The 110,029-nt window shown below is 61.7% G+C and carries 77 protein-coding genes (1 of these 77 running past the window's edge); 36 read left to right on the forward strand and 41 right to left on the reverse strand.

Annotated features, from left to right (window positions below; genetic code table 11):
- Both DSM107133_RS19700 and DSM107133_RS19705 read right to left on the reverse strand, forming a co-directional pair.
- On the reverse strand, window positions 1–765 hold the 5' portion of the coding sequence (locus tag DSM107133_RS19700) for an adenine nucleotide alpha hydrolase (protein ID WP_240310666.1). Its footprint begins 18 nt before the window's first position; 765 of the gene's 783 nt are visible here — the first part of the coding sequence; it begins with the start codon at window positions 763–765; its stop codon lies beyond the left edge, outside the window.
- On the reverse strand, window positions 765–1,517 hold the full coding sequence (locus DSM107133_RS19705; RefSeq protein ID WP_162792152.1) for a FadR/GntR family transcriptional regulator: 753 nt from the start codon (window positions 1,515–1,517) through the stop codon (window positions 765–767). The genes DSM107133_RS19700 and DSM107133_RS19705 overlap by 1 nt, the downstream gene beginning before the upstream one ends.
- A gap of 265 nt (window positions 1,518–1,782) precedes the next feature.
- On the opposite strand from DSM107133_RS19705, the gene DSM107133_RS19710 reads away from it, so the two are divergent.
- The 5 genes from DSM107133_RS19710 to DSM107133_RS19730 all read left to right on the forward strand — a co-directional run bounded on the left by DSM107133_RS19710 (window position 1,783) and on the right by DSM107133_RS19730 (window position 8,534).
- Window positions 1,783–2,745: a TAXI family TRAP transporter solute-binding subunit gene (locus DSM107133_RS19710; protein WP_240310667.1), complete on the forward strand. Its 963-nt coding sequence runs from the start codon at window positions 1,783–1,785 to the stop codon at window positions 2,743–2,745.
- Window positions 2,746–2,831: 86 nt separating this feature from the next.
- A complete protein-coding gene (locus DSM107133_RS19715; protein ID WP_114295253.1) occupies window positions 2,832–4,706 on the forward strand; it encodes a TRAP transporter permease in 1,875 nt (624 codons plus the stop codon).
- A 21-nt stretch (window positions 4,707–4,727) separates the two neighbouring features.
- Window positions 4,728–6,428, forward strand: coding sequence for a thiamine pyrophosphate-dependent enzyme (locus DSM107133_RS19720; protein ID WP_114295237.1), 1,701 nt, complete (start codon window positions 4,728–4,730; stop codon window positions 6,426–6,428).
- A 10-nt stretch (window positions 6,429–6,438) separates the two neighbouring features.
- The gene (locus DSM107133_RS19725; RefSeq protein ID WP_114295238.1) at window positions 6,439–7,881 is read left to right on the forward strand and encodes an FAD-binding oxidoreductase; all 1,443 of its coding nucleotides are present in this window, start codon (window positions 6,439–6,441) and stop codon (window positions 7,879–7,881) included.
- A gap of 23 nt (window positions 7,882–7,904) precedes the next feature.
- On the forward strand, window positions 7,905–8,534 hold the full coding sequence (locus DSM107133_RS19730; protein WP_114295239.1) for a glutathione S-transferase N-terminal domain-containing protein: 630 nt from the start codon (window positions 7,905–7,907) through the stop codon (window positions 8,532–8,534).
- Window positions 8,535–8,594: 60 nt separating this feature from the next.
- On the opposite strand, the gene DSM107133_RS19735 is transcribed toward DSM107133_RS19730, so the two are convergent.
- Window positions 8,595–9,539, reverse strand: coding sequence for an IS110 family transposase (locus DSM107133_RS19735; protein WP_243253541.1), 945 nt, complete (start codon window positions 9,537–9,539; stop codon window positions 8,595–8,597).
- A gap of 539 nt (window positions 9,540–10,078) precedes the next feature.
- On the opposite strand from DSM107133_RS19735, the gene DSM107133_RS19740 reads away from it, so the two are divergent.
- From DSM107133_RS19740 to DSM107133_RS19750, 3 genes are all read left to right on the forward strand, one after another.
- Window positions 10,079–11,035 carry a helix-turn-helix domain-containing protein gene (locus tag DSM107133_RS19740; protein ID WP_240310504.1) on the forward strand — a complete coding sequence of 319 codons (957 nt, stop codon included), beginning with the start codon at window positions 10,079–10,081 and terminating at the stop codon, window positions 11,033–11,035.
- A gap of 129 nt (window positions 11,036–11,164) precedes the next feature.
- Entirely contained in the window at window positions 11,165–12,688 is a 1,524-nt protein-coding gene (locus DSM107133_RS19745) for an aldehyde dehydrogenase family protein (protein WP_114293359.1), read from the forward strand.
- A gap of 70 nt (window positions 12,689–12,758) precedes the next feature.
- Entirely contained in the window at window positions 12,759–12,917 is a 159-nt protein-coding gene (locus tag DSM107133_RS19750) for a hypothetical protein (protein ID WP_162792015.1), read from the forward strand.
- Window positions 12,918–13,126: 209 nt separating this feature from the next.
- Here the strand turns inward: DSM107133_RS19750 and DSM107133_RS19755 are convergent, their stop codons facing one another.
- Both DSM107133_RS19755 and DSM107133_RS19760 read right to left on the reverse strand, forming a co-directional pair.
- Window positions 13,127–13,813, reverse strand: a complete 687-nt coding sequence (locus DSM107133_RS19755) for a 3-oxoacid CoA-transferase subunit B (RefSeq protein WP_114293360.1) — start codon at window positions 13,811–13,813, stop codon at window positions 13,127–13,129.
- Entirely contained in the window at window positions 13,810–14,517 is a 708-nt protein-coding gene (locus tag DSM107133_RS19760) for a 3-oxoacid CoA-transferase subunit A (RefSeq protein ID WP_114293361.1), read from the reverse strand. Before DSM107133_RS19760 ends, DSM107133_RS19755 begins: the two co-directional genes overlap by 4 nt.
- 109 nt (window positions 14,518–14,626) lie before the next feature.
- On the opposite strand from DSM107133_RS19760, the gene DSM107133_RS19765 reads away from it, so the two are divergent.
- Window positions 14,627–15,382, forward strand: a complete 756-nt coding sequence (locus DSM107133_RS19765) for an IclR family transcriptional regulator C-terminal domain-containing protein (RefSeq protein ID WP_114293362.1) — start codon at window positions 14,627–14,629, stop codon at window positions 15,380–15,382.
- A 9-nt stretch (window positions 15,383–15,391) separates the two neighbouring features.
- On the opposite strand, the gene lpdA is transcribed toward DSM107133_RS19765, so the two are convergent.
- From lpdA to DSM107133_RS19785, 4 genes are read right to left on the reverse strand one after another with little or no spacing between them, the layout of a single operon-like run.
- Window positions 15,392–16,765 (reverse strand): dihydrolipoyl dehydrogenase, encoded by a 1,374-nt coding sequence (gene lpdA / locus DSM107133_RS19770; RefSeq protein ID WP_114293363.1) that lies wholly within the window; start codon window positions 16,763–16,765, stop codon window positions 15,392–15,394.
- Window positions 16,762–18,027, reverse strand: a complete 1,266-nt coding sequence (locus DSM107133_RS19775; protein ID WP_114293364.1) for a dihydrolipoamide acetyltransferase family protein — start codon at window positions 18,025–18,027, stop codon at window positions 16,762–16,764. The genes lpdA and DSM107133_RS19775 overlap by 4 nt, the downstream gene beginning before the upstream one ends.
- A 1-nt stretch (window position 18,028) precedes the next feature.
- Entirely contained in the window at window positions 18,029–18,961 is a 933-nt protein-coding gene (locus DSM107133_RS19780) for an alpha-ketoacid dehydrogenase subunit beta (RefSeq protein WP_114293365.1), read from the reverse strand.
- A 1-nt stretch (window position 18,962) separates the two neighbouring features.
- Complete coding sequence (locus DSM107133_RS19785; protein WP_114293366.1) at window positions 18,963–20,195, reverse strand: thiamine pyrophosphate-dependent dehydrogenase E1 component subunit alpha; 1,233 nt, start codon at window positions 20,193–20,195, stop codon at window positions 18,963–18,965.
- A gap of 221 nt (window positions 20,196–20,416) precedes the next feature.
- Between DSM107133_RS19785 and DSM107133_RS19790 the strand changes: the two genes are divergently transcribed.
- Window positions 20,417–20,878 (forward strand): Lrp/AsnC family transcriptional regulator, encoded by a 462-nt coding sequence (locus DSM107133_RS19790; RefSeq protein ID WP_114293367.1) that lies wholly within the window; start codon window positions 20,417–20,419, stop codon window positions 20,876–20,878.
- Window positions 20,879–20,890: 12 nt separating this feature from the next.
- Here DSM107133_RS19790 and DSM107133_RS19795 read toward each other — a convergent pair whose 3' ends face one another.
- From DSM107133_RS19795 to DSM107133_RS19820, 6 genes are all read right to left on the reverse strand, one after another.
- Window positions 20,891–21,664 carry an IS110 family transposase gene (locus tag DSM107133_RS19795; protein ID WP_243253600.1) on the reverse strand — a complete coding sequence of 258 codons (774 nt, stop codon included), beginning with the start codon at window positions 21,662–21,664 and terminating at the stop codon, window positions 20,891–20,893.
- Window positions 21,665–22,123: 459 nt separating this feature from the next.
- Window positions 22,124–23,008: a formyltetrahydrofolate deformylase gene (gene purU, locus DSM107133_RS19800; RefSeq protein WP_114294571.1), complete on the reverse strand. Its 885-nt coding sequence runs from the start codon at window positions 23,006–23,008 to the stop codon at window positions 22,124–22,126.
- Between the two features lie 150 nt (window positions 23,009–23,158).
- Entirely contained in the window at window positions 23,159–23,713 is a 555-nt protein-coding gene (locus tag DSM107133_RS19805; protein ID WP_114294572.1) for a sarcosine oxidase subunit gamma, read from the reverse strand.
- A gap of 10 nt (window positions 23,714–23,723) precedes the next feature.
- Entirely contained in the window at window positions 23,724–26,714 is a 2,991-nt protein-coding gene (locus tag DSM107133_RS19810; RefSeq protein WP_114294573.1) for a sarcosine oxidase subunit alpha, read from the reverse strand.
- Window positions 26,711–27,013, reverse strand: a complete 303-nt coding sequence (locus DSM107133_RS19815; RefSeq protein ID WP_114294574.1) for a sarcosine oxidase subunit delta — start codon at window positions 27,011–27,013, stop codon at window positions 26,711–26,713. Before DSM107133_RS19815 ends, DSM107133_RS19810 begins: the two co-directional genes overlap by 4 nt.
- 24 nt (window positions 27,014–27,037) lie before the next feature.
- A complete protein-coding gene (locus DSM107133_RS19820) occupies window positions 27,038–28,291 on the reverse strand; it encodes a sarcosine oxidase subunit beta family protein (protein ID WP_114294575.1) in 1,254 nt (417 codons plus the stop codon).
- A 497-nt stretch (window positions 28,292–28,788) separates the two neighbouring features.
- On the opposite strand from DSM107133_RS19820, the gene DSM107133_RS19825 reads away from it, so the two are divergent.
- Window positions 28,789–30,423, forward strand: coding sequence for a BCCT family transporter (locus DSM107133_RS19825; RefSeq protein WP_240310609.1), 1,635 nt, complete (start codon window positions 28,789–28,791; stop codon window positions 30,421–30,423).
- Window positions 30,424–30,488: 65 nt separating this feature from the next.
- On the opposite strand, the gene DSM107133_RS19830 is transcribed toward DSM107133_RS19825, so the two are convergent.
- Complete coding sequence (locus DSM107133_RS19830; RefSeq protein ID WP_114294576.1) at window positions 30,489–31,535, reverse strand: GlxA family transcriptional regulator; 1,047 nt, start codon at window positions 31,533–31,535, stop codon at window positions 30,489–30,491.
- 285 nt (window positions 31,536–31,820) lie between these two features.
- Between DSM107133_RS19830 and DSM107133_RS19835 the strand changes: the two genes are divergently transcribed.
- The 3 genes from DSM107133_RS19835 to DSM107133_RS19845 all read left to right on the forward strand — a co-directional run bounded on the left by DSM107133_RS19835 (window position 31,821) and on the right by DSM107133_RS19845 (window position 36,253).
- Window positions 31,821–32,570 carry an electron transfer flavoprotein subunit beta/FixA family protein gene (locus DSM107133_RS19835; protein WP_114294577.1) on the forward strand — a complete coding sequence of 250 codons (750 nt, stop codon included), beginning with the start codon at window positions 31,821–31,823 and terminating at the stop codon, window positions 32,568–32,570.
- A gap of 21 nt (window positions 32,571–32,591) precedes the next feature.
- Entirely contained in the window at window positions 32,592–33,524 is a 933-nt protein-coding gene (locus DSM107133_RS19840) for an electron transfer flavoprotein subunit alpha/FixB family protein (protein WP_114294578.1), read from the forward strand.
- A 167-nt stretch (window positions 33,525–33,691) separates the two neighbouring features.
- The gene (locus tag DSM107133_RS19845; protein ID WP_114294579.1) at window positions 33,692–36,253 is read left to right on the forward strand and encodes an FAD-dependent oxidoreductase; all 2,562 of its coding nucleotides are present in this window, start codon (window positions 33,692–33,694) and stop codon (window positions 36,251–36,253) included.
- Between the two features lie 174 nt (window positions 36,254–36,427).
- Here the strand turns inward: DSM107133_RS19845 and DSM107133_RS19850 are convergent, their stop codons facing one another.
- Window positions 36,428–37,303: a LysR family transcriptional regulator gene (locus tag DSM107133_RS19850; RefSeq protein ID WP_114294580.1), complete on the reverse strand. Its 876-nt coding sequence runs from the start codon at window positions 37,301–37,303 to the stop codon at window positions 36,428–36,430.
- A 157-nt stretch (window positions 37,304–37,460) separates the two neighbouring features.
- On the opposite strand from DSM107133_RS19850, the gene DSM107133_RS19855 reads away from it, so the two are divergent.
- Complete coding sequence (locus DSM107133_RS19855; protein ID WP_114294581.1) at window positions 37,461–38,699, forward strand: aromatic ring-hydroxylating dioxygenase subunit alpha; 1,239 nt, start codon at window positions 37,461–37,463, stop codon at window positions 38,697–38,699.
- Between the two features lie 6 nt (window positions 38,700–38,705).
- Entirely contained in the window at window positions 38,706–39,788 is a 1,083-nt protein-coding gene (locus tag DSM107133_RS19860; RefSeq protein WP_114294582.1) for a hybrid-cluster NAD(P)-dependent oxidoreductase, read from the forward strand.
- 61 nt (window positions 39,789–39,849) lie between these two features.
- Here the strand turns inward: DSM107133_RS19860 and DSM107133_RS19865 are convergent, their stop codons facing one another.
- From DSM107133_RS19865 to DSM107133_RS19890, 6 genes are all read right to left on the reverse strand, one after another.
- The gene (locus DSM107133_RS19865; protein WP_114294583.1) at window positions 39,850–40,896 is read right to left on the reverse strand and encodes a GlxA family transcriptional regulator; all 1,047 of its coding nucleotides are present in this window, start codon (window positions 40,894–40,896) and stop codon (window positions 39,850–39,852) included.
- A gap of 102 nt (window positions 40,897–40,998) precedes the next feature.
- Window positions 40,999–41,535, reverse strand: a complete 537-nt coding sequence (locus DSM107133_RS19870; protein WP_205387860.1) for a hypothetical protein — start codon at window positions 41,533–41,535, stop codon at window positions 40,999–41,001.
- Window positions 41,532–42,632, reverse strand: coding sequence for a cupin domain-containing protein (locus tag DSM107133_RS19875; RefSeq protein ID WP_114294585.1), 1,101 nt, complete (start codon window positions 42,630–42,632; stop codon window positions 41,532–41,534). Before DSM107133_RS19875 ends, DSM107133_RS19870 begins: the two co-directional genes overlap by 4 nt.
- Before the next feature lie 26 nt (window positions 42,633–42,658).
- Window positions 42,659–43,354: a fumarylacetoacetate hydrolase family protein gene (locus tag DSM107133_RS19880; RefSeq protein ID WP_114294586.1), complete on the reverse strand. Its 696-nt coding sequence runs from the start codon at window positions 43,352–43,354 to the stop codon at window positions 42,659–42,661.
- Between the two features lie 53 nt (window positions 43,355–43,407).
- A complete protein-coding gene (locus DSM107133_RS19885; protein WP_114294587.1) occupies window positions 43,408–44,124 on the reverse strand; it encodes an alpha/beta fold hydrolase in 717 nt (238 codons plus the stop codon).
- A 62-nt stretch (window positions 44,125–44,186) separates the two neighbouring features.
- A complete protein-coding gene (locus DSM107133_RS19890) occupies window positions 44,187–46,931 on the reverse strand; it encodes a benzoate-CoA ligase family protein (RefSeq protein WP_114294588.1) in 2,745 nt (914 codons plus the stop codon).
- Between the two features lie 266 nt (window positions 46,932–47,197).
- Between DSM107133_RS19890 and DSM107133_RS19895 the strand changes: the two genes are divergently transcribed.
- Window positions 47,198–47,995 carry an IclR family transcriptional regulator gene (locus tag DSM107133_RS19895; RefSeq protein ID WP_114294589.1) on the forward strand — a complete coding sequence of 266 codons (798 nt, stop codon included), beginning with the start codon at window positions 47,198–47,200 and terminating at the stop codon, window positions 47,993–47,995.
- Between the two features lie 89 nt (window positions 47,996–48,084).
- Here DSM107133_RS19895 and DSM107133_RS19900 read toward each other — a convergent pair whose 3' ends face one another.
- The 3 genes from DSM107133_RS19900 to DSM107133_RS19910 are packed head-to-tail and all read right to left on the reverse strand — an operon-like array spanning window position 48,085 to window position 51,236.
- Window positions 48,085–49,467 (reverse strand): aspartate aminotransferase family protein, encoded by a 1,383-nt coding sequence (locus DSM107133_RS19900; protein ID WP_114294590.1) that lies wholly within the window; start codon window positions 49,465–49,467, stop codon window positions 48,085–48,087.
- Between the two features lie 42 nt (window positions 49,468–49,509).
- Window positions 49,510–50,544, reverse strand: a complete 1,035-nt coding sequence (locus DSM107133_RS19905; RefSeq protein ID WP_114294591.1) for a histone deacetylase family protein — start codon at window positions 50,542–50,544, stop codon at window positions 49,510–49,512.
- Complete coding sequence (locus DSM107133_RS19910) at window positions 50,541–51,236, reverse strand: GntR family transcriptional regulator (protein ID WP_114294789.1); 696 nt, start codon at window positions 51,234–51,236, stop codon at window positions 50,541–50,543. Before DSM107133_RS19910 ends, DSM107133_RS19905 begins: the two co-directional genes overlap by 4 nt.
- A 156-nt stretch (window positions 51,237–51,392) precedes the next feature.
- Between DSM107133_RS19910 and DSM107133_RS19915 the strand changes: the two genes are divergently transcribed.
- The 6 genes from DSM107133_RS19915 to DSM107133_RS19940 all read left to right on the forward strand — a co-directional run bounded on the left by DSM107133_RS19915 (window position 51,393) and on the right by DSM107133_RS19940 (window position 58,323).
- Window positions 51,393–52,211 (forward strand): class II aldolase/adducin family protein, encoded by an 819-nt coding sequence (locus DSM107133_RS19915; protein WP_114294592.1) that lies wholly within the window; start codon window positions 51,393–51,395, stop codon window positions 52,209–52,211.
- A gap of 68 nt (window positions 52,212–52,279) precedes the next feature.
- Window positions 52,280–53,824 (forward strand): ABC transporter substrate-binding protein, encoded by a 1,545-nt coding sequence (locus tag DSM107133_RS19920; RefSeq protein WP_114294593.1) that lies wholly within the window; start codon window positions 52,280–52,282, stop codon window positions 53,822–53,824.
- A gap of 77 nt (window positions 53,825–53,901) precedes the next feature.
- Complete coding sequence (locus DSM107133_RS19925; protein WP_114294594.1) at window positions 53,902–54,879, forward strand: ABC transporter permease; 978 nt, start codon at window positions 53,902–53,904, stop codon at window positions 54,877–54,879.
- A 10-nt stretch (window positions 54,880–54,889) separates the two neighbouring features.
- Window positions 54,890–55,729, forward strand: a complete 840-nt coding sequence (locus DSM107133_RS19930) for an ABC transporter permease (RefSeq protein WP_028958678.1) — start codon at window positions 54,890–54,892, stop codon at window positions 55,727–55,729.
- Complete coding sequence (locus DSM107133_RS19935) at window positions 55,726–57,333, forward strand: ABC transporter ATP-binding protein (RefSeq protein WP_114294595.1); 1,608 nt, start codon at window positions 55,726–55,728, stop codon at window positions 57,331–57,333. The genes DSM107133_RS19930 and DSM107133_RS19935 overlap by 4 nt, the downstream gene beginning before the upstream one ends.
- 303 nt (window positions 57,334–57,636) lie before the next feature.
- Window positions 57,637–58,323, forward strand: a complete 687-nt coding sequence (locus DSM107133_RS19940) for a DUF2270 domain-containing protein (protein ID WP_114294597.1) — start codon at window positions 57,637–57,639, stop codon at window positions 58,321–58,323.
- A 40-nt stretch (window positions 58,324–58,363) separates the two neighbouring features.
- Here DSM107133_RS19940 and DSM107133_RS19945 read toward each other — a convergent pair whose 3' ends face one another.
- The 6 genes from DSM107133_RS19945 to DSM107133_RS19970 form a co-directional block, all read right to left on the reverse strand.
- On the reverse strand, window positions 58,364–58,897 hold the full coding sequence (locus DSM107133_RS19945; protein ID WP_162792093.1) for a sigma-70 family RNA polymerase sigma factor: 534 nt from the start codon (window positions 58,895–58,897) through the stop codon (window positions 58,364–58,366).
- 223 nt (window positions 58,898–59,120) lie between these two features.
- Window positions 59,121–60,398, reverse strand: a complete 1,278-nt coding sequence (locus DSM107133_RS19950) for a lysine N(6)-hydroxylase/L-ornithine N(5)-oxygenase family protein (protein ID WP_114294599.1) — start codon at window positions 60,396–60,398, stop codon at window positions 59,121–59,123.
- Window positions 60,395–61,438, reverse strand: a complete 1,044-nt coding sequence (locus DSM107133_RS19955; RefSeq protein WP_114294600.1) for a GNAT family N-acetyltransferase — start codon at window positions 61,436–61,438, stop codon at window positions 60,395–60,397. The genes DSM107133_RS19950 and DSM107133_RS19955 overlap by 4 nt, the downstream gene beginning before the upstream one ends.
- Window positions 61,439–61,440: 2 nt before the next feature.
- A complete protein-coding gene (locus DSM107133_RS19960) occupies window positions 61,441–62,352 on the reverse strand; it encodes an alpha/beta hydrolase-fold protein (protein WP_240310610.1) in 912 nt (303 codons plus the stop codon).
- Window positions 62,349–63,515: a PLP-dependent transferase gene (locus tag DSM107133_RS19965; RefSeq protein ID WP_114294601.1), complete on the reverse strand. Its 1,167-nt coding sequence runs from the start codon at window positions 63,513–63,515 to the stop codon at window positions 62,349–62,351. Before DSM107133_RS19965 ends, DSM107133_RS19960 begins: the two co-directional genes overlap by 4 nt.
- Window positions 63,512–64,837, reverse strand: coding sequence for an MATE family efflux transporter (locus tag DSM107133_RS19970; RefSeq protein WP_114294602.1), 1,326 nt, complete (start codon window positions 64,835–64,837; stop codon window positions 63,512–63,514). The genes DSM107133_RS19965 and DSM107133_RS19970 overlap by 4 nt, the downstream gene beginning before the upstream one ends.
- Window positions 64,838–64,970: 133 nt before the next feature.
- Between DSM107133_RS19970 and DSM107133_RS19975 the strand changes: the two genes are divergently transcribed.
- Both DSM107133_RS19975 and DSM107133_RS19980 read left to right on the forward strand, forming a co-directional pair.
- Entirely contained in the window at window positions 64,971–65,174 is a 204-nt protein-coding gene (locus tag DSM107133_RS19975) for an MbtH family NRPS accessory protein (RefSeq protein ID WP_114294603.1), read from the forward strand.
- Window positions 65,171–69,013 carry an amino acid adenylation domain-containing protein gene (locus DSM107133_RS19980; RefSeq protein ID WP_162792094.1) on the forward strand — a complete coding sequence of 1,281 codons (3,843 nt, stop codon included), beginning with the start codon at window positions 65,171–65,173 and terminating at the stop codon, window positions 69,011–69,013. Before DSM107133_RS19975 ends, DSM107133_RS19980 begins: the two co-directional genes overlap by 4 nt.
- A 39-nt stretch (window positions 69,014–69,052) precedes the next feature.
- Here the strand turns inward: DSM107133_RS19980 and DSM107133_RS19985 are convergent, their stop codons facing one another.
- Genes DSM107133_RS19985 through DSM107133_RS19995 form a run of 3 tightly spaced genes read right to left on the reverse strand, consistent with a single transcriptional unit; the run spans window position 69,053 to window position 71,762 of the window.
- Window positions 69,053–69,835 carry an ABC transporter ATP-binding protein gene (locus tag DSM107133_RS19985; protein ID WP_114294605.1) on the reverse strand — a complete coding sequence of 261 codons (783 nt, stop codon included), beginning with the start codon at window positions 69,833–69,835 and terminating at the stop codon, window positions 69,053–69,055.
- A complete protein-coding gene (locus tag DSM107133_RS19990) occupies window positions 69,835–70,776 on the reverse strand; it encodes an iron ABC transporter permease (protein ID WP_114294606.1) in 942 nt (313 codons plus the stop codon). The genes DSM107133_RS19985 and DSM107133_RS19990 overlap by 1 nt, the downstream gene beginning before the upstream one ends.
- A complete protein-coding gene (locus DSM107133_RS19995; protein WP_114294607.1) occupies window positions 70,773–71,762 on the reverse strand; it encodes an iron ABC transporter permease in 990 nt (329 codons plus the stop codon). The genes DSM107133_RS19990 and DSM107133_RS19995 overlap by 4 nt, the downstream gene beginning before the upstream one ends.
- Window positions 71,763–71,936: 174 nt before the next feature.
- Between DSM107133_RS19995 and DSM107133_RS20000 the strand changes: the two genes are divergently transcribed.
- On the forward strand, window positions 71,937–72,878 hold the full coding sequence (locus tag DSM107133_RS20000; RefSeq protein ID WP_162792095.1) for an ABC transporter substrate-binding protein: 942 nt from the start codon (window positions 71,937–71,939) through the stop codon (window positions 72,876–72,878).
- Window positions 72,879–72,989: 111 nt separating this feature from the next.
- Complete coding sequence (locus DSM107133_RS20005; RefSeq protein ID WP_162792096.1) at window positions 72,990–75,173, forward strand: TonB-dependent siderophore receptor; 2,184 nt, start codon at window positions 72,990–72,992, stop codon at window positions 75,171–75,173.
- 377 nt (window positions 75,174–75,550) lie between these two features.
- Here the strand turns inward: DSM107133_RS20005 and DSM107133_RS20010 are convergent, their stop codons facing one another.
- The gene (locus DSM107133_RS20010) at window positions 75,551–75,940 is read right to left on the reverse strand and encodes a helix-turn-helix domain-containing protein (protein ID WP_114294610.1); all 390 of its coding nucleotides are present in this window, start codon (window positions 75,938–75,940) and stop codon (window positions 75,551–75,553) included.
- A 153-nt stretch (window positions 75,941–76,093) separates the two neighbouring features.
- Between DSM107133_RS20010 and DSM107133_RS20015 the strand changes: the two genes are divergently transcribed.
- The 8 genes from DSM107133_RS20015 to rfbA all read left to right on the forward strand — a co-directional run bounded on the left by DSM107133_RS20015 (window position 76,094) and on the right by rfbA (window position 101,012).
- Window positions 76,094–76,705: an NAD(P)-dependent oxidoreductase gene (locus tag DSM107133_RS20015; RefSeq protein ID WP_114294611.1), complete on the forward strand. Its 612-nt coding sequence runs from the start codon at window positions 76,094–76,096 to the stop codon at window positions 76,703–76,705.
- Between the two features lie 64 nt (window positions 76,706–76,769).
- Window positions 76,770–77,414 carry a DsbA family protein gene (locus tag DSM107133_RS20020; RefSeq protein WP_114294612.1) on the forward strand — a complete coding sequence of 215 codons (645 nt, stop codon included), beginning with the start codon at window positions 76,770–76,772 and terminating at the stop codon, window positions 77,412–77,414.
- A gap of 100 nt (window positions 77,415–77,514) precedes the next feature.
- Window positions 77,515–78,408, forward strand: a complete 894-nt coding sequence (locus tag DSM107133_RS20025; RefSeq protein ID WP_114294613.1) for an MBL fold metallo-hydrolase — start codon at window positions 77,515–77,517, stop codon at window positions 78,406–78,408.
- Between the two features lie 106 nt (window positions 78,409–78,514).
- Window positions 78,515–78,682 (forward strand): hypothetical protein, encoded by a 168-nt coding sequence (locus DSM107133_RS20030; RefSeq protein ID WP_162792097.1) that lies wholly within the window; start codon window positions 78,515–78,517, stop codon window positions 78,680–78,682.
- Between the two features lie 204 nt (window positions 78,683–78,886).
- Window positions 78,887–79,249 carry a hypothetical protein gene (locus tag DSM107133_RS20035; RefSeq protein WP_162792098.1) on the forward strand — a complete coding sequence of 121 codons (363 nt, stop codon included), beginning with the start codon at window positions 78,887–78,889 and terminating at the stop codon, window positions 79,247–79,249.
- Between the two features lie 511 nt (window positions 79,250–79,760).
- Window positions 79,761–98,519 carry a VCBS domain-containing protein gene (locus DSM107133_RS20040; protein WP_243253601.1) on the forward strand — a complete coding sequence of 6,253 codons (18,759 nt, stop codon included), beginning with the start codon at window positions 79,761–79,763 and terminating at the stop codon, window positions 98,517–98,519.
- Window positions 98,520–98,776: 257 nt separating this feature from the next.
- Entirely contained in the window at window positions 98,777–100,084 is a 1,308-nt protein-coding gene (locus DSM107133_RS20045) for a UDP-glucose/GDP-mannose dehydrogenase family protein (protein ID WP_114294616.1), read from the forward strand.
- A 52-nt stretch (window positions 100,085–100,136) separates the two neighbouring features.
- Entirely contained in the window at window positions 100,137–101,012 is an 876-nt protein-coding gene (rfbA, locus tag DSM107133_RS20050) for a glucose-1-phosphate thymidylyltransferase RfbA (protein ID WP_114294791.1), read from the forward strand.
- 71 nt (window positions 101,013–101,083) lie between these two features.
- On the opposite strand, the gene rfbD is transcribed toward rfbA, so the two are convergent.
- From rfbD to DSM107133_RS20075, 5 genes are all read right to left on the reverse strand, one after another.
- Window positions 101,084–101,959 carry a dTDP-4-dehydrorhamnose reductase gene (rfbD, locus tag DSM107133_RS20055; RefSeq protein WP_114294617.1) on the reverse strand — a complete coding sequence of 292 codons (876 nt, stop codon included), beginning with the start codon at window positions 101,957–101,959 and terminating at the stop codon, window positions 101,084–101,086.
- A gap of 48 nt (window positions 101,960–102,007) precedes the next feature.
- Window positions 102,008–103,054 (reverse strand): dTDP-glucose 4,6-dehydratase, encoded by a 1,047-nt coding sequence (gene rfbB / locus DSM107133_RS20060; protein WP_114294618.1) that lies wholly within the window; start codon window positions 103,052–103,054, stop codon window positions 102,008–102,010.
- Window positions 103,051–103,617, reverse strand: a complete 567-nt coding sequence (gene rfbC / locus DSM107133_RS20065) for a dTDP-4-dehydrorhamnose 3,5-epimerase (RefSeq protein WP_114294619.1) — start codon at window positions 103,615–103,617, stop codon at window positions 103,051–103,053. Before rfbC ends, rfbB begins: the two co-directional genes overlap by 4 nt.
- A 188-nt stretch (window positions 103,618–103,805) precedes the next feature.
- On the reverse strand, window positions 103,806–107,249 hold the full coding sequence (locus DSM107133_RS20070; protein WP_114294620.1) for a YhaN family protein: 3,444 nt from the start codon (window positions 107,247–107,249) through the stop codon (window positions 103,806–103,808).
- Window positions 107,249–108,484 carry a DNA repair exonuclease gene (locus DSM107133_RS20075; protein WP_114294792.1) on the reverse strand — a complete coding sequence of 412 codons (1,236 nt, stop codon included), beginning with the start codon at window positions 108,482–108,484 and terminating at the stop codon, window positions 107,249–107,251. Before DSM107133_RS20075 ends, DSM107133_RS20070 begins: the two co-directional genes overlap by 1 nt.
- 304 nt (window positions 108,485–108,788) lie before the next feature.
- Here DSM107133_RS20075 and purU (DSM107133_RS20080) point away from each other — a divergent pair, with 304 nt between their 5' ends.
- On the forward strand, window positions 108,789–109,673 hold the full coding sequence (purU, locus tag DSM107133_RS20080) for a formyltetrahydrofolate deformylase (RefSeq protein WP_114294621.1): 885 nt from the start codon (window positions 108,789–108,791) through the stop codon (window positions 109,671–109,673).
- Window positions 109,674–110,029 lie beyond the last annotated feature (356 nt).

The following is a 110,029-nucleotide window of genomic DNA, read 5'->3' on the forward strand; positions in this document are numbered from 1 at the left end:
GCTTCCTTGTTTGTACGCCTGCACCGTCACGGGCAGGTCGCCGCCAATGGCCCCGCGCACCAGATCCTGCAAGGCCGCGCGGCGGTCGACGGTCAGGGCGTCGAACACCGCCCTCTCCAGCGCGATTTCCCAGCCGCCGTGCAACCGCCGACAGCGCAGGGTGATGTTCCCCAACGCGTCCCGCAACAGGGTTTCCACGCGGTCGATGGTGTGCAACTCCTCCGGCTCCACCCGCAGGCCGGTCTGGATCCGGCTGGCCAGACAGGGGGCGGCCGGCAGTTCGGCCAGATCGCCCAGCCCCAACGCCCGCGCCAGCGCCCGCACGTCCGATTTGGCCATGCCGGCAGCAACGAAGGGGTGGATCACATTGTGTTCCTCCGCCGCGATCAGGCCGGGGCGGTAGTCGGACAGATCGTCCGTGTTGGTCCCCGCCGCCACCACATCGCCCATGCGCGACAGGGTGCCATAGAGGTTAACCTTGCAGAAATAACAGCGGTTCACCGGATTGGCGCGATAGGACGGATCGTCAAACTCCCCCGATTGCACCAGCTTCAGGGTCAGCCCCCGCGCGGCGGCAAACTGATGCACGCGCGCCGTCGCCGCCGCAGGCACCGCAGGCGACACCGCATGGCACAGGGTCACGCCGTCCGCCCCCCGCGCAATTGCCACCGCCGCCGACAGGGTCAGGCTGTCGATGCCGCCGCTCAGCGCCACGGTCAGCGACGCGGGCGCGGTCAGCGCATCTTGCAGGGCCAAGGGTAACATCAGCTGCCCGCCGCTTTGATCTGCCGCAGGTTTCCCAACAGCCGCTGTCCCGACAGTTGCAGGTGCAGCCGCATCCGGTCGCGCGCCAGATCGCTGTCGCCCGCTACAATGGCCGCCGCAATGTCGTGATGTTCGGCCACCGCGTCGCGGCTGTTGCCGCCGCGCTCGACCGCCTTGAGCCGTCCGGCCAGCATGGTTTCGCGCAGGCTTGCGCCCAGATAATTGAATAGCCCCAGGTAATAATCGTTGCCCGTTGCATCGCTGACCGCGCGATGAAACCGCAGGTCGGCCTCAACCCCCTGAGATACGCCCGAGGTGCCGGTTTCAGCGTGGTCGAACATATCGGCGGCGGCCAGAATTTCGGCGCGGTGCGCATCGGTCGCGCGTTCGGCAGCAAAGGCGGCGGCCTCGATCTCCAGCCCCATGCGCAGTTCAAGAATATGCGACAGCTTGCGCAGGCTTTCCACGTCGTTCTTGTCGATGGCAAAGCCCATCTGGGGCCGGTCACTGGCCACAAAAGCGCCGCGCCCCTGCTGGCTGGACAGCATCCCTTCGGCCTTGAGCCGCGATACCGCTTCGCGCACCACGGTGCGGCTGACGTTCAGATCCTGCGCCAATGTGGTTTCCGACGGCAGCATTGATCCCACGGGCCAGTCGCCATTGACCACATTGCTGCGCAACACTTCGGTCACCTGATCGCCCAGCGTCGCCCCCCGGGCCAGGGGGGCAGAGGTTAGAAATAGATCACTCATCGGCTTGCCCCTTTTACAGGATTGATACATCTGTCTGACAAGTTGTCAATATTGCTGACAACTGAGCAAAAGCGCCCGTATTCCGTGAATTTTTCAGAATTCAACATGACAGCATCAGCCTATTTCGCGCTTTTTTGTATTTTTATTTGACAAGTAAGGATAAGCGGCACACCCTGCCCCAGCGTCGGCACAGCCGTGTCGCCACAGGAGGAGCAAGGCCGCAGACCTGCTGGCTTTGTCTATTTTCGAACTCGGGAGGGGTTTCATGTCTTTCATTTCCAAAGCGGTCCGTCGTACCACGGCGGCCACACTTATATTTGCCGCCGCAGGTGTTGCCGCGCAGGCCGAAGAATTTGTCATGGCCACCGGCCAGCAGGGCGGATCGTGGTATCCGGTCGGCGGCGCGATCAAGGCGATTGTCGAGCGGGAACACCCCGACATCACCATCACCGTGACCCCCGGCGCGGGTGTGTCCAACGTGGTCGGCGTGGACGCGGGCCGGTTTGCAATTGCCTTTGCCAACTCGATTTCGACGGTGGACAGCCTGACCGGCAAGGAACCGTTCCGCGAGGCCACCACCAACGTCTGCAACCTGGGCATCCTGTATCCGCAGTATTTCCAGATCGTCGCGCTGGCCGATTCCGGCATCAAGACCGTGGCCGACATGAAGGGCAAGGATCTGACCACGCAACAGCTGGGCAACACCGGCGAATTCCTGACCCGCGAACTGCTGTCGACCGCCGGTCTGACCTATGACGATCTGGGCAGTGTCGCACACACGTCCTATTCTGACTCGGCCTCGCAGATGAAAGACGGCCACGCCGACTTTTTCACCCTCGGCTCGTCGCTGCCCACGGGTTCGGTGATGGACCTGTCCTCGTCGCGCAAGATCACGCTGGTGGATGTGGACCCCGAGACGTTCAAGCACTTCAAGGACCAGAACGCGGCCTTCCAATTGCGTGAAGTCAAGGCAGGCGTCTATCCCGGTTTCGACGAAGTGGTGCACGCCATCAGCTATGACACGCATATGGTCGCGCCCTGTGACTACAACGGCGACACCATCAAGGCCGTGCTCAGCGCCATCGCCGACAACCCGGACAGCTTTGCCGCGATCAGCAAGACCATGGCGAACCTGACCGTCGAGCAAATGGCGACCGACATCGGTATCCCCTTCCACCCCGCAGCCAAGGAATTCTACGCCGAACGTGGCGTGGCGGGCATGAATTAATCCTGCCCTGATCTTCCGAACGGGCGGGGCCAGTGGCCGCGCCCGTTTTGGCCATTCATCCTTACCAATTGCGCGGGGGACATCCCATGAGCCTGTCGATCCTCACCGGCAAGATGCCTGTTTTTGCCCGAATTTCACGGCTGATGCTGATCGGCATGGCCATGTGGCATTTGTATGTGGCTTTTGCCGGCCCGCCAAACCCCTACATCATGCGCGGCGTTCATGTGGCGCTGGCGCTGGTGCTGATCTATTGGACAACCGACCGGCGCGGCGTGCGCACCGACACACCCGGCTGGATCGACGTGATCCTGGGGGCGGTGGCCATGAGTGCGGCGCTGTATCCATCGTTCAACCTGAATTACATCACCCAGCGGTTCCTGTACGTTGACCCGCTGCTGCCCATCGACATCGTGGTGGGGATCACGCTGGTGGTACTGCTGCTGGAAGCGACACGGCGGATGCTGGGGCCGATGCTGCCGATCACCGCGATGGCGTTCATGGCCTATGGGTTGATGTTCACGTCGACCCTGCCGTCGGTCATTCTGGAACAGCTGTTCATGACGCCCGAGGGCATCTTCGGCATCCCGATTGCGGTGTCGGCAACCTATATGGTGCTGTTCATCCTGTTCGGATCGCTGGTCGAAAAGATGGGCGTGGGGCAGTTGTTCATGGACTTTGCCGTGGCGCTGACAGGCCGTCAGGCCGGCGGCCCGGCCAAGGTGGCCTGTGTCACTTCGGGCCTGTTCGGCTCGGTGTCCGGCTCGGCCGTGGCCAACGTGATGACGACGGGCACGTTCTCGATCCCGCTGATGAAACGCATGGGCTTCAAACCCGCCTTTGCCGGCGCGGTTGAAGCTGTCGCCTCGACCGGCGGGCAGATCATGCCGCCGGTGATGGGGGCCGCGGCCTTTGTCATGGCGGAATACCTGGGCGTGGGCTACCTGACCGTCGCCAAATACGCACTGGCCCCCGCGATCCTATTCTATGTGGCGCTGTTCGCCGCCGTGCATTTCGAGGCCAAACGCAAGGGCATTGGGTCGGTCCCCAAGGAAGACCAGATTCCGATCAAGGAAGTTCTCAGCGAACGCGGCCACCTGTTCATTCCGCTGATCGTCATCGTCGGCGTTCTTGTCATGGGCTATTCTGCCCCCTACGCGGCGCTGTGCGGCATCATCTCGGTCGTGCCGGTGGCCGCCATGCGCAAGACCACGCGCCATTACGTGACCGTCGAAAACATCCTGGACGCGCTGGAAAACGGCGCGCGCAACGTGCTGTCCATCGCGGCGGCCTGTGCCTGTGCGGGCATCGTTGTGGGTGTCATCGACATCACCGGCCTTGGCCTGACCTTCTCGAACTTTGTGATCGAAGCGGCTCAGGACCGTCTGGTGATCGCGCTGATCCTGTCGATGGTGGCGGGGATCATCCTGGGCATGGGGATGCCCACGACGCCTGCCTATATCGTGCAGGTGGCCCTGCTGGTGCCCGCACTGGTGAAACTGGGCGTGCAGGTCGAAGCGGCGCATTTGTTCGTGTTCTACTTTGCCATCCTGTCGGCCATCACGCCGCCCGTGGCCATGGCGGTCTATGCCGCCAACACCCTGTCCCACGCCAAGATCGTCGAGGCCAGCTGGGCCGCGGTCAAGCTGGGGGCCACGGGATTCATCGTGCCGTTCATGTTCGTCTATGAACCCGCGATCCTGATGCAGGGCGACTGGGTGCACATTGCCATCGTCATCACGCAGGCCACCATTGGCGTCATCCTGCTGGCGGCGGCGCTGCAACGGTATTTCTTCGGGCGGATGGATCTGATCACCTCGGCGGTGCTGTTTGCCGCATCCTTGTGCCTGATCTATCCCGATTACCGGATCACGCTGGTGGGCCTTGCCATTGCAGGTGGCATTCTGGCACTGCAAAAGATGCGGCACCGCGATACGGTGCCGCCGACACCTGCCAACAACTGAACCGAACGGAGCGTTTTCCACATGACCCAGACCACCCAGACCAAAAGCCGGACCGGCGGACAGGTTCTTGTTGACCAGCTTTTGATTCACGGGGCCGACCGCGCCTATTGCGTGCCCGGCGAAAGCTATCTGGAAGTGCTGGACGCGCTGCATGACGTGCAGGACCGGTTCACCCTGATCAACGCCCGCCACGAGGCGGGGGCCGCCAACATGGCCGAAACCCATGGCAAGCTGACAGGCCAGCCCGGCATCTGCATGGTCACCCGTGGCCCCGGTGCCTGTCATGCCGCCATCGGGGTGCACATCGCCCAGCAGGACAGCACGCCGATGATCCTGCTGGTGGGCCAGATCGCCCGCGACACCACCGACCGCGAAGCGTTTCAAGAGGTCGATTACCGCGCCATGTTCGGCCCCATCGCCAAATGGGCCACCCAGATCGACGACGCCCGCCGCATCCCCGAATACATGGCCCGCGCCTTTCGCGTCGCCACCTCGGGCCGCCCCGGCCCCGTCGTCATCTCGCTGCCCGAGGACATGCTGACGGATGTGGTGCAGGTCGCCGACGCGCGCCCCTACGCCGCCACCCACGCCGAACTGTCGGACAGCAGCCTCGAGGCGCTCAAGGCCGAGCTTGCCACCGCCGAACGCCCGCTGCTGCTGCTGGGCGGCTCGGGCTGGTCGGACGAAACCGCGGCCAACATCACCCGCTTTGCCGAGGCCAACAAAATCCCCGTCACCACGTCCTTCCGCCGTCAGGACATCGTGAACAACCTGTCGCCGGTCTTTGCAGGCGACTTTGGCACCTCGACCGCACCCAGCCTGTACGCGCACCAGCGCGAGGCCGATCTGCTGGTGGTCATCGGCGCCCGTCTGGGTGAAATGACGACCAAAACCTATACCACCATCACGTCGCCCAACCCCGCGACCCGTCTGGTGCATGTCTACCCGGACGCGGACGAGATTGGCCGCGTCTATTCGCCCGACCTGGGTCTGGCCGCCGCCCCCGCATCCGTCGCCGCAGCACTGGCAGATGTCGATCTGGGCCGCGCCGACGCATGGGGCAGCTGGTGTGAAACCCTGCACAACGACTACCTGACCGATTCCGAAGCCCCCAACGGCGGCGACTGGGAACTGGACATGGGCGTCGCCCTGACCCAGATCCGCGACAGCCTGCCCGACGACATGGTGGTCACGCTGGACGCGGGCAACCACACCGGCTGGGCGCAGCGTTTCCTGCGCTTTGGCCGTCCGGGGCGCATCATCGGGTCGACCTGTGGCGCGATGGGTTATTCCGTGCCCGCCGCCGTGGCCGCATCGCTGGAAAACCCCGACCGGCTGGCGCTGTCCTTTGTCGGGGACGGCGGTTTCATGATGAGCGGCAACGAACTGGCCACCGCCGCGCAATATGGCGGCTGTCCCATCGTTCTGGTGTTCAATAACGGCGTTTACGGCACCATCCGTATGCATCAGGAACGTGACCACCCCGAACGCGTGTCGGGCACAACGCTGAAAAATCAGGACTTTGTCAAAATGGCCGAAGGTCTGGGCGCATATGCCGAGCGTGTGACCAAAACCGCCGACTTTGCCGATGCCTTTGCCCGCGCCCGCGCGGCGGGCCGTCCGGCGGTGATCGAACTGGTGACAAACCCCGAACAGATCTCGACCCGCACCACGATCACCAAGCTGCGCGACGCCGCGAAACAAAAAGCAACCGCCGGATAAAGGTCTGCCAATGTCCCCCACAGCACACCCCTCTGCCGCCATCGTGGCAGAGGATCACAGCGCCCTGATCGCCAAACTGACCGATGCCATCGGTGCCGCCTATGTGCTGACCGATGCCGCCGACATGGCGGGCCGTCTGGTCGAGGATCGGGGCCTGTACACCGGCACCGCCATCGCCCTGCTGCGCCCCGGATCCACCGATGAGGTCGCCGCCTGCGTGCGCCTGTGCGCGGCGGCGGGCGTGGCGATTGTCCCGCAAGGCGGCAACACCGGACTGGTCGGCGGCGGGGTGGCGGATGGCGGCGTGATCCTGACCACCGAGCGGCTGAACCGCATCCGCAACGTCGATGCCACCAACGCCACAATGACGGTCGATGCGGGCTGTATCCTGGCCAACATCCAGCAGGCCGCCGATGACGCCGATGCGCTGTTCCCGCTGTCGCTGGCCTCGGAAGGGTCCTGCCAGATCGGCGGCAACCTTTCGACCAACGCGGGCGGCACTGCCGTGCTGCGCTATGGCAACATGCGCGATCTGGTGCTGGGGCTTGAGGTGGTTTTGCCCGATGGCCGCGTGCTGAACGACCTGAACGGCCTGCGCAAGAACAACACCGGCTATGATCTGCGCAACCTGTTCATCGGGGCTGAGGGCACGCTGGGCATCATCACCGCCGCCGTGCTGAAACTGTTCCCCAAACCGGTCACCCGCGCCACGGCACTTGTTGCCTGCGACGGACCGGATGCGGCGCTGGCGCTCTATGCACGGATGCGCGCGCAAAACGCCGACACGCTGTCCACCTTTGAATATATCGAGCGCATGGCGCTGCAAATGGTGCTGGACCATGCGCCGGGCTGCACCGACCCGATGGCCGAGGCACACCCCGCCTATTGCCTGATCGAACTGACCAGCGCCAATGCCGCCGACACGCTGGACGCCCGCATGGAAACCGCGCTGGAAGCGGCCTTCGAGGCGGGCGAAATCCACGACGCCGTCATCGGCGCATCCGAGGCGCAAAAAGACGCGCTGTGGGCGCTGCGCGAACACCTGTCGGAATCGCAAAAGCCCGAAGGCGCGTCGATCAAGCATGACGTGTCGGTCCCCGTCTCGCGCGTCGCCGATTTCATCACCACGGCCAAGGCGGCCTGTCTGGCCCACATGCCCGACCTGCGCCCCTGCCCCTTTGGCCACTTTGGCGACGGCAACCTACATTTCAACCTGTCGCGCCCCGTGACCATGGACGACGCGACCTTTCTGGCCGAATACCCCACCTTCAACCGCATCGTGCATGACATCGTACACCAGATGGACGGCTCTATTTCCGCCGAACACGGCATCGGTCAGGTCAAGCGCGCCGAGCTGCGCCGCTACAAGGACCCCGTGGCGCTTGAGCTGATGCAACAGTTGAAATCGGCGCTTGATCCGGCCAACATCATGAACCCGGGCAAGGTGCTGTAACCGCCCCAGACAAGGAACCGCCGATGATCGACCTGTACACATGGACCACCCCGAATGGCCGCAAGGTCTCGATCCTGCTTGAGGAACTGGGCGTGCCCTACACTGCCCATGCCATCGACATCGGCAAGGACGAACAGTTCGCCCCCGATTTCCTGAAGATCAGCCCCAACAACAAGATCCCCGCCATCGTCGATCAGGACACCGGCCTGTCGGTGATGGAATCGGGCGCGATCATGTATTACCTGGCCGACAAGCACGGCCAATTCCTGCCATCGGGTGCCGCCGAGCGGGCCAAGGTGATGGAATGGCTGATGTGGCAGATGGGCGGCCTTGGCCCCATGGCCGGACAGGCGCACCATTTCCTGCATTTCAACCCCGGCAAGGCCGCCTATGCCGAAGAGCGTTACGCCGCCGAGGTCAAGCGCCTGTATGGCGTGCTGAACACCCAGCTTGAGGGGCACGATTACATCTGCGACGCCTATTCCATCGCCGACATGGCCTGCTGGCCGTGGGTGTCGCGGTACGAATGGCAGGGGATTGATCTGGCCGATTTCCCCAACGTCCGCGCATGGTATCAACGCCTGCTGGCGCGCCCCGCGGTGCAAAAGGGGTATCACGTGCCAAAGGTGATGGGCGAGATTCCGGCGGGTTAGGGCCGTGATGTATAACGAACCTGCCCCCCACCAAAGCCCGGAATCAAGTATCCGTCTTGGTCAAGGGTGTTTTGGTGTCCATTCTCTGTTTTCGCTTATGAGAGTGTTTGCGAGGATCAGGAGTTTTCGCATGAGGACGGCGAGCGCGACCTTGTGGGGTTTTCCGGCGGCTCTGAGGGCATCGTATTTCTGGCTCAGATCGGGGTTTCGCTTCATGGCGACGAGGGCGGGCATGAACAGGCTCTCGCGCAGGAGCCTGCGCCCGCCCTGGATGTGGGCCTTTCCGCTCCACTGACCGGACTGACACGTGATCGGCGCGAGACCTGCGAGCGCCGCGATCTGCTTTGACCCCAGAGTGCCGATCTCGGGGCATTCGCTGAGCAGCGCCCGTGCGGTGATGGCACCGATCCCGGGGATCGAGGTGAGAATGCCGGTTGCCCTGGCGCGTTCCGGGCAATCGCGGTTTCGCCGTTCGATTTCGGCGTTAAGCCTGTCGATCTGGTGGTTGACCTGACGCAGGCGTGCCCGGGTCAGGCGGCGGGTCACGTCGAGCTGTTGCGTGCCAAGGCGGTTCATCAGCGCGGTACGATCCCGCACCAGCCCGGTGCGGGCGACATGCAACTCCTTGATTTCACGCTGTTTGGGGTCGGTTGGCTGGTCCGGAACCAGCTCCAGCGCGCGCCCCATGAGCGCGAGCATGCGGGCATCGACCGCGTCGGTCTTAGCGCGTGTGCCGTGGGCCTGCGCGAAGCGGCGGGCCTGCAGCGGGTTCACCTTGACGAGCGGCAGGCGGCCTGAGAAATGGCTCTCGAGGCGTCGGTGGTAGGGGCCGGTGGGCTCGAAGACCACGCGCTCCGGCGTTGTCTGCCCCAACCAGCGCTCGAAGGCGCGCAGGCCTGTCGCGGTATTGTCGAACCGGGCGTGGGTTGCGGTGCTGAGCCGGTGCGCGTCAAGATGCGCTTTCGAGATGTCGATGCCGATGGTATCGTTGATCATCTTCGTCATGTCCTTTGCTTGTCGTGCAGAGCCTGTGAGCTGCTGCGTATCCGTTCAGGCCTCATGCGAAGACGACGGGCGATCTCACTTGATTACGGTCCTCGAAGACCTGGCCGCAGACGATCCACCCGTCGCCGGTGCCTGCGATCCAAAAGGTGGCTGGCACCGGCTCCACCTTCGCAGAAGAGCCACGGAAAGTCTGAGACAAGGCACGAAGTGCCGCCGGGCAGCGCCCGACCGCCCCATGGGCGGGCGCTTCCTCACCGTGTTTCACCTCTTCTCCCGCACGCCAAAGACGAGAAATAAAGTGGCGTCCGCTGGCATTCCGATGCCCACCCGCGGTCAGGCACTGCCCTGTGTGGGTAGATCATTCAGGGCTCAAACAGGCCGTTCGCTGCTGCCTGCGCGAACGGACGCTTTCCCTCTTGGCGTCAGTTTGCAACCTGAAAGCCAAACCCACCCTACCTCCCCCCGAAGACCCAAGACTGTTGCGTGCTCAAGGGTAACGCCTGTAGGCTACCCCGCAACAGCCACCACCCGAGGTCACAGTGTCCCGCGAACCCTCTCATGCCGACAAGGTCCTGCAAGCGACGCAATCGTCGTCGGCTGCGGCACGGTCGCAGATCGCGGCAAGCTGGCATCGCTCGGTGCGCAAACACGGGCTGAACCCCGATGAACACCGCGCGCCAGAACGGATCGAACAATCGGAACTGAACCACCGACGCGCGGCGTTGGACAAGTTCATGATGCTGGCCGCCCCACGACTTGATGCGCTGTATACGCTGGTCGGACAGTCCGGCTTTGCCGTGTTGCTGACCGACAAGGACGGCGTGGTGCTGGACCAGCGCATTTCCGACGCCGACGTTGATGCATTTGAAAACTGGGGCCTGTGCACCGGCGCAGACTGGAGCGAGGAACGCGAGGGCACCAACGGGATCGGCACCTGCCTGACCGAACGCCGCCGCGTCATCATCCATCAGGGCGACCATTTCCTGTCACGAAATACAGCCATGAGCTGTATCGACGCGCCGATCTACGGGGCCGATGGTGCGATCATCGGCGCGCTGGACGTGTCGTCCGCCCGCGCCGACCAGACCGAGGCGTTCAACCGGCTGATCAGTGCCCAGGTCGCACAGACCGCCCGCGCCATCGAGGAAGCCAATTTTCGCAACACCTATAATCCCGCGCGGATCATCACCGCAGGCGACGACGCCGAAGGCGCCACGCTGTTGGCGGTGGACGACAGCGATCTTGTGGTCGGGGCCACCCGCGCGGCACGCACGCTGTTTGGCATGGCCGGCACCGGCCCGCTGATTGCCCGCCCCGCCGCCGATGTGATGGGGCGCGAAGACGGGCCCACCGGCTTTGAACGCGCCGAACGCGACGCGGTGAAACGCGCGCTTGCGCGTGCCGGTGGCAATGTTTCACAGGCCGCGCGCCAGCTTGGCGTGGGCCGCGCCACCCTGTACCGGCGCATGAAGCGGCTGGGGCTCGACGAAACCTAGCCGCGCCTGTCTCATTGCTGAGACAGTTTTCCCCAACTTTCGATTTCCGCCCGATGACAGCGCGCGTTTGTGCCGTCAGCTTATGCGCAATCCGGGAGGGAGACCCGGTATTCTCAGGAGGAACCACACATGAAAGATCTCGCACATACCGAATCCGGCACCTACACATCGCCGTTCAAGACCCGTTACGACAACTTCATCGGCGGCGCGTTCGTCGCACCCGTGAACGGGCGCTATTTTGAAAACGTCACGCCGATCACCGGCGAAAAGATCAACGATTGCGCCCGCTCGGACGCCGCCGACGTGGAACTGGCGCTGGACGCCGCCCATGCCGCCAAGGCTGCCTGGGCCAAGACATCGGTCACCGAACGCGCCAACCTGCTGCTGAAAATCGCTGATGCCATCGACGCCAACCTTGAGCTGCTGGCGCAGGCCGAAACATGGGACAACGGCAAGCCGATCCGTGAAACCATGGCCGCCGACATTCCGCTGTCCGCCGACCACTTCCGCTATTTCTCAAGCGTGCTGCGCGGGCAGGAAGGCTCGATGAGCGAGATCGACGCCGACACCGTCGCCTATCACTACCACGAACCGCTGGGCGTGGTCGGCCAGATCATCCCGTGGAACTTTTCCATCCTGATGGCCGCGTGGAAACTGGCCCCGGCGCTGGCGGCTGGCAACTGCATCGTGATGAAACCCGCCGAACAGACCCCCGCCGCAATCATGGTGCTTGCCGAGATCATCGCCGACATCCTGCCCGCCGGTGTGCTGAACATCGTCAACGGCTATGGTGCCGAAGTTGGCGCGGCGCTGGCCACGTCCAAACGCATCGCCAAGATCGCCTTTACCGGCTCGACCGCGACGGGCCGCACAATCATGAAAGCCGCCACCGAAAACCTGATCCCCGTGACGCTGGAACTGGGCGGCAAAAGCCCGAACCTGTTCTTTGCCGACATCATGCGCGAGGATGACGCGTTTCTGGACAAAGCGGTCGAAGGGTTCGTTCTGTTCGCCTTCAACCAGGGCGAGGTCTGCACCTGCCCGTCGCGTGCGCTGGTGCACGAGGACATCTACGACGCCTTCATGGAGCGTGTCATTGCCCGCGTCAAAGCGATCAAACACGGCGACCCGCGCAATCCCGAAACCATGGTGGGCGCACAGGCCAGCAAGGCGCAGCAGGACAAGATCCTGTCCTATTTCACCATCGGCCGCGAAGAGGGCGCCGAAGTGCTGATCGGCGGCGCGGCGGCCGCGTTCACCGGCGAATTGTCGGGCGGCAACTACATCCAGCCGACGATCCTGAAGGGCCACAACAAGATGCGCGTGTTCCAGGAGGAAATCTTTGGCCCCGTGGTCTCCGTGACCACATTCAAGGACGAGGCCGAAGCCCTCGCGATTGCCAATGACACCATGTACGGGCTGGGCGCCGGCGTGTGGTCGCGCGACATGAACACCTGCTACCGCGTCGGCCGCGCGATCGAGGCGGGCCGGGTCTGGGTGAACAACTACCACGCCTACCCCGCCCACGCGGCCTTTGGCGGCTACAAACAGTCGGGCATCGGGCGCGAAAACCACAAGATGATGCTGGACCACTACCAACAGACCAAGAACCTGCTGGTCAGCTACAACCCCAACAAGCTGGGCTTTTTCTAAGACGCGAAAAGCGGCCCCCTGCGCGCGCAGCGCGGGGGCATCCAACCATCGCAAAACCAAACTTTCGTGCATGTCAAATGCGGTTTGGGCGCTGGCGCGGGACAACACGTGGTATCGCGAGGGCGAACAGGCCGCGCGGTATCTGCAACGCCCTGCCATCGCGGTGGACGTGCGCAACGCGGCGGCGATGATTGCGATCTGCAAGGACCGGCTTGCGGGGTTCAGCTGACCACACAGGGCAGCGCCCGACCGCGGGTGGGCGCAGATACCCTCGTTTATGCCACTTTATCTAACCGCTTTGGCGTGGGGCTTTAGAGGCGCAAGACGGCGAAGAAGCGCCCGCCCATGGGGCGGTCGGGCGCTGCCCGGCGGCACTGCGTGCCTTTGTTCCGGGCTTTGGTGCATGGCGGCAATGTCCCGCACAGCGACCACCCGCCCCTACAGCGCAGGCACCACCAGATCACCCACTTCGCCGTCGCGGTGCAGTTCCGCACCCGTCACCGATTGCAAATCCTCCAGCGACACCGCCGCCAGCTTCTCGCGCAGCACAAAGCGTCCGCCGGTCACGTCCACCACGCACAGCGACGTATAGACCCGCGTCACACAGCCCACGCCGGTCAGCGGCATGGTGCAACTCTCGACCAGCTTGGGCGCGCCCTTCTTGGTCACGTGGTCGGTGATCACCGCCACCCGTTTCGCCCCATGCACCAGATCCATCGCACCGCCCACCGCAGGCACGCCACCGCGCCCGGTGGACCAGTTCGCCAGATCCCCGTTCTGCGCAATCTCGTAGGCGCCCAGGATCGCCACGTCCAGATGCCCGCCGCGCACCATGGCAAAGCTGTCGGCGTGGTGGAAAAACGCGGCACCGGGGTTCAGCGTGATCGCCTTTTTGCCCGCGTTGATCAGGTCCCAGTCCTCGTCCCCCGCCGCAGGGGCACGGCCAAAGCCCAGCACGCCGTTCTCGGTGTGAAACACCGCCTCGCGGCCCTCGGGCTGGAACTTGGCCACCATCTCGGGAAAGCCGATGCCAAGGTTGACATAGGCACCGTCTTCGATGTCCTGCGCCGCCCGCCATGCGATTTGCGCGTTGCTCAGTTGAATGTCATTCAGATCAAGGCTCATGGGTACACCGCCTCTTGCCGGTTCAGGACTTCTTCCTGTTGGGGGTTGGGAACATGGACCACGCGGTTGACGAAAATCCCCGGCGTGACCACATTTTCGGGGTCCAGATCGCCCGCAGCCACCACATGCGACACCTGCGCGATGGTCACCGCCGCCGCCGTCGCCATCACGGGGTTAAAGTTGCGCGCGGCCATGCGGTAGGTCAGGTTGCCCATCGGGTCGCCCTGCTCGGCCTTGATCAGCGCAAAGTCCGCCTTCAGCGCGCGTTCCTGCACATACATGCGCCCGTCGAATTCCGCCACCGGCTTGCCCGTCGCCAGATCGGTGCCATAGCTGGTGGGTGTGTAAAACGCGGGTATCCCCGCACCGCCCGCGCGCATCCGTTCGGCCAGCGTGCCCTGCGGGACAATCTCCAGCGCGATCCCGCCCGCCAGATACAGATCGGTAAACACCTTGGGATCAGCAGAGCGCGGGAACGAACAGATCAGTTTCGCCACCTGCCCCTGTTCGATCAGCGCCGCCAGCCCCACGTGCCCGTTGCCCGCGTTGTTGTTCACAACGGTCAGGTTTTTCGGGCCTGCGTCGATCAGCGCATGGATCAGCTCGATCGGCGCGCCCGACCCGCCAAAGCCGCCGATCATCACGGTGGCCCCGTCTGGAATGTCCGCAACGGCCTGCGCTGCGGTGGTCACTGTCTTGTCCATCGGTTTCCCCTTAAACCCAGTCCCGTTGATTTCAGGCAATCTGCACAGTCGGGCAAGAGATTTCGTTCGCATATTGAAACTTGTTCATATAGCGATAAGATCCGTGCGCATGGCGAACAAAACAGACATTCTCGGCTCGCTGAGCAAGGGGCTTCAAGTGCTGGAATGCTTTGGCACCGAGCGGCCGCGCCTGTCGATTGCACAGGTGGCGGCGCTGACAGGACAGGACCGCGCCTCGACCCGGCGGTGCCTGCTGACCCTGCACCACCTCGGCTATGCCGCCTATGACGGCAAATATTTCAGCCTGACACCCCGCGTGCTGCGGCTGGGCATGGGGGCGCTGGCCGCCCTGCCCCTGCCGCAGATCGTGCAGCCGTGGCTGGACCAGCTGTCCGAGCAGATCGGGCAATCCTGTTCGGTGTCGATGCTGGACGAGACCGAAATCGTTTACCTCGCCCGCGCGGCACAGCGCCGGGTGATGTCGATCGGGCTGATGCCCGGATCGCGCCTGCCCGCCCATTGCACGTCGATGGGGCGCGTGTTGCTGGCCGCGCTGCCACCAGAACAGGCACGGCAGGTTATCGCCGCCTCGGACCTGACCCCGCGCACCGTGCATTCGCTGCATGATCCTGCGGACATCATGGCAGAAATCACCCGCGTGGGCCGACAGGGCTATGCGGTAATAGATCAAGAGGTCGAATTGGGTCTGCGGTCGCTTGCGGTGCCGATTGTCGACGCCAAGGGGCGCGTGGTTTCGGCGCTGAACACAGGCATGGCCAGCCTGCACGCCACGCCGTCCGAGCTGCGCGACACCTATCTGCCTGCACTGCTAAAGGTACAGGAAGGGCTGCAAAGGGTGCTGTGACAGCCCCGTTCAAATGTGCAGCGCCCGCCCCAAGCCTTTCATCGCCACCTCTTGCACGGTTTCGCCAAGGGTCGGATGCGCATGGACCGTGTCGGCGATATCGGTCAGCGTCGCCGCCATCTCAAGCGCCAGTGCAAATTCTCCGGCCAGTTCCGACACGCCGGCGCCCACCGCCTGAATGCCCAGCACCAGTTCGGTGTCAGCGTCGTAAACCACGCGCACGAACCCGTCATCGCGCCCCAGCGTCATCGCCCGCCCGTTGCCCGCAAAGGGGAACATCGCCACGGCGCTGTCGGGCGTTTCCTCGGGCAGCAGGCCGACGGTGACAATCTCGGGGTCGGTGAAACAGACCGCCGGAATTGCGCGTTTGTCCCAGTTGGTACGGTAGCCCGCGACGGCTTCGGCCACCAGCGTGCCCTGCGCCATCGCGCGGTGCGCCAGCATCGGATCACCCGTGACGTCGCCAATGGCATAGACCCCGTGCATCGACGTGCGACACCGGTCATCAACGTCCAGATGGCGGCCCGTCATGGTCAGCCCCAGATCTTCCAATCCGAAACCCTGCGTCACCGGCGCGCGCCCCACCGTCACCAGAACCTTGTCTGCCGCAATCTTTTGCGGGCCGTCATCGGTCGCAACAACCAGATGCCCCGTTTCGAACCCTTCGGCCCTGGCGTTACACAGAACCGTCACGCCCAACGCTTCCAGCCGTTGCATCACGGGGCGGGTCAGTTCGGCGTCATATTGCGGCAGGATGCGGCCCGCAGCTTCGACCACCGTGACCTGTGCGCCCAGTTTGGCCATCGCGGTGCCGATCTCCAGCCCGATATAGCCGCCGCCGACCACGGCCAGCCGCGCGGGCACCGCGTCCAGCGACAGCGCTTCGGTTGACGACAGGATATCGCCGCCAAAGGGCAGCGCCGGTATCGTCTGCGGGTGCGAGCCGGTTGCGATCACCAGATTTTCGGTCGTGATCCGCAGCGGACCGTCGGCGGTCTCGACATCCACCGTCTTGCCATCCACGATTTGCGCGCGGCCCGCGATGCTGCGCACCCTGGCCTTTTTCAGAAGGGTGCCGACCCCGCCGGTCAGCCGTTTCACAATGCCGTCCTTCCACGCAACCGTTTGGCGTAGGTCGATGGCGGGCGCAGTTGTGGTGATGCCCAGATCATTGCCCGCCGCCAGATGCGCGGCCACATGGAATTCCTCGGCGGCATGGATCAGCGCCTTGGACGGAATGCAGCCGATGTTCAGACAGGTGCCCCCTGCCCGCGCTTCTTCAACCACGATGGTGTCCAGCCCCAACTGCCCCGCGCGGATCGCACAGACATAACCGCCCGGACCAGCGCCGATAATCAGGATTTTGCAGCTTTCGTGCTTCATGCCTCGACCTCCATAAAGATCATCGCCGGATTTTCCAAAAGCCGTTTGACCAACGCGACAAAGCTGGCCGCGTCCCAGCCGTCGATCACCCGATGGTCAAAGCTGGCCGAGATGTTCATCATCTTGCGCGGCACGAATTGCTGACCGTCCCACATTGGGCGCACCGCCATCTTGTTAATTCCCAAGATCGCCACCTCGGGGTGGTTGATGATCGGCGTTGTCGCCAGCGCGCCCAGAGGGCCAAGCGAGGTGATGGTGATCGTCGATCCCGACAGTTCGTCACGCTTGGCCTTGCCCGTGCGCGCCGCTTCGGCAAGGCGCGCAATTTCGGATGCGGTGGCAAAGGGGCCAAGCGCCTCGGCATGGCGCAGAACCGGCACCACAAGCCCGCCCTCGGTCATTGTGGCCACGCCGATGTGCACCGGATTGTGGCGGGTTACCACGCCTGCATCATCGTCGAAATGGGCGTTCATTTCCGGATGGGTCAGCAGGGCACGGCACAATGTGGCGCTGACAAAGGGCAACATCGTCAGCTTGGGCTTGTCGCCGCGCGTCTGGTTCATCGTTGCGCGCAGGTCTTCCAGCGCGGTTACGTCGATTTCCTCGATCACGGTGATATGGGGAATGCGGCTGTTGGCCAGCGCCATACGGTCCGCAATCTTGCGGCGCAGGCCGATGATGCGGATGTCTTCCGATCCCTGACGTTTTCCACCGCCAGTCGAAGCCCCCCCCGGCCCGGCGGCAAAGACCGCATCAAGATCGCCTTGGGTGATCCGGCCCGCGGGGCCGCTGCCGGCCACCTGACGCAGATCAATCCCAGCGTTGCGGGCACGGGCGCGCACGGCAGGTGACGCCAGCGGAGCGACCCCTTCGGCACGCGGCGCGCGGGCGCTGCCGGATGCAGGCGCGGCAACGGCAGGGTTTGGTACTGGCTTTGACGCGGTCGCAGGCTTTGCTGTCTCGGCAGGCGTGTCCTGCTCTGGCTCAACCTCGATCTCTGCCGTCACATCGCCGCCTTCGCCGCCATGTTCGATTGTCACAAGCGTTGCGCCAACAGCAACGGTTTCTCCGATCTCGGCCCCCAGCGACACGATTGTGCCGGTGTACAGGCTGGGAATTTCCACCGTCGCCTTGTCTGTCATCACGGCAGCCAGAACGTCGTCTTCCTTGACCGTATCGCCCGGTTTGACATGCCATTCGACCAGTTCAACCTCGGCCACGCCTTCGCCGACGTCGGGAACGCGGATGTTACTTACCCCCATGTCAGTCCTCCATCACTGTGTTCAGTGCGCGCGAAATACGCGCCGTACTTGGGAAATAGTCCCATTCCTGTGCGTGCGGATACGGGGCATCCCAGCCCGTAATCCGCTGGATCGGCGCGCGCAAATGCCAGAAACAGGCCTCCTGCACCTCGGCAATCAGTTCAGCGCCAAAGCCGCTGGTGCGGGTCGCCTCGTGCACCACCACGCAGCGCCCGGTCTCTTTCACCGCAGCCTCGGTCACATAGACCATGGTGCCATAGGTCAGCACCGTCACGTCAGACCCTGCGCGCACCACCGCGGCCTTGCCCAGCGGAACGGTGTAATGCCCCTCGGGCACCTCGCCCGCAGGATGCGCCGACCACGGCACCGACTTGCCGGAATGGTCCCCGTAAAACGGCCCGTTGTAGAGGCGCTTGGGTTCGAGGAAGATCACCGGATCGGGGTCTTCAATGGCGGCGATCAGCAGGCCCTTGGCGTCATAGGGCGTGGCCGGAATTACCACCTTCAGACCCGCCACATGGGTAAACAGCGCCTCGGGGCTTTGACTGTGGGTCTGGCCGCCGAAAATGCCGCCGCCCGTGGGCATACGCACCACCATCGGGCAGGTGAACTGTTCGTTCGACCGGTGCCGCAGCCGCGCTGCCTCTTGCGTGATCTGGTCATAGGCGGGAAACATGTAATCCGCGAACTGGATTTCCACGCAGGGCTTCATCCCCTGCGCTGCCATTCCTACCGCAAGACCTACGATGGCACTTTCGTTGATGGGTGTGTCGAACACCCGTTCCTCACCGTATTTCTTCTGAAGCCCCGCGGTGCAGCGGAAAACCCCGCCGAAATATCCGACATCTTCGCCAAATACGATCACCGACGGGTCACGCTCCAGCGACACATCCATCGCGCTGCGCAGCGCCTCGATCATGGTCATACGCGCCATCTTAATGCCCCATCTCTTGCCGCTGACGCCGCAGATGCGGGGGCATCTCGGCATAAACGCCGTTGAAGATATCCGCCGGCGCGGTCGGCTTGGGTTTGACGAAGGTGCCGTGGGACTCAACGGTTTTCTGAACCTGCACCACCTCGTCCAACAACTCGGCCTCGGCCTGGACATGGCGTTCTTCGGACCAGTCGCCGCGCGCGATCAGATGCGCCTTGAGCCGCGTGATCGGGTCGCCCAGTGGCCACGCTTCTGCCTCGCCCTTGGCGCGATAGGCCGATGGATCGTCCGAGGTGGAATGGGCCGCTGCGCGATAGGTGAACCATTCGATCACGATGGGGCCGTGACCGCTGCGGGTGCGGTCAATGGCCCACCGCGACACGGCGAGCACGGCCAGATAATCGTTGCCATCCACACGCAACGCCGGAACCCCGTAGCCCAAGGCGCGCGCGGCATAGGTGTCGCCCTTGCCGCGTGCGACGGCGGTATTGGTCGAAATCGCCCACTGGTTGTTGACCACGTTCAACACCACCGGCGGCTGATAGGTCGAAGCCGACAACAGCGCGCTGTGAAAATCGTTCGACGCCGTGGCCCCGTCCCCGATCCAGCCGGTTGCAATCTTGCCATTGCCGCGCAACGCACAGGCCATTGCCCAGCCCACAGCCTGTACATATTGCGTGCCCAGATTGCCCGAAACCGAGAAATACCCGTAATCGCGTGCCGAATGCATGATCGGCAACTGCCGCCCCTTCAGCGGGTCCAGATCGTTTGAATACAGCTGCCCCATCAGCGCCTCCAGCGGATAGTCCGCCGCAACAAGCAGGCTTTGCTGGCGATAGGTGGGAAAGTTCATGTCGCCCTGCTCCAGCTGCCGCTGGAAGCCGCAGCCAATCGCCTCTTCACCCGTGCATTGCAGATAGAACGACGTCTTGCCCTGGCGCTGCGCATTCAGCATGCGCCGGTCCAGCGCGCGCATCTTCAACATGTCGCGCAGCCCCTGCCGCAACGTGTCGGCAGATACTTCGCCCAGATAATCGGCCCAGGGGCCATGCGCGGTGTTGTCGTCGTCCAGCACACGGATCATGCCCACCGCATAGGGCCAGCAATCATGTCCTTCGATGTCCATCGACGGCACGGGCAAGCTGCCGACGGGCGGGATTTCGATATTGGAAAAGTCCGGCGCTTGGTCGGGCCGTGCGGGCGGGTGCGGAAAGCTGAGTTTGACTTCGCTCATGGTGCGGGCATCCTTTTTGCGGCGTCTTATGCCGCGATTATACCACTTTCTTTCGATTGCAGGGGCGGCCCGTGCGGCACAGCCGGTTCAGGCATACACCCTTGCAACAGTGTTACGCATGATGATGAACCCGACATGCGGCATTTGCTTGCCTATTCAGCTACAGATATGCTGTATATGCGCATGACTCCGTCGAGTTATTGATATTTTTGGGTTGAATTATGCACGAACTGGACGAAACCGATCTGGCCATCCTGCGCACCATGCAAAGCGATGGCAGCCTGTCGGTGACCGAAATCGCCGAACGGGTCGGGCTGTCGCAATCACCCTGTTCGCGGCGCATCACGCAGATGCAAAAGACCGGTGTCCTGCAAGGCAGGCGCGTCATGCTGGATGCGAAAAAGCTGGGTTTCCAGACGTTTGTGATCGTTCGTATCCGGTTGCACAGCCACGAGAAAAAGACGCTGGACGCCTTTCGCACCGCCGTGCGTGGTATCCCTGAAATCCAGACCGCTTTGCTGATACTGGGTGATTTTGATTTTTACCTGCGCGTCGTGGTGCGCGATATCGAGCATTATCAACACCTGATGCAAAGCAAGCTGGTGGCGCTGCCCGGCGTGCGCGAAATGCAAAGCTCGGTGATTGTCGAAGTGGTCAAGGACACCTCGGCGCTGCCGATCTAGCAACTGTATTTCTCAAGCGAGTTGAGTAGTCCATTTCTGTCGACTTTTGCAAAGGGCGTTCACGATTGTCACAAGCTTTCTTGCGACGGCGGTGATTATCACTTTGTGTGGTTTTCCGGCTTCGCGAAGGCGGTCTGCGAACGGCTTCAGGACGGGATTGTGGTGACTGGCGACGAGCGCCGCCTGGAACATAACGTGTCGCAGCGGGCGCCGGCCGCCTCCGATAGCGCGCTTGCCCCGCATCGCGCCGCTGTCATGGGCAATGGGCGCAAGGCCTGTCAGCGCGGCGGCTTGTTCGCCCGTGATCTGGCCGAGTTCCGGCATTTCAGCGATCAACATCGTGCTGGCGACCGGGCCAATGCCGGGAACTGAACGCAAGATGGCAGCAGTCGTGGCAAGGCCTTCCTCTGAGGCGATGATCTGTTCGATCCGGACCTCAAGTCCTGCAATCTGGCGATCCAGTAGGTCTTTCAGGTCACCATCCATGACGTCGAACAGATCATCCGAACCCAGTTTCGCATGCGCCTTGATTTGCGCCAAAAGCCGTTTGCGTGTTTCGACGAGCTGACCACGCTTGGACACCAAAGCCCTGAGAAGACGTATCTTTTCATGCGGCAAGGTCCGCCCTGCATCAGGCCGAAAGGCCATGAACCGCGCGATAAGCTCCGCGTCGATCCTATCCGTTTTCGCCCGCGTGCCCCGGCTGGCGGCAAAGGCTTTGATTTGCGCGGCGGCAGTTGCCTGGTCGCGACCCCTGCAACGTCGAGGGCCGACCACAGACGCCATTCCTGACCCCCTGTGGCCTCAAAACAAACCAGCGCACAGGCTGACTTTGCCAGGGCGCCCACGCGCGCATGCCCGTCCTCGGAATTGGGTAATCGAAGTCTCTGATTGCTTGGCAGGCAATGAATGTCCAGCCAATCGCGGCTGACATCTATGCCAAGGATTGCGTCTCGTGTTATCCTGTTCATGTTCTCTTCCTTCTGATCCGTGGTCCAAGCTGGCCACAAGCAACTGTTCGAGATGGATGAAGAGAGACAGTGCTGGCTCGCTAGCAAACGTGGTCCCGGTTCAACTTGGGCCACAAGGCTCTGACGCCATACACCGTCCCGTCAGTGACCTCGGCCAAGGTCGCTGACGGGGGAACAATAACAGATCGGAGATACAGAAGGGTCTGGGCGACACGGCTCGCCATCAACGGTGTCATCCGCCGCCGCACAGTTCGCCCGTGCGGCGGCGTGTCGTTCAGCCCATACGTTCCGACGTGTATTCACCGGGGCTGGCCGGGAAGATAACCGTTTTGTCGCCGTTCAGGAAAACCCGGTGGTGCATATGTGCATGAATGGCGCGGGCCAGCACCTGGCTTTCCACGTCGCGGCCCAGGCTGACATAGTCGTTTGCACTTTGGGTGTGGGTCACGCGCACGGTGTCCTGCTCGATGATCGGACCTTCGTCCAGATCGGCCGTGACATAATGTGACGTGGCCCCGATCAGCTTGACGCCCCGCTCATAGGCTTGCTTGTAGGGATTGGCGCCCTTGAACGACGGCAGGAACGAGTGGTGGATGTTGATGATCCGGCCCGACATTTCCTGACACATCTCATCGCTGAGAATCTGCATGTAGCGGGCCAGCACGATCAGTTCCGCACCGGACTCGCGCACGATGCGCATTTGCTCGGCTTCGGCCTCTTTCTTGTTGGCTTTGGTCACCTTGATGCAATGGAACGGCAGGTCATGGTTCACCACGACCTTCTGGTAATCCATATGGTTCGAGATGACGCCCACGATGTCGATCGGCAGCGCGCCGATGCGCCAGCGGTACAGAAGGTCGTTCAGGCAGTGGCCAAAGCGGCTGACCATGATGATGACCTTCATCTTCTCGGAAGGGTCATGAAAGGCGTATTGCATGCCGTATTTCGCGGCGGCCTCTGCCAGCCCCTCGGTCAGTTCTTCGCGTGTCTTTCCCTGCACATTGTCAAAGCTGAGGCGCATGAAAAACCGATCGTTGTCGATGTCGGAATATTGCGAGCTGTCGTGAATGTTGCAGCCTTGTTCGGCAAGATAGGTCGCAATGGCCGCGACGATACCGGTGCGCACCTGGCAGGCAACGGTCAGGATGGTTTGGCTCATGGTTTATGAACTTTCTTATGTCGTGTTCAGCAGAGTAGCAGGGACGCCGCGCACTTTATGTGCGCGGCGGTTGCAACATCTGCATCGCCTGTTGGATTTTTGGACAGGGCGCCGATCTGATCCGTTTCCGGGCCAGATCCGCATCAATGGTCAGAGCGTTTCGGCCGCCAGTTCACGGCAGCCGGTTTCGAGAAGCGAAAAGACATGGGCCGCAAAGCTGTTCCAGACATCCATGCGAAACCGGTCTTGGGCGTCGCACCACAGCACGATTGTCGCCCCGTCGAACAGCGTCCGGCGGCCTTCGCCGATGGCGATTTTGCCGATGTCGCGGGGGCAGCCCAGCGTCAAAAGTTTGGCGGCAAGCGGGCCTTCGATCTCGAATGTCACCTCGCGACCGGACACATCGACCAGACTGTGCGGCTGCCGATCATAAAGGGCAGCGCAGGCGTTGATGATGGCTCCGGCATCTGCCTCGGCTGTTTGCAGCATCCATTCGTCGGGCCCAAGGCAGATCGCCTCGATCCCGTCGGATTGCGCACGTTGACCGATGCGGGTCGGCAGCGACAGGCCCAGTGCCGTATCAAACGGCGTCAGATCACCGCGGGCACGCAAAGCCAGACGGGCACAGGGGGTGGCAGTGCTGACCCGCGCGGCGGCGGTTTCAACCAGCACAGCGGGGGTGAAGACGGAAACAGGTGCGTTCATGGTTGGCTCCTCAGATCTTCAGACGGGTGTTTTCGGGATCGAAAAAGATCGGATTGGTGATCTTTGCCGCAATGGTGCGGTCGGGCATCGGGATATGGACGGTTTCGCCCATACGGCCGTGACCACCCGCAACCAACGCCAGCGCGATGGGCCGTCCGGTTGTGCCGGTGTCATAAGACGAGGTCACATGCCCCACCATTGTCATCGGTATGGCTTGCGCCGGATCAAAGACGATCTGCGCGCCCTCTTCCAGCTTGCTGCCGTCCTCGGTCAGCAGACCGACCAGCTGTTTGCGCCCTTCGGCCACCAGATCGGGGCGGGCAAGGCCGCGCATACCGACAAAGTCTGGCTTGGACTTGCCCACGGCCCAGCCCATTCCGGCGTCATAAGGGGTAACCGTGCCGTCGGTGTCCTGACCGACGATGATATAGCCCTTTTCGGCGCGCAAAACGTGCATGGTTTCCGTGCCATAGGCGGTGATGCCATACTGCTGGCCTGCCTCCCACAACACTTCCCACAGCTTGCGCCCCATGGGCGCAGGCACGTTGACCTCAAAGCCGATTTCGCCGGTAAAGCTGACCCGGAACAGCCGCGCAGGCATGCCCGCGACAGTGCATTCCACACAGGACATGTGCGGGAAGGCTTCTTCCGTCAGCTCGACGCCCTCGACCAGCGGCGCCAGCAATTTGGCCGCGTTCGGACCGTTCAGCGCGATGGTCGACCAGTGTTCGGTGGTCGAGGTGAGCCAGACATTCAGGTCGGGCCACTCGGTCTGAAGGTAATCCTCCATCATGCCCAGCACCCGCGCCGCGCCACCGGTGGTGGTGGTGACGTGGAATTTGTCCTGCCCCAGACGCCCGATCACGCCGTCGTCGCGGATATAGCCGTCGTCGCCCAGCAACAGGCCATAGCGGCAGCGCCCCACGCCCAGTTTGGTCCACGGGTTGGTGTACATGCGGTTCATGAACTCAACCGCATCCGGCCCCACGACTTCGATCTTGCCCAGTGTCGAGGCATCGAAAATCCCGATGCTTTCACGGGTCGCGGCACATTCGCGCGCCACGGCGGCGTCCATGCTTTCGCCCGTCTTTGGGAAATACCAGGCCCGGCGCCACTGGCTGACCGGTTCGAAAACCGCGCCGTTTTCATCGGCCCAGGTATCGATCCGTGTCTTGCGCGACACTTCGAAATGGCTGCCACGGTGATAGCCTGCAAAAGCTCCGAATGTGGTCGGCGTATAGGGCGGACGGAAGGTGGTCAGACCAACTTCGGGCTGCTTTTTGCCAAGCGCGTCGGCGGCAATGTTCAACCCGTTGATGTTGGACATCTTGCCCTGATCGGTCGCCATGCCATTGGTGGTGTAGCGCTTGACGTGTTCAATCGAACGCATCCCTTCACGCACGGCCAGACGCAGGTCTTTGGCGGTCACGTCGTTCTGATAATCGACAAAGGCCTTTGCCTTGCCCGGGCTGCGATCGGTGGGCAGTTCCTTGTGCGACACACCTGATCCGATGCGGTCGGCCTTGATATCATAGGCCACGGTCGCGGCTGTCTTGCCCAGTTGGGCAGCCACTTCACGGCCCCGTTCAGCGCCATCGGCAAAGGCCGCTTCAATGCCCCACAGCCCGCGGCTTGCGCCGGCGATGGTGCAGTTTTCGGGCGTGTTGCCCGGCAGGAATGTGGTGCGGTCATCGTCCCAGGCAAGCGAGCCCTTGGTGTGCGAGAACAGGTGCAGCGAAGGCGTCCAGCCGCCCGACATCAGCACCGCGTCACATGCGATGTTCGCGCCCGCAGCAACCTGACCGCCTTGCACGGGGTTAATGCGGATCGAAGACACCCGCAAACGACCGCCGGTCGCTGTGGCGGTGTGCGACAGCTTGGTGGCGATACCGCGTTGACGGGCACCCGCCAACAGGTCTTCGCTGACATCTGCGCGGGTGTCGACAATCGCCTGCACCTGGGCACCGGCATCGGCCAGATCAAAGGCGGCAAACCATGCGCTGTCATGCGAGGTCAGCACAACAGGACGCTGGCCCACCAGCACGCCATAGCGGTTCAGATAGGTCTGCGCCGACCCTGCCAGCATCACGCCGGGGCGGTCGTTGCCATGGAACACCAGCGGCTTTTCCAGCGCGCCCTGCGCCAGCACAACGCGTTCGGCACGCACACGCCACAGACGTTCACGCGGGGTGTCCGCGGGCAGCTGCTGCAAGTGGTCGGTCAGCTTTTCGCACAAGCCCACCATGTTCTGGTGGTAATAGCCGATGGCCGTGGTGCGGGTCATGATCCGCACGCCCAAATCCTTCAACGCGTCAAGCTCATCCGCCAGCCAGTCCCATGCGGAACTGCCGTTGATCTGCGCCTGCGGTTCGGACAGCAGCGTGCCGCCGGCCTCGGCGTTTTCGTCAACCACCACAACCTTGAGCCCGTCAACCGCAGCAGCGCGCGCCGCCGCCAGACCCGAAGGACCAGCGCCGACGATCAGCACATCGCAATGCAGATACCGCGAGGCGTAATGGTCGGGGTCTTCTTCGCTGGGCGAAACGCCCAGACCGGCCGCCGCACGAATGAACGGCTCGTACACTTTGTCCCAAAAGCTTTTGGGCCACATGAAGGTCTTGTAATAAAAACCCGCCGAAAACAGCATATAGGCCGCGTCGTTCACCGCGCCGACGTCGAATTTCAGGCTGGGGAATTTGTTCTGCGAATTGGTTTCAAGACCATTCCAGATCTCTTGCACTGTGGCGCGGGTGTTGGGTTCGAACTGGCCAGCGCCACGGCGGGTGCCGATCAGCGCGTTGGGCTCTTCCGAACCTGCGGCGACGGCACCACGCGGGCGGTGATATTTGAAGGACCGGCCCATCAGGTGCACGCCATTGGCCAGCAGCGCCGACGCCACGGTATCACCCTGCGCGCCGGTGTAGGATTTGCCGTCAAAGGTAAAGGTCACAGGGCGCGCGGTATCGACGCGGCCACGACCGGAAACGCGGTACTGGCTCATTTCTGGGACTCACTCAGGCTGGACAGGTCGGGACGCGGAGCGCCCGCCTCGTAGGTGGTAAGGAACTTGTCGGACACGGTGTCGCGCACAGCATTGAAGAAGCGGCCGCAACCGTGGGCATGCCGCCAGCGTTCAAAATGCGGCCCCTTCACGTTCGCGCGCAGAAACAGGAAGCTTTCCCATTCCTCATCGGTTGTCGCAGAGGGGTTTTCGGGGCGCACGATATGCGCTTCGCCGGCATAGGTGAATTCGAGCTCGGGCAGCGTCTCGGCGCAATAGGGGCAATGAATCAGAAGCATGTGTATCTCCTTTTTTTAGCAGGCTCAGTGAGCGACAGCGGCGGCGGCGGCTTCGTCGATCAGACGGCCGGTGCGGAAACGGTCCAGGGTGAAGGGCGCGTTGATCGCGTGGGGTTCGTCCTTGGCGACGGTCCAGGCAAAGGTATGCGCCGCACCCGGTGTGGCCTTGAACCCGCCGGTGCCCCAACCGCAGTTGACATAAAGCCCTTTGACAGGCGTTTTGCCGACGATCGGCGAGCGGTCGGGTGTGTTGTCGACGATCCCACCCCATTTGCGCAGCATCCGCATCCGGTTGAAGATCGGGAACACTTCGGAAATTGCCGCGACGGTGTGTTCGATCAACGGCAGGCCGCCGCGCTGGCTGTAGCTGGTGTATTGGTCCGTACCCGACCCGATCACCAGCTCGCCCTTGTCGGACTGGCTGCAATAGGCGTGCACCGCATTCGACATGACCACGCAGGGGAAGACCGGCTTGACCGGCTCTGACACCAGCGCTTGCAACGGGTAGCTTTCCAGCGGCAGGCGCACACCGGCCGTGTCCATGACCACAGAGGTGTGGCCCGCAGCAGAAACGGCAACCTTCTTGGCTTTGATAAAGCCCTTGGCCGTTTCGACACCTGCGACAGACCCGTCGGCGTTGCGCCGGATCGCGTCAACGGCACAGTTCTGAATAATATCGACACCCAGCGCCGCTGCGCCACGGGCATAGCCCCAGGCCACAGCATCGTGACGTGCCGTGCCCGCGCGTTCTTGCAGCGCGCCGCCCATGACAGGATAGCGGGCGTTCTGGGCAATGTTGATCGGCGGGCAGTATTCCTTGCACTCTTCCGGTGTCAGCCACTGGTTGTCGACACCGTTCAGACGGTTGGCGTGAACGTGACGCTTGAAGCTTTGAACATCATGCACATTGTGCGCCAGCATCAGCACGCCACGGTTTGAATACATGACGTTATAGTTCAGCTCCTGGCTCAGACCCTGCCAAAGGTCGAGCGCATGGTCGAACATCCGCGCACTTTCATCATAAAGATAGTTGGACCGGATGATGGTGGTGTTGCGTCCGGTGTTGCCACCGCCCAGCCAACCCTTGTCGATGACTGCGACATTGGTAATGCCGTGCTGGCTGGCAAGATAATAGGCCGCACCCAGACCATGGCCGCCGGCACCGACGATAATCACGTCATACTCGGCTTTCGGCTGGCTGTCCGGCCACTGCTCGGTCCAGTTCTTGTTGCCCGACAGGGCGTTTTTCAGAAGGCTGAAGGCGTTAAAACGTGTCATCTGGGCACTCTGGGCTAGGAAGTTGCGTCGGACTCGACTATCGGTTGCCGCACCCCGACGCGTGAAGATTCGCGCCATTACCGGTGGAGATTGACGTCATCATCCAGTTTCGGCCTGTCAGCGATTCTTGGGGTGCCCCGGTCTGTTTGGGCGCAAACATTGCGCGGCCCCCTTTGCCCGCCCCGCGCAGAGACGCAAAGCTACGCCCGGTTTGTCGCAATCATCCTGTCGCTGCGCGCCGCTTCTCTCAATGATCCGGCAATCGAAAGATACGCCTGTCACCTGTCCGGCAAACTTGAACCAAGAAACCCATCAAGCCTGCGAAATTTGCTGCCCCCTACACCGCAACACCTTGAGTGGCACGGATTGGCGCAGGGATTAATGGAGCGGGGCAAGCGCGCGCACCTGCACGCCGAAAGCGCGCTTTCGCGCAATGGCGCGATCACAGCTGCGCACCGGAATCTGACAGACGTCCAGCCAATATAGGAGGACAAATCTTGACCCAACCCACGACGATCGACAGCGAGGCGCCCCCGCCGGAAAGTGTTATTCAAACCGATTATGAAATTGGTCAGGACAACATCAAAGGCTCGCTTGGGCCGTTCGACTATAACGTTCACAATCCGGTCTTTGGCGTTTCGGCCATCTTGGTCATCGCCTTTGTGGCCTATACGCTGATCTTTCCCGATCAGGCGGGCAACGTGTTCAGCACGCTGTTCACAACCGTCACCCAAAGCTTTGACTGGTTCTTTATCGCGGCTGCGGATGTTTTCGTTATTCTCTGTCTGGTTCTGATCGTCAGCCCCTATGGCCGCATTCGCCTTGGCGGCCCAAATGCCGTGCCTGATTTCGGCTATGTCGGCTGGTTTTCGATGCTGTTTGCGGCCGGCATGGGCATTGGCCTGATGTTTTACGGCGTGTCCGAACCGCTCAGCCACTTTTCCTCATCTTTGGCGGGCACCACCGTGGGCGAAGACGGCATTCGCACCGACTGGGCACCGCTTGGCGGCGCTGCCGGCGACACAGATGCGGCGATCCGTTTGGGCATGGCAGCGTCGATCTTTCACTGGGGTCTGCACCCCTGGGCGATCTATGCGGTTGTGGCACTTAGCCTTGCATTGTTCTCGTACAACAAGGGCCTGCCGCTGACGATCCGCTCGGCCTTTTATCCGATTTTCGGCGAACGGGTCTGGGGCTGGCCGGGCCATGTCATCGACGTTCTTGCGGTTTTTGCCACGCTCTTCGGGCTGGCAACCTCGCTGGGGCTGGGGGCCGCACAGGCGAATGCGGGTTTTAACAAACTGTTCGGCGTGCCAATCGGAGAAACCGCACAGATCGTTCTGATCATTGCGATCACCGCGATTGCACTGCTTTCGGTCATTCGCGGGCTGGAAGCCGGTGTGAAACTGCTCTCCGAAATCAACATGGGGCTGGCCTTTGCCTTGCTGGCGTTCGTGCTGTTCACCGGCCCGACCCTGTTTCTGGCAACCGGCGTCGGCGACTATCTGCTGGCCTATCTGGAGTACCTGCCTGCGCTGTCCAACCCGGTTGGGCGCACAGACGTAAACTTTATGCAGGGCTGGACGTCGTTCTATTGGGCATGGTGGATTTCCTGGTCACCTTTCGTCGGCATGTTCATCGCGCGTGTTTCGCGTGGCCGTACCGTGCGCGAATTTCTGGTCAGCGTGCTTTTGATCCCGTCGCTGGTCTGCGTTATCTGGATGTCGGTCTTTGGCGGTGTCGCAATCTCGCAAGTCGTGCGCGACAGCTATAGTGCCGTGCAGGAAGCCAACCTGCCGCTGCAACTGTTCGCAATGCTCGATGCACTGCCCCTGACGCAAATTGCCTCGCTCGTGGGCATCGTGCTGGTGATCGTGTTCTTTGTCACCTCGTCGGACTCGGGTTCGCTGGTCATCGACACCATCGCCGCAGGCGGCAAGGTGGATGCACCGGTTTCCCAGCGCGTGTTCTGGTGCGTTTTCGAAGGCATCGTGGCCATCGTGCTGTTGCTCTCTGCGGGCGGATTGTCGTCCCTGCAATCCATGGTGATCTCGACAGGTCTGCCGTTTACCTGCGTGCTGCTGGTGATGTGTGTGGCAACCTGGCGCGGTCTTGCCAGCGAGCCGCGCTAACGCCTGAACGCTTCTAAAACAAAATGGACCGCCGCGCCGCATTTGCGTCGCGGCGGTTTTGCCTGTCAGGCCGCTGCATTTTCGCGTTGCTGACGCACTACCACCGGCGTGCAGCCATAACGGCGGCGGAACATCCGGCTGAGATGCGAAGAATCGCAAAACCCGCAATCCAGCGCGATTTGCGCTATGGATTTCTCGCTTGTTTCGATCAGGTGATGGGCCAGTGAAAGCCGGATGCTCAGAAAAGCCGCTTGCGGAGAGGTTTCGAGCGCCAATCGGAAATGCCGTTCAAGCTGGCGCTTGCTGTGCCCCATCCGCCGCGAAATCTCAGCAACTGACATGGGGGTGTCGATGTTTTGCTGCATCAGCAATAGCGCGCGCAAAACGATAGGATCGCGGGTTTTGAAATCCATGCTGATGCCCGGTTGCGGCTTTTCCGGTTGCAGCGCTTCGTCGATAATCATGATGTGCAGGCTTTTGCTGGCCTGTGCCCGTCCGACGTGACGGTCAACCAGATAGGCCGCCAGATGTGCCGAACTGGCGCCGCCGGAACAGGTCAGCCGGTCGCCATCTACCACAAAAATCTGGTCTGATACCGGATTCAGCCCTTCGAACTGGGACAGAAATTCCGCGTGATGAAACCAGCTGACGCAGCAGCGGTAGCCGTCCATCAGCCCTGCCTGATGCAGCATGAAGGCACCGGAACACACCCCCACCAGCGGCACACCCGCCGCAGCCGCCTGATGCAGATATTGGGTATATGTGGCGCTGAGACCGGGCAATTCATCCATCAACCCGCCAACCACCACGATGTAATCAAAACGCGCCGGATCACCCAGGCGTTCGCGCGGCTGCACCGTGATCCCGCAGCTCGACGTCACCAGATCCATGGTGTCGGTCAACACCGTCCAGTTGCACAGAATAGGCCGGCTGCGATCCCCGTCATCTGCGGCAAGCCTCAGGACATCGACAAAATTCGCAAAGGCGCACAGGGTGAAACGCCGGGCCAGAATAAACCCGACCGACAGGCGCACCCCTTCGGGACGCGCGCCGACACTGCGCGATGTCGCCGCGCGCGGTGCCGTTCGTTTCGACTGTGTTTGCGAATCCATCTGGTTGCTCCGTTTGCAGGGCAAGAAATCACAGCTCCATGTCGTAGTCTTAATATCAGGCTGACGCAATCATACTGTTTCGAGGGCGCGTAAACTGCGAAGTTACGTGTCACGAATCCGGGATTCTCTCTTGGATCGCCCTTATTCGCGGCCCTATCATCCCCTGTGGGCGAGATAAAAACGATACATCCGGCGGACGGCTGCGAAAACAGCATGTCGCAACGGTTCTACAAAATGCACGCGCCCAGCCCTGACAAAATCAGGGCACGGCAGAGAGGAGCAATCATGAAGGTTTTGGTCCCCGTGAAGCGGGTCATTGACTATAACGTGAAAATCCGCGTCAAGGCGGACGGAAGCGGCGTCGAGCTTGCCAATGTGAAAATGTCGATGAACCCCTTTGACGAGATTGCCGTCGAAGCGGCCATTCGCTTCAAGGAAGCGGGTCAGGCAGACGAGGTTGTCGTCGTTTCCATCGGTCCCGCCCAAGCGCAGGAAACCCTGCGCACCGCACTGGCGATGGGGGCTGATCGCGCCATTCTGATCGTGGCCGAAGGTACCATCGAACCGCTGGGCGTCGCCAAACTGCTGAAAGCGGTGGTCGAGACCGAAGCGCCCGGACTTGTTATTCTGGGCAAACAGGCCATCGACGACGATGCCAACCAGACCGGCCAGATGCTGTCGGCCCTGCTGGGCTGGTCGCAGGGCACCTTCGCCTCGGCGCTAGAACTGGGCGATGGCCATGCCAAGGTGACACGCGAGGTGGACGAAGGCCTGCAAACCATCGAGATTGCCCTGCCCGCCATCATCACCGCCGATCTGCGCCTGAACGAGCCGCGCTATGCGTCGTTGCCAAACATCATGAAGGCCAAAAAGAAACCTCTGGAGCAAAAAACGCCCGAGGACTTTGGCATCACGGCGGCACCGCGTTTGACAGTGCTGCGCGTCGAAGAACCCGCCGAGCGCACCGCAGGTGTGAAGGTCGCCAGTGTCGCTGACCTGCTCGACCGTCTCAAAAACGAAGCCGGCGTCATCTGACTGAATTCGGAGTAACAAAACATGGCAATTCTGGTCTTTGCAGAACACGACAATGCATCCCTGTCCGAACAGAGCGCAAAAGCGCTGACAGCCGCGCTGCAAATCGGCAGCGATGTCGATATTCTGGTCGCGGGCAAAAACGCCGATGCGGCAATTGCGCAGGCCGCACAGCTGGGCGGTGTGCGCAGCGTGATCGTTGCGGATGCAGACGCGCTTGAGCATCGTCTTGCAGAAGCGACAGCGGATCTGATTGTGGCGCTTTCCGTCGATTACGACACGATCCTGGCCCCCGCCACTGCCACCGGCAAAAACGTCCTGCCCCGCGTTGCGGCGCTGCTGGACGTGGCCCAAATCTCGGAAATCACCGAGGTTGTTTCCCCCGACACCTTCAAGCGTCCGATCTATGCCGGAAACGCCATCGAAGTGGTGCAAAGCACCGAGGCCAAGCGCGTTCTGACTGTGCGCACCGCAGGGTTCAGCGCGGCCAGCGCCGCCGATGCCGCCGCCCCGGTGAAACATGTCGAGACACCCAACGCTTCTGATCTGTCGCGTTTCATCGCCAACACCCTGTCCGACAGCGACCGGCCCAACCTGAGCTCGGCCAAAATCATCGTGTCGGGGGGCCGTGCGCTTGGCTCGCAGGACAGGTTCCAGAAGGTGCTGTCGCCACTGGCGGACAAGCTTGGCGCCGCTGTTGGCGCGTCGCGCGCGGCGGTTGATGCAGGCTATGCCGCGAACGATCTGCAAATCGGGCAAACCGGCAAGGTCGTCGCCCCCGATCTGTACATCGCCTGCGGGATTTCCGGCGCGATCCAGCACCTGGCCGGAATGAAAGACAGCAAGGTAATTGTCGCGATCAACACCGACGAAGAGGCACCGATTTTTCAGGTGTCCGATTACGGGATGGTCGCAGATATCTTTGATGTCCTGCCCGAACTCGTTCGCCAGCTGTAAGCCCCAAGGTTTATCATTTCTGGCCGAATCCGCCAGTTTGATGCAATCTCACCCCTCACTTTTGCTGTCAGATGACGCCTTTGTCACAGCGAATGCCGGAATAGTTTTGGCAGCCTAACGCAACCCGTTGCATGTCTCTTTGACAACTCGAACAATTGGAATGATCTATGTCCTCGTTTCCCAAACACGCGAATGTCGTCATCGTCGGTCTCGGCGGCATTGTTGGCGCTTCTGTCGCCCACCACCTGATCGAACGCGGCTGGACTGATATTGTCGGTATCGACAAATCGGGCATTCCGACCGACGTTGGTTCGACGGCCCACGCCTCTGACTTTTGCTATGCCACTGCGCATGACGAACTGACCTGCTGGACCACCATGTACTCGATGGATTTCTACGAGAAGATGGGCAACTACTCGCGGATCGGCGGCCTTGAGGTCGCGCGCGTGGGCGATGATGCCCGCATGGCCGAACTGCGCCGCCGTTGCGATTCAGGCCGCGCGTTTGGCACCAATGTCAAAATGATCTCGGCGGCCGAAGCCAAAGAGAAATTCCCGCTTCTGGAAGAAGACCAGATCCAGGGCGCAATGTGGGACCCGGATGCGGGTCTGGTGATTCCGCGTTCGCAGACTGTTGCGGGCAAGCTGGTGGATGCGGCCGAGAAAACCGGCAAGCTGAAAGCCTTTGCCAACACCCCGGCGTTGGAGCTGATCACCGAAGATGGCCGCATCAAGGGCGTCAAAACCTCGCGCGGCACCATCACCGCCGATTACGTTGTGGTTTGCGCCGGCCTTTGGGGCCGTCTGATTGCCGAAATGGCGGGCGAAGATCTGCCCGTGATGCCGGTCGACCACCCGCTGACATTCTTCGGACCCTATAACGAATTTGCGGACACCGGTCTGGAAATCGGCCGTCCGCTGCTGCGCGATCAGGGCAACTCGGCCTATATGCGCGACACGGGCGATCCCAAAACCGCCGAAGGTGGTCAGATGGAATGGGGCTATTACTACGAAAAAGACGTGCGCATGGTGCACCCCCGCGAGCTGCTTGAAAAAGACCAGGCCCGCCTGTCGCCCTCGCAGCGCGATCTTGAGCTGGAAGATGTGATTGAACCGCTTGAGCGCGCGATGGAGCTGACGCCCATCCTGGCCGAGCTTGGCTACAACGAAAGCCATTCGTTCAACGGTTTGCTGCAAACCACAACCGATGGCGGCCCGTCGATGGGCGAAAGCCGCAAGCTGCGTGGCCTGTGGTATGCGGTTGCGATCTGGGTCAAGGATGGCCCCGGCATGGGCAAGCTGGTTGCCGACTGGATGACCGACGGGCGCACCCATATCGACCACCATTCGGTCGATTACGCACGCTTCAACGAATTCCAGCTGAACGAGGATTACATCTCGGGCCGCTGTGCAGAAACCGCCGCGAAAATCTATAACCCGCCGGTTCACCCGCGCGAACCCTTTGCCAATGCCCGTGGCATCCGCCGCTCGCCGTTCTATGAGCGCGAAATCGAACTGGGTGGTCACTTTATGGAGCTTGGCGGCTGGGAGCGGGCGCACGGCTATGAAGCCAACGCGCATCTGCTTGAGAAATATGCCGATCAGGTGCCTGTGCGTGAAAACGAGTGGGACAACCGTCACTTCTGGCGCGTGTCCAACGCCGAGCAGCTGGAGATGAGCGCCGACTGCGGCATCATCAACCTGTCGCACTTCCACATGACCGACATTTCGGGGCCCGACCATGTCGCGCTGATGGAATGGCTGTGCGCCGCCAAAGTCGGTGGCGACAATATGGTTGGCAAGGGCATCTATACCCACATGCTGGACGAAGAAGGCAACGTACGCGCCGACTTTACCGTGTTCCGCATGGCCGATCGTTGCCGTTTGGTGAACGGGGCCGATGCCGGCCCGCGCGATCTGGAATATATGAAGCGCACCGCGCAGGACCGTGGGCTGGACGTCACCATCACCGACGTGACCGAAGCCTATACTACCATCGGCATCTGGGGCCCGAATGCCCGTGACACCCTGAAAAAGGTCGTCGCGGACCCGGACGGGCTGGATCACGAAAACTTCCCCTTCGCGGCCATCAAGCAGATCGAGATTGCAGGCAAATCGGTCAGCGCCTTCCGCATCTCTTATGTGGGCGAACAGGGCTGGGAACTTCACCTGCCCTACGCGGACGGTCTGGCCGTCTGGGACGCGCTGCGTGAAACCGGTGTCATGGCGTTCGGCGTCGAAACCTATGCAAACTCGCGTCGTCTGGAAAAATCGCTGCGCCTGCAAAACGCTGACTTGCAAACGCGCTACAACCTGTACGAGGCAGACCTGTCGCGTCCCAAGGTCAAAGAGGCCGATTTCTGCGGCAAGGAAAAGCACCTTGAGTATCGCGCACGCGAACATCAGCCTGCCATGCTGTGCACATTGGTGATGCATGACAACGTCGATAGCCAGGGCGTCGCGCGTTATCCGGTGAACACCATGCCGGTGATGGACCCCGAGACCAACGAAGTGCTGGTTGATGCGTTGGGGCGTCGTTCCTATACCTCGTCGCAGGCGTTCGGCCCGACCGTTGGCAAAAACATCATGCTGGCCTATCTGCCGCATGACTATTGCCAGATCGGTCGCAAACTGCGGGTGACGTATTTTGACGAGCCGTTCGAGGTTGAGGTTGCTGGCATCGGCTATGCGCCGCTGTACGACCCCGAAAACCTCAAGCCGCGCAGCTAAGCTGCAAGGTCAGGACACAACAAGAAACCGGCGGGAACACTCCTGCCGGTTTTTTCATGGCTGAATGGGTCCTATAGCGTCCCGCCTTTAACCTGAAACACGAGGATCGCTTTTCGCGTTGGAGGCGCAGCCGACAGGCAGCGAACAAGCGATTCAAGTTTAAGGCGGGGCGCTCTAAGCCGGTTTCGCCAGCCATTCCGCAAACAGTCGTGCATTCGCTGACGCACGCCCATGAATGCGCAGATAAAACGAATGCGGCGACTCCATCGTTTCCGGCGTCAGCCGGACCAATCGTCCGCTGCTCAGATAGCCGCCCAGCAATCCTTCCCAGCCCAACACCGCGCCAATGTGATCTTCTGCCGCCTGAAGCGAGATCAGGTAATTGTTCAGATAAAATCCGGGGCCGGACGGCGCCGTGCGGTCGAAATTGGCAAACCAGTCTGTCCATTCGGTATAGGGGTTGATGCCGGATTGCGTGTGAATAAGCGGAACCGACAGCAGATCGTCGATGTTCTCGATTTTCCAGGTCTCGGCAAATTGTTCACTGCCCATCGCCAGAATCCGGTCGTGGAACAACACACGCGTTTCTCCTTCTTCGGAAGACGGATCGCCATAGTGAATACTCAGGTCGACACCCTGCGCTTTTCCCTGATCTTGGATGAGCTGTGATATAGCCACTCCGGGATGGGTCTTCCAGAAAGCGCCCAGGCGCGGCGTCAGCCAAAGACCGCTCATCGCTGTCGTCGCAGAGATCGAAGCCCCCATATGCGCCTGATGGTTTCGGATCCGCGCGACGCATTCCGATATCGTTTCAAAACCGCGTTGCAAGGCAACAAACAGCAAGGCCCCTGATTCGGTCAGCTCGACGCCCCTATAATGCCTGTTAAACAAGGGCTGATCCAACTCCCGCTCCAAAGCCTTGATGCGGTGACTTACGGCGGCGGGGGTCACGTTCAACTCGGCTGATGCCTGCTTGAAGCTCAAATTTCGTGCAGCGGCCTCAAAACAGGCAAGATCACCGAGTGAGGGCAGATCATAGGGTTTCAGCACTGGAATAGTCGCTTTCTGTTCTGGGATGTCGCCAATGGATCACAGCCAAAATGAGATTACTCATGCTAATCTCACATGAGATTTTTTACAATTGCCAACTGCCGCGCAGAATGACTTTGTCCGCGCAATTAGGGCCACCCGCGACAGGAGTTTCGCCATGGCAATGCCAACACCTCACCTTGCCGACCTGCTGACGCAGCACCGCCCTGGATACGGGCTGCCCCAGCCGTTCTACAATTCCTCAGACATCTTTCAGGCGGATCTTGAAGCGATCTGGTATCGCGACTGGCTGTTTGCCGTCCCGGCCTGCCAGCTTGATAAAACCGGCAGCTACCAGCGGCTTCAGGTCGGCGCCTATGATGTCATCATCCTGCGCAACAGCAAGGGCGAGATCAACGCCTTTCACAACAGCTGCCGTCACCGCGGCTCGGTGCTTTGCTCGTCCGCTCAGGGCCGCGTGGCAAACCTGACATGCCCCTATCACCAATGGACCTACGACCTGGACGGGCGCCTGCTGTGGGCGCGCGACATGGGCCAGGATTTTGACCCCTCCAAACACGGGCTGAAGCCGGTGCATTGCCGCATCGTTGCGGGGCTGGTGTACATCTGCCTGGCAAATGAAGCACCCGATTTCGACGATTTCGTCGAAACCTCCTCGCCCTATCTGGGCGTACACGACCTGTCGAACGCCAAGGTGGCCTTTCAGTCGACCATCACTGAAAACGGCAACTGGAAGCTGGTCTGGGAAAACAACCGCGAGTGCTATCACTGCTCGGGCAACCACCCCGACCTGTGCCGCACCTATCCCGAAGATCCCTCGATCACCGGCGTGGCCCATGGTGGCGTGTTCCCCGAAAAGGTTGAAAACCACTTTAACCGGCTTGAAGGCGCAGGCGTTCCGTCGCGGTTCAAGATGGGCAAGAACGGCGAGTACCGCATCACACGGATGCCGCTGCTTGACGGGGCCGAAAGCTATACCGTCAACGGCAAGATTGCCGTGCAGAAACGTCTGGGTCAGGTGCCCTTCCTTGACGCGGGCACATTGCTGATGTTCCACTATCCGGCCACCTGGAACCACTTCCTGACCGACCATTCCATCACCTTCCGCGTGACCCCCATCGGCCCGCAGGAAACGCAGGTTCAAACCACCTGGCTGGTGAACAAGGATGCGGTTGAAGGCGTGGATTACGACCTGAAAAACCTGACGACCGTCTGGGAGCACACCAACGACGAGGACCGTCGCGTTGTCGAGAACAACCAGTCGGGCATCAACTCGCCGGCCTATGAACCGGGCCCCTACTCTCCCCAGCATGAAGACGGCGTGATCCAGTTTGTAAACTGGTATCTCGACCGGATGCGCGCGTCGCACCTGCCTGCAAACCTTGCTGCGGAGTAACAGCAGATGACAAAGAAACTGGCCGTCAAAACCGATCACTGGACCGATGACGAACCGCTTGAATGTGTCTCGATCCTGCCTGAATCGCCGGATGTTGTCACAGCGTGCTTTCAGGCGCCTTCGGGGCGGGATTTCAACTTTGATGCGGGGCAGTTCGTCACGCTTGAGCTGCCAGTGCCGGGCGGGCCGCTTTACCGCACCTACACGATTTCGTCGTCGCCTTCGCGCCCCAAGTCGCTGACGATCACGATCAAGGCGCAGCCGGATTCCATCGGCACCCGCTGGATCATCGACAACCTGCGTCAGGGCATGACACTCAAGGCGATGGGCCCGGCCGGGCACTTCACCTCGTCCGTGCACCCTGCTGAAAAATATCTGTTTATCTCGGCCGGTTCGGGCATCACGCCCATGATGTCCATGACCACCGAGATCTACGATCTGGGGCGTCCATGTGACATCGTCTTTGTCAACTGCGCCCGCAGCCCGTCGGAAATCATTTTCAAGCGTCGCCTCGAGCATATGGCCACCCGTATTTCGGGTCTGGATCTGAAATGGGTCGTCGAAAAGGCCGACATCTATCAGCCCTGGACCGGATACCAGGGGCGGTTCAACCAGCTGATGCTGGGTTTGATGGCTCCCGACTATCTGGAACGCGAAGTGTTCTGCTGCGGTCCCGAGGTCTTTATGCAATCGGTGCGCGAGGCGCTGGCCGGTCTGGGCTTTGACATGGACCATTACCATCAGGAAAGCTTCCAGGCGCCACAGCTTCCTACGATGGACAATATCGAAGTTCCCACACCCGAAGACGATCTGCCGGAAGAGCATGTTCAGGCCGAGGTGGTCTTTGACATCAGCGGTGTCACGACCAACTGCCCCGAAACCGATACTGTCCTTGCCGCTGCACGTTCGGCCGGCATTGCGATCCCGTCGGGCTGCACCTTTGGTGTCTGCGGCACCTGCAAGGTCAAAAAGAACAGCGGCGATGTGCATATGGTGCACAACGGCGGCATCACCGAGGAAGAGATCGACGAAGGCTACATTCTCGCCTGCTGCTCGAACCCGCGCGGACGGGTCCAGCTTGACCTCTGAGGTTGCGGCGATCTTGGGATGAAGTACCAAAGCCGGGGTGGTTCTGCTGCTCCGGCTTTGTTTATGTGTAATTGCGCAGCAGAACGCCCACGGCAGGCAGGTCCTCGCCCGCTTCGCTGTGTCCGGCCTGGGCCTTGCGATATTCTGACGGAGTCACGCCACGCTCGGCCTTGAGCGTGCGCGACAGGTGCGGTCCATCGCAAAAGCCGCAGGCCAGCGCGACCTCGGTGATCGACGCATCGGTTGCGCGCAGCCGTTGCAGCGCCCGTTCCAGCCGCAAATCCAGATAGACCTTGGTCGGGGTCTGATGCAGATCGGCAAGAAACCGGCGCTCAAGCGTTCTGCGCCCCACGTCCAGCGCGCGCGCCAGTTCGTCGACAGTTTTTGGCATTTCAAGATGCTGCTGCATCCGCAACACCGCACGTTTTACCAGCGCATCGGTGGCGCGTTTGGCCGAATTGTGACTGGGCTGGGGTTTTTCACCGCTCATCGCGTCGTCGATCATCATGATGTTCAGGCTTTTGATCGCGGCAGACTGGCCAACGTGTCGCTGCACAAGAAAGGCCGCCAGATGCGCCGCCCCGTGCCCGCCCGAACAGGTCAGCCTGTCCCGGTCGACCACGAAAATCTGGTCAGATATCGGGGATTCCGCTTCGAACTGGTCCAGAAAATCCTGATGGTGGAACCAGCTGACGCAGCAGCGATAGCCCTTGAGCAACCCCGCCCGCTGCAAGATGAAAACGCCGGTACACAACCCCACCAAGGGCACACCCGCCTCTGCCTGCTTCAGCAGGAAATCCTGTGTAGCACCGTTCAATGCGGCGCTGTCACCGATCAGGCCGCCGACCACGACGATATAATCGTACCGCCCAGCTTGTCGCAGACGCGTATCGGGTTGAACCCTGACGCCACAGCTTGAGCGGATCGATTCAAGCGTGTCCGAAAGCACCACCCAGTCGCACAGGATCGGGCGCGAGTGATCGGCCTCGTCTGCGGCCAGCCGCAGGACGTCGACAAAGTTGGCAAAGGCCGACAACGTAAAGCGGTCAGCGAGCAGGAACGCGACCCGAAGACGTTTGGTGACTGGCGGTGTGGCGGCTTTGGTCATGTCGCTATCTTTCAGGCAGGATGACGCAATTATACACGCTCGGTCAGATGGTTTTCCACGCTCTGCGACCTTGTGCAGACACGGTGCGACCTGCCAGGGCGATCAATTGGGGGCGACAGACGCCATTTGCACCGATAGCGCCTGTATGCTGGCCTTCAGGTCCTGTTCATGACGCACCGGCAGTTGCCGCACAGACGTAACGGCGGCCTGATCCAGAAGAACATCGCGGTCCCATCCGCTGTCAGTCATGTCGCGCCATTCAACATTCAGGTGCACCCGCGTGTGATCGAACAGATGACGCAGGGCGTGGGCGGGCAATGTTGCGGCTGCCAAGACGTCCTTGGCAGGCACCGCAAGCTTCACCCTGACCGGCGCGGGCTGCGCAGCCGTACGGACAGCGGCAAGACCCTCGCTTAAACGCCGCGCAGCAAGGGCCGCACGAGCAACCGTTCGGGCCGTTTCGCTGCCCTTAGACAGGCTGCTGTCGGGCATATCGTTAATCAGGCGTGCCAGCACCGATGTCAGACGCCGCACCGCCAGCAATTCATCCGTCGGGGCGGCAGGCGCATCATAGCGCGCGCCGCTGCCCTGCCGTTCGATCAGTGCCTTACGCGCGTCCTCCAGCGACATGCGGGTCATTCCTCGACAAATGCCGTGCGGTCGAAATGCAGTCGCTCCATGATCGGCGCATCCGAAAACTGGAACAGATCGAACGTGTCGTCCGCCTGAAGCTTGCAGCTGACCCAGGACGGGACGACGAACATGTCTCCGATGTCCAGCTTGTGTTCGGTCCCGTCCAGAACAACCGATCCCCTGCCCGAAAACACCTGAAACACCGAAGACCCCACATCGCGCCGCGTGCGGCTGGTTGCGCCCGCGCGCAGGCGGTGGAACTGACAGCGTATGGTGGGCATGACATCGCCGCCGGTGGTGGGGTTCACAAACCGGATACCCGCGTGGCCAAGGCTGTAGGTCGCCGGCTGGCCCTCGTCTTCCAGCAACAGCTGTTCGGTCAACGCACGGTCGGTGAATTCCCAGCGGAACGCGGCCAGCGGGCTGGAAACTGTGTCTTCCAGTTTGGACAGCGGGCGCAGTCCGGGATGGGCCCACAGCCGCTCGCCCCGGCTGAAACGCGGGGTGGCATAGTCGGTGACGCGGTCGGAGCCGAACTCAAAGAACCCCACATCGTTCTGTTTTGAAAACGGAATATCCAGCCCGTCGATCCAGGCCATCGGCTGGTCGGTGTCGTTGTGGTGCCCGTGGAAATTCCAGCCAGGCGTCAGCAACAGATCGCCGCGCGACATGCGCACCGGATCGCCGTTCACCACCGTCCAGACCCCTTCGCCCTCGACCACAAAGCGAAAGGCGTTCTGGGCATGGCGGTGTTCGGGCGCGGTTTCGCGGGGCCCCAGATACTGAATAGCCGCCCACAACGTCGGGCTGACATAGGCCTTGCCACCCAGACCGGGGTTGGCAAGCCCGATGGCGCGCCGTTCACCGCCCCGCCCCACCGGGATCAGATCGCCCGAGGCTTCGGCCAGCGGCAAAAGATCTTTCCAGCGCCACACATGGGGCAACGCGGCGGGCTTGGGATGCATTGGCATCAGATCGCCCGTTTGGGTCCACAGCGGGATCAGGTGCTGGTCCTCGAACCCCTTGTACAGCGCGCGCAGCTCGGGCGTGTCTTCGGGTTGCATCCCATGTGCCACGTTTTCATGTGTGATGTCGTCGGTCATCTCGGTCTCCTTTCGGGGTGGCTGCCTCAGACAGCGGGGCCGATTGTGGTTGTCAGATCGCCCAGCCCGTCAATGGACACCACACAGATGTCACCGGCGACCAGCGGTCCGACACCCGCAGGGGTGCCTGTCATGATGATATCGCCCGCCTTCAGCGCAATCGAATGGGAAATGATCGAGATCACCTCGGGCACGGTCCAGATCAGCTCGGACAGATCCGCCTCTTGTTTGACCGCACCGTTCACCGTCAGCCGGATCGCCCCCGCCGACAGGTGACCCACATCGCTGACCCTGTGCAGCGCGGCCATGGGCGCCGAACGGTCAAAAGCCTTGCCCCAATCCCACGGCCGCCCCTTTTCGCGCGCGTCCAGTTGCAGATCGCGGCGGGTCAGATCGTTGCCGACACCATAGCCATAGACATGGTTCAGCGCCTCAGCTTCTGCGATATTCACACCATCCGTGCCGATGGCAACGATCAGTTCCGCCTCGTAATGGAAATTTTCCGTTTCGGGGGGATAGGCCACCGTTTCACCGTCTTGCACCACAGCGTCTGCGGGCTTTGTGAAAAAGAACGGCGGATCGCGGTCGGGGTCTTTGCCCATCTCGATGGCATGCGCAGCATAGTTGCGCCCCACGCAAAAGATGCGGCGGATCGGAAAGCGCAGCGCATCACCTGTGACGGGCAGGCTGGGCGTTGGCATGGGATCAAAAACAAAAGTCATCTGGAGTTCCTGTTCATGTGGCAGGCCGCGCAACGGCCCGCCCGGATCATTGGTCAATCGCGACCGGCTTCGATGATTTTCTCTGCCAGCAATTCGGGATTGGTCAGAAATGTCGAATGGCTGCCGGGCATCGACACAAGGCGGTAAAGCCCCAGCTTTTCGGACAGGCGCGGGTGCCACGGATAAGAGGCAGGCAGCGCAATGTCTTGTTGCATGTGCAGATAGCTTTTGCCGCAATCAAATTCGGCGGGTGATTTAGACAGCACGATCTTGTCCGCCATGGTGCGATAGGGATGCGGCACAAGATCGGCCATGTGTTTTTCCACAGTGGCAAGATCGGCATCGTTCATAAACGCTTCGCGCAGGATCGGGAGCGGGAAGCCCACAGTTCCCGTGGCGGCGCCCATTTCGTCAAACATGGCGACATAATGCGGCGGCACCATGTCCAGCAGGCTTTCGCCGGGGTTCGGCACAAAGGCAGAGTAATAGATCAGGCGACGGATCTTGCCAGCTGGCAGCTTGTCATAGGCACCGGTAATGGCCATCCCGCCCCAGCTGTGCCCCAGCAACACCACGTCATCCATATCTGCAAGCACATCGACAAGGCTGTCGATGGCATCGGCAAGCGTGATCTCTGCGGGGTTATCGCCCGCCCGGTTGCCCGCAAGCGTCGGACAGGTCACCTGATGGCCCGCGCCGCGCAGCAAATCCGCCACTTTTTCGAAATGGGCGCCTGTGTGCGCTGCGCCATGTACCAATACAAATTTCACTGTGTGTCTCCACTTCCCAGATAGTCTTGCGCCCCTTGGAACGCCTTGCACGTATCCCCCGATCAGGCAGGGATGCGCATGAATTCAGCCTGCGCCAAAGCCTGGCGGTCAATCTTGCCGGTGCCGGTCTTTGGCAGGCTGTCGCGATAGTCGATGATCCGAGGATATTTGAACGGTTGCAGCCGCTCTTTCACGAAAGCCTTGATAGAGGCATCAGAGGCTTTGCCCGCTGTAATCCCGTCACGCAGACAGACCACCGCGCGCAGGGTCATACGCTTGTCGTCCAGCTCATGTGCCAGCACCGCGCATTCATGAATGTCGGGGTGTTCGGCCAGACATTTTTCGACCTCGCCGGGCCAGACCCATTGCCCCGACACCTTGATCAGCTCATCAGCGCGCCCCTGAAAATAGTAGTAGCCATCGCGTTCGATGAACCGGTCACCGGTATAGATCCAGTCGTCGCGCATGGTGTCGCGGGTTTTGTCGGGGCGGTTCCAATACTGCGGGGCCGAGGATTGGCCGCGCACATACATCACCCCCTCTTCACCCGGCTGCGCGGGCACGCCTTCGGGTGTCAGCAGCTTGATCTCATAACCCGGAACCCGCGCGCCTGCGGCCCCCAGCCGGTGATCCTCCAGACTGTTGGACAGGTAGATGTGCAACAACTCGGTGGAACCAAGCCCTTCGGTGGGTCCGTGTCCGGTCAGTTGTTTCCATGTGGTGTACACATCCGCCGACAGGATTTCTGCGGCAGACATGCTTTGACGCAGTGACGAAAAATCAGCCGAAACCGCGCGCGGGTGATGGGCCAGCGCGGTGAACAGCGTCGGCAGGCCGAAGAACACCGTGGGCTTGTACGTCTCGATGGCGTCAAGCACCGCATCGGGCGTGGGCTTGCCCGACATCAGCACCGTGGTTGCCCCGACCGAGAAGGGAAAGGTGACAGAGTTGCCAAAGCCATAGGCAAAGAACATCTTGGGCACCGAAAAACAGATGTCGTCGGGGGTCAGCTTCAGCACCTGCGCGCCGAACGACTGGTGGGTATAGGCCATGTCGTGATGCAGGTGGACGATCCCCTTGGGGCGGCCTGTCGAGCCAGAGGAATACATCCAGAACGCCATATCGTCAGGGCCGGTGTCGCAACAGGCCAGTTCGGTCGGCTGGCCTGCCAGAAATGCATCGGCAGGCACCACAGCCGCGCCATCGCCGTGGCCATTCACCGAAATCACAGTGGTCACGTCGGTGCCCTCCAGCACCTGCGGGCCAAAATGGTCGGCAAGATCGGCCTCGCACAACGCCATGCGCGCGCCGGTGTCTTTCAGGAAAAAGTTCAGCGTTTCCGCGGGGGTCTGGGTGTTCAACAGCACCGGAACAAACCCCGCCCGCACGGCACCGAAAAAGGCGGCAACATAGGCTGGCGTATCGTTCATGAAAAACGGGATGCGTTCGCCCCGCGCCAGTCCCGCTGCCTTGAACGCATTGCCCCACTGGGCGGCTTGGGTAATCAATTCTTTATAGCTCACAGCCCCCGCCGCGCCGATCACCGCAGGTTTGTCAGGATTGCGCGTCAGGTTCTGCCACAGCACATCGGAACAATTGGGGTGCGCGGATTTATCAAACCCGATTTCGCGCGCGCCTGGTGTGTCGTTGCTGAGAGGATCGACAATCACAGCCGCAGCTTTCTCGGCCTCATACCGTCGCGCGAACTCGGGCGAGAGTTTGCGCAGACGCGCCATATCAACACGCCCCGATCGGGTGACATAGTCAAAGGCAAAGTCGATCGGCGCCTTGTCCATCTTGGCATCAAACGTGTCATACCAAGTGGCCGAGGTATTGGCGGCATCGACGATCTTTTTCGCTAGGGGCAAACGGGCCGCCTGATAGGCCGCCAACCCGTCTTGCCAATCCGCATGTTCGGACAGCGCCTGAACCAGCGCGATCACATCCTCAAACGCCAAACGGGTGCCGGAGCCGATTGAAAAATGCGCCGTATGGGCCGCGTCGCCAACCAGCACATAGCGGTCATAGACCCATGTGGGGCACCACATGCGGGGAAACTGCCGCCAGATGGATTTGTTGGTAATCAGCCTGGCCCCGTCCAGCACATCGGCAAACAGGTCTTCGCACAGCGCCGCACTGGCCTCCTCGCTCATGGTGTCAAAGCCATAGCGCTGGAATGTGGCGTCGCTGCATTCGACGATAAAGGTCGAACGATCCGGCGAAAACCGGTAGTGGTGCGCGTTCATCGCCCCCTTTGGCGTGCGGATAAAGCTTTGGGTCAGGGTATCAAACGCACGGGTCGCCCCGAACCAGGCGAAATGGCAATTAAAGCTTTCGATCTGGGGCGCGAACCGGCTTTCAAAGGTTTGCCGCACAAGCGAATTCAGCCCGTCCGCCCCCACCACAACGTCAGCGTCCAGCGCCGTGATATCGTCAATGCGGGCGTCGAACCTGATGTCTATCCCCAGGCCTTGCGCATGTTTTCGCAGGATTTCGATCAGCTCCAGCCGCCCCAATGCGGTAAATCCGATGCCATCCAGCGTCACGGTGTCATCGGGCAGGTTCAGTGTCATGTTCTGCCAGCGCTCCATATGCGGCAGCACCAGATCGTGAATTTCGGGATCGGCGGCCTTGAGAAACCCAAGCGCCTGATCCGAAAAAACCACTCCAAAGCCAAAAGTCGCGCCTTCGGGGTTCTGTTCAAAAACGGTCACTTCGACCTGCGGCATTTTGCGACGCATCAGGATCGCGGCATACAGACCGGCAGGCCCGCCGCCGACTATTGCCATGGTTTTCAGCTTGGACATCGCAAACCCTCCCGTTCGACATCGACGGGTGTCAGTATTGCAAATTTATTGCGTAATGCGCAATAGATTCTGTATAATGGAAATATGATGCAGTTTCCTGCCGCCCGATTGGGTGCGATTTTCAGCCTGTGCACCGAACGTTGGCGTCGCTCCGCGATGGGGGAACCGGCCCGAACAGGCGCAAGGGACGCGCGCGTTGTTTGTCGGCATTGCGGCTGGTATCAGAACGGGCAACACCGGTTTTCCCAAGGCGGTTCAGGACTCATATGGCACGCGACACAAAGGACATGACTTCAGGCGGAGGCATTCAATCGCTTGATGCGGCGCTGCGCGTGCTGGCGGTAATGGCGCAACACGACAGCCCGATTTCGCTGACCGATCTTGCACGCGCCGCAGACATGCCCCCCAGCAAGGTGCACCGTTATCTGGCGTCATTCCTGAATGCGGGTCTTGTGATGCAGGGCGGGCGGTCGGGCAAATACGATCTGGGGCGCGGGTCTATCGACCTTGGTCTGGCGGCCCTTGCTCGGCACGATTTTGTCAACGGGCCGTCGGGCGAACTGGCAGAGCTGCGCGAAGACACCGGCCTGACCGTGCTGCTTTCTGTCTGGGGCGCAAGCGGGGCCACCGTGGTCAGGTGGGAGCGTGCTGCATCGCCCATTGTCACCTCGATGGGTCTGGGCACGACGCTGCCGCTGCTGAATTCATCAACCGGTCGGGTGTTTCTGACCTATGGGGCGCAGCCGCCTATGGAAAAGGCGCTGAAAACCGAATTGCTGCGTGCGCGCAAAGCTCCAGAGATCATGCCCGATTTTCCCGCGACCCAGGCAGGCATCGCAGCACTTGTCGCCTCGGTGCGTGGGCGTGGCTATTCCACTGTTCAGGGCGATTTCATTCCCGGACTGGTCGCTGTTGCCGCGCCGATACTGGATTGGCAGGGCGAGGCGCAGGCCGTGATTACCCTGATCGGGACAAGTCGGGACGTGATCCGCGAAGGATCAGACGAAGTGCGCAAACTTCTGGATTTCTGCAAGGCGCATTCCTTTTCGGACATTGGTGAATGACCTTGCGGGGTCAGCCCAAGCGCACTTTGCCGAAAGACGGCGGCGGCGCGACATATGCGCGCCGCCGCCTTGCAGAAGAATAGTCCGCGTTACTTCAGCCCTTCGGCCTGCGCCCATTCCAGCGTCCGGTCCAGAGCTTTGCCCAGTTTTTCCAGCAACTCATCAATCTGCGCCTCGGTGATGATCAGCGGCGGGCAAATGCCGATGGTTTCATAGATGTTGCGGATGATCAGACCCTCTTCGGCGGCAAATTTGGCCGCCATGGCGCAAATCTTGCCGGCCGGTTCGAAGGACGCCTTGGTCGCCTTGTCGCGCACCAGTTCGACGCCCGCGATCAGGCCAATGCCGCGCACTTCGCCCACCAGCGGGTGATCGGAAAACGCGCGCAGCCCCGATTGCAGCCGGTCTGCCAGACGGGCAGCGTTGCCCATCAGGTCGTCTTCCTGAATGATGTTCAGGTTCTCGATGCCCACGGCACAGGCCACGGGGTTGCCACCTGCGGTAAAGCCATGACCCAGCGTGCCCAGTTCGGCGGTGTAATCCGCGATGATCTGGTAAACTGCATCGGTCATCAGAATTGCGGCCAGCGGCATATAGGACGAGGTCAGCTGTTTCGACGTCACCAGAATATCGGGGGTGAAACCATAGGTCTGGCAACCGAACGGCTGGCCGGTGCGGCCAAAGCCGTTGATGACCTCATCCGAGACCAGCAGGATGTCATACTTGCGGCACAGCGCCTCGATGCCCGGCCAGTAGCCTTCGGGCGGGGTCATGACGCCACCGGCACCCATCACCGGCTCGCCGATGAAGGCCGCGATTGTATCGGGATCTTCGGCCAGAATGGTGTCTTCGGCCTCTTTCAGCAGACGCGCGGTGAACTCGGTCTCGCTCTCGCCCTCATTGGCCCAGCGGTAGTGGTGCGGGCAGGTCAGATGCACGACGGGAATCGCCGGCAGGTCAAAGCCGCGCTGGTTGCCCGGCAAGCCGGTCAGCGAGCCCGAGGCGATGGTGATGCCGTGATAGCCCTTGTTGCGGGCCAGGAATTTCTTTTTCTTCGGGCGGCCCAGCATGTTGTTCATGAACCAGACGAATTTGACGACCGTATCGTTCGCCTCTGAGCCCGAGTTGGTGTAAAACACTTTCGTCAGATGCTCGGGCGTCATTTCCACCAGCTTTTCGGCCAGCAGGATACCCGGCGCGTGCGCCTTGTGGGCAAAGTTCTGGATATAGGGCAGTTCGGCCATCTGCTTGGCCGCCGCCTCGACCAGACGCGGCTGCGAAAAGCCCACAGCGACCGACCACAGGCCCGCCAGACCTTCGAGGTATTTCTTGCCCTCGCTGTCATAGACATAGCAGCCCTCACCCTTAGTGATAATCATCGGGCCCTGCTCTTCATGCACCCGCGCATTGGTGTAGGGGTGCAGCTGATAGGCAATGTCGGTTTCTTGCAGCGAGTTGGAACGCGTGTTCATTTTGGCTTCCTGTAGGTCAGAGCGGCATAGGGCGCGCCCGTTTCAGAACTGCATGTCCCGTCCGGTGTATCCGGCCAGAAATGCAACAAGTGATGTTGTCAGGTCCGGCGAAAGATATCCGCCCTCCTGAACCAGTACTGTCGGCAGACCGGCGGCGGCAATCATCGCACCCGCGCGGGCAAAGCCATCGAAGGTGACCAGCAACCCTTTGAGGGGGTCGTTTTCGTGGGCATCCAGCCCCAGACTGACAACCAGCGCATCAGGCTTGAATGCGGCGACGCGGTCAAGCCCTGTGGCGACAGCTTTGCACCAGCCATCGTCGCCGGTGCTTTGCGCCAGCGGGATGTTCAGGTTGAAGCCCTTGCCCGCACCCCGCCCCGTTTCGTGATCGTAGCCCACGAAAAAGGGGTAATAGGTTTCCGGCGTTGCGTGGACCGAGACAAACAGAACGTCGTCGCGTTCGTAAAAAATGTCCTGCGTGCCATTGCCATGGTGCACGTCGATATCCAGCACCGCGACCCGTCCATGGGTTTCGCGCAGGGTTTCGGCGGCAACGGCGGCGCAGTTGATCATGCAGTGACCCGCGACGATATCCGCCGAACTGTGGTGCCCCGGCGGACGGCAAAGCGCATAGGCCACAGCGTCGCCGCCCAACACCGCCTGCGCCGCATCGTGGGCTGCCGCCGCAGCGCCCAGTGTCGCCTGCCACGAATGCTTGCCCAATGGCGCGGATGTGTCACCCATGTGCCAGCCGGCCTTGCCCACGATATGTTTGGGATAGGTGCGCTCCGTGTTCAGCGCATGGACGTTCGGCACCACCTCGGGGCCTGACCCTTCCAGCGCCTTCCATTCGTCCCATCCGGTTTCCAGAAACCGCAGCAATTCCGGCGTGTGGACCTTTTCCAGCAGCGCACGGGGCACCTCGCCCGGCTCGGTTACGGGCATGTCCAGCCGGTCCAGCCCGGCCAGCAACAGCCGCGCCCGTTCGGCCTGTTCGGCGTTGCGCGCCATGTTTCCCATATACAGACGAAACGCGGGGTCATGCGCCTCGGTCTTTTTGGCGTAAAAGCATTTCATTCCGCCTTGCCCTCTTGCTGGTCATAAAAATGCTGTGTCACCAAGTCTTTGGCGACGCGAATGTGATAGTCGATGGCTGCCGCCGCGGCATCCGCGTCTTTCTGTTCAATCGCTTCGACAATCGGGTCATGGGTTTCGGCCATCTTGTGCGCGTCGTCATACAGCCGCCCGATCACCAGCAAGCCCAGCTTTGTCTCGTTCGCGATCTGGTCGAACAATTGCAAAAACCGCAGGTTGCCCGAGTATTCGCAAATCAGCCGGTGAAACTGCATATCCGCCGAGACATGGGCCATCAGATCGGCACCTTCATCCACCAGTCGGTAAAGCTCTGCTACCTGTGCCCGCAGGGCAGGCAGCGCGGCATCGGCGTTGGTGTCGGTCAGCCGCCGAACGGCTGCGGTTTCAAGCAGGATGCGCAGTTCGTAAAGGTCCGAGACCGACACCGCCGATACCGCCTTGACGAAAAAGCCGCGATTGGTCCGGTATTCGACCAGCCCCGAGGATTCCAGCAACCGCAGCGCCTCGCGCACGGGGGCGCGGCTCAGGTCCATCTGGCGGGCAATCTGCGATTCGGCCAACCGCGCGCCCGGCGGGATGCGCCCTGACAAAATCGCGTCCACCAATGTCTTGGCAACCCGATCCACCAGTCCGTCACGGGTGAGGGGAACAAATCCGCCGTGCTCAGCCAACACCCTGTTCTCCACTGTCCAGCATTGCCCAAATCCCCAGCGTTACCCCTGTTTTAGTAATTGATGATTTGTCGTTTGTCGACAATCTTCTTGACTCACCACCACCCAGACAATCTTCTGTGCCCACAGATGCAACTTTCTGTTGAAAGGCCCGACGCCATGGGAACACCCAAGACCGAAGACGCCATTTCCATAGGTGGCAGCGCCGGGATCGCCGCCCGCCGTGATCCATCAAACGAGGCGCAGATCAGAACCGATCTGGCTGCGGCCTACCGTCTGATTGCCCTCAACGGGATGGACGACAGCATCTTTACCCATATTTCGGCACGCCTGCCGGACGGGCCATCAGGGGCCAAGCGGTTCCTGCTGAACCCCTACGGATTGATGTTCGACGAGGTCACCGCATCGAACCTTGTGACCATCGACGAGACCGGCGCGATCATTGACGATCCTTACGGCGCGGGCGTGAATGCCGCTGGCTTCACCATCCATTCCGCCGTTCACATGGCGCGCCACGATGCGGTTTGCGTCCTGCACACGCACACCGTTGCCGGTGTGGCCATCAGTTCGCTGCAAGAGGGGCTGTTGTCGCTGAACCAGTGGTCGGCACAGTTTCACGGGCAAATGGCCTTTCACGATTATGAGGGCATTGCGCTGGATCTGGACGAACGTGAACGGCTGGTGGCCGATCTTGGCGACCGGAACGTCATGCTGCTGCGCAACCACGGCACGCTGATCTGCGGGCGCTCGGTTGCCGAGGCGGTCAAGCTGGCCTTTAACCTCGAACGCTCGTGCAAGGCGCAAATCGCAGCGCTTTCAACCGGATTAACCCCGCTGCCCCTGAACGAAGGTGTCGCCGCCCACACAGCGGCCCAATATGCGCGCGCCTATGACCGCACAGAAGCGGCAGGCATTGACCCCGAATGGGACGCCATGCTGCGGCTGCTTGACCGCAGTTCCCCGGCCTATGCCGACTGACCCATAACACAACCAGACCCGCAGCAAAGCGGGCCAACACTCACCCCAAACCGACAGGGACGATCACTATGAAACACCTGAAACTGACAACCTTTCTTGTGGCCGCGATGCTGGCCACGGGTGCCGCCGCGCAGCAAGACGGTGGCCGCCTTGACCTGATCGTGCAGCCCGAGCCGCCCGGCCTGATGCTGGGCCTTGTGCAGAACGGCCCAACGCAAATGGTGTCCGGCCAGATCTATGAAGGTCTGCTGCGTTACAACACCGATCTGGAACCGCAACCGTCGCTGGCCAAAAGCTGGGAGATTGCCGAAGACGGCATGACCTATACCTTCCATCTGAACGAAGGTGTCACATGGCATGACGGCGCACCGTTCTCGTCCGCTGACGTGGTGTTCACCACCAAGTTCCTGCAAGACAACCACGCCCGTTTCCGTGGCGCATTCAGCCATGTGGAAAGCGTCGAGGCACCGGATGCCAACACTGTCATCATCCACATGAAAGAGCCCTATGGCCCCTTCATCAACGCCTTTGAAGCAGGCTCCATGCCCATCGTGCCCGCCCATATCTACGAGGGCACGGATTATGCCACCAACGAAATGAACGCCACGCCGATCGGCACCGGCCCCTACAAGTTCGTGGAGTGGAGCAAGGGCAGCTATATCCACCTGACCAAAAACGATGACTATTACATCGACGGCCTGCCCCATATCGACGATCTGTATTACCGCGTGGTCCCCGATGCGGCATCGCGTGCCGTGGCATTTGAAACCGGCGAGGTTTCCGTTCTGCCCGGTGGTGCGGTCGAGAATTGGGACGTGAAGCGGCTGACCGAGATGGACGGCGTCTGCTCGTCCTCGAAGGGTTGGGAATTCTTCGCGCCACACGCATGGATGTGGCTGAACAACCGCGAGGGGCCGACCTCGGACAAGCGTTTCCGTCAGGCAGTCATGTACGCGCTGGACCGCGAGTTCGTGAAAGACGTGGTCTGGAACGGCTTTGGCACCGTGCCCACCGGCCCCGTGTCGTCCAAGACCAACTTTTATTCCGACGACGTGCCGCAGTACCCGCATGACCCCGACAAGGCCAGAGAACTGCTGGCCGATATGGGCTATGACGGCACCCCCGTGCGCGTTCTGCCCCTGCCTTACGGCGAGACATGGCAGCGTTGGGCCGAAGCGGTAAAGCAGAACCTGGGAGAGGTCGGCATCAAGGTCGACATCGACTCGGCTGATGTTGCGGGCTGGAACGAAAAGACGGCCAACTGGGATTACGACATGGCCTTTACCTATCTCTACCAATACGGCGACCCGGCCTTGGGTGTGGCGCGGAACTATACCGCCGACCAGATCAAGAAGGGCAGCCCGTGGAACAACGTCGAGGGCTATGAAAACCCCGAGCTGGACAAGAAATGGGCCGCTGCCGCGATTGAACCGAACGTCGAGAAGCGTCAGGCGCTGTACACAGAGATTCAGCAACAGATCGTCGAGGATGTTCCGGTTGCCTGGCTGCTGGAGATCGAGTTTCCGACGATCTACCGCTGCAATGTCAAGAACCTGATTACCACCGGGATCGGCCTGAACGACGGTCTGCGTGACGCGTGGATCGAACAGTAAGCCATCTCCGGCGGGGCCTTCGGGCCCCGTCTTCCCGCTCTACCCGGGGCGATTAAAAGACGGACAGGTGACAACTGATGGCCATTGCCGGAACGATTCTGGGGCGCTTGCTCAAGGCGGTGCTGACACTTCTTGCCATTGCGGTGCTGAACTTTTTCCTGATCCACGCCGCGCCCGGTGATCCGGCCGCGGTGCTGGCGGGCGAAGCGGGGGCGGCAGATGAACAGATGATCGCCGACCTGCGCGCGCAGTTTGGGCTGGACCAGCCGCTGTATGTGCAGCTGTACCGCTATGTCGGCAATATCCTGACGCTGGATCTTGGCTATTCCTTTCGTCAGGGCGCGCCGGTGCTGGACCTGATCCTGGAACGGCTGCCCGCGACGCTGATCCTGACGTTGACCGCCTTCTGGATTTCACTGTTGGCAGGCGTCGCACTGGGCGTTGCTGCCTCGGCGCGGGTGGGCAAGTTCACCGACAGCCTGATCACCGGCACCGCATTGCTGTTCTATGCCACGCCGCTCTACTGGGCCGCGCTGATGGCGGTGCTGGTGTTCTCGGTGCAACTGGGCTGGCTGCCGGGTTTTGGCTATGAAACCGTCGGCAGCGGTTACGGCGGGTTCGACCGCGCCGTGGACATTCTCAAACACCTGATCCTGCCGGCACTGACGCTGGGGCTGTTCTTTATGGCCGTTTACATGCGCATGACCCGCGCCTCGATGCTGGAAGTCGCGCAACAGGATTTCGTCAAAACCGCCCGCGCCAAAGGGCTGGCCCCGTCGGTCATCCGCCGCCGCCACATCCTGCGCAATGCGCTGTTGCCGGTGGTGACGCTGGCGGGGCTTCAGGCGGGGCAACTGGTGGGCGGTGCCGTGCTGACCGAAACGGTCTTTGCATGGCCCGGCATTGGCCGGCTGATGTTCGAAAGCCTCGCAGCCCGCGATTACAACACCATCCTCGGCGTCTTCCTGGTCTCGGCGCTGATGGTCATCATTTTCAACATCATCACCGACATCGTCTACCGGTTGATCGACCCGCGCATCGGGCAAAAGGCATAGGAGAACCCCCATGAGTCTTTGGAGCCGTTTCGCCACCAACCGCGCCGCCGTCATCGGCCTGATCGTTCTGATCGCGGTCATCATCATCGCCCTGCTGGCCCCCGTCATGTTCCCCAAAGGACCGTGGGCCATGGTGCAACGCCCGTTCCTGGCCCCGTTTGACACCGACGGGCTGCCGCTGGGCACCGACACGCTGGGGCGCAATGTGCTGGCCGGTCTGATCTACGGCGCGCGGGTATCGCTGCTGGTGGGGCTTGTCTCGACCGTGATGGCCTTGCTGATCGGCGTGCCGCTGGGGGCTGTCGCAGGGTTCTACGGCGGCTGGGTCGACGAGATCGCCATGCGCTTTACCGAGTTTTTCCAGACCATCCCCAACTTTGCCCTCGCCATCGTGCTGGTGGCGATCCTCGAACCCTCGCTGACCTCGATCACCATATCCATCGCCATCGTATCATGGCCCCCCGTCGCACGTCTGGTGCGCGCCGAGGTCATGTCGGTTACGCGGCGCGAATATGTGGATGCGGCGCGGCTGGCGGGCCTGTCGAACCTGCACATCCTGACCCGTCAGGTGCTGCCCAATACCGTCTCGCCCATCATCGTCATGGCCTCGCTGATGGTCGCCACCGCGATCCTGCTGGAAAGCTCGCTATCGTTCCTTGGTCTGGGTGATCCCAACATCATGTCCTGGGGCTATCAGATCGGAGCGGCGCGCACCGTCATCCGCTCGGCCTGGTGGCTGTCTTTCTTTCCCGGCGTCGCCATCGTTCTGACCGTGCTGGCGCTGAACCTGATCGGTGAAGGCCTGAACGACGCCCTGAACCCGCATCTGACACGAAAGGGCAAGTCATGAGCGTTCTGTCCATCACCGACATGTCCATCGCCCTGCCATCGGGGGCGGACCGTCCCTTTGCGGTCAAGGACTGTACCTATCAGATCGCCAAGGGCGAAATCCTGTGCGTGGTGGGCGAAAGCGGCTCGGGCAAGTCAATGACCGCCAACGCGCTGATGGGCCTGCTGCCCGAAGGCGTGACCGTGGCCAAAGGAACGGCCGAGTTTGGCGGCAAGGATATCCTGAAAGTCCCCGAAATCGAACAGCGCGCCCTGCGCGGAGACCGTATCGCGATGATCTTTCAGGAACCGATGACGGCGCTGAACCCGCTGATGCGGATCGGCGAGCAGATCGCCGAAGTGTTCGAGGCGCACAAGCGCCACACCCCGTCCGAGCGCAAGGCCCGCGCGCTGGAACTGGTGCGCGAGGTCGGCCTGCCCGACCCCGAAAAGATCATCCGCGCCTATCCCTTCCAGCTGTCGGGCGGCCAGCGCCAACGCGCGATGATCGCCATGGCCCTTGCACTGGAGCCGGAACTGTTGATCGCAGACGAACCCACCACCGCGCTGGACGTGACCACGCAGGCGCAGATCCTCAAGCTGGTTCTTGATCTGCGCGAACGGCGTGGCATGGCGGTGATGTTCATCACCCACGACTTTGGCGTGGTGGCCGAGATTGCCGACCGCGTGATCGTCATGCGCCACGGCGAAATCGTCGAACGCGGCACGGCGACCGAAGTGCTGGAGAACCCGCAACACGACTATACCAAACGTCTGCTCGCGGCGATCCCGACGGGAATGGTGCCGCAATCGGTCGCGGTCGAGAATGCGCCGGCGCTGGAAGTGCGCAACCTGAAGAAAACCTATCACACCGGCGGCGGCCTGTTTCGCCCCCGCCGCGATGTGCGTGCCATCGACGACGTGTCGCTGACCATCGCCAAGGGCGAGGTGCTGGGACTGGTGGGCGAATCCGGCTCGGGCAAATCGACGTTGGGCCGCGCCGTGGTGCGGCTGGTGACGCCGGATGCGGGTGCAATCCTTGTGGGGGGCACCGATATGGCGGCCCTGTCCGAGGGCGCGTTGCGCGCAGCGCGGCACAAGGTGCAGATGGTATTCCAGGACCCCTATGCCTCGCTGAACCCGCGCCAGCGGGTGATGCGCGCGCTGACCGACGGACCAATGGCAAAGGGCGTGCCCCGCGACAAGGCCCGCGCCCGCGCGCGCGAACTGATGGAAACGGTTGGCCTTGGCGCTGATGCCGTGGATCGTTTCCCCCACGAATTCTCGGGCGGGCAGCGCCAGCGCATTGGCATCGCCCGCGCATTGGCCATGGACCCCGAGCTGATTATCGCAGACGAAGCGGTCTCTGCGCTGGACGTGTCAATTCAGGCGCAGGTGCTGGATTTGCTGCGCGACCTGCGCCGCCAGTTCGACCTGTCGATCCTGTTCATCACCCACGATCTGCGCGTGGCCGCCCAGCTTTGCGACCGGATTGCCGTGATGCAAAAGGGCGCGCTGGTTGAAATCGGGCCGGTGTCTGATGTCTTCCTGAACCCACAGCACGAATATACCCAGAAATTGTTGGCGGCGGTTCCCGGTGGCGGCTGGGCCAGCGCGGCCGAATAACACCGCGAAATAGCGGCGGCGGATCACCCGCCGTCGCTATGCCCGCCGTTCTGCCCCAACAACAGGGCGACCTTGCGCAGCTTGCTGGCGATCAGGCCGGCGTCACAAGCGCGCTGGCACAACTGTCCAGTGCACAGACGCAAATGACAGAAGGCCAAGCCCGCCCACACCCGCACCACAACCGTTGCAGACTGGTCCAGAGCCTAAAGACCCCCGGCGCAGTGGCGATGATCGCCCAAGCCGTGATCTTTGACCGAAAAACCGCGCCATGTAATACCTGTCTGACATGACAGGGGGCCAACAATGAACTCAGACACGGATGAAAAGCAGCGCAAGGAACTTAACGCCGCCGAAATAGGCGCGGTTGCGCATCTTTATCGGGCCGAGGTCTACCGCTCGACAATCTGGCGGACACGTCTGGATACCACGACAAATTGGTCTGTGGTGACGTTGGGAATTGCCTTGTCGATCACCTTTGCTGCGCCCACAGCATCTGCGCTGCCGCTTGTCCTCGTCGGTGTGTTGCTCTTGTTCTTTTTGATCGTCGAGTCTCGCAGGTATCGCTTTTTTAATGTCTGGCGCGCCCGCTGTCGCTGGATAGAGACACATTTTTATGCCCCGATGCTGGACGATGGCGATCTGCATCTAGAGGAAAACTGGCAAAAAACGCTGGCAGAGGACTATTGGCGGCCGGAATACCACGTCAGCATGATGGTCGCCGTGGGTCGAAGAGTGCGCAGCACATATCTTTGGATACTATTGATCCAGGCGCTTGCCTATATGGGCAAAATTATTGTGCACCCAGGACCCGCGCAATCCATTTGGGAAGTATTGGAAAGGGCGGATGTTGGGCCGGTCCCGGGCATTGTCGTGGTCATCCTGGGGTTTCTTTACATCGTTATTCTGGTCGCAATAGCAACCTGGAGCTATCTTCGTGACCGCAAGCGGGCAATGCGCGGCGGACGCAGCCGAGGCAGCAGTATGGGCTGAATGGCACGGGCTCTGGACCCATTAAGCCCAGACGCGAGACCTACCGCTTTGCGCCCTGCTCCACTGCTCCCGAAGGCTCTGCGGCATCCACATAGGCTGCCAGCCTGGCTTGGGTATGGGCAATGATCCCGTTTATGCGGGCAGCAGACAGCCCATAGCGCCGTGCGATGTCCTTTTGGCTTTCGACCCTCAAACGGTGCGCGCATAAAATATCGGCCTCGCGCGCAGGCAGCGCCACCATCCCACTGGCCAGCCGGACAAGGGCCTGACGGTCTTGCAATTGCCGTTCGGCCGAAGGCTGATCACTCAGCAACTCATCATCCAGCTCAAGCGGCGTGACCCGCTCGCTGATCTCGCGGCGGCGATGGTCCAATGCCAGATTGCGCACGATCCGGCGCAAGAAACCGCGCGGGCTGGCGATATCTGCGCCAATGGCCTTGCTGCTCAGGCAGCGCATGGCCGCATCTTGGACCACGTCCTCGGCGCGATCGCGATTGCCGAGAATGCGCATCGCATCGCACAGCAGCATCTCGCGCTCGTCAATCAGGTGACGCAGCAATTTTTGCCGTGTCAAAGCACAGCCAGCGGGGGCAGGTTTGTGTGAGTTTGCCATCTTTTTGCGCTTGAATAGGAAGGGGCACGACACGGTGTCTGCCTAGCGCGCAAGCTGAGTGGACTTGTGAAGTCTTTACGCCCAACCCGGACCCGCCACAACCCGCGAAGGTGTCGGTACGGGCAAATTTTCACCTAATACGTGTATATTCCGCCCCTGCCTCGCACAGGGGCGGATCAACACTTCACTCGGCTGCGATGGCAGACGCAGACCCGTGCAGATTCTCCAATTGTCGGGCAATCTCGTCCGAGCGCAGGGCCAGAACCGAAAGCAAAGTATCGCTTAGCCCGTGTGTCGGTTCACTAAACCCCTGAACAAAAATGCCCGGCTCAAAGGTTTCCTTCATTGGCAGGCGGTAATCGCGGTCCGGCTCTTGCGCGGTTTGCCAGGGGCTTAGCCCTGCCAAGACCGACTGGTCCAGCGCCCGCCGGTATCCTGTTCCCAGAACAACCAGGTCATAGGCTTCGACCCGCGGTCCGGACGGCCCCGACAATCGCAGCCTGACCTGCGCACCCGCCTGTTGCGCCTCTTTCACCTGGGTTTCTGCCAGCAATCCCAGACGGTTATCGCCGCGCACATCCTGCGCATAAAGCGTTTCGTAGATATGTTCGATCAGATCCGCGTCGGTCACCGCATAGTTTGTCGCCGCAAGGCTGTGCAGGGTCTGGGCCCGCGTCTCTTCCGGCAAACCATAAAACCGGTCTGTCTGTGCCGGATCAAAGATCTCGTTCACAAAGGGCGTGTCATCCGACGGTTTGAGCGCCCTGCCCCGCAGGATCAGATCAACGCGCGGCTGTTCGGGGCGGGCGGCAAGATCGGCAAACACTTCGGCGGCACTTTGACCCGCGCCGATTACAGCGATGCGCTGGCCCGGTTTCAGTTTCGGCGCAACTTGCGAAAGATAGCCGCTTGCGTGGATCACCCGACCGCAGCCTTTCAAGGGCGCGAAGGTTTCGGGCCAGTGCGGAATTCCGCCCGGTGCCAGCACGATATTGCGCGCCAGATGCCGGGTCCGCCTGCCCTCCGCGCTTTGGCAGTGCACCGCCAGATGGGTCACCCTGTCGCCCGCTCGCACCGGTTCAAGGCCGGTGACCCGGCTGTCGTATTGGCAATTGGAAAATTGCCCAGCGATCCAGCCCAGATAGTCGTTGAACTCTTCCCGGCTGGGGAAAAACGTCTTGCGGTTGATAAAGCGCGACAGACGCCCCTTGGCATGAAGGTAACTGAGAAACGAAAACCCGCTGCGCGGATTGCGCAGGGACACCAGATCTTTCAGGAAAGACACCTGCATGTCGGTGCCTGCCAGCATCATGTCGGGATGCCAGGCAAAGGCCGGCTTCGCCTCAAGAAACCCCGTGCGCAAGCGGCTGCCGCGTTCGTGCAAGGCCACCGCCAGCGCAAGGTTCGAGGGGCCAAAGCCGATGCCAAGCACATCCAGCGGTTGGGCGTTCTGATCGGTCATTGGTCTTCTCCTGTGCCAAGCATGTTTGTAAGCGACAGGGCCAGCGGCGTGCCCTGCCCCGTGTCGGGTCGTGCCCAGATGCGGGATTCGAAAAAATGCTGGCGTTCCAGCCGCACCAGCGTTGCGCGTTTGTGCGAAAAATCGAAATCGCGCAGATGGGCAAAGCCGCCGCGCCCCAGATTTTTAAGCTGTTTCAGATGGCTCGCCTTTGGTTCACCCATCAGCGCCTGCGTGCGCGGTTCTGCCAGAAACATATAGTGCATCAGCGACGGCATCCACGCGGTGACATAATCGGCGCCGCGCATGTCATCCTCTCCGATCAGCACATGCCAGCCGCGATCCCACGGGTCGGCGTCATAGACCCCGCCAATCCGGTTCTCGCGCGCCCAGTACAGTTCGAAATAGGCAAAATCGCGCCCGTCCAGACTGCCGATCACCGGCAGGATATGCGGGTCTGCGATCAGGCGTTGCAGGGTGTCGCGATGGGCCTCCAACGTGCCAGCCTCTTCAAAAAACGCGGCGACGCGCGGGTCGTTCTGCCAGCGGTGAAAGGTGGCCAGATCGTCCATATGTGCCGCGCGCAGTTCAATCTGCTGGCCCAGCCACGGAATGTGGCGGCGGTACAAGGGCCCGACAGGTTTGGGCGGGCGTACAGGGTGGCGCCCGTTGGGGCCGGTTTGCCACAGCGTTGGCCAGGGCGGCGTCGGATGCATGATCCAGCGCTCGGGCACCTGCCAGAACGCCGCCGGCAGCACCCAATGCGCCGCACCGATGGGTGTTGCCACGCCCATCGTGGCCAGCTGTGGCAGCAAACCCGCCCATTGCGCGCCCTCCAGCCGGATGGCCACCTCACCGCCCTCTGCGCTGAGTGTTTCGAAAGCCGCCAACGCCTGCGCGATGGTCAGCTTCGGTGTCGCAGTCAGACCCAGCCTGCCATCGCCCGCATCGCTTAGGGGCAAGACAACATCCGCGCCAACCTGCACATGATCTCCGGTGCGCTGCGCCACGGGGCGATCTGCCAAAGGCATATCAAAAGCCATAATCAGGTCCTTTCTTTGATCTGTGTTTCCGCAGCTTTGGGCTGCGTATCAGCAAGAGCAAAAGCCCAGCGAAGCGCGCGGTTCACCGCCACCGGCAGCACCGACATATGCGTCTCGTCCGCGTAGATTTCGCACCGTGTGGTCACCCCGCGCGCTGACAGGGCAGCCGCCATGTCTTGCGCGGCGGCGACGGTCCGGGTCTTGGCCTTTTCCGCCAGCCGCTCTGCCGCTTCGGGTCCGCTGGCCTGAAACGGTGCCAATGCGTCACCCTCCCACTCACCAGCCGACAAATGCACCCGCAGGCGATGTTCGCCCACGTCAAAACGGTCGAGATGATCCAGCAAAAAGCTGTCTTCCCATGTGATCGCGGGGCTGGCGGCAATCCAGTTGGCAAAGGCATCGGGGCGGGTGAACATCAGCCACAGCGCAAACAGCCCGCCAAAGGAATGGCCAAACAGCGATTGCCGCGCCGGATCCAGCGCCACCTGACCAGTCAGAAAGCCCCGCACATCCTCCAGCAAAAACCGCGCCATTTCCGCGCCGCCGCCGGTCCTGACCTCGGGGCCATCCGGCACAAAAGGGGGATAGGTTTGCCCCGGCGGCGGTCCCAGATCCCAGCTGCGTCGGAAGGAATCGTAGGCCGCGTCGCTCGGATAACCCACCGCGATCAGCACGCCCCAGCCAAGGTTGGTGCCCCTGGGCCAGAACGCCTGTGCACGCATCACATCCACCGCCGTGCCAATCACCGCGTTGCCATCAAGCAGCCACAGCGCGGGCCATCCGGCTGCGGGGGCCTCGCCCGGCGGCACCCATAGAAATACGCGGCGGATATCGCCGGTCTGGCTGTCTTTCAAATCGAACCAGCGGGTGCCGCCATTGTCGGCCAGGCCCTGCGCCACAACATCCCGCATCATGCCGCCACCTCTTGTGCGGCGTGCAAGGCCGCGCGCAGATCGTCCATCAGCAGCTCCGCAGGTTCCAGCCCTGCCGCCAACCGGATGGTGCGCGGGCTGACGCCAAAGCGTTGAAACACATTCGCCGCCCCCGCAAGTGCGCAGGCCGCCTGACCCGGCACAATCAGGCTTTCGGGTCCGCCCCAGCTGACTCCGATCCGGATCGTGCGCAGCGCATCGCAAAAGCGGGCCACATCCACACCTGCCGCCAGATCAAAGGCAAACAACCCGCCAAATCCGCACAGCCCCTCGGGACGCGTGGCCAGCAATCCCGGATGATGCAGGGCTGTGACCTGCGGATGCGCCGCCAGCCCCTGCGCCAGCGTTAGCCCCGTCTGCATATGGCGCGCCATCCGCATATCCAGCGTGCGCATGCCACGCAGCACCAGAAACGCATCCATCGGCGACATGCGCCCGCCGAACAGGTGGGTTGCCTCGTGGTCAATGGTCTGGATCATCTGGCGCGATCCCGTGACCAGCCCGCCCAGCGTGTCGCTGTGGCCCGACAGGTATTTCGACGCCGCATGCACCACCAGGTCGACGGCCAGCTCATGCGGGCGCTGGTACAGCGGTGTGGCCCAGCTGTTGTCGATCACCGAGATTACCCCCAGACGCTGCGCCTCGGTCGCAATGGCACGCAGATCTTGCAGACGAAAGGTCCATGAGGTCGGGCTTTCCAGATAGACCAGCCGCGCACCCGCCAGCGCATCAACCATCGCCTGCGTGTCGGTGCCATCGACATAGGTGGTTTCAACCCCGAACCGCGCCAATACCGTTTCGAACAGGCGGAAAGCGTCGGAATACAGATGCTCGACCGCGACAATGCGGTCACCGGCCTGTACAAACGGCAGCACCGCGCCGCAAATCGCCGCCATCCCCGACGAAAACCCGCGCGCCGCCTCCGCGCCTTCCAGCCGCGCAATCAGGTCTTCCAGCTCGCAAACTGTCGGGTTGTCGCCGCGCGAATAGATGAACCTGTCTGAACGGCCGGCAAAGACATCTTCGATCTGGGCATAGCTGTCGAACAGGAACGAACTGCTTTGAAAGATCGGCGTGGCGCTGGCGTCATGTGGCACGGGGCGCGATGGCGAAATCAGATCGGCTGTGGGTGGTGTTCGGGTCATACAGAGGCTCCGGTGGTTGAAAGGGGAAACAGGGCGGCGCGGATCGGGACCAGCGCCAACAGCGCAGCCAGCCAGGCCGCAACAAGAACGGCCATGGCAATGCCAACAGGGCCGAACAGCGGCACCATCAGCGCCATCGCCGGCCACAGCAGCCAGCCCATCGGCGCAAGGCCAAGAACGGTCGCAAGACGCGGCTGCACGGTGGCTTGCAGGGTGATCTGCGCACACAGGCGCAGCGCAATCGCGGGCAGGGAAAGGGCAAGGTATGACAGCATCGCAGCGGCCTGTGCCACGATGGCAGGATCAATCACAAACAGTCGCACCAGCGGGCGCGCGCCCATACTGAACAGTATGGACAGCACAACAGTGGTTGCCCCGCAAAGGTACAAAACCCGGCGCAACGTGGCGGTAAACCGCGCGGCATTGGCGCTACCATGCGCGTGCGACAGGATCGGCTGCACCCCAATGGCAAACCCCTCAAGCGGCAGCATCACGACAAAAACCAGACGCAGGGCAATCCCCAGCGCGGCCAGATCATCCGCCCCGCCAACGGCGGTGGCGATGCGCAGCAGGGCCATCAGGCTCAGCGTGGTCACCGCGACAGCCGCCGCTTCGGGCAGCCCGACGCGCAGCACCGGCGCCAACAGGCGCAGCGGGCCAAATGTCGGACGGCGGCGCGGGGCGCAAAAATGCCATGCCCAGACACTCAGCGTGACAGATTGCGCGCACAGCGTCGCCCATGCCGCCCCCGGCAGCCCAAGGTTCAGCCCAAAGATAAACACCGGATCAAGAAGGATGTTCAGACCAAAACACAGGCCCAGTGTTTTCAGGCTAAAGGCTGCATTGCCGCGCCCGATGGCCAGAAAATCGCAAAGGATTTGCAAGATGGCGCAGCCGATGGTCAGGGATTGTATCGCCAGATAGGGACGCGCGGTTGCCAGCAATTCACCCTGTGCGCCCAGCAGGTGCAACAGCCCCCCGCCAAAGGCCCACAGCCCGCCAACAGCGCCCACAGCCAGCACCAGCGCCGCCGCCATCGACACACCCGCCACCGCGCGTGCCTGATCCGGCTGACCCGCGCCCAGCGATCTGGCCGTGGCACTGGCCGCACCAATGCCCAGCCCGATCCCCGCCGCCGCGACCAATCCCGCAAGCGGCGCCAGCAACACAAGTGCGGCCAGCGCATCGCCCCCCAGCCGCCCGACAAAGGCCGCATCAACCGCCTGATGCAACGCGTTCAGCGACAGCCCCGCCATCGCGGGCAGGCCCAGGCGCCACATCAGGCGGGGCAGGTTCGGATCAGACAGATCGCTGTCGGCCATATGTTTCTCCTTGTCCTGGTCACAGGACGCGGCGGCCTGCGGAAAATTCACCCTTTGCAGAAAATTTTTTTGGACCAGTGAATTTTCCCAACTCCGAAACGTCAGCAGGGAAAGAGCTGAAAGGAAAACCCAGATGACCCTTCCCAACGAAACTCAAATCCTGTGGCGCGTGCTGCGCAATTGCGAAGGGCGCTATTCGATGACGCGCGCCACACACCCTATCCCCGCAGGCTGGACCCCTGTCGGCGACGCCGCTTTGCGTACCGAATGTCTGGAACGTATCGGCACATTGTGGACCGATATGCGCCCCCTGAGCGTGCAGGAGGCATTGGCATGAGCAAGGATTTCATCACCCCCACGGCCCAACCGCTGACCCCGCTTGAGCGGCGCATCTATGCCCACGACCATGTGGGAGAGCTGGCGCCCTTTGCCTATGAGACGTTGATATTGGGCTTTGACCACCGCTTTGCCCGCGCGGGTCTGGTAACTGCCATCAATGATGTTCTGGCGCAGCATCCGGCGTTCACAGCTGCCTTCGTGACCCATGCAGGCGGCGCGGTTGAACGGCACGACACGGGCCAGACGGGGCTGGTGGTGCATCAGGCTGGTGATCTTGATCGCGCCCGCGCCCATGCCGCAACCCACGCGCCCGATCTGGCTGGCCACCCCGCCTGCGCCGATCTGTGGCCCGATGGCAGCGCCGGGCATATCCTGACCCTGGTGCTGCACCCTGTTCTGGGGGATGACGCGACATTTGCAAGCATCGAGGCGGCGTTGTGGGGGGCCTTGGCTCTGCGCCCCGCGCCAGATGTAACGTCGGCCCCCGCCGCGGACAATCCGCCCCTGAACGCCCGCACCCAATGGCGCGAGCTGATGAACAGCCACCAGATCGCGCGCCTGCCGCATCGCTATGTGGCCCCCGAGCAGGGACTGCCAACCGTCAAACGCATTACCCGCCAGATCACGATACCGGAACAGGTCGGATCGCTTGTTGCCCCCACCGACATAGCAGCAGCGCTTGGCATCGTTCTGCGCCGCTACGGCGCGCAGGATGCGTTGCGTTTTGCCGTGGCGCTGCCACCACAGGCCGCAGAACGGCGCAGCACCGATCTGCGCCCCCTGTGCCTGTCCCCAGACCTGACCGCGCCCTTTGGCGACACCGTGGCCCTGACCGCACGCGCGTTACATGCCGCACCGCCCGTGCCGTCAGAAACCCTGATCCAAGATCAGCTGGCCCATGCCGATGCCGATCCGCACCCGCTGGGCGCAATCGCACTGTACCTGCGCGCAAACCGCGCCCTGCCAGCAGGGGTTTGCCACCATCACCGCCCGATGCCCCCCAGCGCCGAAGAACTGGTGCTGACTGCCCAAAGCACGCCGCAAGGCATCGAGCTGCACGCCGATGCCGACGCCGCCCTGTTCGAACCGGCCCTGATCGAACGGTTTCTGCGGCACCTGCAACGGGTGCTGCACGCGGGCCTGCACCAGCCCGACCTGCCGGTCGGGCACATTCCGCTGCTGGATGACGCTGAACTGGCCACCCTGTCGGCCCCCTATCCCGATGACACACCGGTTGATCCAAGGGCCACGCATGAAATCATCGCCGCCCATGCGCTGACCACACCCGACAAGATTGCCATTATCAGCGGGGCCGACCGTCTGACCCACGCCACGCTGGACGCGCGCGCCAATGCGTTGGCGCACCGGCTGTGCGCCGCCGGTGTCGGGGCGGAAACGCCCGTGGCCATCCTGATCGAGCGCGGCGCTGATGCAATCGTGGCGATCCTTGCCGTGCTCAAGGCGGGTGGCGCCTATATCCCTGTCGAACCCGACCACCCCAGCAGCCGCAACCATCATATCCTGACCGATGCGGGTGTTGCCGTGGTTCTGACCCGCAGCCACTTCCGCGACCGGCTGCCCGATGCGCTTGCGGCCCGGATCATCTGTCTGGACGATCTGGACGACGCACCGCGCCCGGATGCGCCCGAAGTCACCATCCACCCCGACCAGCTGGCCTATGTCATGTATACCTCCGGCTCTACCGGCAAACCCAAGGGCGTGGCGGTGGAACATGGCCCCCTGTCGCACCACAACCAGACCACCGCGCGCGTCTATGAGATGAGCGCCGAAAGCCGCGAGCTGCCGTTCCTGCCGTTTTCCTCCGACGGTGGCCACGAACGCTGGATGGTGCCGCTGATGATGGGCGGCTCGGTTGTGGTGCCCGACGGGCCGCTGTGGACGCCCGAGCAAACCCTGGGGGCGATGCGCGAACACGGCTGCAACAATGCCTCGATCCCCACGACCTATCTGCAACAGCTGGCCGAATGGGCCGAAGACACCGGAACCGCCCCGCCGATGCGGCTGTATTCCTTTGGCGGCGAAGGGCTGGCGCAGTCCACCTTCGACCTGCTCAGCCGCGCCCTGAACGCGCAGACCCTGATTAACGGCTATGGCCCGACCGAAACCATCATGACCCCGATGGTCTGGAAAGTGGCCGCAGGCACGCGGTTTCAGGGCACCTATGCGCCGCTGGGCCGCGCGGTGGGCGACAGGCGGGTCTATGTGCTGGACGAAGACATGATGCCCTGCCCGCAAGGGGTGGTGGGCGAGATCTATCTGGGCGGCACCGGCGTTGCGCGCGGTTATGTCGGGCAGCCGCAGGTCACCGCCGACCGTTTCATTCCAGACCCCTTCGGGCCAGCGCTCGACGGCACATCGGGCGCGCGGCTGTACCGCACCGGCGATCAGGGACGCTGGCGCGAGGATGGCACGGTCGAATTCGTGGGTCGCGTCGATCTGCAAATCAAGATCAACGGCTATCGCATCGAACCCGGCGAAATCGAGGCCGCACTGCTGGGCGAACCCGACGTGACCGAGGCGCTGGTGCTGCTGCGCGAGGATGGCGGGGCCAAACGGCTGATCGGCTATGTCACCGGCCCCGCGCCGGGGGCCGGTGACGCCCTGCGCCGCGCATTGGAAAGCAAGCTGCCCAAACACATGCTGCCCGAGGCGGTGGTGGTGCTGGACAAGATGCCGACCAACCCCAACGCCAAACTGGATCGCGCCGCCCTGCCCCTGCCCGAGGCGCGCAGCCGACAGACACAGGGCGTTGCGCCCGCCTCGACCGCGGAACAGCAGGTGCTGACGCTGTGGCGCGATCTTCTGACCCTGCCCGACCTTGGCGTGACCGATGATTTCTTTGCCATGGGCGGCTCGTCTCTGCTGGCGCTGAAAGCCATCGCAGGAATGCGCAAACTGTGGCCCGAGGTGCCGCTGACGGTGGCCGATTTCTTTGATGCACCCACGGTGCGTGGCTTCTGCACCCGCATGACGCAGGGCGGGCAGACCGGGCGCGCCGCCATCACCCTGCGGGCGGGTGGCACCAAACCACGGCTGTATTGCTTTCCGGGGCTGCTGGTCTCGACCCGCGAATATCTGCGGCTGACCGATTACCTTGGGCCCGATCAACCCGTCACCGGGTTTCTGTGCCATTCGCTGAACGAAAACAAACAGTTGAACGTATCGGTGGCAGATGTGGTGGCCGAATATGTCGATCACATCCGCCGCGAAAGCGCCGGCGCGCCGGTGGCGTTTCTGGGCTGGTCATGGGGCGGTCTGCTGGCGTGGGAAGCCGCACGGCAGTTGCAGCACGAGGTCGATCTGAAACTGCTGGGCATGGTCGATGTCTGCGATCTGGGCACCGATTTTACCCCCGGTGCCACGCCGGTCTTTGCCCCCGGAGAACGCGCGCGGCTTGAGGACGACTTGCAAGCATGGCTGGCCCGCACGCAGATGCGTGCACAATGGGATCAGTTGATTGGCGCGATGGACGCCGAATGCTATGCGCAGTTCCTGCGGTTCATCGGCAACGAGTCCGACCCCCTGCCCTATGACGGGCCGGAGATTTCCAGCCGCGAACACACGTTCTGGGTGCTGATCGACAATGCGCTGGTGTTCCGCCAGCACCGGCTGACGCGGCTGGACGTGCCGGTGGCTTCGTTCAGCGCGGGCGACAGCCTCAGCCGCGGGCTGAACCTGATGGACTGGCGCAAATGGTCGGCACGCGCCACGCCCGCCGAGATTGTAAGCGGCACCAACCATCTGCACATCATCGGTGATCCGGCGTTTCACGACCGGTTTCGCGCGCGTCTGAATGCGGCCTTTGCGATGGGCTGACACTTTGGTCTGGCGGGGCAACCCCTGCCAGACCACACCCTATTCGCGCGGAAAGACCACCGGTTTGCCAAAGACAGGATCGCGGGCCACATCGGCCTGCAAATCATACAGCGCCGCGACCGTCTGGGGCGTAATCGCCTGCTCTGCCGGGCCTGCGCAGATCAACCGCCCGTCGCGCAGCCCCAGCACATGATCGCAGAACCGCCCCGCAAGGGTCAGCTCGTGCAATACCATGACAATGCTGCGCTGCCGTTCATCCGCAAGCTGGCGCAGCAGCCGCAACAGCAACAGTTGATGCTGCAAGTCCAGAAAGGCGGTGGGTTCGTCCAGCAATATCACCGGCGTGTCCTGTGCCAGCGCCAAAGCCAGCCAGACCCGCTGCCGCTGCCCGCCCGACAGCGCGCTCAGGCGGGTTGTGCGCAGGTCGGACAGACCCGTCGCGGCCAGCGCGCTGTCGATGGCCTTATGGTCCGCTCCTGACAGGGGCCGAAATGCCTTGCGCCAGGGCGTGCGCCCCTTGGCGACCAGCCCGCCAACGCTCATATCCGGCACCAGCGGCGGGTTTTGTGGCAGATAGGCCATGCGTTGCGCACGTTCGGCCGCAGCAAGGCCTGCCAGAGGTGCGCCCTGAAACACAATCCGCCCTGCATCGGGCTGTTGCACCCCGGCAAGGCAACGCAGCAAGGTGGACTTCCCGCAGCCGTTCGGCCCGACAATACCGGTCAGCCCACCGCGGGGCAAAACCCCCGAAAAGCCGTCATAAATCTGGTGGCCTCCCAGACGCAGCGACAGGTTTTCAATGTTAAAAAGAGGATCAGTCATCAGCGGGTCTCCTGCCGGTCACGCCACAGAAAGAAAATCAGATAGGGCGCACCGATCACCCCCATGACCAAGCCCGTGGGAAACACCGCTACGGGCGCGATCAGACGTGCCATCAGATCAGCCGCCACCAGCAAACAGGCACCGGTCAGCGCGGCGGGCCATATGGCCGGCGCTTCCGCCCCGCTGACCACGCGCGCCAGTGGTGCGGCGACAAAGGCCACGAACCCGATGGGCCCCACCGCCAAAGTGCTGGCCGCCGTCAGCGCGGTGACAAGGCCCAGCACCAGAACCCGCATCCGTGACAGATCAACCCCAAGCGACGCCATCACGTCATCACCCAGCCACAGCAATCCCAGCCGGTGCGCGCGCAGGGCAACCAGCGCCCCGCCTGCCAGCAACACCAGCCAGACCCAGCCCGCCGTTGCCAGATCGGCACGCGCCAGCGACCCCGAAAGCCAGATCATCGCGCGGGCGGCCTTGGCATCCGGTGCCAGCACCAGAAGAACCGTTGTGGCCGCCGCCGCCGTGGCCCCGATCCCGATGCCAAAAAGCACAAAGGCCAGCGCCCCGCGCCCCTGTGCCAACAGCGCCACGCACAGCATCGCAATCCCCGCCCCACAGGCCGCCCCTGCCAGCAAAGGCAGGTCCAGCAACAGCGCGATGGCAAAGCCCAGCCCCGCCCCCTGCGTCAGCCCGATGATATCCGGCGTGGCCAGCGGGTTGCGCGTCAGCCCCTGCATCAGCGCGCCCGCCATTCCCAGCGCCATACCGGCCCCGACAGCAATCAGCACACGCGGCAGGCGCAGCCCGTAGATCAGAAAATCCTGGGGGTTCAACAGCCCCTGCACCAGCGCCACGGGGCCAAGCCAATTGCGCCCACCGGCCAGTGCCAGCCAGACCAGTACCGACAGCGTCACAGGCAGAACCGCCGACCGTCTCATGCCCGCGCCCGCCCGCTGCGCGGCAGAAGCCGTGTCAGCACCACAACCAGCCCGACGCCCCCGAACATGGCCACGATCAACCCGGCATCAATCTCGCCCGGGCGCACGATCACCCGCCCTGCCAGATCGCTGGCCATCAACGCCGCCGCCCCCAGCGGAACACAATAGCCATAGGCCCGCCGCAACTCTGGCCCCGCCAGACCGCGCGCGACAAAGGGCACCAGCAGCCCCAGAAAGGCAATCGGCCCGACAATCGCCACCGATGCCCCCGACAACACAGTGACCAGCGCAAGCGTCAGCGAGACGGTCACACGCGGATCGCGGCCCAGACTGTGACTTTGATCCGCGCCCAGTGTCAGCAGCGACAGGCGGTGGCACAAAAAGACCCCTGCGATCAAACTCAGGGCGATGACCAGCAGCGGGGTATCTTCCCCCCGTGACACAGGCGGCATCGCACCCGAAATCCAGTGCAGATAGCGCGCCTGCGACTGCGCATCGGTCAGGATCAGCATCATTGCCAGCGACAGGCACAGGGCCTCGATGGCAAGCCCCGCCAGGGGCAGGCGCAGCGCAATGCCTTCGCCGCCCAGCCCGGCGTCACCGCCCGCCAGCAGCCACAGCGCCAGCCCCGCCAGACCGGCCCCGGCTATGGCCGAGACCATCACCAGCCCCGCACCGGCCGACGGCACGAATTGCGCCGTTGCCACGGCCATCAGCGCCGCCCCGGCATTGATGCCCGTTATGCCCGGATCGGCCAGCGGATTGCCTGTCAGGCTTTGCAGCATCAGCCCCGACACCGCCAGCGCCGCACCCACCGCCATGGCACAGAGGGCGCGAAATCCGCGCCCCGACAGCAATCCTGCATCGCCGTGCCACAGCGCCTCGGCCGACATCTGCGCCGTGCCGAACCGCAGGGCGCAAAGCAGCACCAACGCAAAAAGGCTCCATAAGAGCAGATTAATATACAGGGGGCGCAGCGGGGCCATGGCAATCCATCAACATCAGGGATGTGTTGGCGGGCACTGGGCTGGCTGCGCCCCAGATAGCGCCGAAGCCCCTGCCCCCGCAACCCCCGCCGATGGCTTGACAGCGCGGGCGCGCCTATGGAATCTCCGCGCACCCAGCAGACGCCAGGTTTTCCCCCACCCAAGGAGAGTTTGATGCGCGCTGCCCTGTTGTTTTGCCTTTTGCTGATCTCGGTGCCTGCCCTTGCCCAGCCGGTCGAGATTTCCCACCGTTTCGGCACCACCCGCATTGATGCACCACCCCGGCGGATCGTTTCGGTTGGCTATCACGAGCAGGATTTTCTCTATGCACTGGGCCTTGCACCCGTGGGGGTACACGAATGGTTTGGCGCCCGCCCCTTTGCCACCTGGGTCTGGGCAGATGCCGCGCGCAAGGCTGCGGGCGCAGAACCACAGGTGCAGCGCGGGTTCGAGATTGATCTGGAATGGGTCTGGCAATTGCAACCCGACCTGATCGTGGCCAGCTTTGCGCCGATGGACGGGGCCACATATGAACAACTGTCGCGTATCGCCCCCGTGGTTGGCCCCCCTACGGGCTACCCCGACTGGGGTGCGCCCTGGCAAGAAGAACTGCGCCTGATCGCCCGCGCCACGGGCCGACAGGACCGCGCCGAAGCGGTCATTGCCGATGTTGACGCCGTGCTGGCCGACACCCGCGCCCAATACCCGGCCTTTGACGGGGCCAGCGCCGCAGTGGTCCATGTCGCGGGCACCAAGCTGGTTGGATACGGCCCTGCCGACGGGGCCAACCGCTTTATGGCAGCACTCGGGTTTGACATCCCCAAGGACTTTGAAACGCTGGCCAGTGCGGCTGGCAATTTCTCGGTCAGCCTGGAGCGGATCGACCTGTTTGATCGTGATCTTGCCCTGTGGCTGGGCGACACAGCGGGGCGCGAACTGATCGAGGCACTGCCCGCCTATCAGGCCAGCGCCCTTGCGCAAGAAGCTCGCTCGGTCTGGGCAGACGAAGACGAAACCGGCGCAATGAGCTTTCAAACACCGCTATCGATCCCTTGGGCGGCACAGCGGCTTGCCCCGAAATTTCAAAGCGCCTTGCAGGGTGCAAAAGCGGATTGACACCCGCCCGCAGAACCGTAAGTTGCGCCCACCCAGGTCCGACCCAGGCGAGTGCTGATCTCTTCATCAGCATACCCCGCATGACACATGCGCCGCTTGACAGGACCAGAGATGACAGTTTTCCCCGCCCCCCGTTTCCCCCGCAAATCCCTGACCGGCATTCTGGCAGGCTGCACCGCATTGTCCTGCGCGGCCCTGATGGTCCAGACCGCACAGGCCCAAACCGCACCGGCCCAGACCCCACAGGCGCAGGACAGTGCGCCGATGGAACTGCCCTCGATCCTGCTGCGCTATGAGCTGGACTATTCAGGCCGCGTTGAGGGCTATCTGGCGCCAGCCACCGAAACCGGGGTGAAATCCGGCGTGCCGCTCAGCGAAGTTCCGCAGTCGATTTCCGTTGTCACCTCGACCGAGCTTGAAACCCGCGCCCCCGACGAGGTGGAAGACGCGATTGCCTATGTGCCGGGTATCAACGCATCGACCTGGGGCACCGATGACCGGTTTGACCAGTTTTCGATCCGTGGTTTCGATATGGGGTCAAGCGCGCTGTACCGCGATGGCCTGCCGCAAAAAGTGCTGAGCTTTTCCGCCTTTTCCACCGATCCGTTCATGATCGACCGCGTCGATGTGCTGCGCGGCCCTGCCGGGGTTCTGTACGGATCGAACGACGCGGGCGGCATGGTGAACCTTGTGACCAAACGGCCGGTCTTTGACCGGCTGGCCGAAGGACGCCTGAGCTATGGCAACAACAACACCGCCGAGGTTGGTTTCGACTGGTCCGACACCATCAGCGCCGACGGCACCATGGCGGCGCGGGTGACCGGCCTGCTGCGCGATGGCGAAACCGAGGTAGACAGTTCCGACAACGACCGGGCGTTTCTGGCGGGTGGCTTTACCTGGGCCCCAACGGAAAACACCACGCTGACCCTGCTGGGCCATGTTCAGCGCGATGCCAAAACGCCGCTGATCTTCTCGCCAGTGGCAGGCGAAGATTTTGACGCCTCTTACGGGCCGCTGCCCGACGACTACGCCTATCGCCAATCGGATTACAACCACTTCAAAACCACACAGGAATCGCTGGGATGGGCGCTGACCCATCGTTTCGGTGACGGTCTGACCTACAACCAGCGTGTCCGGTTCGCCCACCAGACAACCGATTACGCGCATCTCGACTACAGCTATGCAGATGCAGCGGGCTTGAACTATTACGCCTTCCGCAATGACGAAGACGCACGCACCGTTGGCTTTGACAACAACATCGAATGGGAAACCCAGTTGTTTGGCGCCGAGAACAGTATGATCGCGGGGCTGGATTACCAATACAGCCGCGTCGATGTCACACAGTATTACGATGGCACCATTTACACACTGCCCTACAGCAACCCCAATTTTGACTTCACGGCGGCCGATCCGGCGCTGTCCTCGCACGACCGCACGACCTATCAGGAAACCGGCGTCTATGTGCAGGACCACCTGAAGTTTTCCAACGGCACTGCGGTCACGGCAGGGCTGCGCTATAGCTGGTTCGAGAATGACGCCACCGACTTGCTGGCGGGCACGACCAGCAGCCAAAGCGACAGTGCCGCGACCGGCATGATCGGTGTGACCCATGAATTCGCCAACGGGCTGACACCCTATATCGGCTATTCCGAAGGGTTCATTCAGAACGTCGGCACCACCATAACCGGCCAAACGCTAAACCCGTCCAAAAGCCGCCAATGGGAGGCAGGTCTGCGCTATCAGCCGACCAATGCCCTGATGTTCAGCGGCGCGATCTATGACCTGCGCAAGACGAATGTAAAAGATTACGATCTCTCCGATCCGACATTCTCAAGCTTTACACAGGTGGGAGAAGTCCGTTCGCGCGGCTTTGAATTCGAGGCGCGCGGCCGGTTGGCAGCCAACCTTCAGGGCATTCTAAGCTATGGCTATCTCGACTCTGAAATCACCAGATCTTCGGATGCTTCAAAGCTGGGACACGCAAATGCGATGGCCCCGATGCACCAGCTTTCGCTGTGGCTGGACTATGACGCATCGGCCATTGTGCAGGGGCTGACCATCGGCGCAGGTATCCGTTACACATCTGAATCCTACTCGACACAGGACAACCTGCGCATAACCCCCAGCCACACCACCGCCGATATGGCCATGACCTATGAGGCGCGCAACTTTGATGTGAATCTGAACGTCAGCAACCTGTTCGACCGCGATTACTACGGGGTCTGCTACGACGGCTACGGCTGCGCAAAAGGCGAAGGCCGCGTCATCAAGGTGTCGCTCAGCCGCCAGTTCTAGGTGATCGGCAATTAGTCTCAGCTTCGGCTGAGCCTAGGCTCTGGACCCATTAATCTTACATGCTCAGTTTGACAGATTTTTTCGCTGGTTAGGAGCATTTGCGCAGGAATAGTGGTTCTATTTCAAGCAGATGTGACGCATCCAGCGGGAAAATCCGTCAAACCCGTCACGCCGAAGGCGTGCCAATATCATATAGCGCTCCTTTGGAGCGACGGGCGGCGATTTCACTTCATTTCAACGGCTTGGGCCGCTTGCAAATAGAGCCACTATTGGCTGCGCGCCCCAAGCCATTGAAATTTCGTGAAATAGCCGCTGAGCACGTAAGATTAATGGGTCCAGAGCCTAACACCCGCATCTCTGCGCCGGATCACACCGTTTCAGGCTTCAGCCCGAACGGTGTAATCTGTGCGCGCCTCGCAGATCGTTCGGTGATGTTCCTGCGCCCAGGCGATCAGCCCCTTCATCGGGATCAGGAACGAGCGGCCAAGATCCGTCAGCGCGTATTCAACACGCGGCGGCACCTCGGCATAGACGGTGCGCCGGATAAACCCGTCTTCCTCAAGACCTTTCAGCGTCTTTGAAAGCATCTGCTTTGAAATGTCGTCAATCGCGCGGTGGATCGCGCTAAAGCGCATGGTGTCCTGCGCCAGAACTTGCAGGATAAGCAGGCTCCATTGGTCCCCGATCCGGTCAAGAACATCCCGGATTGGACAGGGTTCTTCAAAGACAAATGGCAGCGTGCTCCGGCTGTCTGGCTTCAATTTCATTACTCCTTGTCAGTGGCTTGGGTGGTCAGGTTGACCTGACCTGATCACGTTCCGATGACGTCTTGCGTCGATTTCTTGGCACAATATATGTGAAATATCAGCAAGGTCTAGAACATAGACTATATCACACAACCGCACCCAAGGATGGACACAATGGCGAAAATTGTTCTTATCGGCGCATCAGGCAATGCCGGGTCGCGCATTCTCAAAGAACTCTCGGATCGCGGCCATCAGGTGACAGCCATCGCGCGCGCACCCGAAAAAATCGCGGAACTGCCGGGCGTGACCGCCGTTGCAGGCGACGCCCAGGACGAAGCGGCGCTTGCCCCTCTGCTGGCCGGGCATGACGCCGTTGTCAGCTCGGTGCGCTTCACAGGCACGGATTATTCAATCATCATCAACGCCCTGCGCAAGGCAGGTGTCGCGCGCTATCTTGTGGTCGGCGGTGCCGCCAGCCTGGAGGTTGCCCCCGGAAAACGTCTGCTGGACCAGCCCGAGTTCCCCGATGCCTACAAGGAAGAGGCCACCAATGGTGCCGCCACGCTGGACTATCTGCGCAGCCTTGATGACATTGATTGGACCTTCCTGTCGCCCTCGGCAATGTTCATCGCGGGCGCGCGCACCGGCAACTTTCGGCTGGGCAAGGATGCATTGCTGAGCACCGAAGACGGGTCGAGCATTTCCTTTGAAGATTACGCCATCGCCATGGTGGACGAAATCGAAGCCCCCAAACATATCCGCCAGCGGTTCACCGTCGGTTACTAACCGCGATCCGGCGTTGGCACCCGGCCAACGCCCCTCTCCCCAACCTCATTTGCAAGAGCCCCCTATGTCCGGCACGATCCAACTTACCTATCTTTTTGATCCCCTTTGCGGCTGGTGCTATGGTGCCGAACCCGCGATCAAGACCCTGATGCAACAAGACGACATCACGGTTACCGCCCTGCCCTCTGGCCTGTTTGCCGGTGCGGGGGCCTTTGCGATGAATGCCGGCTTTGCCCAACATGCATGGGAAGCTGACCAGCGCATCGCCCAGCTGACAGGGCAGGAATTCAGCACGGCCTATCGCAAGAACCTGCTTGAAAACGGCAAGGGCAACGTTGATTCCGGCCCCGCAACGCTGGCGCTCAGCGCCGTGCACCTGACGGCCCCCGCGCGTGAGATTGAAACCCTGAACGCCATCCAGCACGCCCGCTATGTCGCAGGGCGCGACAATGGCGATGCCTCGGTGATCGCCGCCGTTCTGGGTGAACTGGGGCTGGATGCCGCCGCCGCGCGTTTTGCCGACCCCGATGAAGAGCTGCGCGCGTTCAACGACAGCCGCACCCGGACGGCACAGGCCGAAATGCGCCGCCTCGGCGCACAGGGCGTGCCCACGCTTGTTCTGGGCCACGGCGCACAGGCGCGCGTCGTTTCCTCCAATGCGCTGTACGGGCAGAGCGATACGCTTTTGACCGCTTTGCGCGCCGCCTGAATATCATGCCCGACAAGACGCTTCTTATCCTCAAGGGCGACGGGCTCAGACTCGACTGAGCTTCCCCCGCGACCCTGCAACCAAAACAAGGAAACACACTATGCTCACCCGTAGAACCGTATTGAAAACAACGCTCGCCGCAGGTGCTGCGGCAACCATGCTGCCCCTGCCCGTTCTGGCCCAAACCAACCTGACCTGGGAATTCTTCCCCGCCGGTGAAAACGGCTTTTTGCGCGCGCCCGTTCTGGTCAAAGGCACCAGCGAAGCCGTGCTGATCGACGGGGGTTTCACATTGTCAGACGGTCAGGCCGTCGCCGATGCCATCAAGGCAACCGGGCTGGCGCTGACCACGATCTATGTCAGCGTCAACGATCCCGACTATTATTTCAGCCTTGCCCCGATCAAGGCCGCCTTCCCCGACGCCCGCGTCATTGCGGCCCCCGACACTGTCGCCGCGATCAAGGCGAATGTGGCCGGCAAGATCGAGGCACGGGGCCCGCAACTGGGTGACAACGGCCCGCAATCGGTCGAAGATGTGGTCATGCCCGAAGCCTCGGACGTCTCGACGCTGACCGTCGATGGCGAAGAAATTGACATCGTCACCATCAATGACATGCACGACCGCCGCTATCACTGGGTGCCCTCGCTTGAAGCGGTCTTTGGTGGCGTGCTTGTCTTTGGCGGGCTGCACCTGTGGATCGCAGATGTGCCCGAACCCGAAGACCGCGCCGCATGGGTCGCCGCGCTTGATGCCATCATCGCACGCAACCCAAAGATCGTCGTGCCCGGCCATATGACGGATGACTGGCCCACCGACCTGTCCGGCGTGACATTCTCGCGCGATTACCTGATCGCCTACGAGGAAGAATTCGCCAAGGCGAAAGACAGCGGCGAACTGATCGCGGCGATGAAAAAGCGCTATCCCGATGCCGGTCTGGACGTGGCGCTTGAGATAGGCGCCAAGGTGGCCAAAGGCGAAATGACCTGGGGCTGACACCTGAACACAGGCAGGTGCCGTTCATGGCGGCTCCTGCGACTTTCCAGGCGCGTTTGAACGGGACTGTTCTGTCCCGACACAACTATTCTGCTATCTGAACCCTATGCGCCGCACCGACCAGGCTGCTGGTTTTGCGATTGACAGCAAAATAGCCGCGACCAATCCACCCAAACTCCAATGTCACATTGCCCAGCGGCTGGTCTTAAAGCTTCCCTTTGCCCTGACAGAGTTATCAATTTTACCTCTGCTTCATCATCCGGCAGGGCGTTGAACAGAAACGGTGCAAGGGGCGTGGTAAAGGGATTGGAATAAATACATTCTCACAGGTTGCCCAGCACTACATGCCAAGCATGGCCAGGGTCTGGACCCATTCATCTTAGGCTCAACCGCAAGGTTAGAAAGACCTGCTGACTATTCTAGAGTCAGGACCCTGAGCCGACGAGGGGCCAATTGTGCTCAAAGCCGGAATCAGTAGTTGAACCTGACATATATCGCTAACAGCCTTGGGGAAAATCATTCAAAAAAACACCGTGAGTATAGACAAAAAGAGGTCATTCTAAATCGACACTTCGGATTCACCAAAAGAAGCTTGTTATTATCAATGCTTTTCTACTCTGCTTTAAATTGTAATTTTGCTACTTTAACGAGAACATTGCAATCTAGAAATCAACTTTTTTTAATCGACCTACCTTCACAACCTGCCACAGGTGGAGTGGCCGAAGAAGAAAATAAGTCATTGTTTCCAAAAAAGATATTATCAATTCGCCAGTCATTTCTGGGCACTTCAGATAGGCGGTCAAGATATAATTTACTGAAAAGACTAAAAAAAAAATCTTGACCTTGAGGCAGTCTCCGAGCAGATATTACGCAGGTTGGGGGGGCCCCACCGAAATTTACAGAAGTATGGCGCGCGCAGGTATTCATCTGCACGACCAATCGTTGGCACACGTGTCAGGCGATGATTTTGCAATGTCTCCCGTATGCAAGTTAGCTTGCATGTCATTTTGCATCTACCCGCGCGGAGACCAGTTTCCGCCGGATCATTTTTTGTCGCGTGTTTCAAGAAAGAGGCATTTGTGTATTTAAGTTTCGCGCGTGTGGCGCTTCTACAAATCCCGAAAATCCTAATTCACGCTGTCTTCTCAGGGCGGGACTCTGCAATTCGGAAATCTTGTCCGAATACAGGGAACCTGCATTGCGGCAACGCAACGCGCGCGCCCGTCCGCCGTTCCAAAACAGAAATTCAATTCCGGTCGCTGCACGCATGCCCCGGACCCGCCACTTCGCCCGCTCAATAGCGCGCTGCACCCAGATAAACCCAATAAGAAATTCCCGACAGGAGCACTCTCATGGCCGTCACATCCACAGGTACCAATGGTTTCTATTACGAATATGTCACCGCAAATGCGACGACCGTTATTGACAGCAATGCCGACGCCCGCGCGCTGATCTTCGACGGAACCGGCCAAGCGACTCGGTCCGATGGCCATGTAAATTATGTCAGCATTCTGTCCCCCGGCGTCGATGACTTTGCGGTCCGCTATACCGGAACATTCAACGTATCACCCGCAAAAGTCGGCGACTGGGATTTCCAGATTGCGGCCGATGACGGGATCATCCTGATCATCGACGGAGTAGAGATCAATTCGCGCTTTGATGAAAGTGACCCAGGCAGCGTTCCGGGCGGCTGGAACGACACCTCGACGGTCAACCTTTCGGCAGGTACCCACACGATCGAAGTGATTTATTGGGAACGCAGCGGCGGTGAAAGCGTGTCCTTGCTGGCGCAAGCCCCTGACGAGGTCAGCATGACGGCATTTGGCGCCGATGATGGTGTCGCTGGTGCCACAATCACCAACGATGCCCCCGATTTCGGCACAGTGGCCAGCCCGATCAGCGTCGCCGAAGGTGAAACCGGCGTGGTCTTTGACGCGCAAGCCACAGATGATGGTGGCGCCGCAGATGCCGGGATTACCTATTCCTTCGATGGCGGCGTTGACGATGGCAAATTCACGATCGATTCAAGCACCGGCGAAGTTAGCTTTAGTGCAGCCCCCGATTTCGAAAATCCCACAGATGACGGCGCCAACAACACCTATGCAATTTCCGTTCGCGCGACCGATGCCGAGGGTGCTTTCACCTCGCAAGCGGTCCAGTTCAATGTGACCAACGTTGCCCCCGTAGGGACCGTCACCGCAGACGGTGACGGCCTCTTTGCCGAGGGTGAAACCATCACCTTTACCGTGACCTTTGACGAAGTCGTGACAGAAAACTTGTCCGCGCTGACCCTGACCGGTCCGCGTAGCGCGACCTATGACAGCGGCTCTGGCACCAACACGCTGACCTACACCTACACCGTCGGGGCGTCCGATGACGAAGCCGATCTTGAGGTGACAGGCTACACTGGCGATATCACCGATGACGGTGGCGCCCCGGCTGTCCTTGTGGCAACCAGCGACCTCGACATCGTGCTGGACACCACAGCACCCGCAACACCGGGCGTGCCCGATCTGCTGGCGACCTCTGACAGCAATATTAACAACGATGACACCACCAACGACACGACTCCGACGTTTTCGGTCGATGTGTCCGGCCTGAGCGCTGGCGAATTTGTAACCCTGATTGATCAAAACGCGGGCGGCGCTACAATTTCGGCGGCCTATGAAGTCACGGGCACCGAAACCGACGGTCTGGCAGAAATCACGGCAAACATTCTGACCGATGCTGTGTATAGCGTTGCCGCCCTCCCAACCGATGCGGCCGGCAACATCGGCACGGCATCAGCGGGGCTTCCCGTCACCATTGACACCGATGCAGATGTTGGCGACGACCTTTCGATTGCCTTTGTGAACGCTGGCAGTGATCAAGTTTACGGCGGCACTGAAACCGTCGCGATCAGCGTGAGCGGACTTGACACGAACACCGCTGCCGAACTGACCATCACCGGCACGGCTGGCGATGTGGTCAAAGCGGTTTCCGGCAACGGCACCGTGACGCTGAACACAGCAGAGTCCGTAAGCCTGGGTGACGGCGCACTTTCGGCTGCGATCGTGGCCACAGACACGGCCGGCAACACGACATCCCCTGCTCCTATTAATTCCTTCTCGGCGGATTACACTGCGCCCACCGTGGTTTCTGCCGCGATTTCAGGTGGCACCGGCGTGGACGGCACGATTCTTGATGCCGATACTGGCGGGACCGTTGAGCTGACCATCACCTTCTCGGAAGAAATGGACACCGCTACAGATCCGTCCATTGCCATCTTTACCGCAGGCACCGGCCTGACCGAAAGCGCAACCGTCGCGCGCAGCTGGTCCGTTGACGGCACCGCGCTGACCCTGACCTATGACGTGGCCGACACAGACGTTGATCTGGCCGACATTGAAGTGACCGTAACCGATGCCGCTGACGCTGCGGGCAACGTGCTGAGCATGGGGTCGCCGATCACCACCGAGACTGCCATTGATACCGACACATCCGCCGCGCAGACCGCGACAGTCGCCTTCGACGAGATCCCCGATCAGGCGCAAGCGACAGCTGGCGCGATTGATCTGGTGACGCTCGACGGTACCGACGGCACCACCTATGCCCTTTCAGGTATGGGAGAAATCAACACTCATGTCGAATTCGATGGCCTGACGCTGCGGATCAGCGACAACGAGGCCGCACGCGCGTTTTTTGACCGCGAGGAAAATCCATCTATCGTGATCGAGGTCGCAGGGACCGACAACGCAGGCAACATCACCCTGTCGACGTTGACCTTCAACCTGAACGATCTGAATGATGCGCCAGAGCTGGGCGCAGGTCCGAACACCGACGCCGACACCGTCAAGGAACGCGCTGATGGCGCGGGCGAGAACGCCGTGCCCTTCGGGACAGACGGCACCTTTACCGTCACCGACGACGACACCGGCAACACCCATTCGGTCACGGTTTCCAACATCTCGACCACCGGGTCGGGCGGCTTCCTTGGCTTCTTCTCGGCTGGTTTCGATGATCCGATCACCGGTGACGGCGCCGGTACAGTCGCCTGGAACTTCAACGTCGGCGCCCCGCTGCCCGCCGGTGTTTCGGCCGCGCAAATGGCGACCATTGACGCATTGGCCGAAGGCGAGACCATCGTTCAGACCTATGACGTGATCGTCACCGAGACCAACACCTCGCCCGCACAGTCGTTTACACAGCGTGTAACCATCACCATCGAAGGCACAAATGACCTGCCCGTAATCTCTGGCACAGAGATTGGCGCAAGCGTAACCGAAGTTGTTGATCCGTCGATGGCGGACCAGACGTTGACCGCCGAAGGCACGTTGAGCGTCGCGGACACAGACGCCACCGATACCGTTGTCGTTGAGGTCACCTCGGTCGCAACTTCTGGCACTTTCACCGGGACGAATCCGCTCGAGGGCACCGACTTGCTTGGCTTCATGCAGGTTGTCGCGGGTGACGGTACATCCGGCACTCCCGGCACTGCCACCGATGCAATGGCAGCAGCTGAATCCGCACCATCCGATTTCACCTGGAAATTCAGCGCGGGCATCACTGCCACAAGCGCATTCGATTTCCTTAACGAAGGTGAAACTCTTGAGCTGGCCTATACGCTGACGGCCACCGACAGCAGCACCGCGGCAGGCGTCGACACGCAGGTCGTCACGATCACTGTTACCGGCAGCAACGACGTGCCAACCATCGCCGCCGCCAGTACCGTTGGTGGTGTGGTCGAGGCTGGTGACGGCATCCCCGGGACATCAAACGCAACCGGCTCGCTGAACGTGTCGGGTATGAACTGGGCCGATGCGGATGACGGCGAAACGGCTGATTTGCTAATCACCAAGGGCTCCGCAGGAAGTGATGCGCAGAGCAATCTGACCTTTGACAGCGGTATGCTTTCGAACGAAGCGGCGATCGAAGGCACCTATGGCACGCTTTATGTCACAGCGACCGGCGATTACCGTTACGAGTTGAACGATCTGGACGCAGACACCCAGGCGCTGGACGGCGGCGATCTGACTTCGGAAACCTTCAACTACACCATTGCCAACCGCACGGGTGGTGCAGAAAACGAAGCAACACAGACACTTACCGTTAACATTACAGGCAGCAACGACGCGCCCGAAATCACCGTGGTCGAAGCGGTGGGGACAGTCGTCGAAGCTGGTGTTGACAGCGAAAACGCTGCCAGCGCGGGCACGCCTTCCGCAACGGGCAGCTTTACCGCCAGCGACGTGGATGCAGACGATACTGACTTGACGTGGTCGGCCAATGTGAGTGGCATGCAAATCATCGGCATGGGCGGCGAAATCATCGGCACCTACGGCACGTTCAGCGTCGACGCCTCCGGCGCATGGACCTTTACGCTGGCGAACGAGTCGCCCGCGGTCGATGCGCTGTACCAGGGGGAATCCGTCTCGGAAACCTTCGAGGTCGAGGTTGCTGACGGCAACGGCGGCACAGACACCGAAACCGTCACCATCAACATCACCGGCACCAATGACGCCCCGGTGGTCACCGCCGATGCCCTGCCAGATACCGATGTCACAGAAATCGGTGACGGGGTCGCAGGCGACGCGTCTGCTTCCGGCTCGTTCACTGTGACGGATGTCGATTCCGATGCGCCCACCACCGATGACGATGCCAAAATCTGGTCCATCGTGGACGGCGATACCGGCGCCCTCACAACAGCGAATCCAGCCACCTCAGCGCAGGTTATCGGCACATACGGCACGCTGACGCTGACCAATATGGGTGCGTGGACCTACACATTGGGCGATTCATTCGCGGCGACGCAGGCGCTTGACGATAGCGGAAGCGTCAACGATGTATTCACCGTGCGCGTGGCCGACGGCCTGGGCGGCTTTGACGAAATCGACGTGACCGTAACGGTCGCGGGCAGCAATGATGCACCCACCATCACGGTTGAAACCGGTGACGGCATCACCGGCGCGGTCACCGAAGGCAGCGGCACCCTCACTGCCAGCGATACGCTGACCATCTCGGACGTCGACGGCAATGAAACCGTGACAACCACCGTCACCGGCGTCACAGCCTCGGGTGTACTGGGCGAATTTGGCGCGATTGATGATGCAACGTTGCAAGCTCTTGTCGAGATTGCAAACGGCACGCTGACCAACGACGCATCCGGCAACGGGTCCAACCAGGCAACCTGGAACTTCAGCGCTGAATCGACCCTGTTCGACTATCTGGCCAAAGACGAGGTCCTGACGCTGGCCTATGAAATCACCAGCGATGACACCACCACCACCGACACCCAAACCGTGACTGTCACGGTCACCGGTTCGAATGATCTCCCCTCTGTACAAATTGGCGCGGGCGACAGCGACACCGGCGCCGTGACGGAATCCGATATGCTTGTTATGGGCAACTTGGAAACCAATGGCACGCTGACCATTTCCGATCGAGATGCCAGTGACACACACACACCGAACGCTTATCTTGATACGGTAACCTGGACGGATCTGAACGGGACCAACAACGGAGGGACTCCGTCCTCTGCCGGGACCATCAGCAACCCCGCATTGCTGGCCGCGCTTGAAAACGCCTTTTCGGTCGACAACAGCACCGACAACGACACGATCGAATGGACCTATAGCCTGGCCGATACCCAGGTTGATTTCCTTGGTGCGGGTGAAACACTGACATTGGTGTTCTACGTCTCTGCGCAAGACGACAGCGCCAGCGGCGGCGGCGACATCAACAACCAGCCGGACACTTCGCCCGTTCGCCCGGTCACCATCACGATCACCGGCAGCGACGACGCGCCAACCATCACCGCTGACACGCAAAACAGCTTTGACGAAGGTGACTCGCTGGTCATTGAAGATGGCGCGGCCACTGGCCCCAGCCTTGCCGATGACGTCACCGTCAACCTGCTGGGCACGGGCGTGGATACCACCTCGGAAATCTGGGTAACCAACGTCGATGAAGAGCTGGACACCAACGATACCCGCAGCACCACCGGCACACCGTCGATCTCTGTTGGCGGCTCGCTGCCCGCGGGCTATGCTGCTGCCGACGTCGAAGCTGCCTTTGGCGGTCTGACGTCCGACAGTGATGTGGTCACTTTCAACCGCAACGCCGCCGTCTTCGACGCACTTGATGACGGGGCGTTCATTGACGTTACGCTCAGCTACACCGTGCGCACCACTTCGCCCGACGGGACAACCTTTGTCGACACGCCGCTGACCACCGTTGTGCGCGTGAATGGGGTGAACGACGCACCCTATATCGTCAATACCGAAGACTTTGAGGCCGACATCACTGAAGACGGCACCACCAGCCTGAACGGGGCCATCACTTTCAATGACATCGAGCCCACCGATACAGCGGCACTTTCGGTGACGGTCACCGCAGTTGAGGGCACCGGAGACGGTGCCGCCTCGCTGGCCGACTATGTCGGTACCTTCTCGGCCGGTTCCCTGGCGCCTTCGGGTGGCAGCGATGGCTCGGTCTTCTATTCGTTCAACATCAGTAACGCCGTGTTGCAGAACCTGGCCGAAGGCGAAGTCTTTACCCAGTCCTATGAGGTTGCCATCACCGACGGCGATCTGGAAACCTCCCGTCCCATCGTGATCACCTTTACCGGCGTCAATGACGCCCCGGCGAATGTGGTCGTCAGCGGCACAACCGCCGTGACCGAAGATCTGGATACCGACGCGACGGCTGCCGCAACCACGCAGCAGCTGACCGGATCGATCAGCTTTGACGATGCAGATGTCTCGACACTTGCGGCAGGCGATCCCGCAATCACTGCGGATACACACACCGTCACCAGTGCCTTTGCTTCGGCCACACTCGATGGTGATGCTCTTGTCGGCTACAGCGGTGCCACCGGCACCTTTGCGATCGACGCGGCCAGCGTCGTTGCCGCGAACATGGCCCAGACGGTGGCGAACTCCGTCGACTGGACCTATGACATCAATGATGCTGACTTCGACTTCCTGGCAGACGGCGAAGCGCTGGCGCTGACGTTCACCGTGACCATCGACGACGGCAACACCGACGGCGTGACCACGCAGGATGTCACCTTTACCGTGACCGGCACCAACGACAGCCCGACATTGGGATTGACCGGCATGGGCGACAGCAACGCCGACACCCTTGCCGAGACTGACGCTGGTCTGACGGCCTCCGGCACCCTGACGCTGAGCGATGTCGATCTGAGCGACACTGTCTCGGTCAACGGGATTTCGGTTGCCGTCACCTCCGGCAGCGCGGGCACACTCGACAATGCCACGCTTCAGGCGATGCTGAGCGTCGCGGGTGACCTAGATGCCACCGAAACAAGCGAACAGGTCACCTGGACCTTTGACAGCGGAATGGAGGCTTTCGATTACCTGACCGCAACGCAATCGCTTGAGCTGACCTACACGTTGACGGCCACCGACAGCGCAGGTGCAACCGACACCCAAAATGTCGTCATCACCATCAACGGCACCAACGACGTACCAACAATCGCAGGTACTGCCACGGGCACAGTCGCAGAAGACGCGATGGATCTGACCGCCAGCGGCCAGATCACCATTGCCGATCCTGACACCGGCGAAAGCACCTTTGGCGCGATTGCAGCGGGCACCGCGGGCGACAACGCCTATGGCACCTTCGAAGTAGATACCGCAGGCAACTGGACCTACACGCTCAACAACGCGTTGGATGTGGTACAGGATCTGGGCGTCGGCCAAAGCATCGACGACACGATCACCGTCGCCTCATTTGACGGCACCGCGTCGCAGGTACTGACCGTCACCATCACCGGCACAAACGACGCGCCCGTGATCGACGAGGTTGCCACGGACAATGCGCCGACAACCGATGAGGATGTGCCGTTCACCGGTACCGTCGTGGCCGCTGACCGCGATGGCGACACGTTGACCTATGCTGTCGGCACCGATGCGGCGAACGGATCGGTGACAATCAACGAGACGTCAGGTGAGTACACCTATACCCCCGACGCAAACACCAACGGCCCCGACAGTTTCATTATCAATGTGACTGACGGACAGGGCGGATTGGACGCGATCACCATCAACATCGGGGTCACCGCCGTAGACGATGCGCCCGATGCCGCTGCCGGTACGGATACCACCGCTGAAGACACTGCCGTGATCATCGACGTGACGCCCTTCGTCACCGAGGTGGATGGCGAAACCTATTCGGTCACGGCCGCCAGCGTCCCTGCGGCGCAGGGTACTGTGACCTTCTCGGGCACCTCCATCACCTTCACCCCTGCCCTGAACTTCAACGGCAACGCCGAGATCGCCTATACCGTCACCGACGATGCAGGCACCCTCTCGGACAGCGACACTGTCACTGTCACCGTCACCGCCGTCGATGACGCGCCGGTTGCCGCAGACGACACCCAGACGGTGCTGGAAGATGCCGCGACCACAGACTTTGATGTGGCATCGCTGATCACCGAGGTGGACGGCGACGCGGTCATCGTCTCTGCAACCGTTCCCGCAGCCGAAGGCACTGTCACCGTCACCGGCACCGTTATCAGCTTCACCCCCGCCGCCAACTTCAACGGTTTGGCGACGATCAGCTACACGGTCACCGATGACACCGGCGCCGCGCGGAGCGACAACGGCGTGATTGCGGTCACCGTCACCCCGGTCAACGACGCAACCGAGATTGACGTGGCAGCTCAGGTCACTCCGACACATGTCGAAGCGGTTGATGCGGCACCCGCCGTGCCGACGCTGGTGGCCGATGCGGTCACGCTGGTCGATGTCGACGGGCTGGACTATGACGGCGCGGTCTTCACCGCGGCTGTCGACAGCGGCGATGCAAGCGATCTGCTGTCCCTCGACAACGCAGGCAGCGTTGCCGTCACAGGCAGCACCGTCAGCGTTGGCGGCACCGATGTGGGCACGCTGAGCAGCGGCACCGGCACGCTTTCGGTTGCCTTTGCCGGACTGGTCAGCGAAGCGCAGGTGCAGGCCGTTGTGCAAGCCCTGGCCTATGCCACCACCAGCGACCAACCCGCGGCAAGCCGCGCGATCACGCTGGACCTCACCGATGGTGACGGCGGCACTGCAATGCAGCAATCCGTCTCTCTCGACATCTCAGCCAGCAACGATACGCCGACTGCAAATGACTTTACAGCGGCGCCCTCCCTGGCCGAAGACCTGAATATCGACATTCCCATCGTCAATGGCACCGCAGGCATGGGCGAGATCTCTCTCGCAGAGTTCGGCAGCGATCCCGATGGCAACATCGACCTGTCCTCGATCAGCTTTGCGGGCACGGCGATGGTGAACGGCATGTCCGAAACCTTTGCCACCCTCGGTCTGAGCTATGACAGCCTGACGAATGAAATATCTGTAGACGGGACAGCCGCATTCTACCAAAGCCTGGATGCAGGCGACACGCTGTCGCTGGAGCTCGGCTTTACCTTGACCGACGGCGCAAGTGCCTCGGATGACGGGGTGCTCACCCTGACCGTGACAGGTGCGAACGACCTGCCGGTTCTGGGCGCTGCTAACCTTGTCACCTACGCCGATACTAGCGCAGATGACACCTTTGGTGATGTCGCGGGCACCTTCGTTGCAACCGATGTGGACGAGGATGACACAGATCTGTTCTACAGCCTCGGCGGTGGTAGTTCGAGCGGCTCGGATGCAGGTGGCGGGTTTGAGACGCTTACCAGCCCATACGGCGTACTGAAACTGTACAATAACGGCAATTACACATTCGAAGTAAACAGCACGGCAATCAACGCGGCCCCCGCAGGCGCCCCGATCGTGGTCGAATTTGATGTCCTGGTCTACGACGACGATGGCGCCAACCCGACAACGATGACGGTCACCGTGAATCCTGCCAATGACACGCCGGAAATCGACACAATCGCTCCGGGCAGCGTCGTTGATACGGTCGCAGCCGACAGCATTCCAGATCTGACAGGTACGGCCACGGCCAGTGACCGCGACACCGGCGACGTGCCAGAGTTCACCATTGCGGGTGAAACAGTTGTGGAAGGTGAGACAAGCCAGACGTTCTATTACGACCGCACAGCCGATACCGTCGGTACCACCGCGGGCGCTGGTCTGATCGAGCTGGGCACGCTGACCGTGCAAACCACGGGCGGCTATGTCTTTGACGTCAACGATGCTGGTATCGACGCCCTGCGCGCCGGTGAGGCCCCCGTGATCTCTACCGATCTGCGCGCAACCGACGATCTGGGGCTGTTCACCGAAACGCCGCTGACCATCAACGTCACCGGCGCGAACGACACCCCCGTTGTCGTTGGCGTGGTTCCCGGCCTGACAATCACCGCCAAGGAACAGCTGGAGGCAAGCGGCGAACGCCCGGATGCCGAAGGCACGGCAGTGACCGCAAACACTACGATCTCTTACGAGGATGCAGACAGCGTCGGCACGCCGAACTTCGCCTTCATCCCTGCCGAGTCTGGTTATGCCGGTACGATCTCGTTCACGCCGTCCGGCGGAAATGTGTCGACAGGCAGCGTCGGTGTGGGCTTCACAATCCCCGATGCACAGCTGAACGCTCTTGCTGAGGGCGAAGCGCTGGGTAGCAGCCCGCAAGAATACGAGATCCGTATTTTTGACGACAGCGGTGCCTTTGTTTCGCAGACAGTGCTCATCCAGATTGTCGGCAGCAACGACCGCCCGGTGATCTCTGCCGCTGCTGGCCAGGATGGCGCGGATGTTTTCGAAGCGGCCGATGGCGTGCTTGACGGCACAATCACCGCAACCGGCGACCTGAGTGTCACCGATGAGGATCTCATCGACAACGTGACGCTCAGCGTAACGGATGTTGCGGTATCGGGCAGCTACGCGGGTGACTCGACACCGACCGCGACGGCACTGAAGGGCATGCTCGGCTTCGGCCCAAGCGGCGCGACCTCCGGCTTCGCGGCTCTCTACACCGTTGACGCCGATGGCGCAGGGTCGGATCTGACTTGGGGCTTCACTTCGGGGACAGCAGGCGACAATGCGTTTGAATTCCTCGCAGACGGCGAAACCCTTGTGCTGGCCTATGAGGTCACAGCCGACGACGCCTCTGGCACCGACACGGCAGCCACCACTCAGACCATCACCGTCACCATCACCGGGACCAACGACAGCCCCGTCGCCGCAGGCGATGTAACCGTCACCCAGAACGAGGATATCGACGCGCTTGAGGTCATCACGACCGCAACAGCGACAGACCTCGACGACAGCGATACACTTGTCTTCTCGATCAACGCGGGCAACGACGATGGCCTGTTCGAGATTGACGCGACCACAGGCGAAATCTCACTCGCGGATGGCATGTCGCTTGATGCCGAAGCAGTGGGCGGCGGCCAGCATGTCCTGACAATCCTGACGGACGATCAGAACGGCGGGACGGGCACCCAGCAGGTGACAATCAACGTTGCAGATGTGGATGACAACATCACCACCCTGCCCGTCGATGCAGACCCAACCGCGATGGGCGAAGGCAACGTGGACGAGAACGCCACAGCCGGAACGCTCGTGGGCATCTCTGCACAATCGACAGACGCCGATGTAACTGCGGCTCCGCTGAGCTATGCCATCACCGGTGGCACCGGCATGGGCCTGTTCGAAATCGACAGCGCGAATGGTGCCGTCAGCGTCGCCACTGGCGCGACAATTGATCGCGAAGCCTCCGGCGGCGACAGCTACACCATCGAGGTGACCGCAACGCCACAGAACGGGGCGGCAAGCGCTCCGGCAACATTCACGATCACCATCAACGATCTGGATGAGTTCGACGTAACCGCACCTGCCGATGACGACATGCTCACCCCGAACGAGATTTCGGAATCTGCGGCCGCGGGCACTTATGTCGGTCTGATGGCACTGTCGGTTGACGGCGACGCGACTCTTAACGGGGTGACCTATGCGCTGACCGACGACGCGGGCGGCCGGTTCGAAATCGACGCCGTTTCTGGCGCGGTGACCCTGTCGGATGAACCCGGTGCCACCGGCATCGACTTTGAAACCCAGACCAGCCACCTGATCACCGTGCAAGCCACCAGCGAGGATGGCAGCACGGCTAGCACCGATTTCACAATCGACATCCTCGTGGCCGACGATACGCCACCGGTGATCCAGACCAACGCGGCGCAGTCTGCGGCAGAGAACCAGACCACGGTTGTGCTGCTGGATGCGACAGACGTGGACAGCAACGATGCCTCTATCGTCTTCACGATCACTGGCGGCGATGATGCTGCGGCCTTTGAAATCGGAGAGGACAATGTCCTGCGCTTTGTCTCTGCGCCTGATTTTGAAATGCCGACTGACACCGGTGCCGATCGCACATACGAAGTGACAGTCCGGGCAACCGATCCACTGGGCAACTTCAGCGAGCGCACGATTTCGGTCGACCTGACGGATGTAAACGAGGCACCCGAGGTGGCGCTCGACAACACCGTCGTCACGATTGCGGAAAACACGGATCTGACCGGTGGCGTCAAGGTGGCGGATATCACCATCACCGACGATGCACTGGGAACCGAGGGACTGAGCCTCGCGGGAGACGATGCCGGTCGCTTCACAATTGTGATGGGCACATCGGGACCAGAGCTGCACTTCAACGGGACTTCACCCAACTTCGAAGCGCCTGACGACTTCGGCGGCGACGGGGTCTATGACGTAACGGTTCTGGTAGATGACGCCACGCTGGGTATGGGGTCGGACGACTCCGCCGCCTTTAGCCTGACCGTAACCGATGTAAACGAGGCGCCGGTTGCGGCGGACGAATTCGACCTTTCAGAAGGCAGCTTGGATGAAGACTCCAGCTTCAACGTGACGTTTACCACTGTGTCCGGAATGCTGGAGCCGGGACAGGTCGAACTGAGCACGATCGTTCAGGACGAGGACGGCAACGTCGATCTCACTTCGCTCTCCTTCGACAGTATAACGCTTGATGGTGTCACATTGGCCGACATTGCCGCAGGCGGTGTCAGCTACAATTCCGCAACGGGTGCCTTCACCCTCGATGCTTCGGTAGAGGCCTATCAATCGCTCGCCGTCGGACAGACAGGGATTGTCTTGGCGAATTTCACAGTCACCGACGCCGGAGGGCTAAGCGATACTGGCTCCTTGCGGTTCGAACTGGAAGGGACGAACGACCTGCCCGTCGTGACAGTGGCAGACTCCGATCTCACTGTGACAACGGACGAGGATACTGCAGTCAGTGGCACCGTGGTCGCAACCGATGTGGATGCAGGCAGCACGATTGCTTACAGCGTGGAAATAGACGACGGGCCTGCCAATGGAATCGTCACAATTGACGCCGTGACGGGTGACTACACCTACACACCCGATACCAACACAAGCGGCTTCGACAGCTTCACGGTCACCATCACAGACGATCAGATGGCAAGCGTCACACAGGTGGTCAACATCGGGGTCACCCCCGTAGACGATGCGCCCGATGCCGCTGCCGGTACGGATACCACCGCTGAAGACACTGCCGTGATCATCGACGTGACGCCCTTCGTCACCGAGGTGGATGGCGAAACCTATTCGGTCACGGCCGCCAGCGTCCCTGCGGCGCAGGGTACTGTGACCTTCTCGGGCACCTCCATCACCTTCACCCCTGCCCTGAACTTCAACGGCAACGCCGAGATCGCCTATACCGTCACCGACGATGCAGGCACCCTCTTGGACAGCGACACTGTCACTGTCACCGTCACCGCCGTCGATGACGCGCCGGTTGCCGCAGACGACACCCAGACGGTGCTGGAAGATGCCGCGACCACAGACTTTGATGTGGCATCGCTGATCACCGAGGTGGACGGCGACGCGGTCATCGTCTCTGCAACCGTTCCCGCAGCCGAAGGCACTGTCACCGTCACCGGCACCGTTATCAGCTTCACCCCCGCCGCCAACTTCAACGGTTTGGCGACGATCAGCTACACGGTCACCGATGACACCGGCGCCGCGCGGAGCGACAACGGCGTGATTGCGGTCACCGTCACCCCGGTCAACGACGCAACCGAGATTGACGTGGCAGCTCAGGTCACTCCGACACATGTCGAAGCGGTTGATGCGGCACCCGCCGTGCCGACGCTGGTGGCCGATGCGGTCACGCTGGTCGATGTCGACGGGCTGGACTATGACGGCGCGGTCTTCACCGCGGCTGTCGACAGCGGCGATGCAAGCGATCTGCTGTCCCTCGACAACGCAGGCAGCGTTGCCGTCACAGGCAGCACCGTCAGCGTTGGCGGCACCGATGTGGGCACGCTGAGCAGCGGCACCGGCACGCTTTCGGTTGCCTTTGCCGGACTGGTCAGCGAAGCGCAGGTGCAGGCCGTTGTGCAAGCCCTGGCCTATGCCACCACCAGCGACCAACCCGCGGCAAGCCGCGCGATCACGCTGGACCTCACCGATGGTGACGGCGGCACTGCAATGCAGCAATCCGTCTCTCTCGACATCTCAGCCAGCAACGATACGCCGACACCGACCGACGATATCTTTATTGTCGGCGAGGGCAGCTTCCTGTCGACAGGCAACGTGTTGACCGCAGGTACAGCCGACAGCGATCCAGACGGGGATTCCCTGACGGTTAGTGCACTGGCCGATGTCAAGGACGACACCGGCACCGCCGACGCATCCGGCAATGCCCTCGTGGGCGCCTCGGCCGGGGTCATCACCACAGATTGGGGCGCAGAAGTCACGCTGCAGTCCAACGGTTCGCTGTTCTACAACCTCACCTCCAATACGGCCCGCTTCAACCAGCTGGCCGCAGGGCAAAGCGCGATTGACAGCTTCACGTACACCGTCACCGACGGGGTGCTGACCGAAACCGCAACAGTCAGCGTTACGATCATCGGCACCAACGACAACATCAAAGCGGTTGCCGATACCATCACCGCAACCGAAGACACAGCTGCATCCGTCTCTGGCAACCTGCTGGCGAACGACACGGATGTGGATGTTGGCGACACCCGCGAGATCATCAACGTGACCAGCTCGGTCACAGCGACGGCCATTGCAACCGCGACTGGCTATCAGATCACGACGGTGGACGGTGTGGTCATCACGCTGGGACAAGATGGCAGCTATGCGCTGACTGCTCCGGATACCCTGGATGAAGGTACGCTTTATACTGCTACCTTCCAGTACAGCGTGCAGGATGGCGGATCGGCCCAGTCGACAACAACCGTGACTGTGAATGTCACCGGCAACAACGATGGCCCGGCAGCGGCAACAGTCACGCTGACCGCATCGGATGAGGACACCACCCGTGTCATCACCGAAGCGGAACTGCTGGCCGGTGCGTCCGACCCGGATGCCAACGCGGTGCTGGAGATCACGGATCTGAGCCTGACGTCCGGCAACGGATCGCTGGACGACAACGGTGATGGCACCTGGACCTACACCCCCGAGCTTAACGACAACAGCGCTGTCACCTTCTCTTATACGGTGAGCGACGGGGCCTTGACGGCGACGGCATCTGCGGATCTGGATCTGCTTCCGGTTAATGATGCACCGGAAGTGGCGGCGGCTCTGACCGCGACGGCAACCGAGGACGATGCGGGCTTCTCGCTGAACCTGCTGGACGGCGCGACGGATGTGGATGCAAGTGACACGCTTGCCATCGACAACCTGGTGGTCACCGGCGACACCAGCGGCGTCACCCTGACCGGCACCACGGTCACCGTCGATCCGAGCGCCTATAACGCGCTGGCGGTTGGCGAAACTGCGGTCATCACCTACGCCTATGACGTCATCGACGGCAACGGCGGGTCCATCGCCCAGACGGCAACCATCACCATCACCGGCGCCAATGATGCACCGGAAGTGGCGGCGGCTCTGACCGCGACGGCAACCGAGGACGATGCGGGCTTCTCGCTGAACCTGCTGGACGGCGCGACGGATGTGGATGCAAGTGACACGCTTGCCATCGACAACCTGGTGGTCACCGGCGACACCAGCGGCGTCACCCTGACCGGCACCACGGTCACCGTCGATCCGAGCGCCTATAACGCGCTGGCGGTTGGCGAAACTGCGGTCATCACCTACGCCTATGACGTCATCGACGGCAACGGCGGGTCCATCGCCCAGACGGCAACCATCACCATCACCGGCGCCAATGATGCACCGGAAGTGGCGGCGGCTCTGACCGCGACGGCAACCGAGGACGATGCAGGCTTCTCGCTGAACCTGCTGGACGGCGCGACGGATGTGGATGCAAGTGACACGCTTGCCATCGACAACCTGGTGGTCACCGGCGACACCAGCGGCGTCACCCTGACCGGCACCACGGTCACCGTCGATCCGAGCGCCTATAACGCGCTGGCGGTTGGCGAAACTGCGGTCATCACCTACGCCTATGACGTCATCGACGGCAACGGCGGGTCCATCGCCCAGACGGCAACCATCACCATCACCGGCGCCAATGATGCACCGGAAGTGGCGGCGGCTCTGACCGCGACGGCAACCGAGGACGATGCGGGCTTCTCGCTGAACCTGCTGGACGGCGCGACGGATGTGGATGCAAGTGACACGCTTGCCATCGACAACCTGGTGGTCACCGGCGACACCAGCGGCGTCACCCTGACCGGCACCACGGTCACCGTCGATCCGAGCGCCTATAACGCGCTGGCGGTTGGCGAAACTGCGGTCATCACCTACGCCTATGACGTCATCGACGGCAACGGCGGGTCCATCGCCCAGACGGCAACCATCACCATCACCGGCGCCAATGATGCACCGGAAGTGGCGGCGGCTCTGACCGCGACGGCAACCGAGGACGATGCAGGCTTCTCGCTGAACCTGCTGGACGGCGCGACGGATGTGGATGCAAGTGACACGCTTGCCATCGACAACCTGGTGGTCACCGGCGACACCAGCGGCGTCACCCTGACCGGCACCACGGTCACCGTCGATCCGAGCGCCTATAACGCGCTGGCGGTTGGCGAAACTGCGGTCATCACCTACGCCTATGACGTCATCGACGGCAACGGCGGGTCCATCGCCCAGACGGCAACCATCACCATCACCGGCGCCAATGATGCACCGGAAGTGGCGGCGGCTCTGACCGCGACGGCAACCGAGGACGATGCAGGCTTCTCGCTGAACCTGCTGGACGGCGCGACGGATGTGGATGCAAGTGACACGCTTGCCATCGACAACCTGGTGGTCACCGGCGACACCAGCGGCGTCACCCTGACCGGCACCACGGTCACCGTCGATCCGAGCGCCTATAACGCGCTGGCGGTTGGCGAAACTGCGGTCATCACCTACGCCTATGACGTCATCGACGGCAACGGCGGGTCCATCGCCCAGACGGCAACCATCACCATCACCGGCGCCAATGATGCACCGGAAGTGGCGGCGGCTCTGACCGCGACGGCAACCGAGGACGATGCAGGCTTCTCGCTGAACCTGCTGGACGGCGCGACGGATGTGGATGCAAGTGACACGCTTGCCATCGACAACCTGGTGGTCACCGGCGACACCAGCGGCGTCACCCTGACCGGCACCACGGTCACCGTCGATCCGAGCGCCTATAACGCTCTGGCGGTTGGCGAAACTGCGGTCATCACCTACGCCTATGACGTCATCGACGGCAACGGCGGGTCCATCGCCCAGACGGCAACCATCACCATCACCGGCGCCAATGATGCTGCGGTTATTACCGGAGATATTACCGGTACAGCCACGGAAGACGCGGGTGGCAACATCTCGGGGACACTTCTTTCGACAGATGTGGATGGCACTGACGACACGTTCATCGCGGCAATGGGAAGCGTTGCCTACGGCAGCTACACCATAGATGCGATGGGGCTGTGGACCTACACGCTTGACGATACCAACCTTGACGTTAACGGCCTGCGCGACGGGGAAACCCTGACCGACAGCTTCTCGGTCGCGTCAGAGGACGGCACCCTGCAAAGCGTGACAGTCACCATCAATGGCGTCACCGATGGTGCGACCGAAGGAAACGACAGCCTTGTCGGATCCGCAGATGGTGATTTGATCGCAGCACTGGGTGGCGATGACACCGTGCGGGGCCGCGATGGTGACGACACGCTGGAAGGCGGTGCCGGCATGGACATGCTGGACGGCGACAGCGGGGCGGATCTGCTCACCGGGGGGGGCAATTCCGATACCCTGCTTGGTGGATTGGGCAACGATACGCTTGACGGTGGGCTCGGTTCGGACGTGCTGCGCGGCAACGGTGACGATGACTCGCTGATTGGTGGCAGTGGCAACGATACCCTTTCGGGTGGCACCGGCAACGACACGCTCTCGGGGGGCACCGGCAGCGACAACCTGGCGGGCAACCTCGGAGACGATGTATTGCTGGGTGGCAGTGGCTCGGATGACCTGAACGGCGGCGGCGGCGCGGATACACTGCGTGGTGGCACCGGAAAGGACACGTTGCTCGGTCTCGACGGGGACGACTTCCTTACCGGAGGTGGCGACACCGACAGCATCATCGGTGGCAATGGTAACGACACTCTGCTGGGCAACCTTGGCAACGACACCATGCGTGGCGATGGCGGCGACGACAGCCTTGTCGGCGGCGACGGCAGCGACGACATGGGCGGTGGTCTGGGCAACGACACGATGTTCGGTCTCAACGGCTCCGACCTTATGAACGGGGACGGCGGAAACGACCTCATGGATGGTGGTGACCTGAATGATACGTTGAACGGCGGGGACGGCGACGATACCCTGGCGGGCGGCAACGGAGACGACAGCCTTGATGGTGGCGCCATGAACGATGACCTCGACGGCAACACCGGCGCGGATATCCTCAACGGGGGGGCGGGCAACGATACGCTGAACGGCGGATCGGGCGCGGACACCCTTGACGGCGGCACAGGCGACGACCGGTTGATCGGTCTGGACGGCGCAGATGTCTTCATCTTTGCGGATGGCTCCGGTGTCGATATGGTGACAGACTTTAGCGCAACCGACATGGATGTGCTTGACCTCTCCGGGGTTGCGTCGATCACTGACATGACTTCGTTGCAGGCCAGCCTGGGCACCAGCACAGAGGGCAATGCTGTGGTCAACTTCGGAGGCAACAGCGTCGAACTGCAAGGCGTCAGCGAAGCAGACATTGGCACCATCTTCGACGAAGACAATTTCATCTTCGTCTAAACCGGGCTAACCGAAACCAAAAAAGATCCCCGCCAAGGCATTGGCGGGGATTTTGCGTTTGTGCCGATTTGCCTACAAGGGGCCCTGACAGACCTACCCACCAAGACCACCGACAAGGCTGCCGTCAGGCGATGCAGCCCTGTAACAACCCGCGTGGTATCGCCGCAAATACAGCGGCGTAATCCCTGCTTGGTCTTGACCTGAGCAGGCTCTTCCAACACACCATGAACATATAGTGGCTGAACGGATAAATTCTGATGAAAATAGCAATGATTGGAACCGGCTATGTCGGGCTTGTTTCGGGCGTTTGCTTCTCTGATTTCGGCCATGAAGTCATTTGCGTCGACAAGGACCCGCGCAAGATCGACATGCTTGAGCAGGGCGAAGTGCCGATTTTCGAACCCGGTCTCGAACAACTTATGGCCAACAATGTCAAAGCTGGCAGGCTAACGTTTACACTGGATCTGGCAGAGGCCATCGCGGGTGCGGATGCGGTGTTTATTGCAGTCGGCACGCCCACGCGCCGCGGCGACGGCCATGCGGACCTGACCTATGTGATGGCCGCGGCCGAAGAAATCGCACGCGCGGCGAAAGACTATGTTGTCGTCGTCACCAAATCGACCGTGCCGGTGGGCACCAATCGCAAAGTGGCCAGCGTGATCGCCGCCGCCAATCCAGATCTTGATTTCGATGTGGCATCCAACCCCGAATTCCTGCGCGAAGGCGCAGCGATTGACGACTTTATGAAGCCCGACCGCGTGGTTGTCGGCGTCCAGACCGATCGTGCGGCTAAGGTCATGGAAGACATCTATCGCCCGCTGTATCTGCGCGACTTTCCCATCGTCACCACCGATCTGGAAAGCGCCGAGATGATAAAATATGCCGCCAACGCATTTTTGGCGACCAAGATCACCTTTATCAACGAAATCGCGGCCCTGTGCGAAAAGGTCGGCGCGGATGTCAAACAAGTGTCCAAGGGCATGGGTATGGACGGGCGCATCGGCAACAAGTTTCTGCATGCAGGCCCCGGCTATGGCGGGTCGTGTTTTCCCAAAGATACCAGCGCACTGGCGCGGATCGGTCAGGAACACGGCCAGCCCATGCAGATCACCGAAGCCGTGATAAAGGTGAACGAAGAGGTCAAACGCCGCATGATCGAAAAGCTGCGCGACTTGTGCGGCGGCAGCTTTAACGGCAAGCGCATTGGCGTGCTGGGCGTGACGTTCAAACCCAACACTGACGACATGCGCGATGCCCCCTCGCTGACCATCGTACCGGCCCTTGTCGGGGGCGGCGCCAAGGTCACGGTCACAGACCCCCAGGGCCACCGCGAAGGTGAAGAATTGCTGCCCGGTGTGACCTGGGTCGACGATGCCTATGCCGCAACCGAAGGGGCCGATCTGGTTGTGCTTTTGACCGAATGGAACGAGTTCCGCGCGCTTGATCTGAAACGCATTGCCGCGTCTATGGCTGTTGCGTCCATGGCGGATCTGCGCAATGTCTATTCAGCGCAAGACGCGCTTGACGCGGGCTTTACCGCCTATGACAGCGTCGGACGCGCATAACCTGCCCAAGACCGAAGATTATCCAAATTCAGAACGGAATACAGGGCCCATCATGACACAGCGCAAAGGTATCATTCTTGCGGGCGGATCCGGTACACGGCTTTATCCTATTACAATGGGTGTCTCCAAACAGCTTTTGCCGATCTACGACAAGCCGATGATCTATTATCCGCTGTCGGTTCTGATGCTGGCAGGTATCCGCGAGATTTGCATCATCACCACCCCGCAGGATCAGGATCAGTTTCAGCGCACACTTGGCGATGGCAGCCAGTGGGGTATTGAGCTGACCTATGTCGAACAGCCCTCTCCTGACGGTCTGGCACAGGCTTATATTCTGGCCGAAGCGTTTCTGGATGGCGCCCCCTCGGCGCTGGTGCTTGGCGACAACATTTTTTACGGCCACGGTCTGCCGGAGATTCTGGACCAAGCCGACACCAAAGACACAGGCGCAACTGTTTTCGGCTACCATGTGAAAGATCCCGGGCGCTATGGCGTCGTCGATTTCGACAGCACAGGCCAGGCAATTTCCATTGTTGAAAAGCCGGACGTCCCGCCGTCGAACTATGCCGTGACAGGGCTCTACTTTCTCGACAACACGGCGCCTGACCGTGCGCGCGAGGTCAAGCCATCAGAGCGGGGTGAACTGGAAATCACCACCTTGCTGGAAATGTACCTGCATGACGGCTTGCTGGACGTGAAAAAAATGGGACGTGGATATGCCTGGCTCGATACTGGCACCCACGGTTCGTTGCTGGATGCCGGCAACTTTGTACGCACGCTGGAGCAGCGTCAGGGCCAGCAAACCGGCTGCCTTGAAGAGATTGCATTCGGTCAGGGCTGGATCGACCGCGAACAGCTTGCGGAACGTGCAAAAACTTTCAGTAAGAATGATTACGGGCGCTACCTTCAGGGATTGCTGCGTCACTGAAGTCTGGTCTGTATCACAAAGATCGCCCCTTGGTCGGGCTTGTCAAAGAGCCCAGCCTAACGGCCCACAGGTCATTTAGACACCGCACCCAGATCCTTCAGGATATCGCGCAACCCCATGCGCCAGTCAGTGCGCGCAATGCCGAAAGTGGTTTCGGTGGTGCTGTTGTCCATACGCGAATTCAGCGGGCGCACTGCGGGGGTGGGATAATCGGACGCGGGAATATCAGCTACCTCGCATTGCGTGCCAGACTGGCGAAAGATTTCGCGCGCGAATTCGGCCCAGCTGACGTCGGGGCCGCCGGACAGGTGGTAGGTTCCCGATTTCGACGGATCTTCCAACAGCTGGCGTGCCGCGCTCAGGCAGGTGTCGGCGATGTCCGCCGCGCAGGTTGGTCCGCCAATCTGGTCGGCCACGATGGTCAGCCGGTCACGCTCTGCCCCCAAACGCAGCATTGTCTTGATAAAGTTGTTGCCATGCGCAGAAACCACCCAGGATGTGCGAAAGATCGCATGGGTGCCGCTGGCGGCGCGCACCGCCTCTTCGCCCGCAAGCTTGGTGCGCCCGTAGGCCCCCAACGGGCCGGTCGGATGATCGGTTGCAAAGGGCTGGTCGCCGCCGCCGTCAAATACATAATCAGTCGAAATATGCACCAATGGCAAACCCCGCGCCGCACAGACAACCGCAATTGCCCCCGGTGTGGTGCCGTTGATCGCCAGCGCCAGCTCTTCCTGTTCCTCGGCCTTGTCCACAGCCGTATAGGCCACGGCATTGATCACCGCATCGGCATCGGTGGCCGCGACCAATGCGGCACAACTGGCAGGATCGGAAAAATCGGCCGTTTCCCGACCGTGCACTTCCAACGTTACGGCACCTGCACGGCGTTGCAATTCCTGCGCCACCTGTCCACTTTCACCGAAGACGAGAATTTTCTTGAGCAGCGACATAGGGTTTCCAAATCTGTTTCTGTGAGGGCTGCAAATTGCGCCTTCGGCTCAGCCTTTGCCCAGCCTGGTGCCCACACCCTGACGCGCTTGCAACGGACGCCACCACGCCTCGTTGTCCAGATACCACTGCACGGTCTTCTCCAGACCTTCCTCGACCGTCACGCTTGGCCGCCAGCCCAGTTCGGCGCGAATGCGTGCGGGGTCGATGGCATAGCGCGCATCATGGCCCGGGCGGTCGGCCACAAAACGGATCTGGTCGGCATAAGAGCCGCTGTCCCTGGGCCGCTTGGCATCCAGAATTTCACACAGGGTTTTCACCAGTTCCAGATTGGTCCGCTCGTTTTCGCCACCGATGTTATAGGACCGGCCCAGCTGGCCCTTTTGCACAACCGTCAGCAGCGCGTCGGCGTGGTCCTCGACATACAGCCAGTCACGGATGTTGTCGCCCTTGCCATAGATCGGCAGATCCTTGCCCGCCAACGCGTTCAGGATGATCACCGGCACCAGCTTTTCGGGGAAATGGTAGGGGCCGTAATTGTTCGAGCAATTGGTCATCACAACCGGCAGCCCGTAGGTCTCGTGCCAGGCGCGCACCAGGTGGTCCGAACTGGCCTTGGACGCCGAATAGGGCGAGCGCGGATCATAGGGCGTGTCTTCGGTGAACATCACCGCAGGGTCGGCAGGCAGCGAGCCGAATACTTCATCCGTCGAGATATGGTGAAAGCGGAAGCCTTCGGGCTTGCCCTGTGCGCTCCAATAGGCCCGCGCCGCTTCCAGCATGTTGTAGGTGCCGGTGATGTTGGTCTCGATGAAATCGCCGGGGCCGTCGATAGAACGATCAACATGGGATTCAGCGGCCAGATGCATCACCGCATCGGGTTTGTGCGTTTCGAACACGCGGTCCAATGCGCTGCGGTCGCGGATGTCGGCCTGCTCGAACGCATACAGCGGGCTGTCGGCCACCGTGGCCACATTCTCAAGACAGGCCGCATAGGTCAGCGCATCAAGGTTGACCACATGATGGCCCGCGGCCACCGCCTGTCGCACCACAGCAGATCCGATAAACCCGGCACCACCGGTCACCAACAGTTTCATGCCGCGCCCTCCCAGACAAAGGGGCTTTCAAAATCGGCCAGAGCGGGGGCTTTGGCGTCCTTGTCACTCAGCAATGCCTCATCCGAATCAATGCCCCAATCCACCCCGCAACTGTCCCAGCGCACGGCACCGTCACATTCCGGCGCATAGTAATCCGAACATTTATAGACAATCTCGGTATCGGGAAGGCGCGTGACGAACCCGTGCAGGAAACCCGCAGGCACCAGCAACTGCTTGCCGTTCTCAAAGCTCAGCTCGACACCGATCCAGGTGCCATAGGTCGGGCTGCCACGACGGATATCCACGGCCACATCATACAACGCGCCGCGCCCGCAGCGCACCAGTTTGTCTTGTGCATGGGGGGGCGATTGAAAATGCAAGCCCCGCACAGTGCCAACTTTGGCAGACACAGAATGATTGTCCTGCACAAAATCAATAGTGATCCCGGCAGCGACCATGCGCTGGCGATTCCAGCTTTCGGAAAAGAAACCGCGTGCATCTCCGTGGCGTTTGGGGGTGAGGATTAAGACGCCCGGCAGGGCAGTTTGTTGAACATCAAGCATGAATTCTGGGTCCTAAAAGGATGTCCGTTGTCTAACCAATTAAGCCGCTCTGCAAAAGGGACAAGCGGAATTGCACGGCGCCCGTCGCAGACCATCACCTCAGGCCCTCTGATAAATACAGTTGCTAATGAGCGTGCTGGCCATTCTCTGTCGATCCTTGACGTTCAGGCTGATGTCATCAGCTCGGCCTATGGGTTGATCCCTACGGGTCCGATGGTGTGGATCGTCGGCGGCGTGGCGCAAACCTTTTGCGCGATGTCGACCACATGGCGGTGGTGCGTCAGGTAAATTGCCTGCCCGCTGCGCCCGATCTGCTCCATCACCCGGCAGGCGGCGGCGGTGCGCTCTTCGTCGAAGGTCTCGAAAATATCATCGCACAGGAACGGCAGGCACACGCCCTGCCCCACCAGTTGTTGATAGGCCGCCGCCCGCAAGGCCAGATACAGCTGGAACCGCGTGCCTTTCGACAAGTCCTGCGCCTGTTTCGCGGTGCCCGCAGCGTCGATGGCCAGCAGCGTTTCGGCCCCGTTCGCCCCCTGTTGCGTGCCCAGCCTGGCATAGGCCCCGCCGGTCAGCGTGCAAAACGCGGTTTCGGTCGCCTGCATCATGCCGCTGCGGTGGCTGTCGCGATAGCGGCGCAGCGCCTCTTCGGCCAGCCGCTGTCCCATGCGCAGTTCCAGATAGGACAGCGCACAATCTTCCATCTGCAATTCCAGCGTGGCGCGGCGTTCGCTAAGCCGGGCAATATCCGTGTCGCCGGTGATCGCGTTCAGCGCCGATTGCGCGTTGGCGCGGGTTTCAATGGCGGTTTCCAGACGGGCGGTCAGACTGTCACATTCTGTCTCTAACGTAGCGGTTTCGGCCTCAAGGTCGACACTGGTGCTGTCGGCCAGCAGGCTGCGCGCGTCGTCCAGCGTCGTGGCCGACAGCACAAGACACGCTTCGTCCTCCAGCGCGCCCATCCGCTTGCGCGCAGCGATAACGGCGGCCCCCTCGGTGACCGCGCGGCGCAATGCGCCAAGCGTCGCGGTGTCGACATGGGACGGAAAGACATCGGCCCAAACCGCGACCTTGCGGGCTATGTCGGCGCGGGTTGTTTCGGCACGGGCCAACGCCTGCTGCGCCTGTTCCAGTTTCGTGCGCAGGGTGCTGTGCAGGGTCTGCGCGGTACTGGCGTCATTGGCCTGTTTGCGCAGCGCGTCAAAAATCGCATTCGGATCGTCACCGGCAATCCCGTGTTGCCGCGCCAGCCCCGGCATGACCGCACGAAACTGCGTTTGGTCCTGCTCCAGCTTGCCGATCCGTTCGGCCATGCCGGCGCGTTTGTCCGCCAGCGCGGCAAGGTCGCGCAGTGGTTGAAACGATGCCTCCAGCACCTCGGGTGTCACCCGCCCCTGCAAGGCGTCAGCCACCGCAGCATGCCAGACCTGCGCACGGGCGTCTTTTTGCGCGGTGAAAGCCTGCAATCTGTCGGCGCGTTCTTTCAAATCCGCCGCACAACCATCGCGCATGGCCACAGCCTGCACACGCGCCTCGACCATGCTGCGATCCTGCGCCGCGCGGCGGCGGGCCGCGTCGATCAGGCTGGCAAAGTCGGGCGCGTCCAGATCAACCATCGGCGTCAGCTCGGCGCGCAGCCGTGCAGCCTTGTCCAGCGTTGACCGGTGCGCCTCTTCGCAGCGTTCCAGATTTTGCAACGCCGCTTTGGCGCCGGCATGCGCCGCGACCCACAGGGCCAGATCAAAGGGTGTCATCGGGTTCACCACCCCCGCCCCCCGCGCGGCCTGTGCCGCCTGACCTGCCAGATCGTCCAGTGTTTGCTGGCACCGTTCGGCCTGTGCCTGTGCCTGCGTTGCGCGCGTTTCGGCCTTGGTCAGCGCCTGTTCCGCCAGCCGCAGATCCGCCAGCGCGCGGGCGTGGGCCAGACGCGTATCGGATGCGCTGTCAACCTGCGCCATGGCTTGCGCGAACCGGTCTGCCGTTGTTTCGGACAGCGTCGCGCGGTGGGCGTCCCACAGCGCATCGCGGGCGGCGCGTTTGCTGTGCGCATCGGCGTCGCTGATCTGCCCCACCTGCGCGGTGCTTCGTGCGATCTGCGCCGTCAGTTCCTCTTCAAGGGATTGATGTTCCTGCATTTTTTCCAACGCCTGCGCCCTGTCGCGCGTGGCTTCGGCGTGCTGGTCCGCCAGTATCTGCGCCTCTTGTGGCGACAGCGGACAGGGCGGCAGGGCATCGAAATCCTGCCCTTTGAACTGCAACCCGTCCAAGGCCACGCGCAGGGCCGCGGCGGCGCTGTCAACCGCGGCGCGGGCGGTGGCATATGCGCCTTGCAGGCTGTCGGCACCATAGCGTTCCAACAGCGCGCCAATGCCGCTGTCTTGCGCGGCGGCGTGATCTTTCAACGCAGTTTCGGCATCGTTCAGCCGCCTCTGCAACGCGGCAACCTCGCGGGCTTCGGCATCTGCCGCCTGCGCCGCCGTGCGGGCCGCATCGCGCGCTGCTTCCAGCCGTTGTATCTGCACCGGAGTCAGCACCAGCACCGCCGGGTCGCCCGTGGCTTCCAGCACACGCGCGGTGTCGGCCATCGCCTGTTCCAGCCCCGTCAGATCGCCACGGCGGCGCGGCAAATCGCGTTCGGCGGTGATATAACGGCTGCGCAGATCGTCCAGATCGCCAAGGGTCTGCGCCAGATCCTGTTGATCGGGGTGCAGGGTCACTGCGGCAATATCCGTCTCTAATTCAGCAATTTCGCGGCCAAGCCGCCCGATGTCGCTTTCGGCCTTGCCGTCTTCGGTCAACAGGTCAACCAGCGCCTCGGCGGTGATGTCCAGCTGCGGCGGATAGTCGGATTTGTCGGCAATCTGCGCGGCCAGCCTGTCATATTCCATCACCAGCGGCAGCGCGGTCCGGCGGGCCGCCACATGTGCCAGTGCACGTGCCTGCGCATCGCGTGCGTCGCGCAAATCGCGCTCGGTTTGCTCTGCCTGCGCCAGATCGGTTTTCAACCGCGCAAAAGCACTGGCCGACACGTCGCCGGCGCGGATCGCTGCCGTAACCTCGGCCAGTTCCTTTTTCAGTTCCGCCATTTGCGTCTTGCCGGACTTCTTGCGGTACAGCGCATCGGCCTGCGCCCCCGCCTGATCCAGAACCGCCCCCAGATCGCCCAGACCGGCCGCCGCCGAAAACAGCAACCGCCCGATGTCGCCCTTGCTGCTGGCAATCGCCTCGCCGCCCTTTTCGATGGTGTCGTCATCCAGACACAGCAAGGTGCGGTAATCGTCCAGCGCCAGCCCGCCCAGATGCGCCGACACCGCCGCCTCGGGCAGGGTTGCGCCGTTGGCATCGGTCAACGCGCCCTTGCGTCCGCTCATGCGGATCAGTTCGCGCGGCGCGCCGTCAACCTCGATGATGCCCGACACCTGAAGGCTTTTGCGTTGGTGTTGAAAGTCATAGCTCTCGCGCAGCGGAAACCCGTACAACAGACGCAGCACTGCTTCCATGGTGGTGGTTTTGCCGGCCTCGTTTGGTCCATAGATCACATGGAAATCGGGCGCGTCCCGGGGCGTGCCAAAATCATAGCTTTGGCCGGTAAAATGGCCGAAGTAATCCAAAGACAAATGGCGCAGACGCATCAGCTGTCGGCCCCTTTCATCCGCGCAATCATCTGTGCCGCCCCCGAGGCCGCCAGTTGCTGCGCGCGCGCGGCGGCGGCCTCTGGCGTCGGGGCAAGGTCGGTGCGCCGCGCGGCGGGCAATTCGGCCAGCATAGTGTCGAATTCAGCCTGTAGTGCCGCCATCATTCCCGGCTCGGCCAGCATGTCGTGCATCATCTGCGCCAGCGTATCGGTGGCCGAGGCTTCGGCGGGCGTGTGGGTGTCGGAAATGTCGAACCGCAGCTTTTCCAGCCACAAAACGCCGGTGTCCTGCGCCATCTGCTCCAGCGTTTCCTGCCAGATGTCGCGGTCGCGCAGCAATTGCCAGTGCAGCGGTGTCGCGCCCGTCAAGGTCAGCCGCAGGATTGCATCAACCGTTTGGCCCGCCGCCAGTTCCGCCAGCGCGGCGCGCAGATGGCTGCGCAGGGTGTCTGCATGGTCCTGGCCCGACACATCCATTTCGTGATGCAGGAATGTAATCGCGGATGTCGGCACCTCACGGACCGCGATCGCGCCGTTTTCAATGGTCAGCAGGCTGGCGGATTTCGCACCGGCCTCGCCCATGTCGCGGCCTTGCGGAATGCCGGGCATCACGATCCACGGTGCCTGCCCGTGCACCTGCCGTTTGTGCACATGCCCCAGCGCCCAGTAATCAAACCCCATGCCCGCCAGCTCGGCCACCGTACAGGGCGCGTAGGGATCATGCCCGACCGCCCCCACCAGCGAGGTGTGCAGCATCGCGATGTTCACCGCGCCCGCCACAGGTGCCGGAAACTTGCCCAGCAGACTGTCGGGGGCGTGGCGGCCCGAAAAACTGACACCGTGAATCCACACATCGGTGCCGTCCAGCTGCACCATGCCACCGCGCCCGTCGAAGACATGGACATTGTCCGGCAGGCTGAGCGCACCGGTAATCGGGTTTTCGGCGTCGTGGTTGCCCTTGATATAAAACACCGCAATGCCCGCGCTGTGCAGCCGGTCCAGCTGTGCGGTCAGAAAGGCGGCTGTCTTGGCGCTGCGTTCGGCTCCGTCAAACAGATCGCCCGCAACCAGCAACGCCTGCACCTGTTCGGCCAGGGCCGTGTCGATGATGCGGGCAAAGGCGGTGCGGGTCGCGGTCTGCACCCTGTCGCGCAAGGCCGGATCGCGCAACGCCAGCGAATGCAGCGGCGAATCCAGATGGCAGTCGGCGGTGTGCAATATGCGCAGAGTCATGCGGCGGGCACCGACCGGATGGCGCAACCGCGCGGCGCAAGGCAATGGTATGGCATGGCGGCATCCTGTTCTGCGCCGCTCAGCCTAGACAGCTTGTTACGGATTTTCAACGCGGCAGTTGCAGTCGGCCCCTGCCCTGCCCCGAATCCGGATTGATGTGTCAAAATCTGCATCCTGTGTCGTTTTTCTGTCGCCTCGCGCCGTTGTGCATCCTTGCCCAGAGGCGATGTTGGCGCATAGGTGTCGGGACGGGTGCCGACCAAACTTCAACTTCTTTAGCATCCACAGTTTAGGATATCTGACGATGACAAAATATTGCCTGAACGTTAGCTGCGCGTCGCGCCGTGGTATTGTGTCTGCGATCTCGGGCTTTCTGGCCGACAACGGGTGCAACATTCTGGACAGTGCGCAGTTTGACGACATGAACACCGGTATGTTCTTTATGCGTATCGGCTTTACGTCCGAACAGGATGCAACCCTGGAAACGCTGACCGAGGCGTTCGGTCCGGTCGCCGAAGGTCTGGACCTGACCTGGTCGTTCCATGACGAAATGGTCAAGATGAAGGCCGTTATCATGGTCAGCCGGTTTGGCCACTGCCTGAACGACCTGCTGTACCGCTGGCGCATCGGCGCGCTGCCGATCGACATCGTCGCGGTGATTTCGAACCACACCGACTATCAAAAGGTTGTGGTCAATCACGATATCCCCTTCCACCACATCAAGGTGACGCCGGAAAACAAACCGCAAGCCGAGGCGCGGATCATGGAAGTGGTCGAAGACGTTGACGCCGATCTGATCGTGCTGGCGCGCTACATGCAGATCCTCAGCGATCAGATGTGCAAGAAAATGTCGGGACGGATCATCAACATCCACCACTCGTTCCTGCCGTCCTTCAAGGGGGCCAACCCCTACAAGCAAGCGTTCGAGCGCGGCGTGAAACTGATCGGGGCCACTGCCCACTATGTCACCGCAGATCTGGACGAAGGCCCGATTATCGAACAGGACACCGTGCGCGTGACCCACGCCCAGAACGGTACCGATTATGTATCGTTGGGCCGTGACGTCGAAGCGCAGGTTCTGGCCCGTGCGATCCACGCACATGCCAACCGACGCGTGTTCCTGAACGGCAACAAGACCATCGTCTTCCCGCCGTCGCCCGGTGCCTATAGCAGCGACCGCATGGGCTGACCCTTTGATACTGGTGCTGGCCGGACCGGCCGGCACCACCCTTTCAGTTGATCCGGGACCGTTCGGCCCGTTTCGACCCTAAATTTCTCCAAAACAGTCTCTAATCCGCGCCAATGACCCATCTGGCGCGAATCGCCGACGCCGGTTTGCGATGCCCGCGATGGTTGAAATTGCCCGTTTGCGCGCATTTCCCCCGCTCAAGACCCCACAACCTGTTCTTTTCTTGTGTCACAGGGGCAGTTACGCACAAGATATCCACAAATCTCTTGCCAGAATCCCGAAGCTGCTGCATTCATATACGCCAAGAGGCATATAACACGCAAAAAACCGTAACAAACGGTGGCGAGTGAGGGAAA

The sequence above is a fragment of the Pseudosulfitobacter sp. DSM 107133 genome, assembly GCF_022788695.1.
Classification (GTDB): domain Bacteria; phylum Pseudomonadota; class Alphaproteobacteria; order Rhodobacterales; family Rhodobacteraceae; genus Pseudosulfitobacter.

What these genes read in the sequence shown, in the direction of transcription:
- DSM107133_RS19730 (WP_114295239.1), top strand. Translation starts at nt 7,905, where the DNA reads ATGATCGACCTGTACACATGGACCACCCCGAATGGCCGCAAGGTCTCG.
- DSM107133_RS19710 (WP_240310667.1), top strand. Translation starts at nt 1,783, where the DNA reads ATGTCTTTCATTTCCAAAGCGGTCCGTCGTACCACGGCGGCCACACTT.
- DSM107133_RS19935 (WP_114294595.1), top strand. Translation starts at nt 55,726, where the DNA reads ATGAGCGTTCTGTCCATCACCGACATGTCCATCGCCCTGCCATCGGGG.
- DSM107133_RS19750 (WP_162792015.1), top strand. Translation starts at nt 12,759, where the DNA reads ATGTCAAATGCGGTTTGGGCGCTGGCGCGGGACAACACGTGGTATCGC.
- DSM107133_RS20005 (WP_162792096.1), top strand. Translation starts at nt 72,990, where the DNA reads ATGACAGTTTTCCCCGCCCCCCGTTTCCCCCGCAAATCCCTGACCGGC.
- DSM107133_RS19975 (WP_114294603.1), top strand. Translation starts at nt 64,971, where the DNA reads ATGACCCTTCCCAACGAAACTCAAATCCTGTGGCGCGTGCTGCGCAAT.
- DSM107133_RS19780 (WP_114293365.1), bottom strand. Translation starts at nt 18,961, where the DNA reads ATGGCGCGTATGACCATGATCGAGGCGCTGCGCAGCGCGATGGATGTG.
- DSM107133_RS19760 (WP_114293361.1), bottom strand. Translation starts at nt 14,517, where the DNA reads ATGGACAAGACAGTGACCACCGCAGCGCAGGCCGTTGCGGACATTCCA.
- DSM107133_RS19900 (WP_114294590.1), bottom strand. Translation starts at nt 49,467, where the DNA reads ATGAACACGCGTTCCAACTCGCTGCAAGAAACCGACATTGCCTATCAG.
- DSM107133_RS19715 (WP_114295253.1), top strand. Translation starts at nt 2,832, where the DNA reads ATGAGCCTGTCGATCCTCACCGGCAAGATGCCTGTTTTTGCCCGAATT.
- DSM107133_RS19915 (WP_114294592.1), top strand. Translation starts at nt 51,393, where the DNA reads ATGGGAACACCCAAGACCGAAGACGCCATTTCCATAGGTGGCAGCGCC.
- DSM107133_RS19890 (WP_114294588.1), bottom strand. Translation starts at nt 46,931, where the DNA reads ATGTCCAAGCTGAAAACCATGGCAATAGTCGGCGGCGGGCCTGCCGGT.
- DSM107133_RS19920 (WP_114294593.1), top strand. Translation starts at nt 52,280, where the DNA reads ATGAAACACCTGAAACTGACAACCTTTCTTGTGGCCGCGATGCTGGCC.
- DSM107133_RS19855 (WP_114294581.1), top strand. Translation starts at nt 37,461, where the DNA reads ATGGCAATGCCAACACCTCACCTTGCCGACCTGCTGACGCAGCACCGC.
- DSM107133_RS19705 (WP_162792152.1), bottom strand. Translation starts at nt 1,517, where the DNA reads ATGAGTGATCTATTTCTAACCTCTGCCCCCCTGGCCCGGGGGGCGACG.
- lpdA (WP_114293363.1), bottom strand. Translation starts at nt 16,765, where the DNA reads ATGAAGCACGAAAGCTGCAAAATCCTGATTATCGGCGCTGGTCCGGGC.
- DSM107133_RS19985 (WP_114294605.1), bottom strand. Translation starts at nt 69,835, where the DNA reads ATGACTGATCCTCTTTTTAACATTGAAAACCTGTCGCTGCGTCTGGGA.
- DSM107133_RS19785 (WP_114293366.1), bottom strand. Translation starts at nt 20,195, where the DNA reads ATGAGCGAAGTCAAACTCAGCTTTCCGCACCCGCCCGCACGGCCCGAC.
- DSM107133_RS19895 (WP_114294589.1), top strand. Translation starts at nt 47,198, where the DNA reads ATGGCACGCGACACAAAGGACATGACTTCAGGCGGAGGCATTCAATCG.
- DSM107133_RS19845 (WP_114294579.1), top strand. Translation starts at nt 33,692, where the DNA reads ATGTCCTCGTTTCCCAAACACGCGAATGTCGTCATCGTCGGTCTCGGC.
- DSM107133_RS19905 (WP_114294591.1), bottom strand. Translation starts at nt 50,544, where the DNA reads ATGAAATGCTTTTACGCCAAAAAGACCGAGGCGCATGACCCCGCGTTT.
- DSM107133_RS19720 (WP_114295237.1), top strand. Translation starts at nt 4,728, where the DNA reads ATGACCCAGACCACCCAGACCAAAAGCCGGACCGGCGGACAGGTTCTT.
- DSM107133_RS19735 (WP_243253541.1), bottom strand. Translation starts at nt 9,539, where the DNA reads ATGACGAAGATGATCAACGATACCATCGGCATCGACATCTCGAAAGCG.
- DSM107133_RS20015 (WP_114294611.1), top strand. Translation starts at nt 76,094, where the DNA reads ATGGCGAAAATTGTTCTTATCGGCGCATCAGGCAATGCCGGGTCGCGC.
- rfbB (WP_114294618.1), bottom strand. Translation starts at nt 103,054, where the DNA reads ATGAAACTGTTGGTGACCGGTGGTGCCGGGTTTATCGGATCTGCTGTG.
- DSM107133_RS20000 (WP_162792095.1), top strand. Translation starts at nt 71,937, where the DNA reads ATGCGCGCTGCCCTGTTGTTTTGCCTTTTGCTGATCTCGGTGCCTGCC.
- DSM107133_RS19940 (WP_114294597.1), top strand. Translation starts at nt 57,637, where the DNA reads ATGAACTCAGACACGGATGAAAAGCAGCGCAAGGAACTTAACGCCGCC.
- DSM107133_RS19960 (WP_240310610.1), bottom strand. Translation starts at nt 62,352, where the DNA reads ATGATGCGGGATGTTGTGGCGCAGGGCCTGGCCGACAATGGCGGCACC.
- DSM107133_RS19830 (WP_114294576.1), bottom strand. Translation starts at nt 31,535, where the DNA reads ATGGATTCGCAAACACAGTCGAAACGAACGGCACCGCGCGCGGCGACA.
- DSM107133_RS19765 (WP_114293362.1), top strand. Translation starts at nt 14,627, where the DNA reads ATGGCGAACAAAACAGACATTCTCGGCTCGCTGAGCAAGGGGCTTCAA.
- DSM107133_RS19930 (WP_028958678.1), top strand. Translation starts at nt 54,890, where the DNA reads ATGAGTCTTTGGAGCCGTTTCGCCACCAACCGCGCCGCCGTCATCGGC.
- DSM107133_RS20025 (WP_114294613.1), top strand. Translation starts at nt 77,515, where the DNA reads ATGCTCACCCGTAGAACCGTATTGAAAACAACGCTCGCCGCAGGTGCT.
- DSM107133_RS19795 (WP_243253600.1), bottom strand. Translation starts at nt 21,664, where the DNA reads ATGGCGTCTGTGGTCGGCCCTCGACGTTGCAGGGGTCGCGACCAGGCA.
- DSM107133_RS19875 (WP_114294585.1), bottom strand. Translation starts at nt 42,632, where the DNA reads ATGACCGACGACATCACACATGAAAACGTGGCACATGGGATGCAACCC.
- DSM107133_RS20040 (WP_243253601.1), top strand. Translation starts at nt 79,761, where the DNA reads ATGGCCGTCACATCCACAGGTACCAATGGTTTCTATTACGAATATGTC.
- DSM107133_RS19965 (WP_114294601.1), bottom strand. Translation starts at nt 63,515, where the DNA reads ATGACCCGAACACCACCCACAGCCGATCTGATTTCGCCATCGCGCCCC.
- DSM107133_RS19745 (WP_114293359.1), top strand. Translation starts at nt 11,165, where the DNA reads ATGAAAGATCTCGCACATACCGAATCCGGCACCTACACATCGCCGTTC.
- DSM107133_RS19755 (WP_114293360.1), bottom strand. Translation starts at nt 13,813, where the DNA reads ATGAGCCTTGATCTGAATGACATTCAACTGAGCAACGCGCAAATCGCA.
- DSM107133_RS20045 (WP_114294616.1), top strand. Translation starts at nt 98,777, where the DNA reads ATGAAAATAGCAATGATTGGAACCGGCTATGTCGGGCTTGTTTCGGGC.
- rfbA (WP_114294791.1), top strand. Translation starts at nt 100,137, where the DNA reads ATGACACAGCGCAAAGGTATCATTCTTGCGGGCGGATCCGGTACACGG.
- DSM107133_RS19815 (WP_114294574.1), bottom strand. Translation starts at nt 27,013, where the DNA reads ATGCTTCTGATTCATTGCCCCTATTGCGCCGAGACGCTGCCCGAGCTC.
- rfbC (WP_114294619.1), bottom strand. Translation starts at nt 103,617, where the DNA reads ATGCTTGATGTTCAACAAACTGCCCTGCCGGGCGTCTTAATCCTCACC.
- DSM107133_RS19970 (WP_114294602.1), bottom strand. Translation starts at nt 64,837, where the DNA reads ATGGCCGACAGCGATCTGTCTGATCCGAACCTGCCCCGCCTGATGTGG.
- DSM107133_RS19980 (WP_162792094.1), top strand. Translation starts at nt 65,171, where the DNA reads ATGAGCAAGGATTTCATCACCCCCACGGCCCAACCGCTGACCCCGCTT.
- DSM107133_RS19880 (WP_114294586.1), bottom strand. Translation starts at nt 43,354, where the DNA reads ATGACTTTTGTTTTTGATCCCATGCCAACGCCCAGCCTGCCCGTCACA.
- DSM107133_RS19865 (WP_114294583.1), bottom strand. Translation starts at nt 40,896, where the DNA reads ATGACCAAAGCCGCCACACCGCCAGTCACCAAACGTCTTCGGGTCGCG.
- DSM107133_RS20070 (WP_114294620.1), bottom strand. Translation starts at nt 107,249, where the DNA reads ATGCGTCTGCGCCATTTGTCTTTGGATTACTTCGGCCATTTTACCGGC.
- DSM107133_RS19995 (WP_114294607.1), bottom strand. Translation starts at nt 71,762, where the DNA reads ATGGCCCCGCTGCGCCCCCTGTATATTAATCTGCTCTTATGGAGCCTT.
- rfbD (WP_114294617.1), bottom strand. Translation starts at nt 101,959, where the DNA reads ATGTCGCTGCTCAAGAAAATTCTCGTCTTCGGTGAAAGTGGACAGGTG.
- purU (WP_114294621.1), top strand. Translation starts at nt 108,789, where the DNA reads ATGACAAAATATTGCCTGAACGTTAGCTGCGCGTCGCGCCGTGGTATT.
- DSM107133_RS19870 (WP_205387860.1), bottom strand. Translation starts at nt 41,535, where the DNA reads ATGACCCGCATGTCGCTGGAGGACGCGCGTAAGGCACTGATCGAACGG.
- DSM107133_RS20010 (WP_114294610.1), bottom strand. Translation starts at nt 75,940, where the DNA reads ATGAAATTGAAGCCAGACAGCCGGAGCACGCTGCCATTTGTCTTTGAA.
- DSM107133_RS19725 (WP_114295238.1), top strand. Translation starts at nt 6,439, where the DNA reads ATGTCCCCCACAGCACACCCCTCTGCCGCCATCGTGGCAGAGGATCAC.
- DSM107133_RS19810 (WP_114294573.1), bottom strand. Translation starts at nt 26,714, where the DNA reads ATGAGCCAGTACCGCGTTTCCGGTCGTGGCCGCGTCGATACCGCGCGC.
- DSM107133_RS19955 (WP_114294600.1), bottom strand. Translation starts at nt 61,438, where the DNA reads ATGGCTTTTGATATGCCTTTGGCAGATCGCCCCGTGGCGCAGCGCACC.
- DSM107133_RS19990 (WP_114294606.1), bottom strand. Translation starts at nt 70,776, where the DNA reads ATGAGACGGTCGGCGGTTCTGCCTGTGACGCTGTCGGTACTGGTCTGG.
- DSM107133_RS20030 (WP_162792097.1), top strand. Translation starts at nt 78,515, where the DNA reads ATGCGCCGCACCGACCAGGCTGCTGGTTTTGCGATTGACAGCAAAATA.
- purU (WP_114294571.1), bottom strand. Translation starts at nt 23,008, where the DNA reads ATGAGCCAAACCATCCTGACCGTTGCCTGCCAGGTGCGCACCGGTATC.
- DSM107133_RS19860 (WP_114294582.1), top strand. Translation starts at nt 38,706, where the DNA reads ATGACAAAGAAACTGGCCGTCAAAACCGATCACTGGACCGATGACGAA.
- DSM107133_RS19835 (WP_114294577.1), top strand. Translation starts at nt 31,821, where the DNA reads ATGAAGGTTTTGGTCCCCGTGAAGCGGGTCATTGACTATAACGTGAAA.
- DSM107133_RS19840 (WP_114294578.1), top strand. Translation starts at nt 32,592, where the DNA reads ATGGCAATTCTGGTCTTTGCAGAACACGACAATGCATCCCTGTCCGAA.
- DSM107133_RS19775 (WP_114293364.1), bottom strand. Translation starts at nt 18,027, where the DNA reads ATGGGGGTAAGTAACATCCGCGTTCCCGACGTCGGCGAAGGCGTGGCC.
- DSM107133_RS19805 (WP_114294572.1), bottom strand. Translation starts at nt 23,713, where the DNA reads ATGAACGCACCTGTTTCCGTCTTCACCCCCGCTGTGCTGGTTGAAACC.
- DSM107133_RS20075 (WP_114294792.1), bottom strand. Translation starts at nt 108,484, where the DNA reads ATGACTCTGCGCATATTGCACACCGCCGACTGCCATCTGGATTCGCCG.
- DSM107133_RS20020 (WP_114294612.1), top strand. Translation starts at nt 76,770, where the DNA reads ATGTCCGGCACGATCCAACTTACCTATCTTTTTGATCCCCTTTGCGGC.
- DSM107133_RS19925 (WP_114294594.1), top strand. Translation starts at nt 53,902, where the DNA reads ATGGCCATTGCCGGAACGATTCTGGGGCGCTTGCTCAAGGCGGTGCTG.
- DSM107133_RS19950 (WP_114294599.1), bottom strand. Translation starts at nt 60,398, where the DNA reads ATGACCGATCAGAACGCCCAACCGCTGGATGTGCTTGGCATCGGCTTT.
- DSM107133_RS19790 (WP_114293367.1), top strand. Translation starts at nt 20,417, where the DNA reads ATGCACGAACTGGACGAAACCGATCTGGCCATCCTGCGCACCATGCAA.
- DSM107133_RS19820 (WP_114294575.1), bottom strand. Translation starts at nt 28,291, where the DNA reads ATGACACGTTTTAACGCCTTCAGCCTTCTGAAAAACGCCCTGTCGGGC.